This window comes from Azoarcus sp. PA01 (assembly GCA_001274695.2).
In the GTDB taxonomy this organism is placed as follows: Bacteria; Pseudomonadota; Gammaproteobacteria; order Burkholderiales; family Rhodocyclaceae; genus Aromatoleum.
In genome coordinates, this window is the sequence record LARU01000002.1 from 1,549,596 (window position 1) to 1,663,868 (window position 114,273).

The window sequence follows — 114,273 nt, forward strand, 5'->3', positions numbered from 1 at the left end:
CGCCACGCTCGCCCGGATCGAGCTCTCCGACGCCGACGCCGAAGCGACCCGCGGCAAGCTGAACGGCATTTTCGGCCTGATCGAGCAGATGCAGGCCGTCGACACCGCCGGGGTCGAGCCGATGAGCCACCCGCAGGACGTCGCACAGCGCCTGCGCCTCGACGTCGCGACCGAGCCCGATCGCCGCGAAGCGTTCCAGCGCATCGCCCCGCAGACCGAAGCCGGACTGTATCTCGTTCCCAAAGTCATCGAGTAAGGAAGCGCGGGCGCCGGCAGCGGCACGGATCGCACGAAGCATTTTCGTCCCGGCTGTGCGGCGCTCCCACGACATATGATCAACGCCAGCCTCACCGAACTGCGCGCCGCGCTCGACGCCGGAAAAATCTCGAGCGTCGAACTCGCGACGCTCTTCCTCGACCGCATCGTGCGGCTCGATCCGCGCCTCAACGCTTTCATCACCGTCGACCGCGACGGCGCGCTCGACGCCGCCCGCGCCGCCGATGCGCGCATCGCCGCGGGCGATGCCGGCCCGCTCACCGGCATCCCGCTCGCGCACAAGGACGTGTTCTGCACGGCAGGCGTGCTGACGACCTGCGGCTCGAAAATGCTCGCGAACTTCGTCAGCCCGTACGACGCGCACGTCGTCAGCCTGCTGAAAACCGCCGGCGCCGTCAGCCTCGGCAAGACGAACATGGACGAGTTCGCGATGGGCTCGTCGAACGAGAACTCCCACTTCGGCCCGGCCAAGAACCCGTGGGACACGAGCCGCATTCCGGGCGGCTCGTCGGGCGGCTCGGCCGCCGCAGTCGCCGCGCGCCTCGTGCCGATCGCGACCGGCACCGACACCGGCGGCTCGGTGCGCCAGCCAGCGGCGCTGACCGGCGTCACCGGCATCAAGCCGACTTACGGCGTCGTCAGCCGCTACGGCATGATCGCGTACGCGAGCTCGCTCGACCAGGGCGGCGCTTTCGGCGCGTCCGCGGCCGACTGCGCGCAGCTCCTGACCGCGATGGCGGGTTTCGATCCGCGCGACTCGACGAGCCTCGAACGGCCTGCCGAAGACTATTCGCGCGAGCTCGCCGCAGCAGCCGCTGCCCGCCCGCTCGCGGGCCTGCGCATCGGCCTGCCGAAGGAATTCTTCGGCGCCGGCATGGCCGACGACGTGCGCGCCGCGGTCGACGCGGCGCTCGACGCCTACCGCGCGCTCGGCGCGACGACGGTGGACGTGAGCCTGCCGAACGCGCAGCTCGCGATCCCCGCTTATTACGTGATCGCGCCGGCCGAAGCGTCGAGCAACCTGTCGCGCTTCGACGGCGTGCGCTACGGCCACCGCGCAGCCGAATACCGCAACCTTGCCGAGATGTATTCGAAAAGCCGCGCCGAAGGCTTCGGCGCCGAAGTCAAGCGGCGCATCCTCGTCGGCACGTACGTGCTGTCGCACGGCTACTACGACGCGTACTACCTGCAGGCGCAAAAGCTGCGCCGCCTGATCGCGCAGGATTTCCAGGCTGCGCTCGCGGACTGCGACGTCATCGCCGGGCCGACGAGCCCGACGACCGCATGGGCGATCGGCGAGAAGTCCGACGATCCGGTGCAGATGTACCTGTCGGATATCTACACGATCGCGGTGAACCTCGCCGGCCTGCCGGGCCTGTCGCACCCGTGCGGCTTCGGCGCGGGCGAGCTGCCGGTCGGCCTGCAGCTCGTCGGCGACTATTTTTCCGAAGCGCGCCTCTTGAACGCCGCGCACCGCTTCCAGCAGGCGAGCGACTGGCACTTGCGCCGGCCGGCGATCGCCGCGTGAACGAGAGTTTGACATCATGAGCAGAAACGACTGGGAAGTGGTCATCGGACTGGAAGTCCATGCCCAGCTGAACACCGCGTCGAAAATCTTTTCCGCCGCCTCGACCGCGTTCGGCGCCGCGCCGAACGTGCAGGCGAGCGCCGTCGACATCGCGCTGCCGGGCGTGCTGCCGGTCCTGAACCGCGGCGCGGTCGAGCGGGCGATCCGCTTCGGCGTCGCGATCGGCGCGACGGTCGCGCCGAAAAGCGTTTTTGCGCGCAAGAACTACTTCTACCCGGATCTGCCGAAAGGCTACCAGATCAGCCAGTTCGAGCTGCCGGTCGTGCAGGGCGGCGCGATCACGATCCGCGTCGGCGACGGTGACAACGCGTACGAGAAGACCGTGCAGCTGACGCGCGCGCACCTCGAGGAAGACGCCGGCAAGTCGCTGCACGAAGACTTCCACGGCATGAGCGGCATCGACCTGAACCGCGCCGGCACGCCGCTGCTCGAAATCGTCTCCGAACCCGACATGCGCTCCTCCAATGAGGCGGTCGCGTACGCGCGTGCGCTGCACGCGCTGGTGCGCTGGATCGACATCTGCGACGGCAACATGCAGGAAGGCTCGTTCCGCTGCGACGCGAACGTCTCGGTGCGCCGCCCCGGCGGGCCGCTCGGTACGCGGCGCGAGATCAAGAACCTGAACTCGTTCCGCTTCCTGCAGCAGGCGATCGACTTCGAAGTGCAGTGGCAGATCGACACGCTCGAGGACGGCGGCACGATCCAGCAGGCGACGGTGCTGTTCGACCCCGACAGCGGCGAGACGCGCGTGATGCGCTCGAAGGAAGACGCGCACGATTACCGCTACTTCCCCGACCCCGACCTGCTGCCGCTGGTGATCTCGCCGGAATGGATCGCCCGGGTGCGCAGCGAAATGCCGGAGCTGCCGGGCGCGATGAAGGCGCGGCTCGTCGCCGACTACGGCCTGTCCGCGTACGACGCGGCGAGCCTCACCGCGTCGAAGGAAATCGCCGCGTACTACCAGGCGATGCTCGCTGCGGCCGACGCGAAACCGGGCAGCCAGGTGCCGAAGCTCGGTGCCAACTGGGTCATGGGCGAACTGGCCGCGCAGCTCAACCGCGCCGAACGCGACATCGGCGACTCGCCGGTCGCCCCCGCGCAGCTCGCGGGTCTCGTGCAGCGCATCGCCGACGGCACGATTTCGAACAACATCGCGCGCAAGGTGTTCGCCGCGCTGTGGAACGGCGAAGGCGGCAGCGGTGCGGACGCCGCCGATCGCATCATCGAAGCGCAGGGCCTGCGCCAGGTGAACGACAGCAGCGCGCTCGAACCGATCATCGATGAAGTGCTCGCCGCGAACCAGAAGTCCGTCGACGAATTCCGCGCCGGCAAGGACAAGGCGTTCAACGCGCTCGTCGGCCAGGTCATGAAAGCGAGCCGCGGCAAGGCGAACCCCGCGCAGGTCAACGAGATGCTCAAGCGCAAGCTCGAAGCCTGAGCCGCCCAAACGCGCGCGGAAACGCCCGGCCGGCCGCGAGCGGAATGCGCGGTTGCGCCGCTCGCTATAATGCCAGGTAGCGATCAGCGACCTGAAAGGACCGGCGATGTGTCAGCTCCTCGGCATGAACTGCAACGTGCCCACGGACATCTGTTTCTCGTTCGCGGGCTTCCAGGCGCGCGGTGGCGTCACCGATCACCACCGGGACGGATGGGGCATCGCGTTTTTCGAAGGGCGCGGCGTGCGCGTTTTCCTCGACCCGCAGCCGAGCGCGAATTCCCCGGTCGCCGAACTCGTCCGCAACTACCCGATCCGCTCGCTCAACGTCATCGCCCATATCCGCAAGGCGACGCAGGGCCAGGTGCGGCTCGACAACACGCATCCGTTCCAGCGCGAACTGTGGGGGCGCTACTGGATCTTCGCCCACAACGGCAACCTGCTCGACTACGCGCCGGCACTCAGCGGGCGCTTCCTGCCGGTCGGCAGCACCGACTCCGAAGCGGCGTTCTGCGACATCCTGCAGTGTCTGGCGCAGCGGTTTCCGGACGGCCCGCCGAGCGCCGTCGTGCTGCACGCGGCGCTGCGCGAACTGACGATCGATATCGGACAGCACGGCGAGTTCAACTATCTGCTGTCGGACGGCGAGCACCTGTTCGCCCATTGCTCGTCACGGCTCGCGTTCATCGTTCGCGAAGCGCCATTCACGGTCGCCCACCTCGCCGACCAGGACATGACGGTCGACTTCAGCCGCCACACCACGCCGAACGACCGCGTCGCGGTCATCGCGACCGTGCCGCTGACCGACAACGAAACCTGGCAGCAGATGACGCCCGGCTCGCTCGTGGCTTTTCGGCACGGCGCCCCGGTACCGCTCGGCGACACTCGCACGATCGCCTCGCAACCGTCCCGTGCGACCGGAAGCAGGTAAATTTTGCTTCATCGCGGAATGTTGACAGGCTACAGTTGGCGTTTGCCAGATTCCGATGACTGCGGAGCCGCCGATGGACTGCACTTTGTGTGTTGCCGAAATGGAAACGCCGGTGTGGCGCGACGGGAGCTGTCGCGTCATCCTCGTCGGTGATCCCGACTACCCCGGTTTCTGCCGCGTCGTGTGGCACGACCACGTCGCCGAAATGAGCGACCTCACCCCGCCGGCGCAGCGCCACCTGTTGAATATCGTGCTCGCGACCGAGACCGCGCTGCGCCAGCTGATGCGCCCGGACAAGATCAACCTCGCGAGCCTCGGCAATGTCGTGCCGCACCTTCACTGGCACGTCGTTCCGCGCTTTCGCGACGACAAACATTTCCCGCAGCCGATCTGGGGCATTCCTCAGCGCGAAGGTGTGCGGCGCGAAGCGCCTGCGGTCGACGCGCTCGCCGCCGCGATCGTCACCGCTCTGACCGAGCTGACCGCCGGCTGAATCCGGTCCGTCCAGGCCTCCCCGTCGAGCATCGACAATCCAAGGATCGCATGGCGCACGAATCCCCGATCGACTACGGCAGTCCGGCCGAGTGCCTCGAGCTGCTCAGGCGCCTGCGCGTGCTCGACATCGACGCGACGCAGCGCACGCTCGCGGACATCGTCGCCGGGCTGCTGCGCGCGTTGCCGGCGCCGAACCAGCACCTCGAAGTCCTCGAAGCGGTGCGGGCGCCGGTCGACATCGTGCAGGCCGAAATGGCGAAGCGCTACGCCGCCCACCCGCTCCCTCCCGACAGCAGCGAAAACGAGACGCTCGCGCGAGTCGTGTCGCTGTGGCGCGGGATGGCACGTTCGTATGCGCAGATCAGCCGCCAGGACGCGGCTGTCGGCACCCTCGACGACCAGCACGCGCTGCTCGCGCAGCGGCGCGTCGATTACACCGGCAGGGCGCTGCTGGAGTACTTCCGCGCTCACCGGGCGCCGCCCCACGGCACGTGGGCCGAGCTGCACGACAGCTATTCGGTGGCCGAAGCGCGCGGCGTCGCCGGCGTTCGCGTGCCCGATTCGCTCAACGAAGTATGGAAAGCGCAAAGTGCGCTGGAAGCTTACGTCGCGGCCGTGCTCGTCGACCTCGCGAATCCGTTCGGCCGCGGCGAGCGGGAGTTCGGATGGGTACACCGCTGGGCGCAGCGCTTCGCCCCCTATTGCAGCCTCGACGCGGAGTCCGACCCCGGGCGAACGGAAGCAGCGGCGTTCGGAATCGATCTTGCCGGCGACCACGGACCGCGCCCGCTGTGGGTGATGGGGCCGCCGGGCGCGCGCGTGCGCCGCTTCGATGCCGGCCGGCTCGCCGGGCAGATCCGGGCCGTGCTGACGCAATTCAGGCACGGCGCCGCGCCGGCTTCGCTCGGCCTGGGCGCGGACTGTTCGACCGATGCGTGTGCAACGCTGCTGCTGTCCCTTTATCGCCCCTGGGGCGTCGCATCGGCGGCGCGACGCTTTCCGCGACGCGGCGGAAAGGGGAGCGCGGAGCTGTGCGGCGACTGGCTGACGATCGGCTTTCACGTCGCGGGCAGGACGTTCGAGCAGCCGGCCACGAGCGCGACGGCCCGCAGCGTCGCAGACGACGTTTCGCTGCTGACTTTCGGCGAGCAGGCGCCCGACACAGGCGGCGGGTGGTCGGAACGGCAGCGGCAATGCGCCGCGGCGACGCTCGGCTTCGTCTGCGAACACTGGAACATCGTGGACCATTCGGTGAACGGCTTTCGCCTGCAGCAACACCCGCACACCGAGCGTCTCGAGCATCATCAGCTCGTCGGCATCCGCCCGCCCGACGGCGACCATTTCCTGCTCGGGCAGGTGACCTGGCTGATGTACCGGGAGGACGGCGTGATGGAAGCCGGCATCCACGTTCTGTCGGGGTTGCCGAAAGTCGTGGCCGCCCGCCTGTTCGGCCTGAACGTGGGCACGCATGTCGCCTACCAGCAGGCTTTCCTGCTGCCGCCGACGCCGGCGCTGAAGACCCGGGCGTCGCTGGTGCTGCCCGGCGGGTGGTTCCAGGCGCGGCGCATCATCGAAATCCATGACGGCGAGCCGCTGCAGGTCAGGCTGACCGCGCTGCTGACGCGCGGCACGAATTTCGATCAGGTCAGTTTCGAAGCGCTGGCCGATCCGGCGCCAGACGCGCCGCAGGAAACCGCGCACTGAAACGGCTGCCCTGGCCATACTCGCTTTCGATCAGCAGCTGCGCGTCATGACGCGACAGGATGTGCTTGACGATCGCGAGGCCGAGCCCGGTCCCGCCGGTTTCGCGCGAGCGGCCGCGGTCGACGCGGTAGAAGCGCTCGGTCAGCCGCGGAACATGCCGGGCTTCGATACCGATGCCGGTGTCTTCGACCGCGAATTCCGCTCCGCTGCCGACCGGTCGCCACACCAGGCGAATCCGCCCGCCGTCCGGCGTGTAGCGCACGGCGTTGCTCGCGAGGTTCGCAAACGCTGAACGCAGTTCCTTGCCGCTGCCGAGCAGCACCGCAGCTTCGCTTCCTGGCGCGATGACGAGACTGACGTCGTGGCGCCCGCCCGACAGCAACTCGGTGTCGCGCGCGACGTCGGCGAGCAGCGGTCCGACCGCGATCCTCTCTTCGGCCGCTGCCGGCGCGCCGGTCTCGAGCGCGGACAGCGTCAGCAGGTCTTCGATCAGTGACTGCATCCGGCACGACTGGTCGAACGCGAGGCGAAGATAACGCAGCGCTTCGGCGGGCTCGAGCTCGTCGTGCGCGTCGATGAGTGTTTCGAGGAAGCCGATGACGACCGTCAGCGGCGTGCGCAATTCGTGCGAGACATTCGCGATGAAGTCGCGGCGCATCGTTTCGAGTTTTTCGAGCTGGCTGATGTCGCGTGACACGATCATTTTCTGCCCGTCGCCGAACGGCACGGCCTGCACCAGCAGCGTCAGGCCCGGCCGGCGACCCGCGCGGAGGATCACCGGCTCGGCTTGCTCCGGCGTCGCGAGCAGGCGCACGAACCCGGGTTCGCGCACCAGCGTCGTGACCGGTACTCCCTCGTCCCGCGAGGCGTCAAGGCCGAAATGCTGCCCCGCCGTGGTGTTGATCCACTCGATCCGGTCGCTCGCCGAAAGGTACATCACGCCGTCAGGCATCGCTTCGCTCGCTTCGCGAAAACGCTCCAGCGCGGTCGAGAGCTGCTCGCGCGCCTCGTCGCCGACGCGTGCCCGCCGTGCGAGCCCGGCGAACGCGTAGTGCCAGGTTCCCGCGCCGTGCGGCGGCGGCACGCCGACCGGTTGCTGCGTCCAGGCGACGAGCCGGCAGAGATTGTGCACATGGTGCAGATACAGCAGCAGCACGCCGCCGCTCATCGTCAGCAGCGCGGCCAGCGGGCCGGCGACGAGTCCGACGGCCAGCGCCGCCAGCGCGATGAGCGCGAGCATGGCGGCCGCCATGCTCCAGACGTAACGGGCAGAAGGGAGAATGGCGGGCTCCGGCAGGCAGTCGGGGCCGGATTATTGCACGCCGGTGCCCTCGACCCGGAGCGAGAAACGGTAGCCGCTGCCGCGCACCGTCTGGATCAGCTGGTCGTGCCCGCTCGGCTCGAGCGCTGCACGCAGGCGCCGCACATGCACGTCCACGGTGCGGTCCTCGACAAAGACGTGATCGCCCCACACCTTGTCGAGCAGCTGCGCGCGCGAATGCACGCGTTCGGGATGCGTCATGAAGAAATGCAGCAGGCGGAATTCAGTCGGACCGAGCGCGACCGGCCGGTCCCCGCAGCCGACGCGGTGCGTCGCCGGGTCGAGCCGCAGGCCGCCCGCCTCGACCGCGTCCTCGGTGGTTTGCGGGGCGCGCCGGCGCAGCACCGCGGTGATGCGGGCGGCGAGTTCGCGCGGGCTGAACGGCTTGGTGACGTAGTCGTCGGCGCCGCTCTCGAGACCGGCGACCTTGTCCTGCTCTTCGCCGCGCGCCGTCAGCATGATGATCGGAATCTCGCGAGTCCGCTCGTCGGCCCTGAGCCGGCGCGCGAACTCGATGCCCGTCATGCCCGGCAGCATCCAGTCGAGCAGCACCAGGTCGGGCAGCGCGTCGCGCAGCCGTTGCGCCGCCTCCTCGGCGTCGGATGCGCGCAGGACGCGGTGGCCGGCGCGGCTCAGGCTCGCGGCGATGAGCTCCTGAATCGCCAGTTCGTCTTCGACTAGCAGAATGTTCGCGGGCATCGAGGCATCACTCCATGTTGGCCGACGCAGTGTATTGCAGCCATTTGAATTTTTTGTGACAAGTGGCACCGGCCCGATCGGCGCGGCCCCTGGCACGCCCGGCCGGCCTGCGCCGATTCGGGTATGATTGGACTCCCGACATCGCCCGACTCACCAGTCACCATGGCCGGACTCGACGACAAGACTCCCATTCCCACTGCGCTGACGTTGCACCGCAAATCCCGCGTGCTCGAAATCGCGTTCGACGATGGCAGCGAGTTTTCGCTGCCGTTCGAGTATCTGAGGGTGTATTCCCCTTCGGCCGAAGTTCGCGGACACGGAGCCGGCCAGGAAGTGCTGCAGGTCGGCAAACGCGACGTTGACATCGTCGATGTCGAACCGGTCGGCAACTACGCCGTGAAACCGGTGTTCTCCGACGGCCACGACAGCGGCCTGTATTCGTGGGACTACCTGTACCACCTCGCGACGCAGCACGACACGCTGTGGCAGCAGTATCTCGACCGGCTCGCGCAGCAAGGCCGCAGCCGCGATCCCGCCGAAAATCCACCCGCCCCGCCCAAATCCGGGTGTGGCGGTCACAAGCACTGAGCATGAACGAGAAGACGACGCAAAAGACGACTCATTTCGGCTTCGAGACGGTAGCGGAAGGCGAAAAACACAAAAAAGTCGCCGAGGTGTTTTCCTCGGTCGCCGGCCGCTACGACGTCATGAACGATCTCATGTCCTTCGGCCTGCACCGGCTGTGGAAAGCGTTCACGATCCAGATCTCGGGAGTCGGCCGCGGCGATCGCGTGCTCGACGTCGCCGGCGGGACCGCAGACCTGTCGCTCGCGTTCGCGAAACGGGTCGGCCGCGACGGCCAGGTGTGGCTCACCGACATCAATCACGCGATGCTGTCGCGCGGCCGCGATCGCGTGCTCGACCGCGGCTTCGCGCTGCCGGTCGCGCAATGCGACGCCGAGAAGTTGCCGTTTCCCGACAACTGGTTCGACTGCGTGACGGTCGCGTTCGGCCTGCGCAACATGACCCACAAGGACGTCGCGCTCGCCGAGATGCGGCGCGTGCTGCGTCCGGGGGGCCGCCTGCTCGTGCTCGAGTTCTCGAAAGTCTGGGCGCCGCTCGCGCCGGCTTACGATTTCTATTCGTTCAAGATCCTGCCGTGGATGGGCGACAAAGTCGCGCACGACGCGGACAGCTACCGTTATCTCGCCGAATCGATCCGGATGCACCCTTCGCAGGACGAACTGAAGGCGCTGATGGAACGCGTCGGCCTGAAGCGGGTCGATTACTTCAACCTGACCGGGGGCGTCGTCGCCCTGCACCGCGGTTACAAGCTCTGATCGCGCAGCGTGCGCCCGCTCCTTTCCGGTAGCGCGACCGTCGGCTTCACAATGAACGGAGACTTATCCCCCATGAAAAACCTGCTTCTCGGCCTGATCGCGGTCATTTTCACGCTCGGTTTCGGCATCCCTGAAGCCGACGCCAAACGCCTGGGCGGCGGCGGCAGCTTCGGCATGCAGCGCCAGATGACGCCACCGGCGCCGCGCCAGCCATCGGCCGCTCCGCAGCAGACGCCGCAGGGCGCGAACGCCGTGCCGCAGAAGCGCTCGTGGATGGGCCCGCTTGCCGGGCTGGCCGCCGGCCTCGGCCTGGCGGCGCTGTTCTCGCACCTCGGCCTCGGCGCCGAAATGGGCTCGCTGCTGATGATCGCGCTGCTGGTCTTTGCCGCGCTGATGCTGTTCCGCATGCTGTCGCGCCGCAATGCAGCAGCCCGCTCGGGCGGGGCGATGCAGTACGCCGGCGCTCCTGCCGGCGCCAATTTCCCCGCTGCTGCGCCGGTCAGCTTCCCCGCGGCCGGCAGCGCGGCGCCAGCGCCGGTCGCCAACATCCCGGCGAACTTCGACGCCGAAGCGTTCGTGCGGCAGGCCAAAGTGCAGTTCATCCGCCTGCAGGCTGCCAACGATGCCGGCAATCTCGAAGACATCCGCGAATTCACGTCGCCCGAGATGTTCGCCGAAATCCGCATGCAGCTGACCGAACGCGGCCCGGGAACGCAGCGCACCGACGTCGTGGAACTGAACGGCGAAGTCCTCGAAGTCGTCGAGGAAGCGCAGCGCTACGTCGTCAGCATCCGCTTCTCCGGCCTGCTGCGCGAAGAAGAAGGCGCGGCGCCGGCGGCGTTCGACGAAGTGTGGCACCTGACCAAACCCAGGACCGGAAACGCCGGCTGGGTCGTGGCGGGCATCCAGCAGCTTTCCTGAACCCTCTACGCGGACCTTCGGAATTCCGGGGTCCGCCGAACACGATGTCCTTCGCGACGCGCGGTTTCCTCACCGCTATCAACCACCTGCTGGCTTCGGCGCCTTGGGCGCGGGAACGGCTCTCGCCGCACGCGGGCCGGCACGCGCTGCTGCATGCCGACCCGTTCGAGATCACGTTCACGGTCGGCCCGGAAGGATTTTTGGCCGCCGCGGACGCTGCCACGGCACCTGCGATCACGCTTTCGCTGCCGCTCGCCGCGCTGCCCCGCTTCGTCACCGGAGATCCTGGCAAGGCAATGAGCGAAGTGCGCATCGACGGCAATGCCGAGTTCGCCGATGCGCTCGGCTTCGTATTCCGCAATTTGCGCTGGGACGCCGAGGAAGACCTGTCGCGCGTGCTCGGCGACATCCTCGCGCACCGCGTCGTGCTCGGGGCGCAGGCCGTCCGGAACGAGGGTTTGAGGGCGTGCGAGGCGCTCGGCGGCAACGTCATTGAATATCTCACCGAAGAGCAGCCGCTCCTCGTCGCGCGCGCGGCGCTCGAAGGGCATGGCGGGGAACTCGGCACGTTGCGCGACGACCTCGCGCGCCTCGACAAGCGTGTCGAGCGGCTGGGCGCCTCCCGAGCGTTCGCGCCGTCGCACGAAGATCCTCGGGCATCCGCGATGACCGTTCCGCCGGCAGGGCGCTATTAAGGCGGCAATCAAAGACAACTTTCGCCCTGCGCCGTTCGGCAAGCTCTGGGCAGGCTTGCCGAAGGGCGCTGCCAAGGCTTCGACACGCTCAGCCCGACGGTATTCGAGTGCCGGGAAACCGCCAAACAAAAAGGGCAGTCCTGACGGAGCTGCCCTTTTTCCTTTGCCCGATGCCGGCGGCTTCGCTGGCTGTCCGGCGCTCAGTGGCCGCGCTTGCGCAGCTTCTGGATCGCTGCGATCTGCGCGATCGCTTCGGCCAGTTCCGCCTGCGCCTTGGCGTAATCGATTTCGGTCGACTGGTTTTTCAGCGCCTCTTCCGCGATGCGCTTGGCTTCGAGCGCTTTCGCCTCGTCCAGATCCTTGCCCCGGATCGCGGTGTCGGCGAGCACGGTGACCAGGCCGGGCTGCACTTCGAGAATGCCGCCGGCGACGAAAACGAGTTCTTCCTCCGCCTGGTCGGGACGCTTCACCCGTACCGCACCCGGCTTGATCCGGGTCATCAGCGGCATGTGGCCGGGCAGGATCCCGAGCTCACCCGCTTCACCCGGAAGCGCGACGAACTCCGCCAGCCCGGAAAAGATCTGCTCTTCCGCGCTGACGATGTCCACGTGGACCGTCATTGCCATAGTGATGTCCTTTTCAAGGCCGCACGACAGCGAACTGCCGTGCGGCGGGCCCGATTACTGGAGCTTCTTGGCCTTCTCGATGGCCTCTTCGATACCGCCGACCATATAGAACGCCTGTTCGGGCATGTGGTCGCACTCGCCGTTGACGATCATCTTGAAGCCGTTGATCGTGTCCTTGAGCGGCACGTACTTGCCCGGCGAACCGGTGAACACTTCCGCGACGTGGAACGGCTGCGACAGGAAGCGCTGGATCTTCCGCGCGCGCGACACCGCGAGCTTGTCTTCCGGCGACAGTTCGTCCATGCCGAGAATCGCGATGATGTCGCGCAGTTCCTTGTAGCGCTGCAGCGTCACCTGCACCTGGCGCGCGACGTTGTAGTGCTCTTCACCGACCACCAGCGGGTCGAGCTGGCGCGAGGTCGAATCGAGCGGATCGACCGCGGGGTAGATACCCAGCGCGGCGATGTCGCGCGACAGCACGACGGTCGAGTCGAGGTGCAGGAAGGTTGTCGCCGGCGACGGGTCGGTCAAGTCGTCCGCAGGGACATACACGGCCTGGATCGACGTGATCGAGCCGACCTTGGTCGACGTGATGCGCTCCTGCAGACGGCCCATTTCTTCCGCGAGCGTCGGCTGGTAACCCACCGCGGACGGCATCCGGCCGAGCAGCGCGGACACTTCCGTACCGGCCAGCGTGTAGCGGTAGATGTTGTCGACGAAGAACAGGATGTCGCGGCCTTCGTCGCGGAAGCGCTCGGCCATCGTCAGGCCAGTCAGCGCCACGCGCAGGCGGTTGCCCGGCGGCTCGTTCATCTGACCGAACACCATCGCGACTTTGTCGAGCACGTTCGAGTCCTTCATCTCGTGGTAGAAGTCGTTCCCTTCACGGGTCCGCTCGCCCACGCCGGCGAACACCGACAGGCCCGAGTGCTGCTTGGCGATGTTGTTGATCAGTTCCATCATATTGACGGTCTTGCCGACACCGGCGCCGCCGAACAGACCGACTTTGCCGCCTTTCGCGAACGGGCAGACCAGGTCGATAACCTTGATGCCGGTCTCGAGCAGGTCGACCGACGGCGACAGGTCGTCGAACTTCGGCGCCTTCGCATGGATCGGGCGCAGCTCGTCGGCCTCGATCGGGCCGGCTTCGTCGATCGGGCGGCCGAGCACGTCCATGATGCGGCCGAGCGTGCCGTGGCCGACGGGGATCGAGATCCCTTTGCCGGTGTTCGCGACCTTCATGCCACGGCGCAGGCCGTCGGAGGAACCCATTGCAATCGTACGCACCACGCCGTCGCCGAGCTGCTGCTGGACCTCGAAGGTCAGCCCATCTTCGGCGAACGAACCGGCGGCAGTCTCGAGCTTGAGCGCGTCATACACCTTGGGCATCGCTTCGCGGGGGAACTGGATATCCACCACGGCGCCGATGCACTGAACGATCGTTCCTTGACTCATCGTCGTTTCCTTAAATCAGTTATGCGTTACACCGCGGCGGCGCCGCCGACGATCTCCGACAGCTCCTTCGTGATCGCTGCCTGACGGGTCTTGTTGTAGACCAGCTGCAGTTCCCCGATCACGTTCTTCGCGTTGTCGGACGCGGCCTTCATCGCGACCATGCGCGCGCTCTGCTCCGAAGCCATGTTCTCGGCGACCGCCTGATAGACCAGCGCCTCGACGTAGCGCACCAGCATCTCGTCGATGACGACCTGCGGGTCGGGCTCGTACAGGTAGTCCCACGAACCTTCCGGCGTGCCGAGCTTGTCGCCGGTCAGCGGCAGCAGCTGCTCGAGCACCGGCTCCTGCTTCATCGTGTTGATGAAGCGCGTGTAAGCCACATAGACCGCGTCGAGCTCGCCGTTCTGGAACGCGTCGAGCATGATCTTGACCGGGCCGATCATCTTTTCGAGATGCGGCGTGTCGCCGAGCTGCACGACGTGCGACACGACTTTCGCGCCCATGCGCTGCATGAAGCCGAAACCCTTGTTGCCGATGCAGCAAGCCTGGATTTCGGTCGCGCCGGAGGCGTCCCAACCTTTCATCGCGTTCAGCGCGACGCGCTGGACGTTGGTGTTGAGACCGCCGCAAAGACCCTTGTCGGTGGTGACCAGAATCAGACCCACCCGCTTCATCTGGTCCTTCTGGACGAGAAACGGGTGCTTGTAGTCGGTCACATTGGCCTGGGACAGGTTCGCGGCGAGGCGGCGGATCTTCTCGGCATAGGGACGGGCAGCACGCATCCGGTCCTGCGCCTTGCGCATCTTGGATGCGGCCACCATTTCCATGGCCTTGGTGATCTTGCGCGTGTTTTGCACGCTCTTGATCTTGGTACGGATTTCCTTACCGCTAGCCATATTCCGTCTCCGTCCGCGGCCTTAGGCCCAGCTCTTCTTGAACTCGTCGATCACTGCGACCAGTTGCTTCTCGCCGTCGGCGTCGAGCTCTTTGGACGTCATGATCTTGGTCACGAGAGCCGGATTCTTGGCCTTGACGTACTGCTGCAGCCCGGATTCGAACGCCAGCAGGCGCGGCACTTCGACGTCGTCGAAATAGCCGTTGTTGACCGCGTACAGCGTGATCGCCATGTCGGCGACCGACAGCGGCGCGTACTGCGGCTGCTTCATCAGTTCGGTGACGCGGCGGCCGCGCTCGAGCTGCTTGCGCGTCGCGTCGTCAAGGTCGGACGCGAACTGCGCGAACGCGGCGAGCTCGCGATACTGCGCGAGGTCGGTCCGGATGCCGCCCGAGAGCTTTTTGATGACCTTGGTCTGGGCGGCACCACCGACGCGCGACACCGAGATACCGGCGTTGATAGCGGGACGGATACCGGCGTTGAACAGGTCGGTGTCGAGGAAGATCTGCCCGTCGGTAATCGAGATCACGTTCGTCGGCACGAACGCGGACACGTCGCCGGCCTGCGTTTCGATGATCGGCAGCGCGGTCAGCGAACCGGTCTTGCCTTTGACTTCGCCGTTCGTGAACTTCTCGACGTGATCGGCGGACACGCGCGACGCACGCTCGAGCAGGCGCGAGTGCAGGTAGAACACGTCCCCGGGGTAGGCTTCGCGGCCCGGCGGGCGGCGCAGCAGCAGCGAGATCTGGCGGTAGGCCCACGCCTGCTTGGTCAGATCGTCGTAAATGATCAGCGCGTCCTGGCCGCGGTCGCGGAAGTATTCGCCCATCGTGCAGCCCGAGTACGGGGCGATGAACTGCATCGCGGCCGATTCGGAAGCGGTCGCGGCGACGACGATGGTGTATTCCATCGCGCCGTGCTCTTCGAGCTTGCGCACCACGTTCGCGATCGTCGAGGCCTTCTGGCCGACCGCGACGTAGACGCAGAACATGTCCTGGCCTTTCTGGTTGATGATCGCATCGACCGCGACGGCCGTCTTGCCGGTCTGGCGGTCGCCGATGATCAGCTCGCGCTGGCCGCGGCCGATCGGCACCATCGCGTCGACCGACTTCAGGCCGGTCTGCACCGGCTGCGACACCGACTGGCGCCAGATCACGCCCGGCGCGACTTTTTCGATCTTGTCGGTGAGCTTCGCGTTGATCGGACCCTTGCCGTCGATCGGCTGGCCCAAGGCGTTGACGACGCGGCCGATCAGCTCGGGGCCGACCGGTACTTCGAGAATGCGGCCGGTCGCCTTGACCGGGTCGCCTTCGGTGATGTGTTCGTATTCACCCAGGACCACCGCACCGACCGAGTCGCGCTCGAGGTTCAGCGCGAGGCCGAAAGTGTTGCCGGGGAACTCCAGCATTTCGCCCTGCATGACGTCGGCGAGACCGTGAACGCGCGTGATGCCGTCGGTAACCGACACCACGGTGCCTTCGTTGCGCGACGTGGCTGCGAGCTGCAGGTTCTGGATCCGGCTCTTAATCAGGTCACTGATTTCAGAGGGGTTGAGTTGCATGTATATGCTCCTAGTTCTTTAGCGCAGCGGCCATGTTCGCGAGCTTGCCGCGGACCGAGGCGTCGATCACTTCGTCGCCGATCGCGATGCGGACCCCGCCGATGAGTTCGGGGTCGAGGCTGACCTTGATGTTCAGCCGGGTCTTGAAACGCGTCTCAAGATCGGCTTTCAGGTTCGCCAGCGTCGCATCGTCGAGCGGGAACGCGGAGGCGATTTCCGCCTCCTGGACGCCTTCGTGTTCGTTCTTCAGTTCAACGAACAGGTCACGGATCTCCGGAAGCACCTGCAGACGCTCGTTGTCGACGAGGACACGAACGAAATTCTGCAGCTCGGGAGTGAAGCCTTGTCCCGCCACGTCGATGAACAGCTGATACAGCTGGTCGGCGGACAGTTTGGGATTGCTGATGCAGGCTTTCATCGACGCATCCGCGGCAGCGGCGGCGAGACGATCGAGTGCTTCCGACCAAGGCCCCAGCGCACCTGCCCCGCGAGCCAGCTCGAAGGCGGCATCCGCATAGGGGCGCGCGATGGTGACGTTCTCGGCCATGGCTTATTGCAGTTCCGTTTTCAGGTTGGCGAGCAGGTCGGCATGCACCTGCGCGTTGATTTCGCGACGCAGGATCTTCTCGGCGCCGGCGACAGCCAGATGGGCGACCTGGTCACGCAGCGCTTCCTTGGCGCGCTGGGCGGCCGTGCCGGCTTCGGCTTCGGCAGCTTCGCGGGCCTGGGCGATGATGCGGGCAGCTTCGGCACGGGCGTCGTCGAGGAATTTCGCCGCCTGCTTTTCGGCGGAGGTGCGCACGTCACCCGCGGATTCGCGAGCCTTGCGCAGTTCATCGACGACTTTCTTCTCGGCGAGCGAGAGGTCGGCCTTGGCCTTGTCCGCAGCTGCCAGCCCGTCTGCGATCTTCTTCGCGCGCTCGTCGAGCGCCTTCACGATGGGGGGCCACACGAACTTCATCGTGACCCACGCCAGAATGAAGAACACAACGAGCTGAGCGATCAGGGTTGCGTTCAAATTCACTGTTCTTGTCCCTCGGTTGTGGTCGGAGAGGCCGAAAGAGGCGAAATAAACGAACCGATCAGACCAGCTGGAACGGGTTGGCGAACGCGAACATCATGGCGATACCGACGCCGATCAGGAACGCCGCGTCGATCAGACCGGCCAGCAGGAACATTTTGGTTTGCAGCGCGTTCATCAGCTCGGGCTGACGGGCGGAAGCTTCGAGGTACTTGGAGCCCATGATGCCGATACCGATACAAGCACCGATGGCGCCCAGACCGATGATGAGGCCAGCAGCCAGAGCAACAAAACCCAGAACGTTTTCCATGACGACTCCTTGAGTAAAAGATTGATGAAGTTGAAAAACCAGGTACTGCAATAAACCGTTAGTGGCTTTCGTGCGCCTGGCCGATATAGACCAGCGTCAGCATCATGAAGATGAAAGCCTGCAGCGCGACGATCAGGATGTGGAAGACCGCCCAGATCGAGCCCGCGACGATGTGGCCGACGAAGCCGAACACGGTCGCGGTGCCGCCGAGCAGTGCGATCAGCATGAAGATCAGCTCGCCGGCGTACATGTTGCCGAACAGCCGCATGCCGTGGGAGACGGTCTTGGCGACGAATTCGATGATCTGCATCAGGAAGTTGACCGGCCACAGCAGCGGGTGGCTGCCGAACGGTGCAGTGAAGAGCTCATGCACCCAGCCCGAGAGGCCCTTGATCTTGACGTTGTAGTAGAGGCAGATCAGCAGCACGCCGATCGACATGCCGAGCGTGCCGTTCAGGTCGGCAGTCGGCACGACGCGCAGATAGGCGTGCTCGTTGCCGGAAATCATCGCCCACAGCCGCGGCAGCAGATCGACCGGCAGGAAGTCCATCGAGTTCATGAGGAAGATCCACAGGAACACCGTCAGCGCGACCGGCGCGACGAACTTGCGCGATTCGGCGCTGTGGATGATGCCTTTTGCCTGGTCGGCGACCATTTCGACGAGGATCTCGACGGCGGCCTGGAACCGACCGGGAACGCCGGGCGTCGCCTTGCGGGCCGCCCGGATCAGGAAGAACAGCGTGATGACACCGAGCGCGATCGAGAAGAACAGGGTGTCGAGGTTCCATACGCTCCAGTCCACCACTGCCGTCTGGGCGTGGCCGGTGGAGTTCATATGGGTCAGGTGGTGGACGATGTATTCGCCGGAGGTCGGTGCTTCGGTAGCCATGGTCAGGTCTTCACCAAAAATGCAAATAAATTCGCCTTGAGTGCCAGGATCAGGCCGATGAAGATGGCGCCCCAATGGACGTCTTCATAAAACTGCCCGACCAGCACCAACAATCCCACGATCGACGCGATCTTGAGGAACTCGCCGATAAAGAAAACGATCACATTCGCTCCGCCCTGCCGTTTCGACGCCAGGTGCAGCCGGAGCGCGAAAACCGCATTCGGCAAGACGCAGGAAAGCCCTCCGAGGGCTGCGGAAACTCCGCCGCGCAGGCCGAAAAAAACGGCCGCAATGGCCGTAGCTGCGATCGTCGCGCCAAGCTGCAGGAAAACCATCTTGAACATGGGATCCGCCGAGGCGATGCGCAGCATGCGCAGACCGCTTCAAAAATTCCGGCAATACTAGGGGTTAACCGCTACGAAGTCAAACCGATATTGCATCTTGCGTCGTGTGCGGCGTCAGGTCATGCATCTTATACAAGATATCGAATCCGGTCGCGAAAAATTGCGTATCGCGCGTCCCGGGAAAGTCGCCGACATTCGTGCGAACGGCGGGTCTGCGCCGCGCAACCGCCTGCAGGCCTCTTCACCTGCAGCCGGGTCGGGACGAAAATGCTACGCTACTTGGCGCCGCACCGTCGCGGACGTTTCGCGCAGCGGAGGCTGCCGGCCGATGCGAAGAATCCCCTGTCCCATGAGCCATGCGATGAACCCAAGACAAGGCGCTGCAGCGCCGCGCGACCGTGAACGAGCAGCGTGAAGGTGCGCTCCGCCGTGTCGTCGAGCAAGAACGCGACGGGCGGCGCATTGCTGTCGCCTCCGCGCCGACGTCGAGCGATGAGCACAAGGCGTTCGAGATGCTGGACTTGCTGAAAATCCGCCTCAAGCGGACGTTCGACCTCTACAAGGCGGGCAGTCTCGACAGCGGATTCGTCCCACGCATCGAAAGCATCGCGCTCGCGATCCAGCAGGCCTGCACGCACGACTCCGACGCCGCGCTCGCGAACCTGCACCTGGACTACGAGACGTCGTATGCGGTGGTCCATCACCTGCAGGCGGCGGTGCTGTGCGAGCTGATCGGCAGGAAGATGGGCGTCGGCGAAGCGTCGCGGCTGTCGCTCGTCAAGGCCGGCCTCACCTATGACGTCGGCCTGATCGACATCCAGGACACGCTCGACCGCCAGCTGACGCCGCTGACGTCACTGCAGCGCCAGCGCATCGCCCGCCATCCGATCGACAGCGAATGGATTCTGACGAGCCTCGGCGTCACCGACGCCGCATGGCTCGACTCGGTCCGCCACCACCACGAGCGTCTGGACGGCAGCGGCTATCCCGATGGCCAGCGCGACGATGCGATCAGGCTGCCGGCACGCGTGCTGGCGATCGCCGACATCTACAGCGCGATGGTGCGCGACCGCCCGTACCGCAAGGCGATGGTGTCCGGCAAGGCGATGCGCAAGCTGATGCTCGACCAGGGCAGGCAGACCGACAACCGGTTGATCCAGATGATGATCAAGGAGATCGGCGTCTTTCCGCCCGGCGCGATCGTGCGGCTCACGAACGGCGAAGTCGCGGTCGTCAAGAAGCGCACCGCAAACAGCGCGTGCCCGCTCGTGCACGCTTTCGTCAAGGCGGATGGCATGCCGATGCTGGACACGATTCGCCGCGACACCTCGACGGCGGATTTCCGCATCGAGGGCATGGTCCCTTTTTCGAACTACCGCGGCTCGATCGTCGTCCTCCGCAACCTGTGGAATCGCCCCTGAGCCGGGCAAGCCGTCGCGCAGCGCCGCGCCGCCCGATACAGCGGACATTCCGCGCCAACCCGACCCAGGAGCGTTTCCATGACTCTCGCGTTAAACGACCCCGACCTCTTCCGCAGCCGCTGCCTCGTCGGCGGCACGTGGACCGATGCCGATGACGGCGCGACGATCGCGATCCACAACCCGGCCACTGGCGAGCAACTCGGCACGATCCCGAAAATGGGCGCCGCGGAGACGCGCCGGGCGATCGACGCCGCCAGTCGGGCGTGGCCGGCGTGGCGCGCGCTGACCGCCGGGGCGCGGGCGCGCGTGCTGCGCAAGTGGTTCGATCTGATCGTCGCACACCAGGAAGATCTCGCGCTGCTGATGACCTCCGAGCAGGGCAAGCCGCTCGGTGAGGCGCGCGGCGAAGTGCTGTACGCGGCGTCCTTCGTCGAGTGGTTCGCCGAGGAAGGCAAGCGCATCTACGGCGACGTGATCCCCGGCCACCAGCCCGACAAGCGCATCGTCGTGACGAAAGAGCCGGTCGGCGTCTGTGCGGCGATCACGCCGTGGAACTTCCCGCTCGCGATGATCACGCGCAAAGCCGGGCCGGCGCTTGCCGCAGGCTGCACGATGGTGCTCAAGCCGGCGACCCAGACGCCCTATTCGGCGCTCGCGCTCGCGGTGCTGGCCGAACGCGCCGGCTTGCCCGCGGGCGTGTTCAGCGTGCTGACCGGCTCCGCGACCGAGATCGGCGGCGAGCTCACCGCCAACCCGGTCGTGCGCAAGCTCACTTTCACCGGGTCGACCGAAGTCGGCATCAAGCTCGCCGCGCAATGCGCGCCGACGATCAAGAAGCTGTCGCTCGAGCTCGGCGGCAACGCGCCGTTCATCGTCTTCGACGACGCCGACCTCGATGCCGCCGTCGAGGGCGCGCTGGCGTCGAAATACCGCAACACCGGCCAGACCTGCGTATGCGCGAACCGGCTGCTGGTGCAGCACAGCGTGTATGACGCGTTCGCCGAAAAGCTCGCCGCAGCGGTCGCGAACCTGAAAGTCGGCAACGGCCTCGATGAAGGCGTCACGCAGGGACCGCTGATCGACCTGCAGGCGGTCGAGAAAGTCGAGGAGCACATCGCCGACGCGCTGGCGAAAGGGGCGCGCGTCGTCACCGGCGGCGGACGCCACGCACTGGGCCGCACGTTCTTCGAACCGACGATCCTCGCCGACGTCACGCCGCAGATGAAAGTCGCGCGCGAGGAAACGTTCGGCCCGGTCGCGCCGCTGTTCCGCTTCCACGACGAGGCTGAAGCGATTCGCATGGCGAACGACACCGAGTTCGGGCTGGCCGCCTATTTCTATTCGGCGGGAATGAACCGTGTGTGGCGCGTGTCCGGCGCGCTCGAATACGGCATCGTCGGCATCAACACCGGCATCATCTCGACCGAGGTCGCGCCGTTCGGCGGCATGAAGTCGTCCGGGCTCGGCCGCGAAGGCTCGAAATACGGTATCGAGGATTACCTCGAGATCAAGTATCTGTGCATGGGCGGCGTGCAGTAGGCTTCGTCGCGCTCCCGGCAGCCGGGACGCTCCGCGCACTTCGGCTGCCGCGCTCGCCACTCATTCCAGCCCCGCCGCGGTACGGTATTCAGCTGCCGCCGCCAGCAGCCAGTCGCGGAACGCCGCGAGCGCGGTGGTTTCGGCCTTGCGCTCGGGAATGATCAGGTAGTACGCCTTGTCGCTGAGGTAGCCGTGGCGGAACGGGATCACGAGGCGGCCGCTGTCGAGTTCTTCCTGGATCAGGAACGGCGGGATCAGCGCGACGCCCATGTCGTACATCGCCGCTTGCGCGAGCATCGTGAAGAGTTCGTGTCGCGCGCCGGTCAGGTCGTGCGCGACGCGCATGCCGAGCGACTCGAACCACAGCCGCCACGCGTACGGGCGCGTCGTCTGCTGCAGCAGCGGCAGCGCGGCGATTTCGGCCGGCGTCAGGGTGGTCTTGCCGGCGAGCAGGCGCGGGCTGCACACCGGCACCGGGTTCTCGCGCATCAGGAAATGGCCTTCGGTGCCCGGCCAGCCGGCGTCGCCGAAATACAGCGCCGCGTCGAGCTCGGTTTCGGCGAACAGGAACGGACGGCTGCGGTTCGTCAGATTCACCGTGACGCCCGGATGGCTGGCGAGGAAGCCGCCGAGCCGCGGCAGCAGCCAGCGCGTCGCGAACGTCGGCACGACCGCGAGCTCGATCGTCGCGCCGCGGCCGTGGTGCGCCATCACCGACAGCGTGTCGCGCTCGACCGCATCGAGCCGCGCGGTGATCTGCCGGCTGTATGACAGCCCGGCTTCGGTCAGCGTCACGCCGCGCTTCGTGCGGCGGAACAGGCGCAGGCCGAGAAACTCCTCGAGCCCGGCGATCTGGCGGCAGATCGCGCTTTGCGTCAGCGACAGCTCCTCGGCCGCGCGCGTGAAGCTTTCATGCCGCGCCGCGAGCTCGAAAGCCAGCAGCGCTGCCGTACTGGGGATCCTGCGTCGCATTCGCGGCTCTCCTGAAAATGCACGATAAGCAAGCCAAACGCTTACGGGCGGGCGCGAGGCCACGCCGGAACGCCGGAAAGCGCGCGGTTTCAGCGTGATATCTTAACCGCGTTCGCGTTCGGGCCGATTCACGAAGTGATTTTTTCGCACAACGTGTCGCGGAATTTTCGGTTGTCCCGGGTGGCTCCGGTTCGCTACAGTGCGCGCACAGGCAAAGCGTGGCGCATTTCGCATCGCGCCGGCGCATGTTCGAACATCCGCAGCATTGAGGAGACTTTCTAAATGGCAACGAACCGCGTGACCTTCAACTGGGCAGATCCCCTGCACCTCGACGAGCAGCTGACCGAAACCGAGCGCCTGGTGCGCGACACCGCGCGGGCGTACAGCCAGGAACGCCTGCTGCCGCGCGTCCAGGAAGCTTTCCGCCATGAAAAGACCGACCGCGCGATCTTCAACGAGATGGGCGAACTGGGCCTGCTCGGCGCGACGATTCCCGAGGAATACGGCGGCTCGGGCATGAACTACGTGTGCTACGGCCTGATCGCCCGTGAAGTCGAGCGCGTCGATTCCGGTTATCGCTCGATGATGAGCGTGCAGTCGTCGCTGGTGATGGTGCCGATCAACGAATTCGGCACCGAAGCGCAGAAGAAGAAGTATCTGCCGAAGCTCGCGACCGGCGAATGGGTCGGCTGCTTCGGCCTGACCGAGCCGAACCATGGCTCCGATCCGGGCAGCATGGTGACGCGCGCGAAGAAAGTCGATGGCGGCTACAGCCTGTCCGGCTCGAAGATGTGGATCACGAACAGCCCGATCGCCGACGTGTTCGTCGTCTGGGCCAAGGACGACGAAGGCCAGATCCGCGGCTTCGTGCTCGAAAAAGGCTGGAAAGGCCTGTCGGCTCCGGCGATCCACGGCAAAGTCGGCCTGCGCGCATCGATCACCGGCGAAATCGTCATGGACGAAGTGTTCGTGCCGGAAGAAAACGCGTTCCCGACGGTGCGCGGCCTCAAAGGTCCGTTCACGTGCCTGAACTCGGCACGCTACGGCATCGCCTGGGGTGCGCTCGGCGCCGCCGAAGCGTGCTACGAAACGGCCCGCCAATACACGCTCGACCGCAAGCAGTTCGGCCGCCCGCTCGCCGCGAACCAGCTGATCCAGAAGAAGCTCGCCGACATGCTGACCGAGATCACGCTCGGCCTGCAGGGCTGCCTGCGCCTGGGCCGCATGAAGGACGAAGGCACGGCCGCGGTCGAGATCACCTCGATCATGAAGCGCAATTCGTGCGGCAAGTCCCTCGACATCGCCCGCGTCGCGCGCGACATGCTCGGCGGCAACGGGATCTCCGACGAGTTCTGCGTCGCGCGCCACCTCGTGAACCTCGAAGTCGTCAATACCTACGAGGGCACGCACGACGTGCATGCGCTGATCCTCGGCCGCGCGATCACCGACATCGCGGCGTTCTCGAACTGATCCACCCATGTCGGGCGCCCTGTCGCATATCCGGGTGCTCGACCTGTCGAGGATTCTGGCCGGCCCGTGGGCCGGCCAGATCCTCGCCGACCTCGGTGCCGACGTCATCAAGGTCGAGCGTCCGGGCGAAGGCGACGACACCCGCCACTGGGGTCCGCCGTTCCTCAAGGACTTGCACGGCGACGACACCGATGTTGCCGCGTATTTCCTGTGCGCGAACCGCAACAAGCGCTCGATCACCGTAGACATGACGAAGCCGGACGGCCGGCAATTGCTGCGCGAGCTCGCCGGCCAATGCGACGTCGTGCTCGAGAATTTCAAGCTGGGCGGCCTCGCGCGCCACGGCCTCGACTACGCGTCGCTGAAAGCCGTCAATCCGCGCCTCGTGTATTGCTCGATCACCGGTTTCGGCCACGACGGACCATACGCCGCGCGCGCCGGTTACGACTTCCTGATCCAGGGCCTCGGCGGCCTGATGAGCCTGACCGGGCGGCCCGACGAGGAGCCGGGCGGCGGCCCGATGAAAGTCGGCGTCGCGCTGACCGACATCCTGACCGGCCTGTACGCGGCCAACGCGGTGCAGGCGGCGCTCGCCGCGCGCGACAGGAGCGGCGAAGGCCAGCACATCGACCTGGCGCTGCTCGACGTGCAGATCGCGTGCCTCGCGAACCAGGCGATGAATTACCTCACCACCGGCGTGTCCCCGGGCCGGCTCGGCAACGCCCATCCCAACATCGTGCCGTACCAGGACTTCCCGACCGACGACGGCTACATGATCCTCGCGATCGGCAACGACGCGCAGTTCGCGCGTTTTTGCGAAGCGGCCGGCGACGCTTCGCTTGCGGCCGACGCCCGCTTCATTACCAACAGGGCGCGCGTCGAACATCGCGCGGTGCTGATCCCGCTGCTCAACAAGCTGACGATCCGGCGCACGACGGCCGACTGGATCGCGCGGCTCGAAGCGCTCGGCGTGCCGTGCGGGCCGATCAACACGCTCGCCGACGTGTTCGCCGACCCGCAGGTGTGCGCGCGCGGGCTGCGCGTCGACCTGCCGCATCCGCTCGCCGGCAGCGTACCGCAGGTCGCCAGTCCGATGCGCCTGTCAGCGACCCCCGTCGAATACCGTCTCCCGCCGCCTCTCCTCGGCGAACACACCGACGAAATTCTCGCCTCGCTGCTGGGCTTGCCGGGCGAACGCATCGCCCGCCTGAGGCATGACAGGGTAATCTGAGCGGAGCGCGGCCGGCGCGTCCTGCGTCGCGAGGATTCGCCGGGCCCGACGATCGATAAAGGTCCCGACCCCGCTTCGCACGCTCGGGTTCGGAATTTCGCTTGTAGAATCACGGTCCTACCGAAAACATGAGCCGGAGCGTCGGACCGGCCCTGCCCGGAACCGATTTCAGGCGAGGATCACTGATGTACAACGCCTTTGTCGCGGCGGTCTTCGGCCTCGCGATGATGTTTCTTGCCGGCTGCAGTGAAGCGCCGTCGCCGCTGCCGCTGAGCGTCGGTGTCAATCCGTGGATCGGCAACGACCCTTTCGTGTTCGCGTACGAGCGCCGCTATATCGACCGCAGCCGCATCAAGGTCGTCGAACTCGCGTCGAGTTCGCAGGCCTTGCGCACGCTCGACAACGGTCTGCTCGATGCCGCCGCGCTGACCCTCGACGAGGCCCTGCGGCTCGCGGACAAGGGCGCGGCGATCCGCATCGTCGCCGTGCTCGCGGTCTCGCACGGGGCCGACGCGGTCGTCGCGCGCGCCCCGATCACCAAACCCGCGCAGCTCAAGGGCAAGCGCATCGGCATCGAGGACAGCGCAGCCGGCAGCCTGATGCTCGCGCGGATGATCGAGGGAAGCGCGCTTCGATCGAACGACGTGCTGCTGCTGCGCTTCGAAGCGTCGCAGCAGGAAGACGCGCTGCGCGACGGCTGGGTCGATGCGGTGATCACCTACGAACCGATGAAATCGCGCCTGCAGGGCGACGGCTACCGGGTGATATTCGACAGCAGCGCGATGTCCGGAGACCTCGTCGATGTGCTCGTCGTGCGTGCGGACGTGCTCGAGCGCCGTTTCGACGATGTCGTGGACCTGCTCGCAGGGTGGCAACGCGGCGTCACGGCGCTGCACACCGCCCCCGACGCGTTCGCCGACCTGCTCGCGCCGAGCACGAGCCTCGCCCCGGCACAATACCGCGCGGCGCTCGACGGGCTGACGTTCGTGCCGCTGCGCCAGAGCGTGGAACTTCTTGCCGGTCAGCCGGCCCCGTTCGCCGCCCGTCATTCGGGCCTCGCCGAACTGATGGTCGATCTCGAACTGATCGACGGACCACCGGACTGGCAAAGGCTGGTCGTCGACGCCGCAGCGCGCGCAGCGGCGAAACGAACGGAAAGCGGGTCATGATCTGGCCCGCCCTGACCGTCCTGCCCGGCCGCCTCCTCGCGCCGCTGCTGCTGGCGGGCTTTGCGCTCATCGGCGCGGCGCTGAATTACGTGATCCAGGTGCAGGAGTTCCGCGACCAGGTCGCGACCGACCAGCGGCGGCGGCTCACCGAGATCCTGAACTTCGAACAGAACCGGCTCGAAGCCCAGACCGGACTGGGAAGCCGCTTTCACATCAGCCGTCTCGTCGCCAGCATGGGACTTCGCTCCGGGCTCACGCACGCGTTGCTGGTCGATGCCAACGGCCAGGTGGTCGGCGCAATGCTGCGCGCGCGGCTCAACCGCCCGCTCACCGACGCGATCGCTTCCGACGCCCCGGCTATCCGCGCCGGCCTGCTGGCGCTCGCGTCGGCCCAGGGGAAAGGGATCGAGCTCGTCCAGCCGCGCGGCGATTTCGCGCTGCTGGGCCGGGTTGCGATCCGTCCCGACATGACGCTGATCGTGCGCAGCGATCTCGGCATTCCGCTCGCGCTCCGCACCGCCGCGGGTTACCACGAGCTGTGGCGGGAAACCGCACTGATCCTGCTTTTCACTGCGGCGCTCGCGATTTTGCTGCACGTGCTGTGGTTCAGCCGCACCGCCCGGCTGACCCAGACCGTGGCGGCGATCGGGGAAGGGCGATTCAACACGCGCAGCGGCCTGACCGGGCGCGACGAGCTGGGGAAAATCGGCCATGCGCTCGACCGCATGGCCGATGACCTGCGGATACGCCAGGCAAACCTCGAGCAACTGTCGGCCCTGATCAACCATTCGCCGGTCGTCGCGATCGAGTGGCGCAACGCAGGCGGTCTGCCGGTCACGTACGTCAGCGACAGCATCAGGCAATGGGGTTACACGCCCGGCGAATTGCTGTCCGGCGCCGTCCGCTACCGCGACCTGATTCACGTCGAAGACCGCCCGCGCCTGCGGGCCGCGCTCATCCGCCATCTTGCCGAAGGGCCGGACGATTACCGCGGGGAGCATCGCGTGCGCCACGTCAGCGGACAGTGGATCTGGCTCGACGGCCGCACCTGGCTGAGCCGCGACGCGAGCGGCAAGGTCACGCACATCCGCAGCGTGCTGCTCGACGTCACGTCGCTGAAGAATACCGAGGAGGCGCTGTTGCGGCTCAATGCGACGCTCGAAGCGCGCGTCGTCGAGCGCACCGCGCAGCTCGAGGCCGCCAACCGCGAGCTCGAATCGTTTTCGTACGCGATCTCGCACGATCTCAAGGCTCCGCTGCGCGGCATCGACGGCTACAGCCAGATCCTGCTCGAAGACTACCGCGAGCGGCTCGACGACCAGGGGCAGCAGTTCCTCGCCAACATCCGCCGCGGCGTCGCGCAGATGCACGAACTGATCGAGGATCTGCTCGCCTATGCGCATATCGATCGCGCGGCACCGCAACCCGAGCCGGTGTCGGTGCAGCAGCTCGTCGCCGAGGTCCTCGACAGCTACGCGCACGAAATCTCGACGCTCGGCGCGGAAATAGACGTCGACGTGCGCACACCGGAACTCTCGGTCGACCGCAACGGTCTCGCGCTGGTACTGCGCAATCTCGTCGGCAATGCGCTGAAGTTCAGCCGCAACGCGGCGCCGCCGCGCATCGGGATCAGCAGTCGCGAGGAAGCGGGCGCGATGCGCCTGCAGGTTCGCGACAACGGCATCGGTTTCGACATGAAATATCACGATCGAATATTCGGCATATTCCAGCGGCTGCACCGCGCCGAAGACTACCCCGGCACCGGCGTCGGCCTGGCGCTGGTGCGCAAGGCGATCGAACGCATGGGCGGGACCGTGCGTGCTGAAAGCGAACCCGGCAAAGGTGCCACTTTCCTCGTGGAGTTTCCGCTATGACCAGCGAAGCCGTCCCCGGCCCGATCCTCCTCGTCGAGGACAACAACGTCGACCTCGATCTGGCGTTGCGCGCCTTCGCGCGCCGCGAGCGGACCAGCCCGATCGAGATCGAAGTGGCACGCGACGGCGAAGAGGCGCTCGCGTTCCTGCCGCGCTGGGAAAGCGGTCATCCGACGCCCGCGGTGATCCTCCTCGACAACAAGCTGCCGCGCGTCAGCGGCCTCGACGTGCTGCGAAAGCTCAAGACGCACGAGCGCTTCCGGCGCATTCCGGTGGTGATGCTGACTTCATCGACCGAAGACGAGGATGTCAGGACGGCTTACGACGCGGGCGTGAATTCCTACATCGTCAAACCGATCGACTTCGGCAGATTCATCGAAGTCGCCGCGCAGATCGAGGTCTACTGGTGCGCGGTGAACCACACCCAGCGATGAAGACGATGCGCGTCCTCTACATCGAGGACTCCGAAGCGGATGCGGATCTGGCGCGGCGCCGGCTCGCGCAGCGCGCGCCCGAGATCGCGCTGGAAGTGGTCACGACGCTGCAGCGCGGGTTGTCGCGCCTCGCTGCGCAGCCGCCGCCGTTCGACGTCGTGCTGTCGGATCTCCACCTGCCCGACGGCACCGGCCTCGACCTGCTTGCGCACGTGCGCATGAATCATCTGCCGGTCGCGGTGGTCGTCCTGACCGGCGCCGGCAATCACGAAGCGGCAATGGCGGCACTGAAAGCCGGCGCCGATGCGTACCAGGTCAAGCGCGCCGACTACCTCGACCAATTGCCCGCGACGCTGCGCGGCGCGCTGGCGCGATTTCGCGACCCGGCCGGGCGACGCATCCGCCCGCTGCGCGTGCTGTACGCCGAGCACGACGAACTCGAAGCGCTGCGCACCCACCGCCACCTCGCGCATTACGCGCCGCACATCCACCTGACCCTTGCGACGAGCGCCGCCGAAGTGCTGGCGCGCCTGCCCGCCGCTCGCGACGCAGCGCCCGACTTCGACGTGCTGCTGTTCGATCATGCCGCCGGCAGCCTCGACGGCCTGGAACTCGCGCGCATCGTGCAGCACGAGCATCACCTCGCACTGCCGCTCGTGCTGGTCTCCGCGCATGGCGGTGAAGACCTCGTCGCGCGGACGATGGAACTGGGCGTCGATGACTTCATCGCGAAGTACCCCGGCTACCTGCACGCGCTGCCGGCAACGCTGGAAAAAGTGCGCGAGCGCGCCGAGCTGATCCACGAACGGGCCGAACTGCGTGCGACGACGGCCCATCTCGCGCACCTGCTGTCGGCGAGCCCGACGGTTCTCTACACGCTGCAGATCGGCGACGACGGCAGGCCGCAGGCGAGTTGGGTCAGCGACAACATCGTGTCGATCCTCGGCGTCAGCTCCGCCGATGCCCTTTCACCGGGGTGGTGGCTCGCGCACGTGCATCCGGACGACCGCGCGGCGTGGAGCGCGACCCAGACGGCGCTGCTGCACGAAGGGCACCGCAGCCACGAATACCGCTTGCTCGGCGGCAAGGAGCAGGTGACGTGGATCCGCGACGACGCGCGCGTGCTGCGTGACGTCGGCGGTGCAGCGGTCGAAGTGGTCGGCACCTGGACCGAGATCACGGCACAAAAGCAGACCGAGCTGCTGCAGGCCGCGCGCAGCGCGGTGCTGAACCGCCTCGTCGGCGACGATCCGCTGCCGGTGATCCTCGACGATGTCGCGCGGCGGCTCGAAACCCTCGCACCCGAAATGCGCGTCTCGATCCTGCTCCTCGATGAATCGCGTACCCGCCTCGTCCATGCCGCTGCCCCGAACCTCCCCGCCTCTTACCTCGACGCGATCGAAGGCCTCGCAGTGGCGGAAGGCCAGGGGTCGTGCGGCACCGCGATGGCCCGCGGCGAACCGGTATTCACCGAAGACGTGTTCACCGATCCGGACTGGGACGCTTATCGCGACCTCGCACGCAGGGCGAATTTCCGGGCCTGCTGGTCGTTCCCGTTCCGCGACGACGACGGCAAGCTGCTCGGCACTTTTGCGGTCTATTTCTACCGGCCGCGCCCGATCGACCCGGCGATGATCGAGCTGATCCGGGAATTCTCGGGCCTGACGTCGCTCGCCGTGCAGAAATTCCGCGCCGCGGCCGCGTTGCGCCAGACCGCGGCAGTCATCGAGAGCACCCGCGACGGCGTCATGGTCACCGACCTGTCGCAGCGCATCGTCAGCGTCAATCGGGCGTGGTGCGAAATCACCGGGTTTTCCGAAGAGGAAGCGCTCGGAAAAAGTCCGAGCATCCTTAAATCCGGCCTGCAGGACGACGGGTTCTACCGCCAGCTGTGGGACGCCGTCGCGCGCACCGGCAACTGGCAGGGCGAGCTGTGGAACCGGCGCAAGAACGGCGAGCTTTATCCGCAGTGGTTGAGCGTCAGCACCGTCTACGACGAGCACCACAAGCCGGTCCGCTACGTCGGCGTGATGACCGACATCAGCCAGTTGAAGCAGTCGCAAGCGCAGCTCGAGCGCCTCGCGCATTACGATCCGCTGACCGACCTGCCGAACCGCCTGCTCGTGCAGTCGCGCCTCGAACACGCGATCGAGCAGGCGGCGCGTCAGCAGCTCGGCCTCGGCGTGCTGTTCATCGACCTGGACCACTTCAAGAACATCAACGACAGCCTCGGTCACGCCAGCGGCGACGAGCTGCTGGTCGCGATCTCGTGGCGCCTGCGCACGCGCCTGCGCCCGGAGGACACGCTCGCGCGCTGGGGCGGCGACGAGTTCCTCGTCATCCTCGACAACCTCAGGAAACCCGACGAATCGGCCAGCGTCGCGCAGAACCTGATCGACCTGATGCGCGAACCGTTCCCGCTGTCCGGCGGCGAAGTCGTGTATGTCGGCGCGAGCGTCGGCATCAGCCTCTATCCGCAGGACGGCACGAGCGCCGCCGAGCTGATCCAGCACGCCGACGCCGCGCTGAACCAGGCCAAGGCGCAGGGCCGCAACACTTTCCGCTTCTTCACCGAAGCGCTGAGCGAGGCGGCGCAACGGCACGTCGACCTCGAGCGCCGCCTGCGCGTCGCGCTCGAGCAGCAGGCGTTCGTCGTCCATTACCAGCCGCAAATCGACATCGCCAGCGGGCGCGTGACGGGATGCGAAGCGCTGGTGCGCTGGCAGGCCACCGACGAAAACGCGGTGTCGCCGAACCGCTTCATTCCTTTTGCCGAGGAAAGCGGCCTGATCGTGCCGCTCGGCGAGTGGGTCCTCGAGACCGCGTGCCGGCAGGCACGCGAGTGGCGCGACGCCGGTTTCGGGCCGCTCAGAGTGGGGGTGAACCTGTCGGCGCGCCAGTTATGGCAGGCGGAACTGCCGGACCGCATCGCCGCGATCCTCCAGCGCACCGGGCTGCCGCCCGAATGTCTCGAGCTCGAGCTCACCGAGAGCATGATCATGGGCCACGAAGCGCAGGCCGAGCAACGCCTCGGCCTGCTCAGGTCGATGGGAATAGCGCTGGCGATCGACGATTTCGGCACCGGCTACTCGTCGCTGGCGTACCTGAAGAACTTCCCGATCGAAATGCTCAAGATCGATCAGGGTTTCGTCCGCCACATCCCCGACGATCGCAAAGACACCGAGATCACGGCAGGCATCATCGCGCTCGCGCGCAAGCTCAATATCAAGGTGCTCGCCGAAGGGGTCGAAACCGACGCGCAGCTCGCGTTCCTGACCGAACAGGGCTGCGACGCGTACCAGGGCTACCTGTTCAGCCGCCCGCTGCCGGCCGAGGAGTTCACGCAGCTGTTCGTCCAGCAGGCCCGATAGCTATTTTGCCTTGATAGCCGCGCCGGCGCCGCTCACGCCGCGGGCCGCAGCTCGACGCCGGGGGCCGCGGCGTTCAGCTCGCCGCCCAGCGCGTCGATGAGCGCCGGCAGCAACCGGCCCAGTTCTCCCGTCATCAGCGCGAAACCGCCGTCGAACAGCGCGCGCGCGTCGTCCGCCCCCTGCTCGTCGAGCTTTTCCCTGACGACATCGAGGAAATCGATGCGCTTGATCTCGAGCTTCTCGCTCAGCACGAAGCTGACGCGATCGTCGAACGTCAACGCGAGGCGCGTCGGCAGCTTGCCGGCCGCGAGGTGGCCGCGCACCTCGTCGCCTTCGAGCGGGTGACGCACATAACGCACCGCCGCCTTGTCTTCGCTGACCGAGCGCAGCTCGCAATCCTGGTCGATCGTAAACCCGGCCGGCGCATCGCCGCCGGCGAGCCAGTCGGCCATCGCGCCGGTCGGCGAACGCTCGGTACGCAGCAAACCGAGCGGGAGGGCATCGAGAGACTGGCGCAATACCTCCAGAACGTCCTCCGCGCGGGCCTGGCTCGGCGCATCGATGCCGAGCCACCCTCCGACAGGGTCGATCCACGCGAAGACCTTGCGGCGCCGCGTGAAGGCCCGCGGCAGCAGTTCCTGCATCACCTGTTCGCGCAGATCCTTCATCTGCTTGCGACCGAGCTTGTAGCCCTGGCGCGCGGCGATGTCCTCGGCGCGCTCTTCGGCCTCCTGCTTGACCACCGACGACGGCAGCAGCTTCTGCTCGACGCCGAGCGCGATCAGCCACTGCCCGCCGACCCGGTGCAACAGGAATTCGTCACCGGTCGGCGACACCCAGCCGCGGGTTTCCTGGTCCTGGCTGCCGCACGGCACGAAGCGCTTGCGCGCGAGCTGGTCCTCGAGCGTCTCGGCACTGATGTCCCAGCCGGCGGGAAGGCGATAAACCTGCAGGTTCTTGAACCACATGAAGATTTTTCCGGATTTTCGATGATCGGAGAGCCGCGCCGGCGCGCTCGCGGCGCTGCGGCGCAGGACAAGGATTACTGGAGGCGCCCCGACTCGGCGATCATGCGGATCACGCGCACGGTGTCGAGATCCGACTGATGATAGGCGGCCTTGACGTATTCGGCATAGGCCCGGTCGGGACTTCCCGCCTCTTCGGGCAAGGTCGTCAGGTAGCGGAAACGCAGCACGAGGACGCCTTCGGCCGGTTCCTCGATGGTGATCGTCAGGCTGCCTCCGGGATGGCTCGCAGTGCGTTCGGACTCGAAGCAGATCGATTCCATTGGCATCAGCGTGACCCGGTCGCGAATCAGCGCGCTGCCGAACTGCAGTTCCCGGACGAGCTCGTTCGCGCTCCGTTCGACGATCGTGCACGCCTCGAGCCCGGGCAGGAACGGCCGCGCATCCTCGGCCCGGCACAGCAGCCCGAACCACACTTCTTCGCGATTGAGCGCGGTGAGCAGGGGGTCGGCGGGGTCATTCACGACCACCAGATGTTCAAAGTTCACACTCCACTCCCGTACCGCGGGGCAACAGTCTAACGCGCTTCGGTTAGCATCCGCCGATGCAAATCGAACGAATTCTCCACTCCCAGGGCTTCGGCAGCCGCAAGATTTGTCGCGCCCTGATCCGCGCCGGCCGCGTGACGATTTCCGGCCACGTCCAGGACAACCCTTTTGCCGACCTGCCGACCGAAGATCTGGTCTTCATGGTCGATCGCGAGACCTGGCGGTATCGCGACAAGGCCTACCTGATGCTGCACAAGCCTTCCGGTTACGAGTGCTCGCGCCAGCCGCAGTTCCATGCGCCGGTGTTCGCGCTGTTGCCGCAACCGCTGGTGAACCGCGGCGTCCAGGCGATCGGCCGGCTCGACCAGGACACCACCGGCCTGCTGCTGCTGTCCGATGACGGACAGTTCATCCACGCGTGGAGCTCCGGCCGCAAACGTGTGCCGAAAATCTACGAAGTCGTCGTGCGTCACCCGGTCAGCGAGACGCTCACCGCAGCGCTGCTCGCCGGCGTGCAGCTTCACGACGATCCCGCGCCGGTCGCAGCAGCGGCTTGCGAACGAACGGGGGAGCGGAGTCTAAAGCTGACGATCACCGAAGGCAAGTACCACCAGGTCAAGCGCATGGTCGCTGCCGCCGGCAATCGCGTCGAGGCGCTGCACCGCAGCGGCATCGGCGGCCTGATGCTGCCCGACGACCTCGCCCCCGGCCAGTGGCGCTGGCTCGACGACGACGATCTCGCCCGGCTGGCCGACTTCAATACGACAAAAGACTGAAAAAAAACCGCAGCGGGATGCGCCCGCGACCTGCCTGCCAAACGTTTTTCCCCTTCGCTGAGGACGCTTTGTACAGCAGAGTCCGGGCGCCGTCCAGCGCCGCTCGAAGCGGTTTCGCGAAGGGTCGGAGTGGCTGCGGATTTTCGTTCGGCGCGTTTCGCGGGTTCGTGTTTTTGTTCTTCTGTTTTTTAAAATTAATTAAAGATAAAGAAGTATACAGTGCCCGCTTTTCTGTGGATAAGTCGATTTTCTCCAGCAGTCCCATGCGATTCGCCGCGGGACAAAGGGGTAGATAAACCTGCTGTTGACCTGTGTGCCGATTGTGGTCGAATTTCGGCCTTTCGCCGTTGAAGCCCTTTTTCCACAAAGCATTCACGCTTGTTCCCTGTGCTTGTCCACCAAAATGAACGCTTGCGCTGACGAACGCCTTCGCGACTGGGATATCTTCTGCCGGGTTGTGGATAACTTCGGGGATATCGGGGTCTGCTGGCGCCTGGCCAAAGGGCTTGCGGGCGATCACGGGCTCGCGGTCCGCCTGTGGATCGATGACCTGGAAGCGTTCGCGCGGCTGTGTCCGGAAATTTCGACGGTCGACGGGCGAAACTTCGCCGGCGGCGTCGAAATTCGTCGCTGGAGTCGCGACTTTCCGTCCGTCGAACCGGCCGCCGCAGTCATCGAAGCGTTCGGCTGCGAGCTGCCGGAAAGTTATCTGGCAGCGATGGCGGCGCGTCCGTCGCCGCCGCCGTGGATCAATCTCGAATACCTGTCGGCCGAAAGCTGGGTCGACGAGTGCCACCGCATGACCTCGCCGCACCCCCGCCTGCCGCTGGTGAAGCATTTCTTCTTTCCGGGTTTTTCGCTGCATACCGCTGGCCTGTTGCGCGAACGCGGCCTGCTCGATGCACGCGACCGTTTCCGCACCGAGCCGGCGCTGCGCGATGCGCTGCTACGCTCGCTGGGAGTCGCCCCGCCGCCTCCGGGAACGCGGCTGATATCGCTGTTCGCGTACGCACACCCCGCGCTCGCGGCGCTGCTCGCGCGCTGGGCGAATGGCGACGAGCCGGTGCTGCTGCTCGTGCCCGAAGGGCCTGTCGTCGACGACGTGATGCGTTTTTTCGGCGCTCACCGAGGGGCGGCGGGAGCGTGCCGCCGGCGCGGCGCGCTGACGGCGGCCGTCCTGCCTTTCGTCGACCAGGAGCGCTACGACCGCCTGCTGTGGGGCTGCGACGTCAATTTCGTCCGCGGCGAAGACTCGTTCGTGCGCGCGCAGTGGGCCGGCCAGCCGTTCGCCTGGCACATTTACCGCCAGGAGCAGGACGCCCACCGGATCAAGCTCGAAGCTTTTCTCGACCGCTACACGGCGGCGATGGAACGCAGCGCGGCCGCGGCGGTCAGGCAGTTCTGGCTGGCGTGGAACGGCTGGGGCGACGTCGGCTCGGCGTGGTGCCCGTTCGCCGCCGCGTTGCCTGCGATCGGCGCCCATAACCGGTCGTGGGCGCAGGCGCTCGCGAGCGCGCCGGATCTGGCTTCGTCGCTGGTGCAATTTTCGCGGAACACAGTAAAATGACCGGTTTTTAAATATTTGCGGGCCGCCCCCGTTCGACAGGAAACAGCATGAAAACCGCACAGGAACTTCGCTCCGGCAACGTCATCATGGTGGGCGCCGACCCGCTCGTGGTGCAGAAGGCCGAATACAACAAGTCCGGCCGCAACTCCGCGGTCGTGAAGATGAAACTCAAGAATCTCCTGACCGGCGCGCCGTCGGAGTCGGTGTACAAGGCCGACGACAAGTTCGAAGTCGTCCAGCTCGACAAGAAGGAAGTCACGTACTCGTACTTCGCCGATCCGATGTACGTGTTCATGGATGCCGACTACGAACAGTACGAAGTCGAAGCCGAGAACATGACCGACGCGCTGAAGTACCTCGAAGACGGCCTGCAGTGCGAAGTCGTGTTCTACAACGGCAAGGCGATTTCGGTCGACCTGCCCAATTCGGTCGTCCGCGAAGTGATCTACACTGAACCCGCGGTCAAGGGCGACACGTCGGGCAAAGTCATGAAGCCGGCGAAGATCGCCAGCGGCTTCGAGTTGCCGGTGCCGGCGTTCGTCGAAATCGGCGACAAGATCGAAATCGACACGCGCACCGACGAGTACAAGAACCGCGTCAAGTAAGCCGGTTTCGTCGCCGCGGGCGCCGCTCACACAATGAGCCCCCGCGGCGCCTGCGCGATCACTTCTGCCGGGGCACCGGATATTTGCGCGTGAAGGCGGCGTAGATGCGGCGCAGCGCTTTTTCCTGCTCGAGCAGCCCGCGTTGCGCGGCCGTCTCGATCAGGCCGCGATGCATCTGGTGCAACCGCCAGATGCCTTCGGCGTCCGTGAGCAGCTGACGCCCGAGCTCGGCGGCCAGCATTGCCGGCAGCCGTTCGTGGCGCGCAACGACCTCCACCGTGTCGCTGTCGAGGTCGATGAAATCCAGGCAGTCGGTGAGGCTCAGCATTGGCATGTCTCCTTGCCCGAGCGAGCTTGCACTGTTGCGGTGCTCGCGCACCACGCCGATGCAGCCCGCTTCGCGGCCCGCGCCTCGCAGCACCCGAAAGGGCGCCGCAGCGCAGGTCCAAGTCGTTGAATTGCGGAACTTTACTCGTGTAAGCCAAAGGGGGCTGAAAGTGCCCCGGATGCCGCGCGCTATTCGACGCAAGGGACGTGCCGAAATCCGCAACATTTGCGTGAGGCGGGCGCGCACGAGGACTAGAATCGCTCCACTGCGCCGAGCGCCTCCTCTCCCGCTTTCCTCATGTCCAACCGCATCCGCATCCTCGGCGCGAACCAGAACAATCTGAAGAACCTCAGTCTCGACATCGAGCTCGATCGCCTTACGGTCGTGACCGGCGTGTCCGGCTCGGGCAAGTCGTCGCTGGTATTCGACACGCTGTTCGCCGAAGGCCAGCGCCGCTACGTCGAGACGTTTTCGCCGTACGCGCGCCAGTTCCTCGACCGGCAGGACCGTCCGCGCGTCGAGCGCATCGAAGGCGTGCCGCCGGCGATCGCGATCGACCAGACGAATCCGGTGCGCACGTCGCGCTCGACGGTCGGCACGATGACCGAGCTCGCCGACCACTTCAAGCTGCTGTACGCGCGCGTCGCGACGCTGTTCTGCCGCGGCTGCGGGGCCGAGGTGCGGCGCGACGATCCGCAGAGCGTGCTGCGGGCGCTCGAAGCGCGCTGCGCGAGCGCCGATCCGCGCCTCGTGATCACTTTCGCAGTGCCCGTGCCCGAGCGTTTCGCCACCGATGAAGTCGAAGCCCTGCTCGTGCAGCAGGGCTACACGCGGATTCACGCGCGCGAGACGACGGCCGCAGGCGAAGTGCTGCATGTCGTGCAGGACCGCTTTCGCCTCGGCAACGCCGAGCGCAGTCGCGTGCTCGACGCGATCGAGACCGCGTTCGCGCGCGGCCACGGCCAGCTCGCGGTGCGCGCGTCGGGCGAGGGCGGCCAGGGCGGCGAGGCGGCGTGGCGCTTCTCGCGCGACCTGCACTGCGCCGACTGCGACATCCATTACGCCGAGCCGACCCCGGGGCTGTTCTCGTTCAATTCGCCGCTCGGCGCGTGCGAGACCTGCCGCGGCTTCGGCCGCGTCATCGGCGTCGATTTCTCGCTGGTGATCCCCGACGAATCGAAGACGCTTGCCGAAGGGGCGGTCAAGCCGTGGCAGACCGCGAGCTATCGCGAATGCCAGGACGACATGGCGAAGATGGCGAAGAAATACGACGTGGCGATCGACATCCCGTTCCGCGACCTGCCGCCGGAACATCGCCGCTGGGTGCTCGAAGGCGATCCGCAGTGGAAGAGCTGGGACGCGTCGTGGCCGCGCAAGTGGTACGGCGTGCGCCACTTCTTCGACTGGCTCGAGAGCAAGGCGTACAAGATGCACATCCGCGTGCTGCTGTCGCGCTACCGCAGCTACACGGAGTGCCCGGCATGCCACGGCGCAAGGCTGAAGCCCGAGGCGCTGTTGTGGCGGCTCGGCGCAACGAACGAGGCGGCGCCAGCCGATGGGAACGTCCAGAACGGAGCCGCCGCCGGGGCTGCCTGGTTGCGCCGCGGCTCAGATCGATCCGTTCGCGCCGAGCCTTTCGGCCTCGCGATCCACGAACTGATGGCGCTTCCCGTCAGCGGCGTGCGCGAGTTCATCGCCACTGTCGAACTGCCGGCCGGCCTCGACGAAGCGACCGGACTGCTGCTCGGCGAAATCCGCACGCGCCTCGACTACCTCGCCAACGTCGGCCTCGCGTACCTGACGCTCGACCGCCAGTCGCGCACGCTGTCGGGCGGCGAAGTGCAGCGCATCAACCTGACGACCGCGCTCGGCACGTCACTCGTCAATACGCTGTTCGTGCTCGACGAGCCGTCGATCGGCCTGCATCCGCGCGACATCGACCGCATCCTCGGCGTCATGATGCGGCTGCGCGATGCCGGCAACACGCTCGTCGTCGTCGAGCACGATCCGCAGCTGATCCGCGCGGCCGACCGCCTGCTCGACATCGGGCCCGGTCCCGGCGAGCGCGGCGGCGAGATCGTCGGCTACGGCAGTCCGGCCGAAATCGCTGCCGACCCGGCGTCGCTGACCGGCGCCTATCTCGCCGGCCGAAAGCGCGTCGATGCCGGCCGCAAGCCGCGATCGGTGACGCCCGAGACGGCGTGGCTGCGCGTCGTCGGGGCGACCGAGCACAACCTGCGCGCGCTCGACGTCGCGCTCCCGCTCGGCCACCTCGTGTGCGTGTCCGGCGTGTCCGGCTCGGGCAAATCGACGTTGATCGAGGACGTGCTGTATCCGGCGCTCGCGAAGCACTTCGGCCACGGCACCGACGCACCGGGCGCGTTCGCGCGCCTCGAAGGCGTCGAGCACCTCGCCGGCGTCGTGATGGTCGACCAGTCGGCGATCGGCAAGAGCGCGCGCTCGAACCCGGTCAGCTACGTCGGCGCGTGGGATGCGATCCGTGCGCTGTTCGCGGCCTTGCCCGACGCGCAGAGCCGCGGCTACACGCCCGGCACCTTCAGCTTCAATGCCGGCACCGGCCGTTGCCCGACCTGCAACGGCTCGGGCTTCGAGCACGTCGAGATGCAGTTCCTGTCGGACGTCTATCTGCGCTGTCCGGACTGTGACGGCAAACGCTACCGGCTGGAAGTGCTCGAGCTCGCGTGGCGCGGCCGCTCGGTCGCCGACGTGCTCGAACTGACCGTGTCCGAAGCGCTCGCGTTCTTCGCCGACCAGCCCGCGGTGGGCGCCGCGCTCGCGCCGCTCGCCGACGTCGGGCTCGACTACTTGCGGCTCGGCCAGCCGGTGCCGACGCTGTCCGGCGGCGAAGCGCAGCGCTTGAAGCTCGCCGGACATCTCGGCGCGGCCACGAAGCCGGGCGGCAAAAAATCCAGGGCGAAGACCGACGCCGGCCGCCTGCTCTTCCTGTTCGACGAGCCGACGACGGGCTTGCACTTCGACGACGTCGCGACACTATTGCGCGCGTTCGAAAAGCTCCTCGACGCAGGGCACGCGCTCGTCGTCATCGAGCACAACCTCGACGTGCTGCGCGCTGCGGACTGGATCGTCGATCTCGGCCCCGAAGGCGGCGACGCGGGGGGCGACCTGGTCGTCGCCGGTCCGCCGGATGCCGTCATCGCGTGCGCCACGTCACATACCGGCCGCGCGTTGCGCGCGTATGAGGGGACATTGGGGAAATTGGGGTCAGACTCGAATTTGAGCCCCCTAAATTCGAGTCTGACCCCAATTTCCGTGGCCGCCGAACCGGCGATGCGCTACCGCGCGGTCTCTGCGCCGGCGATCGAGATCCGCCATGCGCGCGAGCACAACCTGAAGAACGTCAGCCTGACGATCCCGCGCGACCGCTTCACCGTCATCACCGGACTGTCGGGTTCGGGCAAATCGACGCTCGCGTTCGACATCGTGTTCGGCGAAGGCCAGCGCCGCTACCTCGAATCGCTGAACGCGTACGCGCGCCAGTTCGTCCAGCCCGCCGCCCGGCCGGACGTCGATGCGCTGTTCGGCATTCCGCCGACGGTCGCGATCGAGCAGCGCATCTCGCGCGGCGGCAGGAAAAGCACGGTCGGCACGCTGACCGAGATCCAGCCGTTCCTGCGCCTCCTGTACGTCAAGCTCGGCACGCAGTACTGCCCGCAGTGCGACGTGCCGGTGTCGCCGCAAAGTTTCGACGCGATCGCGGCGCAGATCCTGCGCGAGCACCGCGGCGCGTCGGTCGAGCTGCTCGCGCCACTGGTGACGAACCGCAAAGGCCTGTACACCGCGCTGGCGAAGTGGGCGAAAGGCAAGGGGTTCGAGCAGCTGCGCGTCGACGGCGACTTCCTGCCGACGGCGAAATGGCCGCGGCTGGACCGCTACGTCGAACACACGATCGAGCTGCCGGTCGGCAGCGTCGTCGTCGCGCCCGAACACGAGGCGGCGCTGCGCACGCAGCTTGCCGCAGCGCTCGAACACGGCAAAGGCGTCGTCAAAGTGCTCGAGCTCGGCACGCCCGGCGCACGGCCGCACACGTTCTCGACGCTGCGCGCGTGCCCGTCGTGCGGCGACAGCTTCCCGGAACCGGACCCGCGGCTGTTTTCGTACAACGCCAAACACGGCTGGTGCCCGAGCTGCTACGGCACCGGGCAGCACGTCGTCGGCCGCGTCGAGGATGCGAACGAGCTCGATCTCGCCGACACCGGGCAGGTGACCGACGCCGTCTGCGCGGTGTGCGAGGGCGCGCGCCTGAACCCGGTCGCCCGCGCAGTGCGCTTCCGCGCGCACGGCATCCACGACCTGTCGGCGTTGCCGGTGGCGAAGGTCGCGGCGTTCTTCGACAGCCTGCGGCTCGCCGGCCGCGAGATCGACATCGCGCGCGACCTCGTCGCCGAGATTCGCGGCCGCCTTGACTTCCTGCAGCAGGTCGGGCTCGCCTACCTCGCGCTCGACCGCGGCGCGCCGACGCTCTCCGGCGGCGAGGCGCAGCGCATCCGGCTCGCTGCGCAGCTCGGCTCGAACCTGCGCGGCGTGTGCTACATCCTCGACGAGCCGACGATCGGGCTGCATCCGCGCGACAACCGCATGCTGCTCGACACGCTCGAGCGGCTGCGCGACCGCGGCAACACGCTGCTCGTCGTCGAACACGACGAGGAGACGATCCGCCGCGCCGATCACGTCATCGACCTCGGGCCCGGCGCCGGCGTGCGCGGCGGCCGCGTCGTCGCCGAAGGCCGCCTCGCCGACCTGATCGCCGCACCCGAATCGGCGACCGGCGCTTTCCTGCGCGCGCCGCTGCAGCATCCGCTGCGCCCGCGCCGGCCCCTCGACGACGCGCATCCGGCGCTCCACGTCGTCGCGGCAAACCTGCACAACCTGCGCGAGGTATCCGCCACGGTGCCGCTCGCGCGCCTGACGGTCGTCACCGGGGTGTCGGGGTCGGGCAAATCGACGCTCGCGCGCGACGTGATCCACGCGAACCTGCGCCGGCTGCTCGGGGATCCGGACGCAGCCCGCGCGCGACGCCGCGGCCAGCCGCAGCCGCAAAGCAGCGACGTCGAGCCGGTCGGCTGTCGCGCGATCGAAGGCTGGCAGGCGATCGGCCGCGTGCTCGAAGTCGACCAGACACCGATCGGCAAGACGCCGCGCTCGTGCCCGGCGACCTATGTCGGCTTCTGGGACGCGATCCGCAAGCTGTTCGCCGAGACTTTCGAAGCGAAGACGCGCGGCTGGAGCGCGTCGCGCTTCTCGTTCAACACCGGCGCCGGGCGCTGCCCGGTCTGTGAAGGGCAGGGACAGACGACCGTGGAGATGAGCTTCCTGCCGGACGTCAAGCAGCCGTGCGACGCGTGCGGCGGCGCGCGCTTCAACCCCGAGACGCTGATGGTGCGCTGGCGTGACAAGACGGTCGCCGACGTGCTCGCGATGCCGATCGACGAAGCGGTCGGGTTCTTCGCCGCGCATCCGGCGATCGCACACCCGCTCGCGTTGCTGCAGGATGTCGGCCTCGGCTACCTGACGCTCGGCCAGTCGAGCCCGACGCTGTCGGGCGGCGAAGCGCAGCGCATCAAGCTCGTCACCGAACTGGCCAAAGTGCGCAGCCGCCCCGGGGACGGTGCCGCGACGAATGCAGCACGCGGCGGACGGCCGCTGCCGGCGGAAAAGCACACGCTGTATGTCCTCGACGAGCCGACCGTGGGCCTGCACATGGCGGACGTCGACAAGCTGATCCGCGTGCTGCAGCGGCTCGCCGACGCCGGCCACACCGTGCTCGCGATCGAGCACGATCTGGACGTCATGGCCGAAGCGGACTGGCTGATCGACCTCGGCCCCGAAGGCGGGGACGGCGGCGGTGAAATCGTCGCGCAAGGCCCGGTCGAAGCCGTATGCGAAAGCGCCGCTTCGCATACCGCGGTGATCCTGAAAGAATTCCTCGCCGCCCGCAGCGCGGCAGCCGCGGGCCCTTCCGCGGACCCGCTGCCGCCGCAACGACGCCCGTTTCCCGCTAGTTGACGCGCATCGGCACGAAAATGCGTGCACCGCCGCGCTGGATCAGCAGCGCGAAGCGGTCGCCGGCTTTTTGGACCATCGTGCGGAACGAGGCGACGTCCGGCACCGGCTGATTGTTCAGCGCGAGTATGACGTCGCCGCGCTGCAGGCCCGCGCGTTGCGCCGGACCGGTCGCTCGCTCGACGACGATGCCGCCGGGCACGCCGAGCTGCGCCGCTTCTTCCGCAGTCAATGGGCGAATGACGAGGCCGAGCTTGCCGCCGGCGTCTTCGCCCTGCGGCCCGCCCGGCTCGCCGCGGCCCTGGGCGACCGCTTCGCTGCGCATCTCGCCGAGCGTCGCCGTCACCGTGCGGGTGCGGCCGTCGCGCCACAGTTCGAGCTTCACTTCGGTGCCGGGGCGCTGGTCGCCGATGATGCGCGGCAGATCGCCCGAGTCCTCGATCTGCGTGCCGTTGACGCCCAGCACGACGTCGCCGGCCTTGATGCCGGCCTTGTCCGCGGCGCTGCCCGCTTCGACGTTCGACACCAGCGCGCCTTTCGGTTCGGTCAGTCCGAACGACTGCGCGAGCTCGCGCGTCATGCTCTGGATCGTGACGCCGAGCTTGCCGCGCTGCACGCGACCGTACTGGACGATCTGGTCCTTGACGTTCAGTGCGACATCGATCGGGATCGCGAACGAGATGCCCATGAAGCCGCCCGAACGCGAGTAGATCTGCGAATTGATGCCGATGACTTCACCGGCGAGGTTGAACAGCGGGCCGCCGGAGTTGCCGGGGTTGATCGCGACGTCGGTCTGGATGAACGGCACGTAGTTCTCGTCCGGCAGGCGCCGCGCCTTCGCCGAGATGATGCCTGCCGTCACGGTGTTGTCGAAGCCGAACGGCGAACCGACTGCGACCACCCATTCGCCGACGCGCGCTTTCTCCGCGTTGCCGGTGCGCACCACCGGCAGACCGGTGGCCTCGATCTTGAGCAGCGCGATGTCGGTGCGCGGATCGGTGCCGACCACTTTCGCCTTGAATTCGCGCTTGTCGATGAGCCGCACGGTTACTTCCGATTGGACGCCGCTTTCGCCTTCGCCTTCTCCCTGACCCACCCCCGCGCCGACGACGTGCGCGTTGGTCAGCACGTAACCGTCGGCACTGACGATGAAACCGGATCCGATGCCGCGGCTGATCTGCGGGCCGCCCTGGCCGGGCATGCCGGGGATCCCGGGCATGCCTGGCAACGGCACGCCGAAGCGGCGGAGGAAGTCGTAGAACGGGTCTTCGAGCGCGCCGCCTTCGGGCGCAGCGCGTTCCTGCACGACGCTGATGTTGACGACCGCGGGGCCGACGCGCTCGACGAGGTCGCCGAAATCGGGCAGACCGAACGAGTTCGGCGCGACCAGCGGCGCCACGGATTCCGCGGCGGCGAACGCCGGCGGGGACGGGAGCAGGCCGATTGCGGCCGGTACTAGGGCGGCGAGGGCGACGACGAGCGGACGGCTGAACGGACGGTTTTTCATGTTTTTCCTGTATCCCTGAAGAAAATTGCCTGCGCCGGTGGACTTGCATTGCATGCAAATTGTTCCCGGAAGGAACCGGCTGACGATCTGCGCGTCATCGCATACGGATCCTGCAGCGCGGGCGTACGATCGGGCGTCGTGGGGCGATGCCCGGCCGGATTCCAGGACTGGGTCGCGTCGGGCAGGTGCGTTCGCGCACCGGCCGCGCCGGCAGCGGCCGGAGGTGCTTGTCTGCGCCGCGAAGGTACGGAGTAATATCTTTCCTGATTCTCCTTTCCGCGGCAGACCGACGCGATGACCCTGACCGACCTGCGATACCTCGTAGCGCTTGCCCGCGAACGCCACTTCGGCCGCGCGGCCGAGAAGTGCCATGTCAGCCAGCCGACGCTGTCGGTCGCGATCAAGAAAATCGAAGAGGAACTCGGCGTCCAGCTGTTCGAGCGCAGTGCGACCGAAGTGAAGATCACCGCGACCGGCCGGCGCATCGTCTCGCAGGCCGAGAAAGTGCTGCTCGAAGCGGCGCAGATTCCGGAGATCGCCTCGGCCGGCAAGGATCCGCTCGCGGAGCCGTTGCGCCTCGGCGTCATCTTCACGATCGGGCCTTACCTGTTGCCGCGCTTGATCCCGCGCGTGCATCGACTCGCGCCGCGGATGCCCCTGATCATCCAGGAAAACTACACTGCCCGCCTCGCCGAAGCGCTCAAGCGCGGCGAACTGGACGTCGTGATCCTGTCACTGCCGTTCGCCGAGCCCGGCATCGTCGCCCAGCCGGTCTACGATGAGCCGTTCCGCGTCCTGCTGCCGGCGGCGCACCCGTGGCACAGCCACGAGCGGATCGAACCTGCCCTGCTTGCCGAAGAGCAGCTGCTGCTGCTCGGTGCCGGCAACTGCTTCCGCGACCAGGTGCTCGAAGTGTGCCCGCACTACCGCAACGTCAGCGGACTGCAGCGCACGCTCGAAGGCAGCTCGCTGGAGACGATCCGCCACATGGTCGCGACCGGCCTCGGCGTGACGGTGTTGCCGAGCTCCGCCGCCGACGAACTCCCCGCGCACAATCCGCTCGTCGCGGTCCGTCCGTTCGCGGCGCCCGAGCCTTCACGGCGCGTCGCGCTGGCGTGGCGCGTGACGTATCCGCGCAGCGGCGCGATCGACGTGTTGCGCACCGCGATCCTCGAAAGCGCGCTGCCCGGCGTCCGGCCGATCGGCCGCGTGACGACGGTCGAGACGGCGGAAGCGCCATGAACCCGCGGGCAAGGGGCTGCCGCCGGCGATGCGACGGGCGGCCGGTGTGACGCTGCAAGCGGCCGTGCCCGGCGAGCGAAGCCCGAGCGGCGGACGTGCAGGAGCGCCGGGATGAGCGCGCCGCTCGTCATCGTCGGCACCGGCGCTGCCGGCTACGCGCTGCTGCGCGCGCTGCGCCAGCTCGATCGCGACCGGCCGCTGGTGCTGATCACGCGCGACGACGGTGCGGCCTACGAGAAATTCCGCCTCGCGCGTGCGCTCGGCGCGCGCACCCGCCCCCGCGGCCTCGTCCTGGCGACCGTCGAGCAGATGGCGCACCGCTACGGCGCGACGATCCTCGCGCATCGCTCCATCGTGCGGATCGACCGGCTGCGCCATGAACTGGTGATGCGGGAAGGCCGGCACGGCTACGGCCAGCTCGTGCTCGCGACCGGCGCCGCGCCGCTGCGCTCGCCGGGGCTGCGGGGCACCGCGGCCTCGCAGGCGCTGACTTTGGGAAGCCTCGCCGACTATGCTTATCTGCGCAGCGAACTGGCGGGGCGAAACCGCATCGTCGTGCTCGGCGGAGGCCTCGCCGGCTGTGAACTCGCCGACAACCTGGCGCGGTCGGGCTGTCACGTGACGCTCCTCGAACCCGCGAACCAGCTGTTCGCGGAGATGCTGCCGGCGCTCAGCGCCGCACGCGTCGCACACGCGCTGCACGCCGCCGGCGTGCAGGTGATGACCGAGGACGGCATCCAGCGCATCGACCAGGGGCCGGACGAGCTGGAGCTGACGACGCTCGCCGGCGTGCGGTTTTCGGCCGATCTGGTGGTGCTGGCGCGCGGCGCGGCGCCCCGGACGGAACTGGCGCGCGACGCAGGTCTCGCCGTCGCGCGCGGAATCGTCGTCGATCAGGCTTTGGGCACTGGCGATCCGGACATTTTCGCGCTCGGCGAATGTGCCGAGATCGACGGGCGCCGGTTCAGGCTTGCGGAAGATATCGAAGCCGGCGCGCAAGTGCTCGCCGAGGTGCTGTGCGGGAGAAAGCGGCGCATGCGCTGGCCGGCGCGGCTGCGGCGCCTGCAGATCGAAAGTTGCTCGGTGACGATCTGCGAACCGCCGCCGCTCGCCGGGGAATGGCACGAGGCGGCGACGCAGCGCGGCGTCAGGGCAGTGTTCCGCGACTGTCGCGGCGCACTGCGGGGATTCGCGCTGCTCGGCGACCAGGTCGCCGCAGCCGAGCGCCTGCTCGGCGAGCTCGGCCGCTGAACCGGCCCGGACCGCGCGGCACGCGGTGCTGCGAGGCGGCGACTGTCCGGTCGCGGGAAAACCGCAGGTATGCCCGGAGCGACGCTCAGGCGGCGCTGCTGCGCTTGCGCGCCGGCGCTCGCGCCGGTTTCGCGGTCGCCGCGCCGACGACTGCGGATTTTTCGTCGTCCGCAGGCGCTGCTGCCTTGCCTTTCGCAGCACCCGCTTTCGGCGTCTTCGCTTCGAATTCGAAGCCGACTTTGCCGTCGCCGCCGCGCACGAGGAAAGCCGAGAACTTGCGCCGCGTGCGCGTCGACACGAAGCCCTTGAGCAGGTCCGTGCGTCCGTCGGCGAGCAGCTTCACCATTTGTTCGCGCTCGACCGGCTGCTGCAGGATGACTTTGCCGGAACGGAAATCGCAGGACTTTTCCGGTCCGACCGATTTTTCGCAGACATAGGCCATGCCGTGCTCGAACACGCGCGCGCCACACTTCGGGCACGGGCCGAGCGGCTCCTGTGCGGAAAAATCGACCGGCTCGGCGCCTTCGTCGTCCTTCGGCTGGCCGAAATCGAACTCGGGCTGCTGCTCGTCATTGAGGCGGATTTCGGCGTTGAACAGCCGTCCCATCTTGCTGCGAAAGCCGGTCAGCGGTCCGACGCGGCGTTCGCGCAGCAGCGTCTCGATCTCGTGGATCTCGAACTGGCGGCCGGCGACGATTTTCCACGCGCTCCAGTCGCACGCCTGGCACGCGAACTTCTTGTAGTTTTCCCTGACGACGCCGCCGCATTTCGGGCACGGCGCGGACAATGTCGCGAAGTCGCCCGGCACGGTGTCGGATTCGTAGCGCTTCGCGCGCTCGACCATCTCGCGCGCCATTTCGGCGATCTCACGCATGAATTCAGGACGCGACAGCTGGCCGCGTTCCATCTGCGCGAGCTTGTGCTCCCATTCGCCGGTCAGTTCGGGCGACGTCAGCGCCGACACGTCGAGACCTTTGAGCAGCGTGATCAGTGAGAACGCTTTCGCGCTCGGGATCAGCTCGCGGCCTTCGCGGTGCAGGTACTGCTCGGCGATCAGCCCTTCGATGATCTGCGCGCGCGTCGCCGGCGTGCCCAAGCCCCGTTCGCCCATCGCCGCGCGCAGTTCCTCGTCGTCGACCATTTTGCCGGCGCCTTCCATCGCCGACAGTAGCGTCGCTTCGTTGTAGCGCGCGGGAGGCTTCGTCACGAGCGCCTTGACGAGGATGTCCTCGGTCGCGACGCGTTCGTTCTGCTCGACGGCGACGAGCTGGGTACCGCCCTCGTCGTCGGCTTTTGCCGCTTCCTTGCCGTACACCGCGAGCCAGCCCGGGTTCACGAGCACTTTGCCTTCGGTCTTGAAAGCTTCGTTCTCGACGCGCGTGATGCGGGTCGTGATGCGGTATTCCGCCGCCGGGTAGAACACTGCGAGGAAGCGCCGGGTGACGAGGTCGTAGATCTTCTGTTCGGCTTCCGACAGGCTTTTCGGCACCGTGCCGGTCGGAATGATCGCGAAGTGGTCCGAGATCTTCGCGTTGTTGAAGATGCGCTTGTTCGGCTTGACCCGGCCCTGCTTGATGATTTCGCCGGCGAACGGCGCGAAGTCGTCGGGCAGTGCGTGCAACACGTCCTTGACGGTGCCGAGGTAGTCCTCCGGCAGCGCCCGCGCATCGGTTCGCGGATAGGTCAGCGCCTTGTGCTTCTCGTACAGCGCCTGCGCGATCTGCAGCGTCACGCGCGCCGAGAAGCCGAAACGGCCGTTCGCGTCGCGCTGCAGGCTCGTGAGGTCGAACAGCAGCGGCGACAGCTGCGTCGACGGCTTCGATTCCTCGCTGGCGATGCCCGGCTTGCCGTCGCACTTCGCCTTGATCGCGTCGGCGCGTGCGCGGTCCCACAGCCGGAACGCGGTCGCGTGTTCGTCGCCTTCGGGTTTGCGGAAACTTTCGTCGAACCAGCGCCCGGCATAGCGGCCGGCCTTGCAGCCGAACGTCGCTTCGAGTTCCCAGTAGTCGCGCGGCTTGAAGCGGCGGATCTTCTCTTCGCGTTCGACGACGATCGCCAGCGTCGGCGTCTGCACGCGGCCGACGGTCGTCAGGTGAAAGCCGCCGGTTTTCGAGTTGAACGCGGTCATCGCGCGCGTGCCGTTGATGCCGATCAGCCAGTCGCTCTCGGCGCGGCACACTGCCGCCGAACGCAGCCCTTCGACGTCCTGCGCCGAACGCAGCTGCGCGAAGCCGTCGCGGATCGCGGCGGGCGTCATCGACTGCAGCCACAGCCGCGACACCGGCTTGTCGGTCTTCGCGTGCTGCACGATGAAACTGAAGATCAGCTCGCCTTCGCGTCCCGCGTCGCACGCGTTGATGAGCCCGGTGACGTCCTTGCGCTTGATCAGGCGGGTCAGCAGCTTCAGCCGGTCATCGGTCTTCTCGATCGGTTTCAGCGCGAAGCGGGGCGGGATCACCGGCAGGTGCGCGAACGTCCATTTGCCGCGCTTGACTTCGTATTCCTCGGGCACGGCGAGCTCGAGAAGGTGGCCGACGGCCGACGAAAGCACGTACTCGTCGGACTCGAAGTAGTCCTTTTCCTTCGTGAAACCGCCGAGCGCGCGGGCGATGTCCTGCGCGACGGAGGGTTTTTCCGCGATGATCAGTTGCTTGCTCATGCCGGTAGGGCTGCCTTCGAAAAGCGCCGGGGCGTTTTCGGTTGAGGGTTATCGAGCGGCGCATGATAAGCACGCCGCTGCGGCACGTGCAAGCGCAGGCCGGAGGCTTTACTGCAGCACCGGCGCGAGTTCTTCCGCTTCGTCGGTCAGCAGTTCGTCGAGGATCAGGCTGTCGAGCGGTTGCTCCTGCTGCCACAGGACCATCAGCACGATGACCTTGAAACGGTGCAGGTTCAGGTTGAAACCGCCGAGCGCCATCGTGCGTTCGATGATCAGCTCGCGGGTCTGCGGATCGAGCGCGCCGGCGTTCTCGAGGAACGCGAGAAAGCCGCGGCAGCTGGCGTCGAGCTTCGCCTGTTCTTCGGCAGCGTAGAGGCGGATCGAGTCCGGCTGCGGGACCTTCGCGAGCGGCGACACGGCGACTGCGCGCAGACCGGAAAGCCAGTCGAGCGCTTCGGTGATTTCGTCCTCCTCGAAGCCCGCCGCGGAGAGCTTGCGCGCCAGCTGCTCGGATTCCGGACACGCGGCCGCGTGGAGGTAGTTCTCGAAGAGGTAGACCAGGATGTCGAACATGTTTGGCACACGAGAGAATCAAAGGCGCTGGAACCGGCCTCCCGGCAAGCGGGTCACGTGCCCTTCGAGCTCCAGCGCAAGCAGAATGGCGTACAGCGCATCGAGCGTCAAGCCGGAACGGGCCGCGAGGGTATCGATATCGAGCGCGTCGCGGCCGAGCGTGTCGAGCACGCGGATCTCGTCGGCGGAGGCTGCGGAATGCGCCGTACGCGGCTCGGGTAGCGGATCGGCAGGCCCGGTTTCGCGCGTCCGCGCCGAGCGGGGCGCGCGTCCGGGCGCGTCCGGTTCGGCAGCCGGGGCCCGCGCCGGCAAGCCCCAGCTGAGCTCGTCGAGCACGTCCGCCGCCGTCTCGACGAGCTTCGCGCCGTCGCGGATCAGGCGGTGGCAGCCGCGTGCGAGCGGCGAATGGATCGAGCCGGGGATCGCGAACACTTCGCGGCCGCTCTCGGTCGCGAGCCGCGCGGTGATCAGCGAGCCGCTGCCGACTGCGGCTTCGACGACGAGCACGCCGCGCGCGAGGCCGGCGATCAGGCGGTTGCGACGCGGGAAGTTGTACGGCAGCGCCGGCGTGCCGAGCGGGTATTCGCTGATGATCACGCCGCGTTCGGCGATCTGCCTGGCGAGCGCCTGGTTGCGCGCGGGATAGACGCGATCGGCGCCAGTGCCGATCACCGCGACGGTGATGCCGTCCGGATGGGCCAGCGCGCCGCGGTGCGCCGCGGTGTCGATGCCCAGCGCGAGACCGCTGACGATCGTGAGGCCGGCTTCGGCGAGGCTTTTCGCGAACGCCGCGGCATTGCTGATGCCGGGAGCGGTCGCCGAACGCGCCCCGACGATCGCGAGCGCCGGGCCGCAGAGCCGCGCCGGATCGCCTTTGACATACAGCAGGACGGGCGGATCGGCGATGTCGAGCAGCGCGCGCGGGTATTCCGGGTCGGCGAGCGTGACGATGCGGTTGCCGGGTTCGGCGGCCCACGCGAGCGCGGCATCGACTTTCTCGCGGTCGGGTGGCGCGCGCAGCAGGTCGGCGACTTCGCCGCCGACGACGGACGCGACGGCGCTGCGGCTGGCGGCGAAGATCTGCTCGGGCAGTCCGAACGCCGCGAGCAGCGCGCGCTGGCGTTCGGCGCCGACGCCGGGACACAGCGTCAGCCGCAGCCACGCGGCCAGTTCGTCGTCGATCGGCGTCACGCTCAGGGTTTGCGCACGCTGTCGCCGACGGTCACCGGGCCGTCCGCATCCATCACCAGCGCATAGGCGACGCGGTCGAACACGCGGAACACGAAAGCGAGGCCGTAACGCTGCTGCGGCAGATCGAAAGTTTCCTTGCCGCCTGCGCCGTCCTGATACACGACGCTGCCGCGCTCGCGGTGCAACGCGAGGACGTGCCCGCGCTCGAGCCCGGCGCGGCTGCCGATGTTGAGGGTGACGACGTTATGGCGCCCGGTCTCGATGACGCCGCGGTAGATGCCGATCAGCCGCCCTTCGATCGGCGCGTCCGGCGCATGCGGCACGAAGGAGAAAATCTCGGGCCGCTCGCTCGCGACGAGGCGGTCGCCGGCGCCGATCTCCTCGACGCTCGAGATCAGCTTCAGCGTCGCCGGCGTGCCGTGCTCCGTGACGCGCGCAGTGCCGAGGAACATCGCCTCGTGGCCGAGCAGTTCGTTCGTCACCGGATCGACGAGCGGCCGGGCGGGCCGGAATACCTGCCAGACGTCGCTGCCTTCGGTCACATCCTTGGCGAACACCGTGTCGCCCGCGCCCATGAAGACGCGGCTGGTTTCGGTCGCGACGATCGTGCCCGCGTCGGCCAGTTTCGCGTCGTCGACGACGAGCGGTCGCGTCAGGAAAGGCTCGATGATCGGCATCGGGATGCTCGGGATCGCGCTGTCGACTTCTTCCGAATGGATCTGCGGAAAACGTTTTTCATACAGCGGCGCGCCGATCCGCCGCCCGATCGACAGGTACGGGCCGCTGCGGTCGAGCACGACGATCTGTCCCGGATAAATCAGGTGCGGGTTGCGGATCTGGTCGCGGTTGAGGCGCCATACTTCAGGCCAGCGCCACGGCTGTTTGAGGAAACGGCCGGAAATGTCCCACAGCGTGTCGCCGCGGACGACCGTGTAGCTGTCGGGCGCGTCGTCGGCGAGCGTCGCCTGGTCGGCGACCGCAGGCACGCTCAGAAGGGTCGCAATGCCGAACAGCAGAGGGAATATAATGCGGATCATGCTCGTTTCCGATTGGAGCAGACCGGATTCCTGCGTTACCGGAACGCCAGCGGCCGGTCGAAGGTCCAATCCGCGGTCTTGATTTCGAATGCCACGGCGCGCGGACGAGCATGCCAAAGCACTTGAAATTCTGCACGTAATGAATTAACCCGGCAAGCATCCATGGCTCTACTTCCAATTCTCCGTTATCCCGATCCGCGGCTGCACAAGCGCGCCGCGCCGGTCGCCGTGGTCGACGATTCGATCCGCCAGCTCGTCAGGGACATGGCCGAAACAATGTACGAAGCGCCCGGCGTCGGTCTCGCGGCGACGCAGGTCGACGTGCACCAGCGCGTCGTCGTGATCGACGTCAGCGACGACCGGTCCACGCTGCGCGCGTTCATCAATCCCGAAATCCTCGAGAAGTCCGGCGAGCAGACGTGCGAGGAAGGCTGCCTGTCGGTGCCGGGCGTATATGAGAAAGTGACGCGCGCCGAACGGGTCAAAGTGCGGGCGCTCGACGAGCGCGGCGAGCCGTTCGAGCTCGACGCCGAAGGGCTGCTCGCGGTGTGCATCCAGCACGAGATCGACCACCTCGATGGCCGGGTCTTCGTCGAATACCTTTCGCCGCTGAAGCTCGGGCGGATCAAGGCGCGGCTCGCCAAGAAAGCGCGGATCACCGCGTGACGGGCGCAGCCCTGAGAGTCGCGTTCGCCGGCACGCCGGAGTTCGCCGCGGCGGCGCTGGAAGCGATTATCGCCGCAGGCTTCGAAGTCCCGCTGGTGCTGACGCAGCCCGACCGGCCGGCCGGGCGCGGCATGAAGCTCAGCCCGAGTCCGGTCAAGCAGCTGGCGCTCGCCCACGGCATCGCCGTGGACCAGCCTGCCAGCCTGCGCGGCGAAGCACAGCGCGCGGCGCTGGCCGCCTGTGCGCCCGACGTGCTGGTCGTCGCGGCGTACGGCCTGATCCTGCCGCGCGCGGTGCTCGATCTGCCGCGCCTCGGCTGCCTCAACATCCACGCATCGCTGCTGCCGCGCTGGCGCGGGGCCGCGCCGATCCACCGCGCGATCGAAGCCGGCGACACCGAGACGGGCATCACGATCATGCAGATGGACGAAGGGCTCGACACCGGGCCGATGCTGATGACGCATGCCGTGCCGATCGGCGCGGCGGACACGACCGGCACGCTGCACGACCGCCTGGCCGCGCTCGGCGCGCAGATGATCGTCGACGCGCTGCGCCGCCTGCCGTCGGGCGCGCTCGTCGCGACGCCGCAACCGGCCGACGGCGCGACTTACGCCGGCAAGATCGGCAAAGCCGAAGCGGTGATCGACTGGCAGCGCGACGCGTCGTCCGTCGCCCGCGCGGTGCGCGCGTTCAATCCGTTCCCCGGTGCAGTTGCGAGCCTGCGGCAGGTGCCGCTCAAGATCTGGTCCGCCGAGCCCGTTGCCGGGCACGGGGAACCGGGCACCGTGCTCGCGGCCGATGCAGATGGTATTGTGGTCGCGTGCGCGACGCAGGCCGTGCGACTCGTGCAATTGCAGAAGCCGGGCAGCCGGCGCCTCGCTGCCGGGGAATTTCTGCGCGGATTCCCGGTCACTGCAGGCGAGCGTTTCGACGCTGCCGCGCGCTGATGCGCTGATTGAATGCCGCGGTAACCGCCCCCATTTGAAAGGGCAAATCCCCAGCAACTTCGAAGGAAGGAAAACGGAACATGTTCGGCAACTGGCTCAAGACCTCGATCCTCATGGCGGGCATCGTCGCGCTGTTCGGCGCCGTCGGTGCGATGATCGGTGGCCGGCAGGGCATGCTGATGGCGCTGCTGTTCGGCGGCGCGATGAACGTGTGGGCTTACTGGTTCTCGGACAAGATGGTGCTCAGGATGTACAAGGCGCGCCAGGTCGATGAGACCACTTCGCCCTATCTGTACAACATGGTGCGCGAACTCGCGTTCCGCGCGCAGCTGCCGATGCCGAAAGTCTACATCATCGACGAGGCGCAGCCGAACGCGTTCGCGACCGGCCGCAATCCGGAGAATGCCGCGGTCGCGGCGACGAGCGGCATCATGCGCATGCTGTCCGAGCGCGAACTGCGCGGCGTGATGGCGCACGAGCTCGCGCACGTGAAAAACCGCGACATCCTGATTTCGACGATCTCGGCGACCGTCGCCGGCGCGATCTCGATGCTCGCGCAGTTCGGCATGTTCTTCGGTGGCCGCGACGAGGATCGCCCCAACCTGGTGCTGCAGATCCTCGTGATGCTCCTCGCGCCGCTCGCGGCGATGGTGATCCAGATGGCGATCTCGCGCACCCGCGAGTTCGGCGCGGACAGCGGCGGCGCGGCGATTTCGGGCGACCCGGACGCGCTCGCCGACGCGCTGGCGAAAATGGAAGCTTACTCGAAAGGCATTCCGATGCATGCCGCCGAGGCGCACCCCGAGACTGCGCAGATGATGATCGTCAATCCGTTGTCCGGCGGCGGGCTGCGCGGCCTGTTCTCGACGCACCCGTCGACCCAGGAGCGCATCGCGCGACTGCGCAGCATGGTTCGCGTCTGAGCCCCGGCGTCCCCCGTAACACTCGATCGACCGCCCCCGCCGAGGGCGAGGGCATGTTTTCCGGAGCATGCGTGCGGCGCCACGCATCGTCCGGAAGCGTCGCGTATCCGGTATCGTCGAGTATCATCCATTACTGATTGATGGGTAGAGGCTGCCGCATCCGGCGGCCGCCTGCTACCGGGAGGCAGGATGCAGCGCGACCACGTCGAGCCGGCGCTCGAGCCGGCGAGAGCCGCGGAATTCAACTGGCAGGCGCATTCGATCCTCGTCGTCACCGACGAGGACGACACGCGCAGCTTGCTGGAACGGGCGCTGCGTCCGCGCTGCGGGCTCGTGGAGGTCGCGCGCGACGCCGAGCAGGCGGCACGCCTGATGACGCGACTGCATTTCGACCTGCTGATCCTCGACATCGTGCTGCCGGGCAAATCGGGCCTCGCGTGGCTCGAGGAATTGCGCGAACACGGCTTCAGCGGCGACGCGATCCTGGTCGCCGCGTTCGCCGACCTCGATACCGCGATCGCCGCGCTGCGCGGCGGCGCTTCGGATTTCATCCTCAAGCCGTTCCGCGGCGACCAGATTCTCAATTCGGTCAGGAACTGCTTTCAGCGCGCTCACCTCGCCCGCGAGAACTTCGTGCTGCGGCGCGAGCTTGCCGGCCTCGGTGGCGAAGTCAGCAACGGCCTCGTCGGTCGTTCGGACGTGATGCAGCAGCTGCGTGAAGTGCTGCGCCGCGTCGCGCAGACGCCGAGCACGGTGCTGCTGCTCGGCGAATCCGGTACCGGCAAGGAAGTCGCAGCGCGCGCGCTGCATGAGATGAGCCCCCGCGCCCGACGGCCGTTCGTGCCGGTCAATTGCGCCGCGATCGCGTCCGAGCTGATCGAGAGCGAGCTTTTCGGCCACATCCGCGGCGCTTTTACCGGCGCGACCGAGAGCCGCAACGGGCTGTTCCATTATGCCCACGGCGGCACGCTGTTCCTCGACGAGATCGGCGAGCTGCCGCTGGCGCTGCAGACGCGGCTGCTGCGCGTGCTCGAGGAGCGTCGCCTGCGGCCGGTCGGGTCGGAGCGCGAGGTGCCGGTCGATGTGCGCATCGTCGCCGCGTCGAACCGCGACCTGGCTGGCGAAGTCGCGGCCGGCCGCTTCCGCGAGGACCTGTATTTCCGTCTCGCGGTTGTCGACATCCTGATCCCGCCGCTGCGCGAACGGGCCGAAGACATCCCGGACCTGCTGCATCATTTCATGAACCTGCTGACGATGCAGCTCGCGGTGCCGGGACTCGCAATCCCCGACGCGCTGCTCGCGCGACTGACGCACTACCGTTGGCCGGGCAACGTACGCGAATTGCGCAATTTCGTCGAACGTTCGCTGATCCTCGGTGAATTTCCGCCGGAGGCGCCAAACCTGCGCGGCGATGCGCTGCCGATCGGCGCCGAGCTGTCGCTCGGCGAAGTCGAGAAGCGCCATATCCTGCGCATGCTCGAAGCGTGCGGCGGCAACAAATCCGAAGCGGCACGCCGCCTCGGTGTGTCGCGCAAGACGCTGGAACGCAAGTGCGCCGAGTGGGACGAATCGCTCACCTGAGAGGACCGCGCGGATGAAAGTCATCGGATTTGCCGGCTGGTCCGGCAGCGGCAAGACGTCACTGATCGAGCGCGTCATCGCGGTGCTCGATGCGCGCGGACTCGCGGTGTCGCTGATCAAGCACGCGCATCACCGCTTCGACATCGACCACGTCGGCAAGGACTCGTGGCGCCACCGCCGTGCGGGCTGCCGCGAAGTGCTCGTGAGTTCGGCGCGGCGCTGGTCGCTGATGCGCGAGCTGCGCGACGAGCCGGAGCTGTCGCTCGAAGCACTGCTCGCCAAGCTCTCCGACTGCGATCTCGTGCTCGTCGAAGGTTTCAAGCACGCCGTGATTCCGAAGATCGAGGTTTATCGCGCCGAAGTTGGCGAACCGCTGCTGTTTCCGCACGATCCGCACATCGTCGCGATCGCCACCGATGTAGACCTCGACACTGCCGTGCCGCGCCTCGACCTCAACGATCCGCAGGCCGTCGCCGATTTCATCGTCGCTTACGCTTTCACGAACGCTTTCACAGCGGCAGAACATGCCCCAGAGGCGTGAGATCGTAGCCGCCGAGCCGCGCGGCGAGATCGCGCAGGTCCGGCGCGCCGAGTCTTGCGAGCAGCTGCTGGAACAGGTGGCGGAAAAACACTTCTTTCGGTAACGCGACGTCGAGCGCTGCCCAGCCGAGCGCGAGGAACGCGAGCCCGGCTTCGCTCGCGGCGGCGCGGCTGCCGGGCGCGCAGTCGGCTTCGTCGCGCGCGAGCAGCGCGACCGCCTCCCGTTCGCTACGCGCCGTCGTGACTGCGCTGCAGTCTTCGGCGCGAATGCCGCAGTCGGTCAGCGCCGACGCGAGAAAATGCTGCGAGCCCGATCCTGCCCGTCGCATCGCCCAGCGCACGTCCTGCCCAGCGAGCTTTTCGAGCGGCTGGCCCGCGAAGCGCGGGCGCACCAGCACGCCCTGTTCGCGCAACGCGAGGCGCACGAGCGTCCAGCGCGCGTGGCCGGGGTAGCTGCGCAGCAGCGTCGCATGCTGCGCGAGACTGTGCTGCGCGTCGCCCCAGTGCAGCAGGCTCAGCTCGACGCGGCGCCGCACGAGCTGCTCGATGCCGGGTACTGCTCCGGTCGCGCTGTAAGCGACCAGCGCCTGTGCGCCAAGGTCCGGGGCGAGCGCATCGACCGCGGCGGCAAGCAGCGGGTCGCCGCTGCCGGCGATCAGCAGGCGGTCGGTGAAGAGGCCACCGTGCGCCTGTTCGAGCAGCCAGTCGTCGAGGAGCTGGCGCGGGAACAGCCATTTGCCGCCGATGCGCGCCGCCGGAATCTCGCGGCTGTTGGCGAGCTCGTAGAGCTTCTTCTCGTTCAGGTGCAGGTAGGCCGCAGCCTGCTTCGCCGTCAGGCACGGGCTTTCGAGGGCTGCGCCGCTGTCGGTCGCGCTCATCGGTCGAAGCTGTGCAGCTCGCTCCGCGTGTTGATGTTGCGAAACGCGTCTTCGTCGTCGTCGAAGCGCACTTCGACAACTTTCAGTGTCGCATACCACGCATCGACTTTGCGGCCGCCACCGGCGAGGTAGCTTTCCAGATGTGGCAGCAGGTCGCGCCGGCACAGGCAGAACACCGGGTGCGGCTGGTCGAACGTGCGCACGACGGCGAGCTCGGCCCCGGCGTCAGTGAGCCCGGCATGCAGCCGCGCGACGAGGTCGGCCGACAGGAACGGCGAATCGCACGGGGCGGTCGCGACGAGCGGATGCTGGGCGCGCGCAAGGCCCGCGTGTAGGCCGGCGAGCGGGCCGACGAAGCCGCCGATGTCGTCGGCAAATACCGGGTGACCGAAGGCGGCGTAGCGCTCCGCGTTCTGGTTCGCGTTGATGATCAGCTCGTCGACCTGCGGACGCAGCCGTTCGAGCACCCAATCGACCATCGGCCGGCCGCGCAGCGCGACGAGCCCCTTGTCGACGCCGCCCATGCGCCGGCCCTGGCCGCCGGCGAGCACGACGCCGGTGATTTTGTCGCGCGCCGCGCTCATCGCGTGAAGCGCTCCGCGCCGGTGAACAGCAGGTAATGCCGGCCCTGCGCGCGCCCGATCATCGTCAGGCCGATGCGCTGCGCGATCTCCCAGCCCATCTGCGTGAGGCCCGAGCGCGAGACGAGAAACGGGATGCCCATCTGCGCAGTCTTGATGACCATTTCCGACGTCAGCCGGCCGGTCGTATAGAAAATCTTGTCGCTGCCGTCGAGCCCTTCGAGCCACATGCGGCCGGCGATCGCATCGACCGCGTTGTGGCGGCCGACGTCCTCGACGAACATCAGGATCCCGCAACCGTCGCCTTCGCCGGCAGCGAGCGCGCAGCCGTGCACGGCGCCCGCCTGCTTGTAGACCGACTCGTGGTGGCGCACCGCTTCCATCAGCGCGTACAGCGTCGCCTGCGACAGGCTGCGCTCGGCCGGCAGGCGGATCGTGTCGATTTCGTCCATCAGGCCGCCGAATACCGTTCCCTGGCCGCAGCCGGTCGTCACGGTGCGGCTGCCGAGGCGTTCGTCGACGTCTTTGAGGCCGGCGCGCGTCGTCACCGCGACCGCGTCGGTTTCCCAGTCGACCTGCACCGCCGCGATGTCGTCGAGGCTGTCGACGAGCCGCTGGTTGCGCAACCAGCCGATCGCGAGCGCTTCGGGCGCGGCGCCGAGCGTCATCAGCGTGACGATCTCGCGGCGGTCGACATACAGCGTCAACGGGTATTCGCCGGCGATCGGCGTCGACACGACGTCGCCGGCCTCGTTGTGCGCCGGGATCGTGACTGTCTGCGGCCGGCTGGCATGGCTGAGGACGGGACGACGCGTGGCTTGGGCGGAAGAGCTGCTCATCGAAGGCGCAAGGGGTCGCACGGAAAGTCCCATTCTAGTCTCAACGCGGCGTCGCGCCGCAAGCGCGAACCGCGATCGCGCGATGGCGATTTTCCATGCGCCGCGACTCACGTATGCTGTGCGACATCGCGCCACGCCGGAGCAAGGCCATGGATCGCTTTCCGATTGCCGTGATCATCGAGCGCCGCCGTCTCGACAACCGCTGGGCCGACGAGGCCTGGGAAGCTGTCGGGGTCGTGCCGGCTTTCGACGATCAGGAGCCGGGGACGCGGCAGATCGTCGCCGAAACCGACCGCGACCAGTTCCGCGTCGGCGGCTTCGCGCTCGAACTGTTCCGCGACGAAGCCGCCAACTATTTCCTCAATCTCAGCTCTCCGGTGCCGAAAGTGTTCGTGATGTGGCGCCTGGAAGGCGGCGTCGCGCGGCCGGCGACGGTCACCGCGAGCTACGGCGAAGCGGCGCGGCTGCTCGACTCCGGCGAGCAGGTCGATGGCGTGCCGATGTCGCGCGAGATCGCCGACTGGGTCGGCGCGTTCGTGAACTGCCACTACGAGCCTGCGCCGCGCAAGAAGATCCGCCGCAATGATCCGCTCGCGCAGGATCGCGAAAAGCCATGACGACGACGCCGGCGCGCTTTCTCGAACGCTGGTCGCGGCTCAAGCGCCGCGGCGACGGCGCGCCCGCGTCGGCCGCCGGCACGCCCGACGAGATCGCGCCGGGCGGGGAAGCCGCAGCGCCGGTCGACGGCAGTCTTCGTGCCGAAACCGGCGAGCCCGTCCGGGCAGCGGCGCGCGCCGCAGATGCGCCAGCCGCGCCGGGCGCCGCAGCGTCGCTGCCGCCGATCGACACGCTCGACCTCGAGGCCGATTTCACCGGCTTCCTGAAGAAGGAAGTCGGCGAGCCGCTGCGCCGCGCGGCACTGCGCAAGCTCTTCAGCGATCCTCACTTCAATCGCATGGACGGCCTCGACACGTATATCGCCGACTATTCGGTTGCCGACCCGATTCCGCCGGACGTGATGAAACGACTGCGCCAGTTCCGCACGCTTCTCGCCGATGAGTCCGAAGAGGACGGGCGGCCCGCCGCACGGCTCGAGCCGGTCCCCCACGCAGCTGCGGTGGAGCGCGACCCGGGTGCCGCAGCCGGCGTTGCGGCCGATGCCGAGGGCGGAACCGGCGCAGACGCTGTGCCGCCCATTTCTGCCGACCTGCCGCCTTCCGCCGCTGGGGGTGCGGGCGCGAGCGGCATCGCCGCAAGCGCGGACACCGACACCGACAACCCCCGCCCCGAGCGCTGAACCAACCGGCGCACGCGTTCCCGGCTGCGACACTTTGGGGCGCGAAGGACAAATTGTCGCCCGCTCGTCCGCGGCGCGTCTCCGAACACGGAAAATCGCTCCGTCACGGTTCGTATTCTGTCGCGATTGCTGGTATCGCCCATGCTTTTGTCCGATACCCCACACGAAGACCTCGACGATGCCGATAGGCCGCAGGCAGATAAAACTCTGCGATTGCAATCGCAGCTCGATGCTCGACGCGACCGCGCTCGGCAGCGCGATCGGCGCCGACGGGCCGCTCCCGGTTCACCATGAACTGTGCCGGCGCGAGATCGCCGCGGTCGAAGCGGCGCTTGCCGACGGCGATGTACTGGTCGGCTGTACGCAGGAGGCCGCGCTGTTCGCGCAGCTCGCCGCGGACTCCCCGTCCCGCATCGATTTCCTGAACCTGCGCGAAAACGCCGGCTGGTCGGTCGAAGCGCCGGCGGCGACGCCGAAAATGGCCGCGTTGCTCGCCGCGGCGCTGCTGCCCGAAGCCGAGCCGGTCCCCGGCGTCACGCTCGCGGCGGGAAATGCGCTGCTGATCATCGGCGAAGCGGGCGCGGCGCTCGGCTGGGCCGAACGCCTGCAGAGCCGTTTCGACGTTGCGGTGCTCGCGACCGGGGCGACGCGGGACGCCGAACTGCCGGTCGAGCGCCGTTATCCCGTCTGGTCGGGGCGCGCCGTGCGCATCGCGGGGCATCTGGGCGCTTTCGACGTCGCCTGGACGCAGGACAATCCGATCGACCTCGAGCTGTGCGTGCGCTGCAACGCGTGCATCCGCGCCTGTCCCGAAACGGCGATCGGCTGGGACTACCAGGTCGATTCGTCGCGCTGCCGCTCGCACCGCAGCTGTGTCGCGGCGTGCGGCACGGTCGGCGCGATCGACTTCGCGCGCCGCGACACGACGCGCGAAAGCCGCTTCGACCTCGTGCTCGATCTGTCCGCCGTGCCGCTGATCAGGCGCGTCGAGCTGCCGCAGGGCTACGCCGCGCCGGGGCGTGATCCGCTCGAGCAGGCGCTCGCGGCGCACGCGCTCGCCGACCTCGTCGGCGAGTTTGAAAAGCCCCGCTATGTCGCGCTCGAGGCGCGGCTGTGTGCGCACGGGCGTTCGAGGAAGCGCGGCTGTTCGAACTGCCTCGAAGCCTGTGCGGCCGAAGCGATCTCGTCCGCGGGCGATATCGTGCGCGTCGACCCGTATCTGTGCCAGGGCTGCGGCAGCTGTTCGACGGTGTGCCCGAGTGGCGCGCTGGCGTCGCAATATCCGCGCGTCGAAGATCTCGGCATGCGCGTCAGGACCGTGCTCCGGGCGTTTCGCGATGCCGGCGGCGAAGCGCCGTGTCTGCTGTTCCATTCGGCCGGTGCCGGGCGAGCGCTGATCGACCGGCTCGCGCGCCGCGGCAAAGGCCTGCCGGCGCGCGTGATCCCGCTCGAAACCTGGAGCGCCGACTCGATCGGCCTCGAGCTGCTGCTCGGCAGCATCGCGCTCGGCGCCTGTCAGGTTGCGGTGCTCAGCGCCGGCACGCGCGATCCGGGCGTGCTGCGCGTCCCGGCCGCCCAGGGCGCGGCGATCCTCGCCGGGCTCGGCTACGCCGGCGAGCATTTCCGTGTTCTCGAGGCCGACGACTGGGCGGCGCTCGAGGCGGCACTGTGGGACTGGGCGCCCGCAGACGGAGTGAGCCGGCCTGCGGCGTTCCGCCTGCCGGGCCGCAAGCGCGACGCGCTGGAGCTCTCGATCCGGCATTTGCTCGCCGTCGCGCCGCAGCCGGTCGCGGAAATTGCGCTCGCCGCCGGAGCGCCGTTCGGCGCGGTTTCGGTCAGCGACGCCTGCACGCTATGCATGTCCTGCGTCGGCGCCTGCCCGAGCGGTGCGTTGAGCGCGGCCACCGACGCGATGCGGCTCGGCTTCATCGAGAAAAGCTGTGTGCAGTGCGGCCTGTGCGCAGCGTCCTGTCCGGAAAACGCCGTCACCCTCACGCCGCGCCTGCTCCTCGACGCGTCGGGACGGCGCATCGTGCCGCTGAAGGAAGCCGAAATTTTCCATTGCATCCGCTGTGCGAAGCCGATGGGCGCCAAGCCGCTGATCGACGCGATGTTCACGCGCCTCGCGAGCCACGCGATGTTCGCCGGCGAAGCCGAGCGCCAGCGCCTGCACATGTGCGGCGACTGCCGCGTCGTCGATCTGATGTACAGCGAAAACGGCCTTAAAGCCTGGGACATGACCGAATGAACGCACCGCAAGCCGCCCTCCTTCGTGAGCCCGAAGCCGGCACTTCCGCTTCGCCGCCGGCGAGCGCCGAAGACGCCGCTCGCGCCGAGCACTACGCGCTGCTGGCCCGCCTGTTTTTCGCCGCGCCGGATGCGCCGCTGCTCGCCGCGCTCGTCGCGGCCGGCGACGTCTTTGGCGGCGGCAATTTGCCGTTCGCCCGCTCGCCGTTCGCGGCCGCATGGGCGGAGCTCGCGGACGCCGCACGGCGAACCGACGCCCGAAGCGTGCACGACGAATATGAAGCGCTGTTCCAGGGCATCGGCCGGCCGGACGTGATGCTGTACGGCTCGTTCTATCTCGCTGGCTTCCTGATGGAAGAACCACTCGCGGATCTGCGTGACGACCTCGCCGAACTCGGCCTCGCGCGCCGCGGCGGCGTCACCGAGACCGAGGATCACGTCGCCGCGCTCGCCGAAGTGATGCGCCATCTCGTCGTCAGCGGCGCCGATGCCGCGGGTCTCGCGCGCCAGCGCGCGTTTTTCGTGCGCCATCTGCAGCCGTGGTACGCCCGCCTCGCAGATGCGCTTGCGGCGTCGCCGCGCGCGTCTTTCTATGCCCGGGTCGGCGCGCTGGCGCGGGCGTTCTTCGACATCGAGCGCGAAGCTTTCGCGATGGATTAGATCGCCCGCATCACGGTTCGCGTTCGCAGGCTCCGGATCGGGCGAACGCGTACCACGCACGGATCACCTGGTGAGCGGTTTTGGGAGAAAGGGACATGGAAAGCAACAGCATGGACGACAGGAAACCCGCACTGCAGCGTCGCCATTTCCTGCTGACGCTCGGCACGGGAGGTGCGGCCGCAGCGGCCGCGGTCGCGACGGTGGGGGGGAAAACGGTGCCCGAAACGGCAGCGGTCGTCGAAGCGGCGACGACCGCCGCGTGCGACGCCGGCGCCAGCGAACACATGCGCAGTTACTACCGCAGCGCCCGGATCTAGGGAGAACACGCGATGCTGATCAAGAAGAATGCGGCGCCCGGGACCGCGTTTCGTCAGTCGGCGAACCCGGTTGCCCGCCATCTCGGGACGACGATGGATCGCCGCGCGTTCCTCCGGCGGTCCGGGCTCGGCGCCGGGCCGGCGTGCTCGCGACGCAGCTGCCATACAACCTGATCGGCAGCGCCGACGCCGCGAGTCCGGCGCCCCAGGCCGCGACCGCGACCGCGGGCGACGAAGTCGTGCGCCGCACCGTCTGCACGCACTGCTCGGTCGGCTGCGCGATCGACGCCGTCGTCCGCAACGGCGTGTGGGTGCGCCAGGAGCCGGTGTTCGACTCGCCGATCAATCTCGGCGCGCACTGCGCGAAAGGCGCGTCGGTGCGCGAGCACGGCCACGGCGAGCACCGGCTGAAATATCCGATGAAGCTCGTCGACGGCAAATACCAGAAGATCAGCTGGGATCAGGCGATCAACGAGGTCGGCGACCGGCTGCTGAAGATCCGCGAGGAGTCCGGCCCGGACGCGGTGTACTGGATCGGCTCCTCCAAGCACAGCAACGAGCAGGCCTACCTGATGCGCAAGTTCGTGTCCTTCTTCGGCACGAACAACATGGATCACCAGGCGCGCATCTGCCATTCGACCACCGTCGCCGGCGTCGCCAACACCTGGGGCTACGGCGCGATGACGAACTCCTACAACGACATGCAGAACGCGCGGGCGATGCTGTTCATCGGCTCCAACGCGGCCGAAGCGCACCCGGTGTCGCTGCTGCACATCCTGCACGCGAAGGAGACCGGCGCGAAGATGGTCGTCGTCGACCCGCGCTTCACGCGCACCGCGGCGAAAGCGGACTATTACGCGCGCATCCGCTCGGGCACCGACATCCCGTTCATCTGGGGCATGCTGTACCACATTTTCGAGAACGGCTGGGAAGACCGGGAATACATCCGCCAGCGCGTCTACGGCCTCGACAAGGTGCGCGAGGAAGTCATGAAATGGACGCCGGACAAGGTGCAGGAAGTCACCGGCGTCCCGGAGGAGCAGGTCTACACGATCGCCGAGATGCTGGCGAAGAACAAACCTTCGACGGTCGTGTGGTGCATGGGCCAGACGCAGCACACCGTCGGCAACGGCAACGTGCGCGCGATGTGCATCCTGCAGCTCGTGCTCGGCAACGTCGGCGTCTCGGGCGGCGGCACGAACATTTTCCGCGGCCACGACAACGTGCAGGGCGCGACCGACGTCGGCCCGAACCCGGATTCGCTGCCCGGCTACTACGGGCTCGCCGCCGGTTCGTGGCAGCACTGGTGCCGTGTCTGGGATGTCGATTACGAATGGGTCAAGGGGCGCTACGCGTCCGAAGAGCTGATGACGAAGTCGGGCATCACGGTGTCGCGCTGGATCGACGGCGTGCTCGAGAACCCGGCCGACATCGACCAGCCCGGCGGCAACCTGCGCGCGGTCGTCTACTGGGGTCATGCGCCGAACTCGCAGACGCGCGGCGCCGAGATGGTCGAGGCGATGAAGAAACTCGACACGCTCGTCGTCATCGACCCGTATCCGTCGGCGACCGCATCGATGGCCGCGATGGTCAGGAAAGATGGCGTCTATCTGCTGCCCGCGGCGACGCAGTTCGAGACTTCCGGTACCGCGACTGCATCGAACCGCTCGCTGCAGTGGCGCGAGAAAGTCATCGAACCGCTGTTCGAGTCGAAGCCCGACCAGACGATCATGTACGCGTTCGCGAAGAAGTTCGGCTTCGGCGACGAGCTCGTCAAGAACATCAAGCTCGTCAAGGACAAGCAGGGCTGGGACGAGCCCGAGCCCGAGGACATCCTGCGCGAGATCAACCGCGGCACGTGGACGATCGGCTACACCGGCCAGTCGCCCGAACGCCTGAAGCTGCACATGCAGAACATGCACACGTTCGACGTCAAGACTTTGCGCGCGAACGGCGGACCGTGCGACGGCGACTATTTCGGCCTGCCGTGGCCGTGCTACGGCAACCCGGAGTTGAAGCATCCGGGCACGCCGAACCTCTACGACACGTCGAAGCACGTCATGGAAGGCGGCGGCAACTTCCGCGCGAATTTCGGCGTCGAGAAGGATGGCGTGTCGCTGCTCGCCGAAGACGGCTCCGCGTCGAAAGGCGCCGAACTGCAGATGGGTTATCCGGAGTTCGACGACGTGCTGCTGAAGAAGCTCGGCTGGTGGGACGAGCTCAGCGACGCCGAGAAAGCCGTGGCCGAAGGCAGGAACTGGAAGACGGACCTGTCGGGCGGCATCATCCGCGTCGCGATGCAGAACCACGGCATGCACCCGTTCGGCAACGCGAAGGCGCGCGCGCTGGTGTGGAACTTCCCCGACCCGGTGCCGCTGCACCGCGAGCCGATCTACTCGCCGCGCCCGGATCTCGTCGACAAGTACCCGACGCACGAGGACAAGATGAAGTTCTGGCGCCTGCCGACGCTGTACAAGACGCTCCAGGACAAGGTCCGCGACATCTCGAAGGAGTACCCGCTGATCATGACGTCGGGACGCCTCGTCGAATACGAAGGCGGCGGCGAGGAAACGCGCTCGAACCCGTGGCTCGCCGAGCTGCAGCAGGAGATGTTCGCCGAGGTGAACCCGAAGGACGCGAACGACGCGGGTTTCCGCAACGGCGACTACATCTGGGTCGAATCGCCGACGAAGGCAAAGCTCAAGGTGCGCGCGCAGGTGACGCAGCGCGTCGCGCCCGGCACGGTGTTCCTGCCGTTCCACTTCTCCGGCTGGTGGCAGGGCCGCGACATGCTCGAGTACTACCCGGAAGGTGCGGCGCCGATCGTACGCGGCGAAGCGGTCAACACCGCGACGACCTACGGTTACGACTCGGTGACGATGATGCAGGAAACCAAGACGACGCTGTGCCGCGTAGCCAAAGCCTGATGGGGAGGGGAAGAAGATGGCACGCATGAAATTCCTGTGTGACGCCGAGCGCTGCATCGAATGCAACGGCTGCGTCACCGCCTGCAAGAACGAGCACGAAGTGCCGTGGGGCGTCAATCGCCGTCGCGTCGTCACGATCAACGACGGCGTGCCCGGCGAGCGCTCGATGTCGGTCGCATGCATGCACTGCTCGGACGCGCCGTGCATCGCGGTGTGTCCGACGAACGTCATCTATCACACCGAGGAAGGCGTCGTGCTGCACGACAAGGATGGCTGCATCGGCTGCGGCTACTGCTTCTACGCCTGTCCGTTCGGCGCGCCGCAGTTCCCGAACGGCCCGGCGGCGTTGGGCGCACGCGGCAAGATGGACAAATGCACGTTCTGCGCCGGCGGTCCGGAAGAAAACCATTCCGACGCCGAGTTCGAGAAGTACGGCCGCAACCGGCTCGCCCAGGGCAAGTTGCCGCTGTGCGCCGAGATGTGCTCGACGAAAGCGCTGCTCGCCGGCGATGCGGCCGAGCTGTCCGACATCTTCCGCGAACGCGCGCTGCGGCGCGGCAAAGGGTTCGAGGCGTGGGGCTGGATGACCGCGTACGGCAAGGACAAGGAGGAAGCGAAATGAAGCCGCGTTTTCCGCTCCGTCTGCCGCTAACCGTGGCGGCGCTGCTGCTGCTCGCCGGCTGCGGCGAAGAGCCGCAGGTCGTGCGGTACGAGCAGGGCGAATACCAGGGCAAGGCCGATGCGCGGCCGTGGGAAGGCGGCTCGTTCAACGGTGACAAGGCGGCCTGGGAGCGCGCGCTGCACGAACGCGTCCGCAGCCAGAACGAATACCAGCGGGTCGAGTGAGGAGAGCGCGATGAGCACGAGCTTCATGCGGCGCGACGGCCGGGGCCTGCTGCTCGCGCTCGCGCTGTCGCTGCTGGCGCTGGCTGCGCCGGCGGTGCGGGCGCAGGCCGAACCGGGCGGCGAACAGGAACAGCGTCAGCTGCGCGAACAGACGCGTCAGCGCGGACAGTTCCAGCCGGGCGAAGAGATCCGGGAAAGTGATCAGGCCGGGCAGCGCGAACAGGGCGGGCAACGCGAACAGACGCGGCAGCGCGAGCGGGAGCGGGCCGGACCGCTGAACGATGCACCGATGTGGCGCCAGGCGCGCTCGGGCGAAGAATTCTTCACGACGGTGCGCGGCCCGGAGGCCGGCGTGCTGATCCAGCCCGAAGGCAACACCTGGCGTCAGCTGCGCAACGGCCCGATCACGCAGTACGGCAGCGTCCTGCTGCTGGTCGTGCTGCTCGCGCTCGCGGTGTTCTACGCCGTGAAAGGCATGATCAGGCTGCATGCCGCGCCGACCGGGCGCCGCATCCAACGCTTCAGCGTGTTCGAACGCGTCGTCCATTGGGGCACCGCGATCACGTTCGTGCTGCTCGCCGTCACCGGGCTCGCGATCCTGTTCGCGAAGCACATCGTCGCCCCGCTGCTCGGGCACGACGCGCTCGGCGTGCTGCTCGTCGTCGGCAAGAACATCCACAACTACGTCGGGCCGGTGTTCCTCGTGTTCACCGTGCTGATGATCCTCGCTTTCGCCCGCGACAACCTGTGGGAAGCGAGCGACCGCGTGTGGATCCGCAAGGCGGGCGGCTTCATCACCGGCGAACACGTGCCGTCGGGGCGCTTCAATTTCGGCGAGAAAGCGTGGTTCTGGGGCGGCGTCGCGTTTCTCGGCCTGATCGTCGCCGGCTCGGGGCTGGTGCTGGATTTCCCGAACTTCGGCCAGCTCCGCGCGACGATGCAATGGGCGAACGTCATCCATGCGATCGCGTCGATCCTGCTGATCGCGCTGTCGTTCGCCCACATCTACCTCGGCACGATCGGCCTCGAAGGCGCGTACGGGGCGATGAGGACGGGTTACGTCGACGAGACCTGGGCGAAGGAGCACCACGCGCTGTGGTACGAGGACGTGAAAGCCGGCAAGCCGCGCCATTCCTGAATCACGACGTCGCGCGCGGACCTTCCGCGGCGCCCGCGCGATACCTGAATTCCCGTCTTTCCCATCCGCCGCATTCGCGGCTAGACTAGGTTCGCCATGACCTTGTCACGACGTCATGTCCCGTGAGCCGCAGGCCCCAATCCCAAGAGAGGAGAGATCGATGAGCAAAGTTACCCTGGGTGGCAATCCGATCGAAGTCGCGGGGAAGTTCCCGCAGCCGGGCGACACCGCGCCGCCGCTGTCGCTGATCGGCGCCGACCTCGCCGATGTCACGCTCGACCAGTACGCCGGCAAGCGCAAGGTGCTGAACATCGTGCCGAGCCTCGACACGCCGACCTGCGCGACGTCCACCCGCAAGTTCAACGCCGAAGCGGGGAAGCTCGACAATACCGTCGTGCTGGTGATTTCGGGCGATCTGCCGTTCGCCGCGAAGCGCTTCTGCGTCGCCGAAGGCCTCGACAACGTCGTCACGCTGTCGACGCTGCGCGGGCGCGAGTTTCTGAACGATTACGGCGTCGAGATCGCGTCGGGACCGCTGAAAGGGCTTGCCGCGCGCGCCGTCGTCGTGCTCGACGAGAACAACCGCGTGCTGCATTCGCAGCTCGTCGGCGAAATCAAGGACGAGCCCGACTATGCTGCGGCGCTCGCCGCGCTGAAGTAAATATCAGGACGCCTGCCGGCGCCTGCGCAGCGGCAGCAGCCCGACGAGCGCGACTGCCGCGAACGCGGCGCCGGCGATGAAAGTCGTCGCGGAACCATAGGCGTCCCACAGCGCGCCGGCGATGACGCTCGCGGCGAGCAGCGCGAGCCCGCCGACGAGGTTGAACAGGCCGAATGCGGTGCCGCGCAGCGCGGCCGGCGCCGCGTCGGCGACCAGCGCCGCAAGCAGACCTTGCGTCATTCCCATGTGCAGTCCCCACAGCACGAGCCCGAGCGCGAGCCCGGCGAGGCCGTCGACGAGGCCAAGCGCGAGGTCGGCGGCGACCAGCAGCGCGAAGCCGAGCGCGAGCAGCCGCGGCCGGTCGAAACGGTCGGCGAGCACGCCGGCCGGGTATGACGACAGCGCGTAGACGACATTCATCAGCACGAGCACGAACGGCACGAGCGTCGCGGGGACGCCGATCTCCTGCGCCCGCAGCACGAGGAACGCTTCGCTGAAGCGCGCGAGCGTGAACACCGCGGACAGCGCGACCGTCCACCAGTATTCAGCCGGCAGCCGCCGCAGCTCGGCAGCCGACAGCGGCTTGCGCACGATATCGGCGCCGGCGGGTCGCGGTGCATCGTGCACGGCGAACACGATCAGCGCGAACGCGCCGAAAGCCGGCACGACCGCGGCCCAGAATACCAGCGGGATGTTCTCGGAGGTCAGCCACATCAACCCGACTGCGAGCAGCGGGCCGACGAAGGCGCCGACCGTGTCGAGCGACTGCCGCAACCCGAACGCGGCGCCGCGCAGCTCCCGCGGCGCGAGGTCGGCGATCAGCGCGTCGCGCGGCGCGCCGCGGATGCCTTTGCCGATGCGATCGACGAAGCGGGCGGCGACGACCCAGCCGAGCGTCTCGGCGAGCGGGAACACCGGTTTCGTCACCGCCGCGAGCCCGTAGCCGATCGCCGCGAGCAGCTTGCGGCGGCCGAGCCAGTCGGACAGCGCGCCGGAGAACACTTTCGTGATCGACGCGGTCGCTTCGGCGATCCCTTCGATGAAGCCGACCGCGAGCGTCGAGGCGCCGAGCGTCGTCACGAGGTAGATCGGCAGCAGCGCGTGGATCATCTCCGACGACACGTCCATCAGCATCGACACGAAGCCCAGCGCCCAGATGCCGGGAGGAATGCGGCGCGCCGCGCTGCTGCTGCTGTCGTCGCCTGTCGCCATGCCGTCCGGCTCCGTTGCGAGTGGATGAAACCGTCGGCCGGATTATGCCGCGCAAAGGGCAACGGCAGCGCCAGCGCCGCGCATTCGCTGCGGATGATCGCTCGTCGGAGGCGGTAACAGACTGTTTGAACGACGTTTTTCCGTGGAACAGAGGCGGGAAACACTGTGCTTTCGCGCCGCAACAGCGTAAAATTCTCGCCCTTCCCGCTCGATCGGCCTTTTCGGCGCGCACCCATGCTCTATCCTTCCCGTTTCGACGTCATCGTGGTTGGCGGCGGCCATGCCGGCACCGAGGCCGCGCTCGCGGCCGCGCGCATCGGCGCGAAAACGCTGCTCCTGACGCACAACATCGAGACGCTCGGGCAGATGAGCTGCAACCCGTCGATCGGCGGTATCGGCAAAGGCCACCTCGTCAAGGAAGTCGATGCGCTGGGCGGCGCGATGGCGGCGGCCACCGACGAAGGCGGCATCCAGTTCCGCATCCTCAACGCGTCGAAAGGCCCGGCAGTACGCGCGACGCGCGCGCAGGCCGACCGCGTGCTGTACAAGGCGGCGATCCGCCACCGCCTCGAGAACCAGCCGAACCTGTGGCTGTTCCAGCAGGCCGTCGACGATCTCACGGTGTCGGGCGACCGCGTCACCGGCGTCGTCACGCAGATCGGCCTCGCGTTCGAGGCGCCGGCAGTCGTGCTGACCGCGGGCACGTTCCTCAACGGCCTGATCCACGTCGGCCTCGACAATTATTCCGCGGGTCGCGCCGGCGATCCGCCTTCGATCTCGCTCGGAGCGAGGCTGAAGGAACTCGCGCTGCCGCAGGGGCGGCTCAAGACCGGCACGCCGCCACGCCTCGATGCGCGCACGATCGACTTCTCGGTGATGCAGGCGCAGCCCGGCGATGACCTGGTGCCGGTGTTCAGCTTCCTCGGCCGCGCGGACCAGCACCCGCAGCAGCTGCCGTGCTGGATCACGCACACCAACGAGCGCACGCACGACATCATCCGCGCGAACCTCGACCGCTCGCCGATGTACTCCGGCGTCATCGAAGGGGTCGGGCCGCGCTACTGCCCGTCGATCGAGGACAAGATCCACCGCTTCGCCGACAAGACGAGCCACAACATCTTCCTCGAACCGGAAGGCCTGGCGACGAACGAGATCTACCCGAACGGGATTTCGACGTCGCTGCCGTTCGACGTGCAGCTGGCCGTCGTGCGCTCGATCCGCGGGCTCGAGAACGCGTTTATCCTGCGCCCCGGCTACGCGATCGAGTACGACTACTTCGACCCGAGGAACCTCAAGAGCAGCCTCGAGACGAAGTCGTTCCACGGCCTTTTTTTCGCCGGCCAGATCAACGGCACGACCGGCTACGAGGAAGCGGCGGCGCAAGGCCTTTTGGCCGGCGCGAACGCGGCGCTGCAGGTGGCCGGACGCGAAGCCTGGTGTCCGCGCCGCGACGAAGCGTATCTGGGCGTGCTCGTCGATGACCTCATCACGCGCGGCGTCTCGGAGCCGTACCGCATGTTCACGTCGCGCGCCGAATATCGCCTGTCGCTGCGCGAGGACAACGCCGACCTGCGGCTGACCGAAAAAGGCCGCGAGCTGGGCCTCGTCGACGATGTGCGCTGGGCCGCGTTCTGCGACAAGCGCGACGCGATCGAGCGCGAGACCGCCCGCTTGAGAGCGACCTGGGCGCATCCGGCGCGCGTGCCGGCGGCGGACGCCGAGCGCGTCGTCGGCAAAGCGCTCGAGCGCGAATACCGCTTCTTCGAGCTGTTGCGTCGGCCGAACACGCGCTACGCGGAGCTGATGAGCCTGCCCGGGGCGCCGGAAAACCCCGCGACCGATCCGCAGGTCATCGAGCAGATCGAGATCGCGGCGAAATACCAGGGCTACATCGACCGCCAGCAGGGCGAAGTCGCGAAGCAGCTGCAGGCCGAATCGACGCTGCTGCCGGCCGATCTCGACTACAGCCGCGTGCGCGGACTGTCGAAGGAAGTGCAGCAGAAGCTGAACCTGCACAAGCCCGAGACGCTCGGCCAGGCCGGACGGATTCAGGGGGTGACGCCGGCGGCGATTTCGCTGCTGATGGTGTGGCTCAAGCGCCGCGACCTCGCGGCCGCGACAGGCGCGGACGACGCCGGAACGCCGACCACCGACGGCGCGGGCGCGACACGGATGCGGTCGGTATGAGCGCTGAAACCCTCGAGGACGGCCTCGCGGCGCTGGGCCTGCATCTTTCGCCGGCGACGCAGGCGCGGCTCGCCGCGTTCGCCGCGCTGCTGCAGAAGTGGAACCGCGTGTACAACCTCACGTCGATCCGCGACGCCGGGCAGGTCGTCACGCACCACCTGCTCGATTCGCTCGCGGTGCTGCCGCATCTCGGCGGCATCGCGACGCTCGCCGACGTCGGCTCGGGGGGCGGGCTGCCGGGCATTCCGCTCGCGCTCGCCGCGCCGGATTGCCATCCCGCCCTCGCCGTGACGTCGATCGAGACCGTCAACAAGAAAGCGAGCTTCCAGCAGCAGGCGAAGATCGAACTCGGGCTCGCGAACTTCACGGTCGTCAACGAACGCGTCGAAAACGTCCGGCCGGACGCAAAGTTCGACGCGGTGATCTCGCGCGCGTTCTCCGAACTGTCGGATTTCGTCGGCCTGACCGCGCACCTCCTGCGCCCCGGCGGACATTTTCTCGCGATGAAGGGCGTGTATCCTCGCGACGAGATCGGGCGCCTGCCGGCGGGTTTTCGCGTCGTCGAGGTGTGCCCGCTGACGGTGCCGGGGCTCGGCGCCGAACGACACCTGATCATCCTCGAAAGGAACTGAATGGCCCGAATCTTCTGCGTTGCAAACCAGAAAGGCGGCGTCGGCAAGACGACGACCTGCGTCAACCTCGCCGCCGCGCTCGCCCAGGCCGGCCAGCGCACGCTGCTGATCGACCTCGACCCGCAGGGCAACGCGACGATGGGCAGCGGCGTCGACAAGCGCGCGGTGACGAAGTCGGTGTACCACGTGCTCGTCGGCCTCGCGACGCTCGACGAAGCGCGCCTCGCGTCGCCGTCGGGCGGCTACGACGTGCTGCCGGCGAATCGCGACCTCGCCGGCGCCGAAGTCGAACTCGTCGGCCTCGAACGGCGCGAGAACCGCCTGCGCGACGCGCTGAAGCAGTTCGATGCCGACTACGACCTCGTCCTGATCGACTGCCCGCCGTCGCTGTCGATGCTGACGCTGAACGGGCTGTGCGCGGCGCACGGCGTCATCATCCCGATGCAGTGCGAGTATTTCGCGCTCGAAGGCCTGTCCGACCTCGTCAACACGATCAAGAAAGTGCATTCGAACCTGAATCGCGAGCTGGGCATCACCGGCCTGCTGCGCGTCATGTTCGATGCGCGCATGACGCTGCAGCAGCAGGTTTCCGCGCAGCTCGAAAGCCATTTCGGCGACAAGGTGTTCCGCGCCATCGTGCCGCGCAACGTGCGCCTGGCCGAAGCACCGAGCCACGGCATGCCGGGTGTCGTGTTCGACAAGGCAGCCAAAGGGACGCAGGCCTACATGGCGTTCGCGCAGGAAATGATCGAACGGGTGAACGCGCGGTGATCCGCTACAAACTCAGGCAAAGCTCATGACCCGATCCAGACTCAAAGGCCTCGGCCGCGGCCTCGACGCGCTGCTCGCCGGGAACCAGGACGACGACGCCGAGCGCGGCGAGCTGCAGGCGCTCGCGGTCGGCGACCTGCGGCCCGGCAAATACCAGCCGCGCACGCGCATGGATCCGGGCTCGCTCGAGGAGCTCGCGGCGTCGATCAAGGCGCAGGGTGTGATGCAGCCGATCCTCGTGCGCCCGGTCAATGGCTCGGCGTACGAGATCATCGCCGGCGAGCGGCGTTGGCGCGCGGCGCAGATCGCCGAGCTCGCCGATGTGCCGTGCCTCGTGCGCGAGATCCCGGACGAAGCGGCGCTGGCGATGTCGCTGATCGAGAACATCCAGCGCGAGGACCTCAACCCGCTCGAGGAAGCGGGCGGCATCCAGCGCCTCATCGACGAGTTCGGCATGACGCACCAGCAGGCGGCCGATGCGGTCGGGCGTTCGCGGCCGGCGGCGTCGAACCTGCTGCGTCTGCTCAATCTCGCCCGCCCGGTGCAGGAGCTCTTGATGGCCGGCGACATCGACATGGGCCATGCGCGCGCGATGCTGCCGCTCGACGGCGCCGGCCAGATCCAGCTCGCGAACCACGTCGCGGCGCGCGGGCTGTCGGTGCGCGACACCGAGCGCCTCGTGCAGCAGACGCTGAATCCGCGGCAGAAGAAGGCCGAGCGCGAGCCCGATCGCGACCTGCTGCGCATCGAAGAGGAAATCGCCGACGTGCTCGGCGCGACCGTGAAGATCAAGGCGAACAAGAAAGGTGCCGGCGAAGTGACGATCCGTTTCGGCAGCCTCGACCAGCTCGACGGACTGCTCGCGAGCCTCGGCACATCGAAGCGGGGCGGGTAGCCTGCGGCGCGGCCGCGCCGGCTCGGGCGGGACACGCATGGATACGGCGCCGCATTGACTTGCTCGCGGCGTGTACCAGAATGACATGGGCACGGCTTGCGCTCCGAAGCGGCGGACGGGGACGCCTCGATCGGCAGGGAGGACGGCGATGATTTTCCGGCAGCTCTTCGAACCGCTGTCGAGCACCTACACTTACCTGCTCGGCTGTGAGGACACCGGCGCGGCCGTGCTGATCGACCCGGTCGTCAATGCGATCGAGCGCGACCTCGCGCTGCTCGCCGACCTGCGGCTGCGGCTCGACCTCACGCTCGACACGCACATCCACGCCGACCACATCACTGCGGCGCGTCACCTGAAAGAGCGCGTCGGCAGCCGCATCGCCGCGCCCGCGATCGACCGGCTGCCGTGCGTCGAGGTGCCGGTCGAAGAAGGCACGCCGGTCGTGGTCGGCAGCGTCGTGCTCCAGCCGCTGCATACCCCGGGCCACACCGACGGGCATTTCGCGTATGTGTGCGGCGACCGGGTCTTCACCGGCGACGCGCTGCTGATCGACGGCTGCGGCCGCACCGACTTCCAGAGCGGCGACGCGGCAGCGCTGTACCGCAGCGTGCACGAGAAGCTTTTCACGCTGCCCGACGAGCACCTCGTCTATCGGCGCACGACTACCAGGGCCGCCGCGTGTCGTCGATCGCGCAGGAGCGCGCGCGCAACCCGCGCCTCGGCGGCGGGCGCACGCTCGACGAGTTCCGGCACATCATGGCCGAACTGAAGCTGCCGTACCCGAAGTTCATCGACTACGCGGTGCCCGGCAACCGTGAATGCGGCGTCTGTCCTCAAGGCCTGCCCGATGAACTCCAGGCTTACTGCGGACGCATGAGCGAAAGCCGGCAAGGCTGAATCGTTACCGATGCGCACCCCCCGGCGCCCGGCCGGTGCCGCGCTTGCGCGTGGCGGTGCCGACGTATTCCCCGCTCCACCCGTTCCTCACCCCTCCCGCCCTCCGCGCACCTCCTGCAGCCCCGGGCGCATTCCGCCGATCGTGGCCGTACTCCTTTTGCTTCGGTTCGAAAAATCCTTGACTTCCCGTCTCCGAAAGCCACAATACCATCCATGTGGATGGAGAGGAGATGGTAATGAGCGTACATGAGCTGCGCCCGAAAGGGGGAGAGACGACCGAGAAGATCACGATCAATCTCGGCGTCATCGACCTCGGGCAGATCGATCTGTTGGTACAGGAGGGCTTTTATTCGAACCGCACCGACTTCATCCGCACGGCGATCCGCAACCAGTTGGTCACGCATAACGAAGTGATCCGCAGCACCGTCGCCCGCAAGGCTTTCGTCCTCGGCCTGCAGCACTACACGCGCCGTGATCTCGAAGCGGTGCAGGCGGCCGGCGAGCGGCTCGACATCCAGGTGCTGGGGCTCGCGAGCATCGCCGCCGACGTGCCGCCCGAACTCGCGCTCGCGACGATCGAATCGATCGTCGTGCTCGGCGCGCTGCATGCCAGCGCAGCGGTCAAGGCCGCGCTGGCAGACCGAATCAGGTGACCGCTTTCGCGGTCCGCAAGGAGATTCAATCCATGAATGCCAGACTCAACCCCGATCTGCTCGAAGCCACGCGGCTGACGCGTGCCGGTCAGCTGCTCGAAGCGACCGCGCTGATCCAGCGCGCCCTCGGCGGGCAGTTTGCGCCGTCGCCTGCCGCGGACGGAGCGGCCACCGCCGGTACGCGGGCCGCGGACCACGCTTCGGAGCCGCCGCTCGAAGGCAGCTGCCGCGTCATCGACATCGGCCCGTTCGTCGCCGACGCCGAACCGCAGCCCGCGCACCGGAATCAGGCCGAAACGAAAGCGGAAGCCGGCGCGCCGAAGGCCGAAGGTGTTGTTCCGCCCCTGGCTTCACGCCTGGGTGCTGCGCTGCGCGACAAATTGTTCAAGTTTCGCGGCGCCGTGCCGGCGTTCGAGCCGATCGTCCCGGGCGCTGCACCCGAAGCGCTGCCGGACGGCGCTCGCTTCATCAGCGGCGCCTACACGAACTCGGCCGGCACGCGCAGCTACAAGCTGTATGTACCGAGCAACTATGGCGGCGAGCCGGTGCCGCTGGTCGTCATGCTGCATGGCTGCACGCAGAACCCGGACGATTTCGCCGCCGGCACGCGCATGAACGAGCTTGCCGAGCAGGCGCCTTGCCTCGTGCTCTATCCGGCCCAGTCGCCCGGGGCGAACGGTTCGAAATGCTGGAACTGGTTCAAGCCTTCGGACCAGCGTGCCGGGCAGGGCGAGCCGTCGCTGATCGCCGGGATGACGCGCGAAGTCGCCGCCAGCTACAACGTCGATCGGCAACGCATCTACATCGCAGGCCTGTCGGCAGGCGGCGCGATGGCGACGACGATGGCGGCGACTTACCCGGATCTGTACGCCGCTGCCGGCATCCATTCGGGCCTGGCGCATGCGGCCGCGCATGATCTGCCGTCGGCGCTCGCCGCAATGCAGCAGGGAAGCGCGCGCGCGGCCGGTGTTCGGGCGGCGAACGCCGGGACGAGCGGGGACATGCGTCACCCGGTGCCAGTCATCGTTTTCCACGGCGACCGCGACACGACGGTTCATCCGCGCAACGGCGAGCAGGTGATCGTGCAGTTCGCGCCAGCGGGCGTGCGTACCGGCTCAGCCGAAGCAGGGTCGAAGCCGCGGGCGAGCATCGAACGCGGCCAGGTGCCGAACGGGCGTGCCTATACCCGGACGACCTATCATCACCCGAACGGCTCGCCGCACATCGAGCAATGGACGGTGCATGGCGCCGGCCACGCGTGGTCCGGCGGCAGCTCGCGCGGTTCCTACACCGACCCGCAGGGCCCGGACGCGGCGAAGGAAATGCTGCGCTTTTTCCTCGCCCATCCGGCGGGCGGCAAAGCGGCCCCGGAGCCGGGAGGCTGCGCGTAATCGATGCCCGGCGGCCCGTCGCAGGGCCGGCCCGCTGCAGTCTTGCCATGCAGCGTGCGCGCCGGCAGGACGTTATCGCGACCGGCCCGGCGCGCAGTCGCTGACGCGCGCCGGGCGAATGTTCATTCGGTGTCGGCGACTTCCTGTTTGCGTGGACGGCGACTGCGCGAAGCGGGCTTGCGCGCCGTCTTGGGGACCGTTTCGGTCGTCGCTGCGGGAGCAGGCGATTCCGCAGGAATCGGGCTTTCGATCGGCGCGCGAGCTTCCGCAGCCGCGTCGGCGAGCGGCGGCACGAGCGCTTCGGTCTTCTTTGCCGCGGGTTTGCGCGCACCGCGTCCCTTGCGCCGTGCTTCCGGCTCGCGATGCGTTTCGACCGGCAGCGAAGGTCCTTCCGCGACTGCCGCTTCGGCCAGTTCCTGCACCGGGATCATCGCAGCTTCTTCCGTCCCGATGAGCGGCTGCGCGACGAATGGCTGTGCTTGCGCCGGGCCCGCCGGCGTTTCCGGCTGTGCGGCGTCCTGCGCCAAAGCCGGCATCGCCGGCTTCACGGCCGGCTTGCGCCCGCCCCGAGTCCGACGCCGCGGTTCGTGCTGCACGGCCGGCTCCTCGACGTGGGGGGCTGCCGTGGCGACGGGTTCGGCGAGGGCAGGTTCCGCGACGACGAGTTCGGCGGGCTCTTCGGGCGAGGCCGGCACTTCGGGCGAGGCTGGGTCGGCCGGCTTGCGGCTTCCCCGCCCGCGGCGCGACTCGTGCCGGCCGCTCGCCGTGGGGCGTGCGTCGGGGACGGTCTCGACGACGACCGGCGCAGGTTCCGCTCCTGCGTCCTGCGCTGCAGCGCCTCCGTTGCTGCGATAGACGTAGGCGCCGGACTTCTCGTCGCGGCCGAATTCGAGCAGGCCGCGCGCCTGCGCTTCTTCGAGCAGGTTGCCGAACGCGCGAAAACCGTAGTACGACTCGTTGAAACCGGGTTTGCGGCGCTTGATCGCTTCCTTGAGCATCGACGCCCAGATCTTGCCGCTGTCGCCGCGTTCGGCGACGAGCGCGTCGAACGTATCGACGGCGAGTTCGATCGCCTGCGTCTTGCGCGCTTCCTGCTCGTCCTTGCGGCTTTTTTCGTCGTCGGGCGAGCGCTTCGCCGCAGGCTGCGCTTCACGCGTGTCGCGCTTGGCCGCCGCGCGCCGGCTCTCGCGCACCAGATCGTCATAGAAGATGAATTCGTCGCAGTTCGCGATCAGAAGGTCGGAAGTGGACTGCTTGACGCCGACGCCGATCACCTGTTTCGCGTTCTCGCGCAGCTTCGACACCAGCGGCGAGAAGTCGGAGTCGCCGCTGATGATGACGAAGGTATCGACGTGGGATTTCGTGTAGCACAGGTCGAGCGCGTCGACGACGAGCCGGATGTCGGCCGAGTTCTTGCCCGACTGACGCACGTGCGGGATCTCGATCAGCTCGAAGTTCGCTTCGTGCATCGTCGCCTTGAAGCCTTTGTAGCGGTCCCAGTCGCAATACGCTTTCTTGACGACGATGCTGCCTTTGAGCAGCAGCCGTTCGAGCACGCGCTTGATGTCGAACTTCTCGTAATTGGCGTCGCGCACCCCGAGCGCGACGTTCTCGAAGTCGCAGAACAGCGCCATGCTGGCGGTTTCGTGCGGTGAGGCCATGATGTTCTCCAGTGAAGCCCGTGGCGGTACGGTGATAAGCGGCGTTTTCGCGATTATCTCCGAACCAGGCCTGAGCGGTGATCCGGCAGGCTTTCCGCGCGATGGATGGGGCGCCCGCGCGGCGGTTGCGCGCGAGCGTCCCGAGCGCGGCCGCGGTGCGACAAGTCGTCTGCAGCGCGGTCAAACGGCGTGCGCGCCTGCATCGGACGGCGCCCGACTGGAGCGAGGCATGCGGAAACTTTCCGAATACGTCGAGATGGCCGCCACCGAATACCTGCACGACACCGGCAGGGTCGAACTCGATCCGCGCTGGATCGCCGAGTTCTTCCAGGACCAGGGCGTGCTCGACGACTATCCGCTGCTCGATCTCGTCGCGTTCCATGGGCTCGTGCAGAAAGCGCTCGACGTCAAGTCGGAGCGCGCGAACAAGCAGGCGCGGCGGCACATCGAGAAAGTCATGGAAGTCGTCAGGCGCCGGCGGCGCAAGTGACGACCAAAGTCTCGCGAACCCGGGCGGCAAAAAGCGCTCGTAGACGGCTGGAACAAGCACGATAGACTGGCTGGAAAGCGACGCGAACCGGGTTCATGTCGCGCCAGAAGGAGATGATCCAGGGTGAGCCAATCCGGAATATTCGGACTTTTTTCGGTTTTCCTGAGCTGCGTCGCAGGACGCCGGCGCGCGGCGGTTTTCTGCGTCGCGGTGCTGGGCGCGGGCGCAGCGGCGGCCGAGCCGTTGTGGTTCGACGGCTGGCGGCGGCCTACTGCGCAGGCTTGGCAGGCCGTCGAGATTCTCGCGACGGCTGCCGACGACGGGCTCGACGCGCGCGATTACGATGCCGAAGGGCTGCGCCGTGCTGTCGCCGATGCGGCCGACGGCTGGGCGTGGGCAGAGGAGGACGTCGCGCAGCTTGACATCGCGCTGACGGCGGCGATGCGTCGGTACCTGACGGACTTGCGTTTCGGCCGCGTCGACCCGCGCCAGGTTCACGCGAATTTCGTCGCGCCGGCCGCGGACGGTTTCGACCCCCTCGCCTACCTGTACGCAGCGGTGATCGAACGCCGCCTGCCGGACGCGGTGCGTGACGCCGCGCCTGTGCTGCCGCTTTACGCGAACGTGCGCGAAGCGCTGCGGCGCTATCGCAGCCTAGCGCGTAATCCGTCCGGAATCGCGCCATGGCTCGCCACGCTGCCGCGCCCGCCACAACGCAAGCTGGAGCCGGGGCAGGCGTATGCGGGAATGCCGGTCCTCGTGCAGCGGCTGGTCGCACTCGGCGACCTGCCCGAGGGGACGCCGGCGCCGCTGTACTACGAAGGCGCGGTCGTCGAAGGCGTCAAGGCGTTCCAGCGGCGCCACGGACTCGCCGAGGACGGCGTCGTCGGCAAAGCGACGCTCGAACAGCTCGACGTGTCGCCGGCCGCGCGAGTGCGGCAGATCGAACTGACGCTGGAGCGCCTGCGCTGGACTCCGCTGCTGCAGGGGCCGCGCGTGATCGTCGTCAATGTCCCGGAATTCGTGCTGCGGGCTTACGAGGCGCGCGACGGCCGGGTCGAAGTCAAGGCGGCCATGAAAGTCATCGTCGGCAGTGCGCTCGACACGCGCACGCCGCTTTTCGACGAGGACATGCGCTTCATCGAGTTCAGTCCGTACTGGAACGTCCCGCCATCGATCGCCCGGGCGGAGACGATCCCGAAGCTGCGCGAAAACGCGGCTTATCTGGACGAGCAGGGCTTCGAATTCGTCGCCGGCGACGGGCAGGTGATCACGACGTTCGCGCCGGAATACCTGGACGCGGTGCTGCGCGGCGAGCTGCGCATCCGCCAGCGACCGGGACCGGCGAACGCGCTCGGCGACATCAAGTTCATTTTCCCGAACAACGCGAACATCTTCCTGCACCACACTTCGACGCCGCGCCTTTTCGGCAAGGACCGACGCGATTTCAGCCATGGCTGCGTACGCGTCGAAGAGCCGGTGGCGCTGGCGAGGTTCGTGCTGCAGGATGAACCGGACTGGAGCGAAGAGCGCATCCGCGCGGCGATGACCCAAGGCGTGTCGAAGACGCTGCGGCTTCGCGAACCTTTGCCGGTGGTCATTGCCTACAGCACGGTCCTGGTCAAAAGTGACGGCCTGGTCTATTTTTTCCGGGACATCTACGGGCACGACAAATTGCTCGATGCCGCCTTGCGCCAGCCTGCCCGCAGCGCCCAGCCGTCCCTTGCGCAGCACGAAGGGCGCGCAACCCGATACTGACATTGACACTGACCCTGGAACTTCGAAGATGAAGCAGACCGTGCATTCCCGACGCCATTTTCTCCGTCAATCCGCGAAGCTCGCCGTCGCCGGCGCCGCGCTGCCTTTCGCGCGGCCGGTGAGTGCCTCGGTGCGCGACGCGCGCAGTCTCGCGTTCGACCACACCCACACCGGCGAGCGCGTCTCGGTCGTGTATGCCGTCGGCGAGCGATACGTGCCCGAGGCGCTGACGAAGCTGAACCGTTTCATGCGCGATCATTACTCCGGCGAAGTCGGCCACATGGACCCCAAGCTCTTCGATCTGCTCTACCGGCTGAAGCTCACGCTCGGCTCGCGCGAGTCGTTCCAGGTGATTTCGGGCTACCGCTGCCCGACCACGAATTCGACGCTGCGCAACACGCGCGGCGGCGGCGTCGCCAAGCGCAGCCTGCACATGGACGGCAAGGCGATCGACGTGCGCATCGCGGACACGCCGCTTGCCGACCTGCGCGACGCGGCGCTGTCGCTCGGCGTCGGCGGCGTCGGCTACTATCCGCACGAGCAGTTCGTCCACCTCGACACCGGCCGCGTGCGCAGCTGGTGAGCCGGCGGCCACGGTGCGGCGGCGCATCGGCCGGGAAGCCGGTGGATAAGGGTCAGGGCGACGATATTTCGATGAGGGCGGGCGGCGAGCGCGAAATGCTGCGCTGCGGTGGTTATCATGCGCCACGTCCAACGAAGACCCGCCCATGATCACGCTCAAGAACGTCACGCTGCGCCGCGGTGCCAAAGTGTTGCTCGACACCGCTTCGGTCACGCTCAATCCCGGTGAAAAAGTCGGCCTCGTCGGCCGCAACGGCGCCGGCAAATCCAGTCTCTTCGGTCTGCTCACCGGCGTGCTGCACGAGGACGCCGGCGATTATTCGATCCCGTCGCAGTGGCGCATGGCCCAGGTGGCGCAGGACATGCCCGAAACCGCGCAGCGCGCGACCGACTTCGTCATCGACGGCGACACGACGCTGCTGGCTGCACGCGCCGAGGTGCACGCCGCCGAGGCCAGCGACGACGGCATGCGCATGGCTCACGCGTACATGGCGCTCCATGACGCCGGCGCGCACGACGCCGAAGCGCGCGCGCAGGCGCTGATCCTCGGGCTGGGTTTTCGCAGCGCCGAGCTCGCGAACCCGGTCAACAGCTTTTCCGGCGGCTGGCGCATGCGCCTGCAGCTCGCGCGCGCGCTGATGTGCCCGTCCGATCTGCTGCTGCTCGACGAGCCGACGAACCACCTCGACCTGGACGCGCTGGTGTGGCTCGAAGCGTGGCTCAAGCGCTACGCCGGCACGCTGGTCGTGATCAGCCACGACCGGGAGTTCCTTGACGCGGTGACGCAGGTCACGCTGCATATCGACAACGCCCGGCTGCTGCGCTACGGCGGCAACTACAGCGCTTTCGAGGACATGCGTGCCGAGCAGCTGGCCTTGCAGCAGTCGGCGCTCGCGCGGCAGCAGGACCGGATCGCCCACCTGCAGAAGTTCATCGACCGCTTCAAGGCCAAGGCGAGCAAGGCGAAGCAGGCGCAAAGCCGCGTCAAGGCGCTGGAGCGGATGGAGCGCATCGCGCCGGTCCTTGCCGATGCGGAGTTCAACTTCGAGTTCCAGGAACCGGCCAACCTGCCGAACCCGATGCTGTCGATGCACGACGCGAGCTTCGGCTATCCGCCGCCGCCGGATGCGGCTGCCGGAACCGCGCCCGCGGTCATCGTGCGCCACATCAACCGCTCGGTGCACGCCGGCCAGCGCATCGGCATCCTCGGCGCGAACGGCCAGGGCAAGTCGACGCTGGTCAAGACGATCGCCCGCACGCTCGACGTCCTCGGCGGCGAGATCACCGAAGGCAAGGGCCTGAACATCGGCTATTTCGCCCAGCAGGAACTCGACGTGCTGCGCCCGCAGGACACGCCGCTCGAACACATGATACGGCTCGCGAAGGAGACGCTCGCGAGCGGGCGCAGCGGCTGGATCGCTGCGCGCGAACAGGACTTGCGCAACTTCCTCGGCACGTTCAACTTCAGCGGCGACATGGTCAAGCAGGCGGTCGGCACGATGAGCGGCGGCGAAAAGGCGCGGCTCGTGCTGTGCATGATCGTCTGGCAGCGCCCCAACCTGCTGCTGCTCGACGAGCCGACGAACCACCTCGATCTCGCGACGCGCGAAGCGCTCAGCGTCGCGCTCAACGAGTTCGAAGGCACCGTCATGCTGGTCAGCCACGACCGCGCGCTGCTGCGCGCAGTGTGCGACGAGTTCTGGCTCGTCGCGCGCGGCGGCGTCGAGCCGTTCGACGGCGACCTCGACGACTACCAGCGCTACCTGCTCGACGAGGCACGACGATCGCGCGAGCCGTCGCCGAGCGCGCGGCAGAAACGGGCCGCGTAGCTGCAGCGCACGATTTCCGCATCCGCTTTGCAACCACGAAGAGGCAAGCCATGTTGATGACCACGACTCCGACCATCGAAGGCAGGACGATCCGCAGCTATCACGGCGTCGTCGCCGGCGAGGCGATCATCGGCGCGAACGTCTTCAAGGACATGTTCGCCGCTGTGCGCGACATCGTCGGCGGGCGTTCGGGCTCGTACGAAAAGACCTTGCGCTCGGCGCGCGAAACCGCATTCGCCGATCTCGCCGAAGCGGCCAGCCGGCTCGGCGCGAACGCCGTCGTCGGCGTCGATATCGACTACGAAGTGCTGGGCGAAAAGAACGGCATGCTGATGGTCGCCGTCAGCGGCACTGCGGTGACGGTCGCGTAAGCGCTCCCGCCGCGACCCGGCCGCCCGCGCGGGGAAAAGCGCGGTATCCGATTGACGCGCGAGCCGTCAGTTCGGCGGCAGATACATCGGGTAAAGGATCTCTTCTTCGCGGCGAATCCGGCCGACGAGCGCCTCGCCGATCGCGTCGAGGTCCGAGCCGAACTGCGCCGCCAGTTCCGGATGGTTGCCTATCTGCCGGTAGCGGTCGAGAAAGGCGACGACGGCGCGGCCGATGTCGTCCATCTCGTGACGGAAACCGTGCATCAGCTCGTGGCTGACCGCGTCGGTCTTCAGGAAATGCTCCAGGTAGACGTACAGCCGGACGTTTTCCTTGAGCAGGTGGTCCATCAGTCCGATCCGCAACCGGTCCAGTTGCGTCTGGGCGAGCGAAAGGTTCCCCGCATCGCGTGCCGCGACGATCGCGGCAAAGATCCCGAGCAGCTGCTGGTGGTCTTTCTTCAGCGTCGTGATCAGCTGCGGGTCGTGCCGGATCTGGGTGCCGGGAGCCATCGCGGCGGCGCTCGGCGCGGCGGTCCCAGGCGCGGTGACGTCCGGAAGTTGCGCAGTCGGTGCGGCTTCCTTTTTCGCGCCGAACAACCAGTCGAATAGAAACATGTCATCTCCCGTTTCGAATAACTGCCGGCACCGTAGCGCAAGCACGGCCGTTTTCCTAGGGGCGGCGGAGTTTCCGCCACCCGCTGCCGACGCGAAACGCCGGCCGTGGCAGGGGTCTTCGTAGGCTGCAAAAAAAGAAAGCCCGAGCGCTTGCGAGCCCGGGCTGAAATCCACACCAATGGAGGAGGGTGGAGGAGACAGGCGAAGAATAGCCGAGTCGATTGTGCGATGCAACATAAAAATTCTGTTGGCTCGATTAACGGGATGTATCGGGATGCGCGCGGCACACGGCGCTAGAAGACGGCGTCGATGCTGCACCGCAACGTGAACGCATCGGCTCTACTCGGGCACCGCGCTTGCATGGCTTCCTCTCCAATGAAGCGAAGCGAGTCGCTGGGGAGACGGCCATGACAAGTCAGGCGGAAAAATCACCGGGAGCGGGACGGGCGGTCGAAATTCCGGTCGGGGCGGTGCGCCTGGCAGGCGAGCTGACGATTCCGGGCGGCGCCGTCGGCATTGTCCTTTTCGCCCACGGCAGCGGGAGCAGCCGTCACAGTCCGCGCAACCGCTTCGTCGCGCGCTTCCTGTGCGACGCGGGGATCGGCACGCTGTTGTTCGATCTGCTGAGCCTCGACGAAGAGGCCGTCGACGCGCGCAGCGGCGAACTGCGCTTCGACATCGCGCTGCTCGCCACCCGGCTCGCCGAAGCGACGCGCTGGCTGCGGCGCGAGCCCGACGCCGGCGATCTTCCGTTCGGCTATTTCGGGGCGAGCACCGGCGGGGCTGCAGCGCTCGTCGCGGCGGCGGCGCTCGGCGACGAAGTGAAAGCGGTGGTGTCGCGCGGCGGCCGGCCGGATCTGGCGGGCGACGCGCTCGCAGCGGTGCGCGCCGCGACGCTGCTCCTCGTCGGCGGGCTGGACGAGCCGGTCATCCGCATGAACCAGGAAGCGTATGCGAAGCTGTCCGGCACGAAGGCGCTGACGATCGTCCCCGGCGCGACGCACCTTTTCGAGGAGCCCGGCACGCTCGAGGCGGTCGCGCAGCATGCGGCGACGTGGTTTCGCCGGCACTTGCCGCAAGCGGCGTGAACGCACGCACGCAAGGAGCGCTTTCGGACCGGCGGGGCGACGGGTTCCGGCCGGGACCGGCGATTCCCGCTCTGCCCCCCACGGCGGCACCATGCAAAGGCAGCGAAAAAAGGCAGCGAAACTGACCGGCTGCGCTCAGCGCCACTATCAGGCGGCATCAAATACAACCCGTTCGCCCTGAGCCTGTCGAAGGGCGCTGCTAAAGGCTTCGACAAGCTCAGCCCGAACGGTATTTGGTTGCCAGGCTAATATCTCGGTAAGGCGATGACCGTGCCTTCGCTTCTTTGGTCGGCGCCCCCGTACCGCCTGCCGTTCTGCATGTCGACGACGACCGCCTGTACGGATCCGATCGACTCATTGCAGAAAGGGACGCCCTCGGGGTCGGGCAGCTCATGCCCGAGCTCGACGAGCTGCCGCAACGAATCCGGTGGTAATCCGGCCTCGCAGCGCACCGCTCCCGCTGCGGAGGTGACGGACAGTCGCGGCGCGTCGATCGCCTGCTGGATGTCCATGCGGTGATCGACCAGGTTCAGCGTGATGTTCAGCACGCTGTTGATGATCGTCGGACCTCCTGACGCGCCGTAGGCGACGAGCGGCTTGCCGTCCTTGAAGAGGAGCGTCGGTGCCATCGACGAGAGCGGCCGCTTGAACGGCCCCGCATCGTTTGCGCCCGGATTGCCGGTGGAGGCGCTGAATTGCGGCGTGAAGTTGAAGTCGGTCAACTGGTTGTTGAGCAGAAACCCGTAGCCCGGAACGAGGATGCCGCTTCCCCACGTGTGCTCGGTCGTGCTCGTGTAGCTGACGAAGTTGCCGGCCGCGTCGACGACCGAGAAATGCGTCGTATGCATGCTCTTCTCCTCCTCGACCGGCACGCGCGGGAGCCGGCCGGGAGAAGGGGCGGTCGGCGAATCGCACGCGCGCGGGTCGCCGGGCAGCGGTGTGGGCATGCGCGCGCCGGAGTCGATGAAGGCGCGCCGCGTCGCGAGAAAGCATTCGGACAGCAGTCCTTTCACCGGCACCGGAACGAAGTCCGGATCGCCCATCCATACCGACCGGTCGGCAAAAGTCAGCCGCATCGCCTCGATCATCGCGTGCAGCGCATCGTGCCCGCCGAAGCGCCAGCCTTCGCCGTTGCCGAGCGGGAACGGCTCGAGGAGCTCGAGCATCATCAGCAGCGACACGCCCCCCGACGAGGGCGGCGGCATCGATTTGAGCGTGTACCCGCGGTAGTCGCCTTCGACCGGCTGCCGCACGGCGACATCATAAGTCGCGAGATCGCTCGCCGTCATGCGCCCCGCGCCGGCAGGGCCGATCTGCGAGCGCAGCTGCACGTCGAGGATGGCGCGGGCGATGTCCCCCGTGTAGAACGAACCGATGCCGTCGCGGGCGAGCAGGCGGAACGTCTGCGCGAGCGCCGGCTGGACGAGCAGGTGTCCTTCGGGCAGCGGGCTGCCGTCAGGCAGGCGGAAAATCGCGCCCGTCTCCGGCTGCAGCGTCGTGCGCACGTTGTACGTGTCCGCGGCGAGGAAGCGGTTGATGCGAAAACCGTCTTCGGCGAGCCGGATCGCCGGCGCGAGCGTGGCGGCGAGCGTCCTGCTCCCCCAGCGGCGCAGCGCGTAGTCGATCCCTTTCAACGTGCCCGGGACGCCGATCGAATGCCCGCTGGTGGACGCGGCGAGGAAAGTCTGTCCGAGGAACATGTCGGCAGTTGCGCCCCCCGGAGCTTTCTCGCGCGAGTCGATGATGAACGTGCGGTTCTCCGCGGCGAGATGCACCATCATGAAACCGCCGCCGCCGATTCCGGAAAATTGCGGTTCGACGACATTCAATGCGAACTGGATCGCCGCGGCGGCGTCGATCGCGTTGCCACCCGCTTCGAGAATCTGCGCCCCGGCTGCGGCGGCGAGCGGATGCGAGACGGAGACGACGCCGCGGGAACCGGCGTTTTCCGCCGACGCGCGCGCAGCCCGCACGACGCGGATTTGCGGGATGCCGATCGATCGTGCTGCCCCCGCGGGTGATTCCCCCGGGGCGCCGAGCACCGGCGGGGGCAGCACCGCCGTGGCGACGAACAGCGCCGCGCCGAACCAGGCAAAGTGGGTCGTCAGGTTCATTCGCTTCATCGTTGCTTCCTCCACCTTATGGCGCAGCCTGTCCCGACTCGAAAAGGACGCGATTAAAGCGTAGCCCTTCAGCGGAGAAGCGGAAGCCGGGCTTGTGAAACGCGCGTGCCGGAACGCTGAACGCCACGAAGGAGTCGGAGCAGGGCGCCGACGCCGCGTCCTGGAAGAGCTGCTCGGCGCCGGTGGCGATACCGTGTCGATGCAACCGCCTTTCTATTGTGATTACGGTTCCAACATTCACCTCGGCGCGCGCGTATTTTTCAACTTCAATTGCACGGTTCTCGATGTGTGCGACGTCCGCATCCGCGACTACACCTTATTCGGCCCAGGCGTGCAAATTCTCGCGCCGAGAAGCACGGTTTTTCCGCCCGGAAAATCCTATAATGGCGGCCAATTCGTTTTGAACGCCATTTTGGGATTCCCTCATGGAAATTAAGGTCAACTTTCTCGACAAGCTCCGTCTTGAAGCTAAGTTCGATGACTTCACGGTGGTGGCCGATCAGCCTATCCGCTATAAGGGTGACGGTTCGGCGCCGGGCCCGTTCGATTACTTTCTCGCTTCATCGGCTCTGTGCGCGGCGTATTTCGTGAAGTTGTACTGCGAAACTCGCAATATTCCTACCGATAACATCCGCCTGTCGCAAAACAATATCGTCGATCCGGAAAACCGCTACAAGCAGATTTTAAAGATTCAGGTCGAGTTGCCGGCGGATATCTCCGCCAAAGACCGACAGGGCATTCTGCGCTCCGTCGACCGTTGTACGGTGAAAAAGGTCGTGCAAACCGGGCCTGAGTTCGTGATTGAGGAAGTAGAAAATCTGGACGCCGATGCTCAGTCATTGCTGATGCTCGATGCGGCGCCGGAAGCGAGTACCTATATCGCAGGCAAGGATCTGCCCCTGGAGCAAACCATCGCCAATATGTCGGGAGTTTTGGCGGGCCTGGGCATGAAGATTGAAATCGCGTCATGGCGCAATCTTGTTCCCAATGTGTGGTCTCTGCATATCCGCGACGCGCACTCGCCGATGTGTTTTACCAATGGCAAGGGAGCGACCAAAGAAAGTGCGTTGGCGTCGGCGCTGGGCGAGTTCATCGAGCGGCTCAATTGCAATCATTTCTACAACGACCAGTTTTGGGGAGGAGACATTGCCAACGCGGCGTTCGTTCATTACCCGAACGAGCGCTGGTACAAGCCTGGCCCTAAAGACGCGCTGCCGGTTGAAATTCTCGATGAATACTGCCTGCAGATTTACGACCCGGATGGCGAGTTACGTGGCTCGCATCTGTACGACACCAACTCGGGGAATGTGCAGCGCGGCATTTGTTCGCACCCGTATGTGCGCCAGTCGGACGGTGAAGTAGTGTATTTCCCGTCCAATCTGATCGATAACCTGTTCCTCAGCAATGGCATGAGTGCCGGTAATACGCTGGCTGAAGCACAGGTGCAATGTCTGTCGGAAATTTTCGAACGCGCGGTCAAACGCGAAATTCTCGAAGGTGAGATCGCACTGCCTGATGTGCCGCACGAAGTGCTGGCGAAATATCCGGGCATTCTGGCGGGCATCGAAGAGCTGGAAAAGCAGGGGTTTCCGGTGCTCGTCAAGGATGCGTCGCTGGGCGGGGAGTATCCGGTGATGTGCGTCACCTTGATGAACCCGCGTACGGGCGGCGTGTTTGCGTCGTTCGGAGCGCACCCGAGCTTGGAAGTGGCGCTCGAGCGCAGTCTTACCGAGTTGCTGCAGGGGCGCAGTTTCGAAGGCCTGAACGATTTGCCCCGGCCCACGTTTGAAAGCAACGCGGTCACCGAGCCGAACAACTTCGTCGAACACTTTATCGATTCCAGCGGCGTGGTGTCATGGCGGTTTTTCAGCGCCAAAGCGGATCATGACTTTGTCGAATGGGACTTTTCCGGTCAGGGTGAAAACTCGAATGCCGACGAAGCTGCGACATTGTTCAGCATTCTCGAAGACATGGGCAAAGAAGTGTACATGGCGGTGTACGATCAGCTCGGCGCAATGGCCTGTCGCATCCTGGTGCCGGGGTATTCGGAAATTTATCCGGTAGAGGATCTGATCTGGGACAACACCAACAAGGCGCTGTCGTTCCGCGCCGATATTCTGAACTTGCATCGCCTGGATGATGCGAGCCTGCAAGCGCTGCTCGAACGTCTGGAAGACAGTGAGCTTGATGATTACAGCGACATCAGCACGCTGATCGGCGTCGAATTCGACGAGAATACGGCCTGGGGGCAGCTCACGATTCTGGAGTTGAAGCTGCTGATTCATCTCGCCTTGCAGAAATTTGAAGCGGCGCACGAGCTGGTGGGAACCTTCCTGCAATATAACGAAACCACGGTCGAACGCGGATTGTTTTATCAGGCCTTGAATGTCGTGCTGGAAGTGCTGCTGGACGATGACCTGGAACTGGACGATTACGTTGTCAATTTCCGCCGGATGTTTGGCGATCCGCGGATGGATGCGGTGATGGGGTCAGTGGACGGCAGCGTGCGCTTCTTCGGCTTGACGCCCACGAGCATGGAACTGGAAGGGCTCGATAGGCACCAGCGCCTGCTCGATAGCTACGCAAAACTGCACGCGGCGCGAGCCAACGTCGCGGCTTTATCCGGTTAGGGTACGAGTCATGCTGCAGCAGACCGTGACGCTCATGGCGATTTTTTCTTCGATAGCGTTTTTTGTGCTGTTCGGCTATGCAATCTTTGCAACCCGCTTTCGCTCGGTATTTGCCAATCCTGGTGCACGGCGCTTATTCAATCGAACGGGAGCTACCTGTCTGTTTGGAGCGAGCGCCTACACTGCAACGCTGAAACACAGCGCTTAGAATAATTGCAGGTGTGTCGCCAAAGCGTCTCGCACCTCTCAATTGCTCGAAGAACCGTATTGAGGGGCCGGCCGAAAACCGGGCAGTGGGGGACATGGGGCCGCTTTTTAGACTGTGATTGCGCGGACCTGACACCGCTCGTCAAACTGTTCGACGTCACCCCACAGTTTGGCCTCCAGTAGCGGTACCGCCACTGCCGTCAACCGCGATCGATGCGGCTACAAATTTATATTGTTCAATGCCTTACTGGATTTTACGGTGCTTGTGGCGATCCCCTGGCCCGCTTTCTGCAATAGGAGTGACGAGCGCAGCATCCGGCTCACAACCTACAGCAACGCGATGCCCTCTTCAGGAGAACCGCCATGACCCAGCTCACTATCCACGATTTGCCCGCAACCGAAACGCTCGACGCCACGGCCATGCGCAGCGTGCGCGGCGGCATATGGGACTATTCCAACCGGCTCGGCACCCTTGGCCAGATGTTGGAGGACCAACAGGATCGCAACTACGGCGATCCTTTCGGCCCGAAGACCCTGGACGAGGCGGCCCACCAGGCGCTTGAAGGCTGGGTCTCGGTTCCTTGATTTGACAGCGGAGGGGTGGCTGGTAACGCCGAAGCACGTTCATCAGGATCACCCAGCACCTGCTGCGCAGCCTGGATGCAGCGGTGGGCAACGGGAGGACGTCGACGCCGGAAGCGGGCCTGCTGCGGGCCCTCGATCGCCCAGGCGCAACGACCGGATCGATCGAAGCACGCCGAGACGGCTTTTGGGCGGCCGTGCGGCTGCGGTTCCCGCCGGTAAGTGCCCGCGGTCGATACAGTTTGTAAGGCTTACTCCATCAGGAAGAATCGCGCCTGCAGGCGCGGCAGTGGCGGCCGCTTCCCTTGCCCTTCGCGGCTCGTCGCGAGAAAACCCCGGGCACGGCGCTTGAATGTGTTCCGCAGGCCGGGCCGCGCAGCCGCTCGGGAGCTGCAGATTCCGCCTTTGGGGAAATGGAATGAACGAAGCCGACGAAAGGATCACAGCGACGGTGCTGCTGCGGCTCTTGTGCGTGGAGGTTTCATGACGTCGACGCCTTGCACTGCGTGTTGTCCGGCCAATGGAGTTGGCGTGCTGGGTCGGCTCGGCCGATTGAGCGTGTTCGCGCTATGGGTACTCGTCGGGTCTGCTCACGCGGCGGGCGAAGGCGAGCGGGTGAAACCGGCCCCCGGGCTCGAACGAGGCGCCGAAGCGGCGAAGAGCAAGGCCGAGACGCTGGAGGAGAAGGCGTCGAGCGACGGCGCTGGTGGGCAGCCCAAGCTACGCGAGGAGATCACGCCCGCCGAAGCGCAAGCGGTCGATCCGAAGGGCAAGGAAGCGATGGACGACCCGTTGACGTGCCTGGCGAGAAGCATTTACTGGGAAACCAAGGGTGAGGACGTCGCGGCGATGCAGGCCGTGGCCAACGTCGTGATGAACCGCCTCGGACAGCATGAATTTCCCGACACGGTTTGCGGCGTCGTCAAACAGGGTCAGGAAAGCGGCGCGTGCCAGTTCTCGTGGTGGTGTGACGGCCGCCCCGACGATGTGGAGGAACCGAAGCCCTACAAGGTGGCCAAGGAGGTCGCGCGCGAGGCGCTGAACGGTCAGCTCCTCGACCGCACCCACGGCGCGACCTACTTCCATCACAAGCGCGTGACGCCGAGCTGGTCGAAGATTTACACGAGGACGGCGACTGTCGGCGCGCACCACTTCTACAGGCCCGTTGAAGCGGTCGACAAGCCGCGGCGCCGCAGTGCCCTGTCGGACGGCTCGGGTTAGCGGTCCGACAGGGGTATTTTCGAGAACGCGCGCTGGACTATGAAAACGCTAAAACAATAAAGCCGCGTGTCGGGGCTGGCCGCAGAACGCGCAGCGCCTTGCCGCGTTGACCTGAGCTTCAGACGTCGATATTCCGCGCATACAGTGCATTTCCCTCGATGAACGCCCTTCTCGGCTCGACGTTGTCGCCCATCAGCGTCGTGAAAATCTCGTCGGCGGCGATTACGTCGTCGATCTGGACTTTCAGCAGGCGGCGCACGGCCGGGTCCATCGTCGTTTCCCACAGCTGCTCGGGGTTCATTTCGCCGAGGCCTTTGTAGCGCTGCTTCGTCAGGCCGCGCTCGACTTCGCCGAGCAGCCAGCGGATCGCTTCGGAAAAGCGCGTGATCGGGTGGCTTTTTTCGCCGCGGCGGATTTCGGCGCCGGGGCCGATGAGGTCGGAGATCGCTTCCGCTGCGGTGCGGATGCTGCGGTAGTCGCCGGTGACGAGGAATTCCTCGTCGATCCACGCGAGGCGCAGGTTGCCGTGATGCATGCGCTCGATCGCGAGGCGCCAGCTCTCGGCTTCGTCGTGGTATTCGGGACGAATCGTCACGCTGGCGGGCAGGTGCGGCTGGATGCGGGCGGCCGAGTCGCGTGCGGCGGCTTCGTCGTCGAGGCTGACGGCGAGGTTCTGCGCGAGCATCGCGTGCAGCACCGCCGGGTCGACGTAGCCGGCGAGGCGGTTGATGACCGCTTCGGCGAGCAGGTAGCTGCGCGCGAGGCCGCCGAGCGCTTCGTCGGCGATCGGCTGCGCCCCTTCGCGCGGGAGCAGCGCCGCGCCGTCGAGCGCGAGCTTCAAGAGGTGCTGGTTGAGCGCGTTCTCGTCCTTGATGTACATCTCGTTCTTGCCGTGCTTGATCTTGTACAGCGGCGGCTGCGCGATGTAGATGTGGCCGCGCTCGACGAGCTCGGGCATCTGGCGGTAGAAGAACGTCAGGAGCAGCGTGCGGATGTGCGCGCCGTCGACGTCCGCGTCGGTCATGATGATGATTCGGTGGTAGCGCAGCTTCTCCGGCTTGTAGTCGTCCTTGCCGATGCCGGTGCCGAGCGCGGTGATCATCGTTGCGATCTCCTGGCTCTGCAGCAGCTTGTCGAAGCGCGCTTTCTCGACGTTGAGGATCTTGCCCTTGAGCGGCAGGATCGCCTGGAACTTGCGGTCGCGGCCCTGCTTCGCCGAGCCGCCGGCGGAGTCGCCCTCGACGAGGTAGATCTCGCACAGCGCCGGATCTTTTTCCTGGCAGTCGGCGAGCTTGCCGGGCAGGCCGACGCCGTCCAAGAGGCCTTTCCTGCGCGTCATTTCGCGCGCCTTGCGCGCGGCGTCGCGCGCGCGCGCTGCTTCGACGATTTTCGCGCAGATCGTCTTCGCGTCGAGCGGGTTTTCCTGCAGGAAGTCGGTGAGCTTGCTGGCGACGACTTCCTCGACCGCCGGGCGCGCTTCGGACGACACCAGCTTCATCTTCGTCTGGCTCGCGAACTTGGGGTCGGGCATTTTCACCGACAGCACGCACGCGAGGCCTTCGCGCATGTCGTCGCCGGTGATGTCGACTTTCGCCTTCTTCGCGATCTCGTGCTCTTCGATGTACTTGTTGATGACGCGCGTCATCGCCGCGCGCAGGCCGGTGAGGTGGGTGCCGCCGTCGGCCTGCGGAATGTTGTTCGTGTAGCACAGCACCTGTTCGGCGTAGCTGTCGTTCCACTGCATCGCGACTTCGACGCCGAGCTCGGCGTCGTGGCCGTGGCCAGTCGGGATGCGCGTCGTGCCCGCAGCGTAGAACACCGTCGGATGCAGCACGCTCTTCGTGCGGTTGATGTATTCGACGAAGCCCTTGACGCCGCCGGCGAAGGCGAAGTCCTCTTCCTTTCCGGTGCGCTGATCGACGAGACGGATCCTGACGCCGTTGTTGAGGAACGACAGTTCGCGCAGGCGCTTGGCGAGGATGTCGTAGTGGAATTCGATGTCGCCGAAGATCTCGTCGTCGGCGAGGAAATGCACTTCGGTGCCGCGTTTCGTCGTCTCGCCGGTGATGCGCATCGGGCTGGTCTCGACGCCGTCGACGATCTCGATCAGGCGGTCCTGCGCGACGCCGCGGTGGAACTCGATCTGGTGCTTGCGCCCGTCGCGGCGCACCGTCAGGCGCAGCCACTTCGACAGCGCGTTCACGCACGACACGCCGACGCCGTGCAGGCCGCCGGACACCTTGTAGCTGTTCTGGTTGAATTTGCCGCCGGCGTGCAGCACGCACATGACGATCTCGGCCGCCGAGCGCTTCGGCTCGTGCTTGTCGTCCATCTTCACGCCAACCGGGATGCCGCGGCCGTTGTCGGTGACGGAAATCGAGTTGTCGGAGTGGATCGTGATGACGATGTCGTCGCAATGGCCGGCCAGCGCCTCGTCGATCGCGTTGTCGACGACTTCGAACACCATGTGATGCAGGCCGGTGCCGTCGGAGGTGTCGCCGATGTACATGCCGGGGCGCTTGCGCACCGCTTCCAGTCCTTCGAGCTGCTGGATGCTGGATTCGTCGTAGGCGCCGGGTTCGGGAGTGTGCGGTAGGACTTGCAGTTCGGACATGGTCATCTCAGTGATTCATCAAAGAACGCGCCCCCGGATGCGCGGGGGCGAAAAAATCTGCAGGCGGCGGGGCGCCGGGTGGATCAGATCCGCATCGGCATGACGACATACTTGAACGTGGCGTTGCCGGGCAGCGTCACGAGCGCGCTCGAGTTGCCGTCGTTGAAGCGCCACTCGATTTTGTCGCTGGTGACGTTGTTCAGCACGTCGAGCAGATAGGTGACGTTGAAGCCGATGTCGAGCGGGTCGCCGTGGTAATCGACTTCGAGCTCTTCGAGCGCTTCTTCCTGTTCGGCGTTCGTGCTGACGATCTTCAGGCTGCCGTCGCCGAGCACGAGGCGCACGCCGCGGAACTTCTCGTTGGTCAGGATCGCGACGCGCGACAGCGTCGCCAGCAGCGGCATGCGCTCGAAAGTCAGCAGCTTCGGGTGGTTTTGCGGGATCACGCGCTCGTAGTCGGGGAACTTGCCGTCGATGAGCTTCGAGACGAGCTCGATCGGGCCGAAGCGGAACACGACCTGGTTGCCGGCGAGGATCACTTCGAGCGGGTCTTCGCTGTCGGCGAGCTGGCGCGCGAGCTCCATGACGGTCTTGCGCGGCAGGATCACTTCGGTATGCGGAACGTCGCCCGCCAACGGGTTCGACGCGAACGCGAGGCGATGGCCGTCGGTCGCGACCATGCGCAGTTCGCTGCCGCTCGCGATCAGCAGCAGCCCGTTGAGGTAATAGCGGATGTCCTGCTGCGCCATCGCGTAAGCGACCTGGGCGAGCTGGCGCTTGAAGGTCTTCTGGCTCACCGAAAAGCGCGTCGCGTCGCCGTCGGGCAGGTTCATGCGCGGGTAGTCCGCAGCCGGCAGCGTCTGCAGCGCGAAGCGGCTGCGGCCGGCTTTGACGGTGAGGCGCTTGTCGTCGAGCGTCACCGTCACGTCGCCTTCGGGCACTGCGCGCAGGATGTCCTGGAGCTTCTTCGCGGCGACGGTGATCGATGCGTCTTCGCCGCCGATGTGGCCGGTGGTGGTCGTGCGGATCTGGATCTCGATGTCGGTGGCGAGCAGCGTCAGCTGGTCGCCGTGCTTCTCGATCAGCACGTTCGACAGGATCGGCAGGGTGTGGCGCTTTTCGACGATGCCGGCGACCGACTGCAGCGGGGCGAGGAGCGCGTCGCGGGTGGTGGTGAGCAGAAGCATGGCGTCAGAGTTTTTCCGGTTTGAATTAGGTTGTTCCGGGCTTGGCGCGAGGCGCAATCGAAAGGGCGGGGGCGGCGGTGTTCATCCCCTGAGGACCTGGGTGAGCACGTGGACGTCGTGGTTCAACTGGTGGTCGCCGAGGCGCAGCTCGGCGATCGTGCGACACGCGTGCATCACGGTCGTGTGGTCGCGCCCGCCGAACGCTTCGCCGATCGCCGGCAGCGACATCGGCGTGAGGTCTTTCGCGAGCCACATCGCGACCTGGCGCGGACGGGCGATGACGCGCGTGCGCTTTTTCGAGTGCATGTCGGCGACCTTGATCTTGTAGTAGTCGGCGACGGTCTTCTGGATGTGCTCGATCGTCAGCTGACGGTTGTGCGCGTTCAGCAGATCCTTCAGCGCGTCCTTTGCGACTTCGAGCGAGATGCCGCGGCCGTGGAAGCGCGCGAACGCGACGACCTTGTTCAGCGCGCCTTCGAGCTCGCGCACGTTCGAGCGCAGGTTCTTGGCGATCAGGAACGCGACGTCGTCGTGCAGATCGACGCGCAGCGCCTCGGCTTTTTTCTGCAGGATCGCGACGCGCATCTCGAGCTCGGGCGGCTCGATCTGCACCGTCAGGCCCCAGTCGAAGCGCGAGATCAGGCGGTCTTCGAGGCCCTGGATGTCCTTCGGGTAGGTGTCGCAGGTGATGACGATCTGCTTGCGCGCTTCGGTCAGCGCGTTGAACGCGTGAAAGAACTCTTCCTGCGTGCGGTTCTTGTTGTTGAAGAACTGGATATCGTCGATCAGCAAGAGGTCGAGCGAGCGGTAGTAGCGCTTGAACGCGTCGAAGCTCTTCTGCTGGTACGCGCGCACGACGTCGGCGTAGTAGTCCTCGACGTGCACGTAGCGGATCACCGCGCGCGGGTTGTGCTGATAGACGGCGTTGCCGATCGCATGCACGAGGTGGGTCTTGCCGAGGCCGACGCCGCCATAGACGAACAGCGGGTTGTACGACGTGCCGGGGTTCTGCGCGACTTGCATCGCAGCGGCGCGCGCGAGGTCGTTGGCGCGGCCGGTGACCAGCGTGTCGAACGTGAAGTCGGCGTTCAGGCGCGTCTTCTCGTAGGCGAGCTCCGACGCGGTGACGACGGAGGATTCGGGCTCGGCCGGGCGCGTGACGACGGCCGGGGCGGCAAGCGCGGTGGCAGGCGCCTGCGAGGGGGCAGGGACAGCGGCCGGCGCAGTGGCAGGCGGGCTGCTGACGACGGGGCGCGCGGCCGGGCGCCCCGCCCCGGCCGCGGGCAACACGAGTTCGATTTCGATCGGGGCGCCGTGGAACTCGGCGCCGAGTTCGCCGATCCGGCGCAGGTAACGCTCCCGCACCCACTGCAGCACGAAGCGGCTCGGCGCGACCAGCCGCAACGCAGCGCCGTCGCGCGCCTGTTCCTCATCGGCGTGCAGCGTCTTGATCCAGGTGTTGAACTGCTGCTGCGGCAGTTCGTGTTCCAGGCGCGACAGGCAGAAGGACCAGAGATCTTGGCTCACGGGTTCGACGGTTTGGGCTTGCGGCACGGTTTTCAAAGCGTACCCTCTCCACTGTTCACCAAGGCGGCGAAAAGACGGCGGCAGCTTGATGTGGGTTATAGGGACGCTTTCGCGGAAGTGAGGCACAGCGCGGTGCAGGGATGGCCGCTCCTGCTGTGTGATCGACCGAAAGCGGAAACGCGGATTCTACCCCCCGCCGCAAAAGTTATCCACAGGTCTGGGCAAAAATTGTGCTTGACAAACAGTGGATTATCCAATTAAATCTCGCGTTTGACCCAAATACTGGCAGACCGAAATGAAACGCACCTATCAGCCTTCCGTCGTCCGTCGCAAGCGCACCCATGGATTTCTGGTCCGCATGAAGACCCGTGGCGGTCGCGCAGTGATCCGCGCCCGTCGTGCAAAGGGCCGTCACCGTCTCGCCGTTTGAGGTGAGCAGCCGGCCGGGCGTTGACCAGCGATTCCTCGACGCCTACAGGTTACGAAAAACGGATGAGTACTCATCCGTTTTTGCTTTTCGGCGGGCGTTCAAGGGGCGATTTTTCATCGCCCATTATCGCCCCAACGAACTCGGGACGGCGCGCCTGGGAGTCGTCATCGCGAAGAAGCTGGCGAAACGGGCCAACGTGCGCAACCTGCTGAAACGCATCGTGCGCGAACAGTTTCGCAAGGCGCGGCCGGCGCTGGCGCACCACGATCTCGTCGTGCGCCTGCAGGCGCCCGTCAAGATGGCGACGCGCGCGATGATCAACGACGATGTCGTCAATCTGCTCGGCCGGTTTCGCGAGTGATGAAAGCGCCGGTGCTCGGTCTGCTGCGTGTGTATCGGTACGCGATCAGCCCGATGCTGGGCCGTAACTGCCGCTTTCATCCGTGCTGCTCCGAGTACGCGCAGGAAGCTGTCGAGCGCCACGGCGCGATGCGCGGCGGCTGGCTTGCGCTCAAGCGGGTAGGCCGTTGCCACCCATTCCATCCCGGCGGGTATGATCCCGTCCCCTGAACAATTTCAGATCGAACAATAATCCGATGGATCAGCGCCGCCTCGTACTCTTCCTCGTCTTCTCCCTTTCCCTCGTGATGCTGTGGAATGCGTGGCTGAAGCAAAGCCAGCCGGCGCCGGTCGCGGTCACTGCCCCTGCCGGTATCGAGGGGTCCGGCGTGCCGACGCCGACAACCGGCGTGACGCCGGGTGCGGCCACTGCCGTGCCGGGCGTGCCGGGCGTGGCGACCGCTTCGACGGCGCCGCGCATGCTCGTGCGCACCGACCTCATGGTCGCGGAAATTTCGGCGCAGGGCGGCGACATCGTCCGGCTCGAACTGGCCGAGCACAAAGCGACAGCCGACAAGACGAAGAACTTCGTGCTGTTCGACGACGGCGCGATTCACCTGTATGCGGCGCAGTCCGGGCTGATCGGCGAGAACCTGCCGACCCACAAGACGACGTTCACGCTGCCGGCGGGCGAACAGGTCATGAAGGAAGGCGAGGACCGTCTCGTCGTGCGGCTCGACGCGCCGGAGCAGGATGGTGTCAAGGTCACGAAAGTGATGACGTTCCATCGCGGCAACTATCTCGTCGACGTCGCCTACGAGATCGAGAACCGCGGCGAGCGCGCGCTTTCGCCGCATGCGTACTACCAGCTCACGCGCGACGGCAAGCCGGCCGAGTCGGTCGAGGCGTTCGGCGTCACGACCTTCACCGGTCCGGCGTTCTACACCGAAGCGGAGAAGTTCCAGAAAGTCCAGTTCGAGGAAATCGCCGAAGGCAGCGCGAAGTTCGTCAAGCAGGCGAGCGACGGCTGGATCGCGATGGTCCAGCATTACTTCGTCAGCGCGTGGCTGCCGCAAGGCGCAACGGAACGCGAGTTCTTCGCGCAGAAAGTCGGCAACGACCTGTATTCGGCCGGAGTGATCGTGCCGGTGGCGGCGATCGAGCCGGGCAGAGCGGACGCGTCGAAGCGAGCCTCTACGCCGGCCCGCAGGAACAGGACAAGCTCGAGGACATCGCGCCCGGGCTCGACCTGGTCGTCGATTACGGCTGGCTGACGGTGATCGCCGCGCCGCTGTTCTGGGTGCTGTCGTGGATTCACAGCCTGGTCGGCAACTGGGGCTGGGCGATCATCATCGTGACGATCCTGATCAAGCTGATTTTCTTCCCGCTGTCGGCCGCGAGCTACAAGTCGATGGCGAAAATGCGCGTGCTCGGCCCGCGCATGCAACGCCTGAAGGAGCTGTACGGCAACGACAAGGCGAAGATGCAGCAGGAAATGATGGAGATGTACCGCAAGGAGAAGATCAACCCGCTCGGCGGCTGCCTGCCGATCCTGGTGCAGATCCCGGTGTTCATCTCGCTGTACTGGGTGCTGCTCGGCAGCGTCGAGATGCGCCACGCCCCGTGGCTCGGCTGGATCCAGGACCTGTCGGCGAAGGATCCGTACTTCATCCTGCCGGTGATCATGGGCGCGTCGATGCTGATCCAGATGAAGCTCAACCCGACGCCGCCGGACCCGATCCAGGCAAAAGTCATGATGGCGATGCCGATCATCTTCACTTTCATGTTCCTGTGGTTCCCGTCGGGCCTGGTGCTGTACTGGGTCGTGAACAACATTCTGTCGATCGCGCAGCAATGGCAGATCACGCGGATGATCGAAGGTGAAAAGTCCGGCGCCAAGCCTGCCTGACACCATCGCGGCGGTCGCGACCGCGCCCGGTCGCGGCGGCATCGGAGTCGTTCGCGTCTCCGGTGCGGCGCTCGCGCCGTTCGCCCGTGCGCTGACGGGGAGGGAGCCGAAACCCCGCCAGGCGGCGTTCACGCATTTCGTCGATGCCGGCGGCAAGCCGATCGACGAAGGCATCCTGCTCTATTTCCCGGCGCCCCATTCGTTCACCGGCGAGGACGTCATCGAACTGCAGGGGCACGGCGGGCCGGTCGTGCTGCAGCTCGTGCTCGCGCGCTGTCTCGAACTCGGCGCCCGGCTCGCCGAGCCCGGCGAATTTTCGCGACGCGCGTTCCTCAACGGGAAAATGGACCTCGCCCAGGCCGAGGCGGTCGCGGACCTGATCGAAGCGTCAACGGTCGCGGCGGCGCGCTCGGCAGTGCGTTCGCTGTCGGGTGCGTTCTCCGACGAAATGCATCGGCTCACTGACGCGCTGATCGACCTGCGGATGCTCGTCGAAGCGACGCTGGATTTTCCCGACGAAGACGTCGAGTTCCTCGAAAACGCCCGCGCGCTGGAGCGCCTGGACACGCTCCGCGTGAAGCTCGAAGGGGTGCTCGAGCGCGCGCGCCAGGGCGCGCTGCTGCGCAACGGGATGAACGTCGTCCTGGTCGGTCAGCCGAATGTCGGCAAGTCCAGCTTGCTGAACTGCCTCGCCGGCGAGGAGCGCGCGATCGTCACCGACATCGCCGGCACGACGCGCGACGCCGTGCGCGAGACGATCGCGATCGAAGGCATTCCGATCCATGTCATCGACACGGCCGGGCTGCGGGAAACGGCCGATCCGGTCGAACGCCTCGGAGTCGAGCGGACGTGGCGCGAGATCGCGCGCGCGGACGTGATCCTGCGCATCGTCGATGCGCGGGTCGGCCCGCAGCCGGGCGACGACGCGATCGATGCGGCGCTGCCGGAAGGGGTCGAGCGGATCACGATCTTCAACAAGATCGATCTGTGCGGGCTCGAACCGGCGCGGCTGCGGCACGACGATGGCGTCGCGATCCAGCTCTCCGCCCAGCTCGCGCTCGGCGTCGACCTGCTGCGCAGCGAGCTGCTGAGAGTGGCGGGCTGGCACGCGCATGGCGACGACGTCGTGCTGGCGCGTGAACGCCATCTCGTCGCGTTGCGCGACGCGCTGACGCACGTGGTCGCCGCGCGATCACAGTGCGATGCGCTCGAACTGTTCGCGGAGGAGCTGCGGCTGGCTCAGGCCTGCATCAGCGAGATCACCGGGGAGTTCTCGTCCGACGATCTGCTGGGGGTGATTTTTTCGCGGTTCTGCATCGGAAAGTAGCGTCAATCCCAGCTGGTCCAGAACCTTGACCGAGCGCAAAAACAGCACTATCGTCACTCACCCGGCGCAGCCGAATTCGCCCAAATCCCTTCGGTTGGTGGATTTCCACCGCCATGACGACCAGCACCTTGGTGGTCTTGCTCTTGCGCCCCGCGGCCGTAATGGGTACCTGCCGGTCGGTGATGGCCAAATAGGTTTCACCCGCCCGGCTCGAACACAACCGCGCTGAACTCCACGTTGAAAAGTCTCGGCAGATTGGAGCTCTCGTAGACTCTCCGGAAGTAGGTCGCGAGGTCTGGTGTCGAACAGACCCAGCGCACGCCGAGAAAACCGTGATGTTGCGCGAGCATGAGCTGGCGCGTCATCTGGTCGAGCGTATCGGCAAGCCGTTCCTCGTCGATGGGTTCGACCCCGCGGCGGCGCGCTTCCTCGACGATGCGGCGATCGACGTCGAACTGTTCGAGCACTTCGTCGGGCGCGCGACGACGTCGCGTCACATGCGCGCTCAGCGAAATGTCGGCTTCGGTGTATTTGGCATCGACGAGGTGCGACGCGGTGATGCCGTCGATCCTCGTCTCGGTGCGCGGCCGCCCGGCCTGCGTCACGCCCACGGGCTCGGGCAGATCGAAAACATACTCGTGATCGCGGCCCGTCACGAGGCGCTGAAAATCGGCCGACTCGCGGCCGCCCAGTGCAGCCCCTTCGCCCCGGAACGTCGGCTGTCGCACCATGACCGCCGCGGCGAGATCGTCCGCAAGCTCGGTATCGCCATGTCGAGCCCGTATGGTCGCGAGCGCGCGGGCCGAATCGCCGCCTGCCTGCTCGAGGAGGTCTTCCGCAAGTTGGCCCACTTCTGCCGGGTCGCGAGGCACCATGCGTCGCGCACGCGCACGCGTCGGCAGCGGGTCGTCGATGAGCGTGCCGGGCTGGCCTTCGAGCGATTCGATCAACTCGAGCTCGGTGCGCTCGCCCAGCGGATTGTCGATGCCACGCTCATTCATGCCCACCGCGCGGCGGCGCTCCACGCGAGGCCGGATGACCCGGGTCGCGCCGCGGCGCGGGCGCGCCTCGCGCCGGGCTTCGCGCGCCGCCGCGGGCGTTTCCGCGGCGCGCTGCCGCGCGATCGCCGGCCTCGCCTGCGCCCCTTCGGGAGCCGCCTGTAGGCCACGCGATGCCGTGGCGACGTCCGCTTCGACGACCGGCGCGGCCGCCGCGCGCGCCGATTTCGCGGTACGGCTCAGCACGCCGAGAAAGCCCATTGCGGTCAGCAACGCGGTCCAGCCTTCGAGCGCCACGAGACCGTAGCTTGCCTCGCGCGGCGCGAACGGTGCGCCCTGACCGAGCACCGTGGCGAGATTCGCCAGTTCCGTCTCGCGCTCCTGCCGATAGCTGCGCACGGCGGCGTAAACGGCCATTCCGGCATCCAAGCCTTCCAGCGTCACGACGATCAGCCCGCCGCCGGGAAACACGGCGAGGCCGACCGCCATCACGGCAACCCCCGCGACAAAGAACGCGATCTGCAGCGGGTCGAACGACTTCTCGTCGGCGAGATTCTCGAGATAGGCGGCAAAGCGCGCGGCGTCCCCGTTGACGCCTGCCAGCCGCAGCACGCGCGGCGCCGCGCCGCCGACAGCCGGGGGGTAGCGCCACACGTGGTCGCGGTTCGCGTCGAGTTCATCGCCGAACTCGAAGATCGCCTCGCGGGCTTCGGCCAGGACGCGGCGCACCGCGGCTTCCGCGCGGTCGGCGCTCATCGCGAGCTCCGGAACCAGGCTGTCGCGATCTTTGTGTGCGACAAGCAGCTTCAGATGCTCGTTGTCGATCGCTTCGCGCACGCCACGCTCGGCCGCCAGAAAGTCCTCGTTCGTGAATCCCGCGGTCTCGCGCACGAGGCCGTGCAGGGCGCGGCGCCGCTTCGCGAGATAAGCGCGCGCGGCGGCATGCAGGTCGCGCAGCGCGACCGGATCGAGCATGTCGAACTCGAGGTTGATCCGCAGCACCTCGTGCGCATTGAGCCGCCGGATCGCCTCATAGAACGCCTGCTCCTCGACGAGCGGCATCACGACCGCGAGATCCCGGAGATAGGCCTCGCGCACCTGCGCGAGAAACGGCAGGCGCACCTCGGTCGCGTAGCGGATCGTCGGCTCGCCGGGATCCTGCCTGCGCGGCAGCGGACCGATCAGGCCCGCCGCTTGATACGTCTCGGTGAGCGCTTCGAGCACGGTGTGATCGGTCGGGTACAGCAAGGTCCGCAAGCGGCGTTCGAGGTTGTCGCGATAGGCGCGCCGCGCGAAGTCGGCGAGCCGCGCGACGGCATCGGCAACGGACGGCGGCTCGGCCGGAAGCGGCGATTCGGGCAGGGCCGCACGCCCCTGCGCGACTCCCGGTGTCGTGACGGGGGGGATGTCGGGCGGTTCGGTCGCCAACCTAACCTCCGCCTGGTTCGCCTGGTTCGCCTGGTCCGCCGGGCCCCGTCGGCGCGGGCGAGGACGCCACCGCGTCGGTCGCGGCCGTCGTCCGTGTCGGCTGCGTCCGGGCACCGCCCGGCGCTGCGCCGACGCCTGTCGTGGTGGCCGCCCCCGCCGCGGCGATCGCCGTCGCGCTGCTCGGTACGACGATCACCTTTTCGATGTCCGGATCGAAGGCGCCGGCATCGGCGACGAGCGCCGCGCGGCGCGCGTTCTTCGTCTGCATCGCGAGGACTTCCTGCTCCGTCTTCAGCACGTCGAGCAAGCGATGAGCGCGCTTGAACGGCTCGAGCGCCGCGCCTTCGCCACTTTGCAAGGACAGGTACAGGTTGTTGGAATCGACGAGAAAGCGGCGCGTGGTGTCGCGGCGGAACAGGTACTCGGCGTAGGTGTCGGCGGGAATCGCCGCGGCGAGGCGCGTCGCGTCGTTCGGGTCGCGCGCGACCTGGCCGCCCGGGGCGAGCGCATCGGCCAGATTCGGCAGGTACGAAACGAGATCGAACACGACCGCATCGGTGAGCTGGATGAGGCCGTTCGGCCAGCGGGCCCGTTGGCGCTCGCGCTCGGCCCTGAGCCCGGGATCGATGAGCGCCTCGGTTTGCGGGTCGTAGTAAGGCGCGCGGCTCATCTGCAGCAGGTAGGCGAGATTCATTTCGAGCTGGTAGCCCATCGCCGCGACACGTGCTTCGGGCGCCGCAAGAACCGGCGAGAGCTCGAACACCGCGTAGTTGCCGAAGTAAGCGATCGGCCCGGTGGGATCAATCACTTCGACCAGCGGCACCGCATCACCGTCAGGAACGATCTCGGTGCCCTGGTAGGTGCCGTCGGGCCGCAATTGCGGGGTCGCGCCGATCCAGCGCAACGGCACGACCCGTCCCTCCTTCGTGTAGCGCAGGATCCGCTGGTCGGGGTGCTCGCGCGCCCAGATCGCCTGCTGGTAGTGCAGGATGTTGTCGCGCAGATGACGAAACAGGCGCGCATGCTTCGCTTCGCGGATGGCATTCGCCCGACGCCGGGCTGCGGCGGCGTTCAGATGCTCGCGATAGGCCTCCTGCGGGGCGGCGTAGATGTCGGGAATGGTGAGACCGGTTCCCGCCGAGTTGGGATTGAAGCTCGCGAAGGCGCCGACCGCGGCGTCGAACATGCCTCTCAACGGGTCGCCCGCGACACCCTGCATCGGATCCTCGTCAGGCGCGTCCTGTGATAGTTCCTGCAGCGAAACGCGAAACGACTGGTCGAGCAGCGCGCGCATGAGGATCCAGTCGTGGCGTCGCGCCCACTCGGCGCCGATCGCGTCGGGCTCGGGCAACGTCTCCGCGACGTAAATCACCGATTGCACTTCCTTCAGCTCGGTGAATACCTCGTACCGGTGCTGGAGCTTGTGATACTCGTAGGTGATCGCGATCTCGTTATTGGGATTGACGATTTCCGAGAAGCGCTCTTCCTCGAAGCCGATCTCGCCTTCGACCTTGACGATCACCTGCGTCTCGCTGCGAACCTTGCTCGCGGCCTTCTGCATCGATTCGCTGAGGCGCGAGCTCGTGTCGCGCGACCGGTCTTCGTTGGCGCCCCCGACTCCGGCTGTCGTGCTGGCGCTGCCAAAGCCGCCGAAGCTCGCCGAAGCGGTCGTCGAAACATTCCAGTTGAAGCTGTTCGAGGCTTCGTTGACGAGCTCGCTCGAGTCCTTGACCGTGTCCACCGTTTCCGTCGTCGTTTCGCGTTCTTCCTGCGTCTGCCGAGTCTCTTCGGTGCGGCGCCGACGAATGATCTTGGTCGTCACGCGCTCGGTCTGTCCCGGCCCCAGAGGAACCGTGCGGATCACCTCGCCTTTCTGGCGGCCGAGCAGCCGCCAGTACTGGCGGTGCACCCGCCGCAAACCGAAGTTCACCGATAACGGCGCCGCGACGAGGAAGGGGTACCTGAATTCTCCAGGTTCGAATACGAGCGGCGGTTTCTGCAGCTCGAGCCACAGCCACCATTCGAACGCCCCGCGTGTGGGTGCCTGCGGGTTGCCGAGGTTGGAGACACCGAAACCGATCGCCGTCTGTGCGAAATTGGGATCGTCAAAGGGAACGCCGAAAAAGACCGAAACGACGAACTCGAACACCTCCCATCCGCGCCAGCGAAACGGCTCGGTTCGAATGTAGGCGAGAAAACTGTCGCGCAGCTTGCGGAAGTAGGCTAGCTGGCGGTACGGGAGCCGGACGAAGTAGCCGAGCAGCTTGTTCAGCAGGGCAAGGTGATTGGTATGCAGGTCGGCGATCCACGGCGCGAGGTTCGCGGCCGCAGCCTGCGGGGCGAAGTTCGCATACGCTGCCGCGCGCAGGCTTGCTTCCAGCCCACCGAAAAACACCTCGGCGAGGATCAACTGCGCCTCGGGGACGCCGGCGGCCTCGAGCGCGTCGAGGTAAGCGAGCGCCTGGGCGCTGAGCCGCTCGCGCGAGGTCGTCTCCGCATCTTCGATCGGAACGAGGAACTCGTGATACGCGAAGTCGTAGACGGCGAGGTCGTCGATCGGATCGGGCGTGAGCGTCGAGCCGAACCGCGGGGAAAGCTCGCCCAACTGGTTGACAAAGGTTTGCAATGTCATCGTTCGCGTCCTCCCGACGACGCGACATTGCCCTGCGGCCCTTCATCCGCGTTTGCTCCCGCCCCGTCCTCGGCGCCGCGGCGCCCTTCGTCCCGCGCACTCGCCCAGCGCGCTTCGAGCCGGCGCTGCGCGAACGGGTCGGGCGTGGCGTCGGGGCGACGCAGACGTAGCGGCAGCCGCGGCGCCGCGACCGTGAAATCGCCCGAATCCGGATCCTGTCGCACGACCACGCGTCCGGCGGGTTCGGGCCAGGCGAGCTTTCCGATGGCCCGCGCGACGTCGCGCGGGCGCGGTTCGGCTTCAGCGTCGACCGCCGTGCGCACTTCGAGGCGCGGTCCGCGCCCGCCGGGAGCGCTGATCCGCCCGGGCGAACGCGCATCAGCCGCGTCGTGCTCCGCCGTGTAGCGTCGGGAATAGGAGGAGGACGGCCGCTCCGCAGATTGCTCTCGCTGGTGTGCCGCGGCGAGCAAGCGGCCCGTTTCCGGCCACGCGCCGAGACCCTCGCGCCTGAACGCGACTCCGACGTCGGCGAGTCGGGTGACGGGCAGATCGATCGCGATTGCCCGCGATCCTTCTCCCGCGTAGCGCAGCAACTGTGCGAACAATGGCCGCATCGGCCCGCCGGGTCGCGCGGGCGGACGCACGGTAAGCACGTCGACGTAGCCCGCCGCGGGTCGACCGGGCGCATCAAGCTCGAAGCTTCCATCGGCCTTGCTCAGCGCGCTGCCGAGCGAAACGTGAGCGTCCGCGGGGATAGCGGCACCCGGATCAGTCGCCGCGTCGACGATGCGGGGCGCGGCGGCCTCGGCCCAACGCTCGATGCTTACCAGAAGGCCAGCGATCGCGCTCGAGTTCTCCGCGGCCCGCACGAAACCGGTTACCCGCGGGCGGAGGCTTTCGGAGCGACCCGGGAAGAGAGCCCACATCGACGCCCTCCAGAGGCAGGAATTTCAATGGGTGTCAAGGTCCGTCGGCGAGAGAGAATGCGCCGAAGGTCGGGTGTCGTCAACGAGCCGCTCGATACGCGCCGCTCGATCAGGCCGGGCCTCGTCACGGCGTGGCACATCACCTTCCCGTCCTGCGCGGACAGCTTCTTCGGCTGCCACGACTCCGCTTCCGCCGGGGTGAAGATCCTGTCGTATCAAGCCAACGTCGGCCGTCCAGTCGAGGACATGAACCCGGAATTTCAGGAGGGGCCGGTGTTTCGGCCCGTCCGGACGACTCGTCCATTCTCGTTGAAATGCAACGTGAAAAGGTCGGCTCCGACGCCGGCGACGGCTGGCACATTGCTAGGCAATCTGCAAATTGTGCCCAATACAGCGAGGCTTTTCGATAAAACCGTGTTCCGCCGCGTCATCGCGCGGGTTTTCTAGCTCCATGCATCGGTAGCGATGCTTCCGGACGTTGAAGAGGTCGACGAAAGCGTTTCTGCAGGTCGACCTATCTTTGAACTGCCGGAGAGCATCGAGCCCGAGCCCTCCGGCCGCTTCTCACCGTTGTCCCGTCACACGTTCCCAGCCGTGGCGCACGGCGAGCTTCATGCGCTCCCAGGTGCCGGGGTGGTCTCGGTCCCAGTCGCGTTGTGCGTCCGTTTCGATGTCGGGCCACATCCGTCCGCGGTAACGTGCGTCGCTTGCGAGAGTGTAGCCGTACCGGTAAGCCGGAGCGTATTCCTCGTACCGCCCGCCTTGCGCGGCATAGCGGGTCTGGAAGTCCTGCCGGTAATCCGGCTCGTATTCCTCGAAAGTGCGCAGCGTCGTGCCTGTCGTGCCGGTTTCCCCTCCGTCGCGCTGAGTTTGCACTTCGGTCCGCCGTACCGTGTCTTCAATCGTCTCGGTGTGCTCGGTGGCCTCTTTGCCCACCCGCACTTCTTCGACGACGCGGGCCGTCTTGCTGACGACGGCTTTCTCGGCGGTTTCCTGCACCTCGACTGTTTTCTCGGCGAACGCCTTCAGGTCTTCGCCGGTTGCGGGCCGGTCGACCGGGCGACGTTCGATCGTAGCGTGCTCTTCCCGCAGCTGGACATTTTCGCGGACCGGTGTCTCGACGGTTCGCGAAACCACTCGCACGGTGCCTTTTTTCATCTGCCGCTTGCCGACGTCCAGTTGCTCCTCGACGACCGGCAGCACCGCCTTGCGCTCGTTTGCGATTTCTTCCGCACTCAGTGGCGGCGAGTCGGGGCGATAACCGGTCCAGCCCTGCTGACGCCAGTATTCAGTGCGCTCGTCGATGTCGATCGCGCCGGCTTCCTCGAGCACATCGCGCACCGGAGCGACGTCTGCGCCATCGGGCAGGTCGACGGTGAGCACGGTCGCGCCGCGTCGAACCGCTTCCGAATAGGCGCCGACTTCGTCCGAGTCGTCAGTGCCGAAGAGGTTGCTGAAAAAACGGCCGATGCCGCTGAAGAATCCCTCATCGCGCTCCTCGAGCGTCGCGGACGCGGTATCAGCGGCCGTACGGTGCAACGCGGACCGGTCGAACCCCCGATTCAGAAGCGCTTGTTCGGCAGACAGGGCAGCGTCTGCAGTATCGAAAACACCCACAACAGTTTGGGTCATGTCTTGCTCCCGGGTTGAGTTGAAGAAAGGCCTGCGGTTGCAGCAATCGGTATGCCCTTCGTCGCCTCTTTGCCGGACTGTCGCGATACCTCGTGCGGCGCCTCGCACCCTTCGCGGACTTACATAGGCAAGGCGGGAATTACACTGCCCGCGGGAAAATGAACGGTGACGGGTCGAGAATCGGTGGGACCGGCGATTGCTTCCTTTTGAAACCTGCATACGGATTCCCTCGTGCTTTTCCAGACCATGCCTCCGTCAAAAAAACCCCGCCGCTCCGAGCAGAACGCTCCTCCGCACTCAGCCGACGAAGAGAATGAGTCGGCCACGCGGGTGATTCCGGTCGTCGAGGAAGAGGTTTCGATCGCGCGGGTCACCGAGCACACCGGTGACAGCGTGCGAGTGCGCATCGCGCTGCATGAGGAGACCGAGTTCGTGCCGGTAACGGACGTCGTCGAAGAACTGACTGTCGAGCGCGTCCCGGTAAACCGCTTCGTCGACCAACGGGCGGAGCCGCGTGAAGAAGGCGCAGTGCTGATCGTTCCAGTGTATGAAACGGTGGCGGTGGTCGAGCATCGCCTCCTGCTCAAGGAAGAGGTGCGGATTGTTCGACACCGCCGCGAGGTAGAACGGAAGGAGGAAGTCGTCCTGCGCAAGGAGACAGCGATCGTCGAGCGTCGCGGGGCCGACGACGAGGAATGGAAGCCGAGTCCTCCAGCGGAACGCTAGCTATTTAAGGCAGCGATCGGGAAGGCGCCCGCCGAGGCTTCGACAGTCCGGTCTGAGCGAGGTGGAAGGTCAGCAGCGCGAACGGTATGTGGTTGCGGGGAAAATAGTTGGGGAGAAGGGGAGAACGACGGCTGGTAGAATTCGCCCTTTCGTCTCCGCTGCTCTAACTCGTTCTGCATGGTTTTCGACAAGTGCGCCCATTCCGATCGGAAAGCGATGAGCGGTGCGCGGCAAGCCACGCTGCCGATTCGTCCGCTTCTTTAGCGACGTGATCCGCCTGCATTGTCGGTGCCGGGCGGCGGATCGATTCGGCCGGGCAGGCGCGTCCGGGCGACCTGCTGTTTCACGTGAAACAGGCCTGCTTTGATGGGCGATGCCGAAACCGTCCTGTTCTTTCTCGGGCTTGCCGCCTTTCTTGCCGGCTTCGTTGATGCGGTGGTCGGCGGTGGTGGGCTCGTGCAGATCCCGGCGCTGTTCACGGCTTTTCCCGCGAGCCTGCCCGCGACGCTGTTCGGCACCAACAAGCTCGCGAGCATCGTCGGCACGAGCAGTGCGGCGATACAGTACGCGCGGCGGGTGGCGATTCCGTGGCGAATCGCGCTGCCGGCTGCGGGCGCCGCGCTCGGCGGAGCGTGGTTCGGAGCGCGTGCCGTCGCGCATCTGTCGCCGGCGCTTCTCAAGCCGGTGATCCTGCTGCTGCTGATACTGGTCGCAATCTACACGTTCATGCGAAAGGACTTCGGCACGGCAGATGCAATGGCCGAGCCGCAGCATGCGACTGCGCTGGCGTTGCTGATCGGTGCGAGCGTCGGGTTCTACGACGGTTTCTTCGGGCCGGGGACCGGAAGCTTCCTGATTTTCCTGTTCGTCCGTTTCCTTGCGATGGATTTTCTGCGCGCATCGGTGACGGCGAAGATCGTGAATGTCGCGACGAACCTGGCGGCGATCGCGTTTTTCACTTCGCACGTCGCGATTTTGTGGCAAGCCGCCGGAGTAATGGCCTGCGCCAACCTCGTCGGTGCGCTCGTCGGTTCGCGGCTCGCGCTGCGCCACGGCGCGCGATTCGTGCGAAAAATGTTTCTCGGCGTCGTTGCGGCGCTGATCGGAAAGATGCTGTTCGATGTGGTCGCAGCGTGACGAAAGTTTCACGTGGAACACGTCCGGACGCTTCGTCCGATCCGCATCGAATGCCGGCGTTGCCGTTGTCGGGTCATAGCGCTCGACGCGATGCGCTCGCGACCAAAGGAGTCGATCATCCGACGACGCGCCGATAAACGCCTTGGCGGGCGCGGAATTATCGCGCTGCAGTATTACAATGGCGCGACGCGCTGCATCACCCAGACGTTGCCAAATTACCTGTGCACTTCGCCTCGCGTAGCTTGCGGAGCCAGGTGCCATTCAGCAAAGTTCCGATTCCCGTGACCATTTCCTCCCGACCGGCCAAAGGCCGCCCCGTGCTTCCGAGCGACAGCCTCGGCTATGCGCTGCTGCACGCGGCGTCTCTCGTCGAAGCGGTCCTCGGGGGCGCCAGCCTGACTGATGCCTACGAGCGGCTGCTGCGCGCGAATCCTGCGTGGCCGGACGCGACGCGCGGCGCGGTGCGCGATCTGGCGTGGGGGACGCTGCGCGACTACGGGCGCGGCGACGTCGTGCTGCGCCACCTGTTGCACAAACCCTTGCCGGTCGCGCTGCACGCCTTGTTGCTGGTTGCACTGCATCGCCTCGAACACCGCCCGGATCAGGCGCACACGGTCGTGGATCAGGCGGTCGATGCAGCTGCAGTGCTCGCCCCGGGGCTCAAAGGCGTCGTCAACGGCGTGCTGCGCAAGCGCCTGCGCGACGAACACGAGCTGGCGGGTCTCGTCGAGGCGGACGAGGCCGCGCGCTATCGCCATCCCGCGTGGTGGGTCGCGCAGCTGCGAGCTGCGTGGCCCGACGACTGGCAGGCCGCGCTCGAAGCGGGCAACCAACGGCCGCCGATGGCGCTGCGCGTCAATCGCACGCGGGTGAGCGTCGAGGCCGTCGAAGCGGAACTACGCGACGCGGGAATCGGCTACCGGCGGCTCGCGAACGAAGCGCTCGTGCTCGACAAGCCGGTGCCGGTCGCGAGCCTGCCGGGCTTCGCGAGCGGGCGCGTTTCGGTGCAGGACGCGGGAGCGCAGTGGGCGGCGCGGTGGCTGGATCTGGCGCCGGGCCAGCGGGTGCTCGACGCGTGCGCGGCGCCGGGCGGCAAGGCTGCGCATATCCTCGAGACGATGCCGGTCGAGCTGGTCGCGCTGGAGCTCGATCCGAAACGCGTCCAGCGCATCCGCGACAATTTCGAGCGGCTCGGCCTGCACGCGCAGGTGCTGACCGCCGATTGCCGCGCCCTCGACGCGTGGTGGGATGGCCGGCCGTTCGACCGCATCCTTGCCGATGTGCCCTGTTCCGCGTCGGGAGTCGCGCGCCGGCATCCGGACATCAAGTGGCTGCGGCGACGCGAGGACGTGCGCCGCTTCGCCGCGCAGCAAGCCGACATCATCGACGCGCTGTGGCCGACGCTGGCGCCCGGGGGCAGGATGCTTTACGTCACCTGCTCCGTTTTCAACGAAGAAAATGCAGCCCAGATCGCGCGGCTGAGTGCCCGCCATCCCGATCTCGAGCGGCTCGAGATCGACGGCAGGCTCGAGCGCCAGTTGCTGCCCGCTACGGACCATGACGGTTTTTTCTACGCGCTCCTCGGCAAGCATCGCTAAGCTGCTGCGCGCCGCGCTGCTCGCGCTCATCGTCGGCCTGCTGCCGCTGCCGGCGGTCGCGGAAGGGGATATCGGTTACGCCGAGATCGTCGCGAGCGAAGAGGGATACGTGGTCAACGCCGACATCGACCTCGACCTCAACCAGCGGCTCGCCGATGCGGTGACCCATGGCGTGTCGCTGTATTTCACCGCTGAATTCATTGTCGAGCAGCCGCGCTGGTACTGGTTCGACGAGACGGTCGTCGAGCGCTCGCTGAATTTCCGCCTTTCGTACCACGCGATCACGCGCAGCTTCCGCCTGTCGGTCGGCAACTTCCACCAGAGTTTCGACACGCTCGATTCAGCGGTGCGGACAATGCTGCGGATCCGCAACTGGCAGATCATCCCCGTCGACGAGCTCGATACGGGCGAATCGTATCGCGCCGCGTTGCGTTTTTTCCTCGATACGAGCCTGTTGCCTAAGCCGTTCCAGGTCACTGCGCTCGGCAGCCGGGACTGGAATCTCGGGACCGACTGGATGCGGTGGACGTTCCTCGCCGGCGCCCCACGATGAAACCGGTCCTGCTGATCGTCATTGCGGCGGTCGCCGGCATCTCGCTGTTTTTGCTGGCGTCGGCGAGTTCGAATACCGAGCTCTTCGCCCAAAGCTATCCGTATCTGCTCGCGATCAACGGCGCGGTCGCGGTCGCGCTCGGCGGACTGGTCGGTTTCCAGCTGCGCGCGCTGTGGCGCGAGTACCGCG

General features: G+C 66.8%; 103 protein-coding genes and 2 pseudogenes (2 of these 105 running past the window's edge). 69 read left to right on the plus strand and 36 right to left on the minus strand.

What is annotated here, in order from left to right:
• The 6 genes from gatC to PA01_08170 all read left to right on the plus strand — a co-directional run.
• Nucleotides 1-256, plus strand: the 3' portion of a protein-coding gene (gatC, locus tag PA01_08145) for an Asp-tRNA(Asn)/Glu-tRNA(Gln) amidotransferase subunit GatC (GenBank protein ID KON81573.1). The gene continues 32 nt to the left of window position 1, outside the view; only the last 256 of its 288 coding nucleotides appear in the window; the start codon falls outside the window, past its left edge; its stop codon occupies nucleotides 254-256.
• Between the two features lie 75 nt (nucleotides 257-331).
• Nucleotides 332-1,804 (plus strand): Asp-tRNA(Asn)/Glu-tRNA(Gln) amidotransferase subunit GatA, encoded by a 1,473-nt coding sequence (gene gatA / locus PA01_08150; GenBank protein KON81574.1) that lies wholly within the window; start codon nucleotides 332-334, stop codon nucleotides 1,802-1,804.
• 16 nt (nucleotides 1,805-1,820) lie between these two features.
• Nucleotides 1,821-3,302 (plus strand): Asp-tRNA(Asn)/Glu-tRNA(Gln) amidotransferase subunit GatB, encoded by a 1,482-nt coding sequence (gene gatB / locus PA01_08155; protein ID KON81575.1) that lies wholly within the window; start codon nucleotides 1,821-1,823, stop codon nucleotides 3,300-3,302.
• A 106-nt stretch (nucleotides 3,303-3,408) separates the two neighbouring features.
• On the plus strand, nucleotides 3,409-4,230 hold the full coding sequence (locus PA01_08160; GenBank protein ID KON81576.1) for a class II glutamine amidotransferase: 822 nt from the start codon (nucleotides 3,409-3,411) through the stop codon (nucleotides 4,228-4,230).
• A 73-nt stretch (nucleotides 4,231-4,303) separates the two neighbouring features.
• Nucleotides 4,304-4,723: an HIT family protein gene (locus PA01_08165; GenBank protein KON81577.1), complete on the plus strand. Its 420-nt coding sequence runs from the start codon at nucleotides 4,304-4,306 to the stop codon at nucleotides 4,721-4,723.
• 50 nt (nucleotides 4,724-4,773) lie between these two features.
• Nucleotides 4,774-6,429, plus strand: coding sequence for a hypothetical protein (locus tag PA01_08170; protein KON82389.2), 1,656 nt, complete (start codon nucleotides 4,774-4,776; stop codon nucleotides 6,427-6,429).
• Here the strand turns inward: PA01_08170 and phoR are convergent.
• Together phoR and phoB are read right to left on the minus strand one after the other, a co-directional pair.
• Entirely contained in the window at nucleotides 6,371-7,681 is a 1,311-nt protein-coding gene (gene phoR / locus PA01_08175; GenBank protein KON81578.1) for a phosphate regulon sensor histidine kinase PhoR, read from the minus strand. The genes PA01_08170 and phoR overlap by 59 nt on opposite strands.
• Before the next feature lie 60 nt (nucleotides 7,682-7,741).
• Nucleotides 7,742-8,449 carry a phosphate regulon transcriptional regulator PhoB gene (phoB, locus tag PA01_08180; protein KON81579.1) on the minus strand — a complete coding sequence of 236 codons (708 nt, stop codon included), beginning with the start codon at nucleotides 8,447-8,449 and terminating at the stop codon, nucleotides 7,742-7,744.
• Between the two features lie 162 nt (nucleotides 8,450-8,611).
• Here phoB and PA01_08185 point away from each other — a divergent pair, with 162 nt between their 5' ends.
• The 4 genes from PA01_08185 to PA01_08200 all read left to right on the plus strand — a co-directional run bounded on the left by PA01_08185 (nucleotide 8,612) and on the right by PA01_08200 (nucleotide 11,405).
• Entirely contained in the window at nucleotides 8,612-9,037 is a 426-nt protein-coding gene (locus PA01_08185) for a DUF971 domain-containing protein (protein KON81580.1), read from the plus strand.
• 2 nt (nucleotides 9,038-9,039) lie between these two features.
• Entirely contained in the window at nucleotides 9,040-9,789 is a 750-nt protein-coding gene (ubiE, locus tag PA01_08190) for a bifunctional demethylmenaquinone methyltransferase/2-methoxy-6-polyprenyl-1,4-benzoquinol methylase UbiE (protein ID KON81581.1), read from the plus strand.
• Nucleotides 9,790-9,861: 72 nt separating this feature from the next.
• Nucleotides 9,862-10,710, plus strand: a complete 849-nt coding sequence (locus PA01_08195) for a Tim44-like domain-containing protein (protein ID KON81582.1) — start codon at nucleotides 9,862-9,864, stop codon at nucleotides 10,708-10,710.
• 44 nt (nucleotides 10,711-10,754) lie between these two features.
• Nucleotides 10,755-11,405 carry an SCP2 sterol-binding domain-containing protein gene (locus tag PA01_08200; protein ID KON81583.1) on the plus strand — a complete coding sequence of 217 codons (651 nt, stop codon included), beginning with the start codon at nucleotides 10,755-10,757 and terminating at the stop codon, nucleotides 11,403-11,405.
• Nucleotides 11,406-11,605: 200 nt separating this feature from the next.
• Here PA01_08200 and PA01_08205 read toward each other — a convergent pair whose 3' ends face one another.
• Genes PA01_08205 through PA01_08245 form a run of 9 tightly spaced genes read right to left on the minus strand, consistent with a single transcriptional unit; the run spans nucleotide 11,606 to nucleotide 18,506 of the window.
• Nucleotides 11,606-12,031, minus strand: coding sequence for a F0F1 ATP synthase subunit epsilon (locus PA01_08205; protein ID KON81584.1), 426 nt, complete (start codon nucleotides 12,029-12,031; stop codon nucleotides 11,606-11,608).
• Nucleotides 12,032-12,085: 54 nt separating this feature from the next.
• Nucleotides 12,086-13,486, minus strand: coding sequence for a F0F1 ATP synthase subunit beta (gene atpD / locus PA01_08210; protein KON81585.1), 1,401 nt, complete (start codon nucleotides 13,484-13,486; stop codon nucleotides 12,086-12,088).
• Nucleotides 13,487-13,512: 26 nt separating this feature from the next.
• Nucleotides 13,513-14,382: a F0F1 ATP synthase subunit gamma gene (gene atpG, locus PA01_08215; GenBank protein ID KON81586.1), complete on the minus strand. Its 870-nt coding sequence runs from the start codon at nucleotides 14,380-14,382 to the stop codon at nucleotides 13,513-13,515.
• A 21-nt stretch (nucleotides 14,383-14,403) separates the two neighbouring features.
• Nucleotides 14,404-15,942 (minus strand): F0F1 ATP synthase subunit alpha, encoded by a 1,539-nt coding sequence (gene atpA / locus PA01_08220; GenBank protein ID KON81587.1) that lies wholly within the window; start codon nucleotides 15,940-15,942, stop codon nucleotides 14,404-14,406.
• A 10-nt stretch (nucleotides 15,943-15,952) separates the two neighbouring features.
• Entirely contained in the window at nucleotides 15,953-16,489 is a 537-nt protein-coding gene (locus PA01_08225; protein KON81588.1) for a F0F1 ATP synthase subunit delta, read from the minus strand.
• A 3-nt stretch (nucleotides 16,490-16,492) separates the two neighbouring features.
• Nucleotides 16,493-16,966 carry a F0F1 ATP synthase subunit B gene (locus PA01_08230; GenBank protein ID KON81589.1) on the minus strand — a complete coding sequence of 158 codons (474 nt, stop codon included), beginning with the start codon at nucleotides 16,964-16,966 and terminating at the stop codon, nucleotides 16,493-16,495.
• A 58-nt stretch (nucleotides 16,967-17,024) separates the two neighbouring features.
• Nucleotides 17,025-17,273, minus strand: a complete 249-nt coding sequence (atpE, locus tag PA01_08235; GenBank protein ID KON81590.1) for a F0F1 ATP synthase subunit C — start codon at nucleotides 17,271-17,273, stop codon at nucleotides 17,025-17,027.
• Between the two features lie 58 nt (nucleotides 17,274-17,331).
• Nucleotides 17,332-18,162, minus strand: coding sequence for a F0F1 ATP synthase subunit A (atpB, locus tag PA01_08240; GenBank protein KON81591.1), 831 nt, complete (start codon nucleotides 18,160-18,162; stop codon nucleotides 17,332-17,334).
• Between the two features lie 2 nt (nucleotides 18,163-18,164).
• Nucleotides 18,165-18,506 carry an ATP synthase subunit I gene (locus tag PA01_08245; protein KON82390.1) on the minus strand — a complete coding sequence of 114 codons (342 nt, stop codon included), beginning with the start codon at nucleotides 18,504-18,506 and terminating at the stop codon, nucleotides 18,165-18,167.
• Between the two features lie 398 nt (nucleotides 18,507-18,904).
• On the opposite strand from PA01_08245, the gene PA01_08250 reads away from it, so the two are divergent.
• Together PA01_08250 and gabD are read left to right on the plus strand one after the other, a co-directional pair.
• A complete protein-coding gene (locus PA01_08250; GenBank protein ID KAI5913077.1) occupies nucleotides 18,905-19,927 on the plus strand; it encodes an HD domain-containing protein in 1,023 nt (340 codons plus the stop codon).
• A gap of 78 nt (nucleotides 19,928-20,005) precedes the next feature.
• The gene (gene gabD, locus PA01_08255; GenBank protein ID KON81592.1) at nucleotides 20,006-21,466 is read left to right on the plus strand and encodes an NADP-dependent succinate-semialdehyde dehydrogenase; all 1,461 of its coding nucleotides are present in this window, start codon (nucleotides 20,006-20,008) and stop codon (nucleotides 21,464-21,466) included.
• Between the two features lie 60 nt (nucleotides 21,467-21,526).
• On the opposite strand, the gene PA01_08260 is transcribed toward gabD, so the two are convergent.
• A complete protein-coding gene (locus PA01_08260) occupies nucleotides 21,527-22,438 on the minus strand; it encodes a LysR family transcriptional regulator (GenBank protein ID KON81593.1) in 912 nt (303 codons plus the stop codon).
• A 282-nt stretch (nucleotides 22,439-22,720) separates the two neighbouring features.
• On the opposite strand from PA01_08260, the gene PA01_08265 reads away from it, so the two are divergent.
• The 6 genes from PA01_08265 (at nucleotide 22,721) to PA01_08290 (ending at nucleotide 31,987) form a co-directional block, all read left to right on the plus strand.
• A complete protein-coding gene (locus PA01_08265) occupies nucleotides 22,721-23,908 on the plus strand; it encodes an acyl-CoA dehydrogenase (protein KON81594.1) in 1,188 nt (395 codons plus the stop codon).
• A gap of 7 nt (nucleotides 23,909-23,915) precedes the next feature.
• The gene (locus tag PA01_08270) at nucleotides 23,916-25,139 is read left to right on the plus strand and encodes a CoA transferase (protein KON81595.1); all 1,224 of its coding nucleotides are present in this window, start codon (nucleotides 23,916-23,918) and stop codon (nucleotides 25,137-25,139) included.
• 185 nt (nucleotides 25,140-25,324) lie between these two features.
• Nucleotides 25,325-26,308, plus strand: a complete 984-nt coding sequence (locus tag PA01_08275) for an ABC transporter substrate-binding protein (GenBank protein ID KON81596.1) — start codon at nucleotides 25,325-25,327, stop codon at nucleotides 26,306-26,308.
• The gene (locus PA01_18715) at nucleotides 26,305-28,182 is read left to right on the plus strand and encodes an ATP-binding protein (GenBank protein KAI5913078.1); all 1,878 of its coding nucleotides are present in this window, start codon (nucleotides 26,305-26,307) and stop codon (nucleotides 28,180-28,182) included. Before PA01_08275 ends, PA01_18715 begins: the two co-directional genes overlap by 4 nt.
• Nucleotides 28,179-28,616, plus strand: coding sequence for a response regulator (locus tag PA01_08285; GenBank protein ID KON81597.1), 438 nt, complete (start codon nucleotides 28,179-28,181; stop codon nucleotides 28,614-28,616). The genes PA01_18715 and PA01_08285 overlap by 4 nt, the downstream gene beginning before the upstream one ends.
• Entirely contained in the window at nucleotides 28,613-31,987 is a 3,375-nt protein-coding gene (locus PA01_08290; protein KON82391.2) for an EAL domain-containing protein, read from the plus strand. The genes PA01_08285 and PA01_08290 overlap by 4 nt, the downstream gene beginning before the upstream one ends.
• A 32-nt stretch (nucleotides 31,988-32,019) precedes the next feature.
• Here the strand turns inward: PA01_08290 and PA01_08295 are convergent, their stop codons facing one another.
• Together PA01_08295 and PA01_08300 are read right to left on the minus strand one after the other, a co-directional pair.
• Nucleotides 32,020-32,955, minus strand: coding sequence for a recombination-associated protein RdgC (locus tag PA01_08295; protein KON81598.1), 936 nt, complete (start codon nucleotides 32,953-32,955; stop codon nucleotides 32,020-32,022).
• Nucleotides 32,956-33,029: 74 nt separating this feature from the next.
• A complete protein-coding gene (locus tag PA01_08300) occupies nucleotides 33,030-33,500 on the minus strand; it encodes an SRPBCC family protein (protein KON81599.1) in 471 nt (156 codons plus the stop codon).
• 56 nt (nucleotides 33,501-33,556) lie between these two features.
• Here PA01_08300 and PA01_08305 point away from each other — a divergent pair, with 56 nt between their 5' ends.
• Nucleotides 33,557-34,276 carry a 16S rRNA pseudouridine(516) synthase gene (locus PA01_08305; GenBank protein KON81600.1) on the plus strand — a complete coding sequence of 240 codons (720 nt, stop codon included), beginning with the start codon at nucleotides 33,557-33,559 and terminating at the stop codon, nucleotides 34,274-34,276.
• Here PA01_08305 and PA01_18720 read toward each other — a convergent pair.
• Nucleotides 34,257-34,796, minus strand: a complete 540-nt coding sequence (locus tag PA01_18720; GenBank protein KAI5913110.1) for a hypothetical protein — start codon at nucleotides 34,794-34,796, stop codon at nucleotides 34,257-34,259. The two genes, PA01_08305 and PA01_18720, sit on opposite strands and share 20 nt — an antisense overlap.
• Here PA01_18720 and earP point away from each other — a divergent pair.
• Together earP and efp are read left to right on the plus strand one after the other, a co-directional pair.
• Nucleotides 34,680-35,843, plus strand: coding sequence for an elongation factor P maturation arginine rhamnosyltransferase EarP (earP, locus tag PA01_08310; protein KON81601.1), 1,164 nt, complete (start codon nucleotides 34,680-34,682; stop codon nucleotides 35,841-35,843). The genes PA01_18720 and earP overlap by 117 nt on opposite strands.
• A gap of 47 nt (nucleotides 35,844-35,890) precedes the next feature.
• On the plus strand, nucleotides 35,891-36,448 hold the full coding sequence (gene efp / locus PA01_08315) for an elongation factor P (protein ID KON81602.1): 558 nt from the start codon (nucleotides 35,891-35,893) through the stop codon (nucleotides 36,446-36,448).
• Nucleotides 36,449-36,506: 58 nt separating this feature from the next.
• Here efp and PA01_08320 read toward each other — a convergent pair whose 3' ends face one another.
• Nucleotides 36,507-36,776: a hypothetical protein gene (locus PA01_08320; protein KON81603.1), complete on the minus strand. Its 270-nt coding sequence runs from the start codon at nucleotides 36,774-36,776 to the stop codon at nucleotides 36,507-36,509.
• 297 nt (nucleotides 36,777-37,073) lie between these two features.
• Between PA01_08320 and uvrA the strand changes: the two genes are divergently transcribed.
• The gene (gene uvrA, locus PA01_08325) at nucleotides 37,074-42,821 is read left to right on the plus strand and encodes an excinuclease ABC subunit UvrA (protein ID KON81604.1); all 5,748 of its coding nucleotides are present in this window, start codon (nucleotides 37,074-37,076) and stop codon (nucleotides 42,819-42,821) included.
• Here uvrA and PA01_08330 read toward each other — a convergent pair.
• A complete protein-coding gene (locus PA01_08330) occupies nucleotides 42,814-44,325 on the minus strand; it encodes a DegQ family serine endoprotease (protein ID KON81605.1) in 1,512 nt (503 codons plus the stop codon). The genes uvrA and PA01_08330 overlap by 8 nt on opposite strands.
• A 294-nt stretch (nucleotides 44,326-44,619) precedes the next feature.
• Here PA01_08330 and PA01_08335 point away from each other — a divergent pair, with 294 nt between their 5' ends.
• Together PA01_08335 and PA01_08340 are read left to right on the plus strand one after the other, a co-directional pair.
• Nucleotides 44,620-45,567 carry a LysR substrate-binding domain-containing protein gene (locus tag PA01_08335; GenBank protein ID KON81606.1) on the plus strand — a complete coding sequence of 316 codons (948 nt, stop codon included), beginning with the start codon at nucleotides 44,620-44,622 and terminating at the stop codon, nucleotides 45,565-45,567.
• 111 nt (nucleotides 45,568-45,678) lie between these two features.
• Nucleotides 45,679-46,818 (plus strand): FAD-dependent oxidoreductase, encoded by a 1,140-nt coding sequence (locus tag PA01_08340; protein ID KON81607.1) that lies wholly within the window; start codon nucleotides 45,679-45,681, stop codon nucleotides 46,816-46,818.
• Between the two features lie 85 nt (nucleotides 46,819-46,903).
• On the opposite strand, the gene PA01_08345 is transcribed toward PA01_08340, so the two are convergent.
• From PA01_08345 to PA01_08360, 4 genes are all read right to left on the minus strand, one after another.
• Entirely contained in the window at nucleotides 46,904-49,477 is a 2,574-nt protein-coding gene (locus tag PA01_08345; GenBank protein KON81608.1) for a DNA topoisomerase III, read from the minus strand.
• A gap of 108 nt (nucleotides 49,478-49,585) precedes the next feature.
• Complete coding sequence (locus tag PA01_08350) at nucleotides 49,586-50,050, minus strand: DUF494 domain-containing protein (protein KON81609.1); 465 nt, start codon at nucleotides 50,048-50,050, stop codon at nucleotides 49,586-49,588.
• 18 nt (nucleotides 50,051-50,068) lie between these two features.
• Entirely contained in the window at nucleotides 50,069-51,241 is a 1,173-nt protein-coding gene (gene dprA, locus PA01_08355) for a DNA-processing protein DprA (GenBank protein KON81610.1), read from the minus strand.
• A gap of 2 nt (nucleotides 51,242-51,243) precedes the next feature.
• A complete protein-coding gene (locus PA01_08360; GenBank protein ID KON81611.1) occupies nucleotides 51,244-52,278 on the minus strand; it encodes a LysM peptidoglycan-binding domain-containing protein in 1,035 nt (344 codons plus the stop codon).
• Nucleotides 52,279-52,440: 162 nt separating this feature from the next.
• Between PA01_08360 and def the strand changes: the two genes are divergently transcribed.
• The 5 genes from def (at nucleotide 52,441) to mobB (ending at nucleotide 56,936) form a co-directional block, all read left to right on the plus strand.
• The gene (gene def, locus PA01_08365) at nucleotides 52,441-52,944 is read left to right on the plus strand and encodes a peptide deformylase (GenBank protein KON81612.1); all 504 of its coding nucleotides are present in this window, start codon (nucleotides 52,441-52,443) and stop codon (nucleotides 52,942-52,944) included.
• Nucleotides 52,941-53,891, plus strand: coding sequence for a methionyl-tRNA formyltransferase (fmt, locus tag PA01_08370; protein KON81613.1), 951 nt, complete (start codon nucleotides 52,941-52,943; stop codon nucleotides 53,889-53,891). The genes def and fmt overlap by 4 nt, the downstream gene beginning before the upstream one ends.
• An 80-nt stretch (nucleotides 53,892-53,971) precedes the next feature.
• Nucleotides 53,972-54,814: a zinc metalloprotease HtpX gene (gene htpX / locus PA01_08375; GenBank protein ID KON81614.1), complete on the plus strand. Its 843-nt coding sequence runs from the start codon at nucleotides 53,972-53,974 to the stop codon at nucleotides 54,812-54,814.
• Nucleotides 54,815-55,003: 189 nt separating this feature from the next.
• Nucleotides 55,004-56,395, plus strand: coding sequence for a sigma-54 dependent transcriptional regulator (locus PA01_08380; GenBank protein ID KON81615.1), 1,392 nt, complete (start codon nucleotides 55,004-55,006; stop codon nucleotides 56,393-56,395).
• A gap of 13 nt (nucleotides 56,396-56,408) precedes the next feature.
• Nucleotides 56,409-56,936 carry a molybdopterin-guanine dinucleotide biosynthesis protein B gene (gene mobB, locus PA01_08385; GenBank protein ID KON81616.1) on the plus strand — a complete coding sequence of 176 codons (528 nt, stop codon included), beginning with the start codon at nucleotides 56,409-56,411 and terminating at the stop codon, nucleotides 56,934-56,936.
• Here the strand turns inward: mobB and PA01_08390 are convergent.
• The 3 genes from PA01_08390 to PA01_08400 are packed head-to-tail and all read right to left on the minus strand — an operon-like array spanning nucleotide 56,905 to nucleotide 59,233.
• On the minus strand, nucleotides 56,905-57,813 hold the full coding sequence (locus tag PA01_08390) for a helix-turn-helix transcriptional regulator (protein ID KON81617.1): 909 nt from the start codon (nucleotides 57,811-57,813) through the stop codon (nucleotides 56,905-56,907). The two genes, mobB and PA01_08390, sit on opposite strands and share 32 nt — an antisense overlap.
• Nucleotides 57,810-58,397, minus strand: a complete 588-nt coding sequence (mobA, locus tag PA01_08395; GenBank protein KON81618.1) for a molybdenum cofactor guanylyltransferase — start codon at nucleotides 58,395-58,397, stop codon at nucleotides 57,810-57,812. The genes PA01_08390 and mobA overlap by 4 nt, the downstream gene beginning before the upstream one ends.
• Nucleotides 58,394-59,233, minus strand: a complete 840-nt coding sequence (locus PA01_08400; protein ID KON81619.1) for a formate dehydrogenase accessory sulfurtransferase FdhD — start codon at nucleotides 59,231-59,233, stop codon at nucleotides 58,394-58,396. The genes mobA and PA01_08400 overlap by 4 nt, the downstream gene beginning before the upstream one ends.
• Nucleotides 59,234-59,382: 149 nt before the next feature.
• On the opposite strand from PA01_08400, the gene PA01_08405 reads away from it, so the two are divergent.
• The 10 genes from PA01_08405 to tpx all read left to right on the plus strand — a co-directional run bounded on the left by PA01_08405 (nucleotide 59,383) and on the right by tpx (nucleotide 69,326).
• The gene (locus PA01_08405; protein KON81620.1) at nucleotides 59,383-59,850 is read left to right on the plus strand and encodes a DUF3305 domain-containing protein; all 468 of its coding nucleotides are present in this window, start codon (nucleotides 59,383-59,385) and stop codon (nucleotides 59,848-59,850) included.
• A complete protein-coding gene (locus tag PA01_08410) occupies nucleotides 59,847-60,530 on the plus strand; it encodes a DUF3306 domain-containing protein (GenBank protein ID KON81621.1) in 684 nt (227 codons plus the stop codon). Before PA01_08405 ends, PA01_08410 begins: the two co-directional genes overlap by 4 nt.
• A 178-nt stretch (nucleotides 60,531-60,708) precedes the next feature.
• Nucleotides 60,709-62,778, plus strand: coding sequence for a 4Fe-4S binding protein (locus tag PA01_08415; protein ID KON81622.1), 2,070 nt, complete (start codon nucleotides 60,709-60,711; stop codon nucleotides 62,776-62,778).
• Nucleotides 62,775-63,437, plus strand: coding sequence for a molecular chaperone TorD family protein (locus tag PA01_08420; protein ID KON81623.1), 663 nt, complete (start codon nucleotides 62,775-62,777; stop codon nucleotides 63,435-63,437). The genes PA01_08415 and PA01_08420 overlap by 4 nt, the downstream gene beginning before the upstream one ends.
• Before the next feature lie 95 nt (nucleotides 63,438-63,532).
• Nucleotides 63,533-63,754, plus strand: coding sequence for a hypothetical protein (locus PA01_08425; protein KON82392.2), 222 nt, complete (start codon nucleotides 63,533-63,535; stop codon nucleotides 63,752-63,754).
• 143 nt (nucleotides 63,755-63,897) lie between these two features.
• Nucleotides 63,898-66,681, plus strand: coding sequence for a molybdopterin-dependent oxidoreductase (locus PA01_08430; protein KAI5913079.1), 2,784 nt, complete (start codon nucleotides 63,898-63,900; stop codon nucleotides 66,679-66,681).
• Between the two features lie 16 nt (nucleotides 66,682-66,697).
• Nucleotides 66,698-67,303: a formate dehydrogenase FDH3 subunit beta gene (fdh3B, locus tag PA01_08435; protein ID KON81624.1), complete on the plus strand. Its 606-nt coding sequence runs from the start codon at nucleotides 66,698-66,700 to the stop codon at nucleotides 67,301-67,303.
• Nucleotides 67,300-67,527 (plus strand): hypothetical protein, encoded by a 228-nt coding sequence (locus PA01_08440; protein KON81625.1) that lies wholly within the window; start codon nucleotides 67,300-67,302, stop codon nucleotides 67,525-67,527. Before fdh3B ends, PA01_08440 begins: the two co-directional genes overlap by 4 nt.
• A gap of 10 nt (nucleotides 67,528-67,537) precedes the next feature.
• On the plus strand, nucleotides 67,538-68,665 hold the full coding sequence (locus PA01_08445) for a formate dehydrogenase subunit gamma (protein ID KON81626.1): 1,128 nt from the start codon (nucleotides 67,538-67,540) through the stop codon (nucleotides 68,663-68,665).
• A gap of 160 nt (nucleotides 68,666-68,825) precedes the next feature.
• Nucleotides 68,826-69,326: a thiol peroxidase gene (gene tpx, locus PA01_08450; protein KON81627.1), complete on the plus strand. Its 501-nt coding sequence runs from the start codon at nucleotides 68,826-68,828 to the stop codon at nucleotides 69,324-69,326.
• A gap of 3 nt (nucleotides 69,327-69,329) precedes the next feature.
• Here the strand turns inward: tpx and PA01_08455 are convergent, their stop codons facing one another.
• Nucleotides 69,330-70,538, minus strand: coding sequence for an MFS transporter (locus PA01_08455; protein KON81628.1), 1,209 nt, complete (start codon nucleotides 70,536-70,538; stop codon nucleotides 69,330-69,332).
• Nucleotides 70,539-70,772: 234 nt separating this feature from the next.
• On the opposite strand from PA01_08455, the gene mnmG reads away from it, so the two are divergent.
• The 8 genes from mnmG (at nucleotide 70,773) to PA01_08490 (ending at nucleotide 77,964) form a co-directional block, all read left to right on the plus strand.
• Entirely contained in the window at nucleotides 70,773-72,725 is a 1,953-nt protein-coding gene (gene mnmG / locus PA01_08460; GenBank protein KON81629.1) for a tRNA uridine-5-carboxymethylaminomethyl(34) synthesis enzyme MnmG, read from the plus strand.
• Nucleotides 72,722-73,357, plus strand: coding sequence for a 16S rRNA (guanine(527)-N(7))-methyltransferase RsmG (gene rsmG, locus PA01_08465; GenBank protein KON81630.1), 636 nt, complete (start codon nucleotides 72,722-72,724; stop codon nucleotides 73,355-73,357). The genes mnmG and rsmG overlap by 4 nt, the downstream gene beginning before the upstream one ends.
• Nucleotides 73,358-74,128, plus strand: coding sequence for an AAA family ATPase (locus PA01_08470; protein ID KON81631.1), 771 nt, complete (start codon nucleotides 73,358-73,360; stop codon nucleotides 74,126-74,128). It begins immediately after the preceding gene.
• A gap of 25 nt (nucleotides 74,129-74,153) precedes the next feature.
• A complete protein-coding gene (locus PA01_08475) occupies nucleotides 74,154-75,023 on the plus strand; it encodes a ParB/RepB/Spo0J family partition protein (GenBank protein ID KON81632.1) in 870 nt (289 codons plus the stop codon).
• A gap of 148 nt (nucleotides 75,024-75,171) precedes the next feature.
• Complete coding sequence (locus tag PA01_08480; protein KAI5913080.1) at nucleotides 75,172-75,792, plus strand: MBL fold metallo-hydrolase; 621 nt, start codon at nucleotides 75,172-75,174, stop codon at nucleotides 75,790-75,792.
• Nucleotides 75,780-75,920 (plus strand): hypothetical protein, encoded by a 141-nt coding sequence (locus PA01_18725; protein KAI5913081.1) that lies wholly within the window; start codon nucleotides 75,780-75,782, stop codon nucleotides 75,918-75,920. Before PA01_08480 ends, PA01_18725 begins: the two co-directional genes overlap by 13 nt.
• 236 nt (nucleotides 75,921-76,156) lie before the next feature.
• Nucleotides 76,157-76,573 (plus strand): CopG family transcriptional regulator, encoded by a 417-nt coding sequence (locus PA01_08485; GenBank protein ID KON81633.1) that lies wholly within the window; start codon nucleotides 76,157-76,159, stop codon nucleotides 76,571-76,573.
• Nucleotides 76,574-76,605: 32 nt separating this feature from the next.
• A complete protein-coding gene (locus PA01_08490) occupies nucleotides 76,606-77,964 on the plus strand; it encodes a PHB depolymerase family esterase (GenBank protein ID KON82393.1) in 1,359 nt (452 codons plus the stop codon).
• Nucleotides 77,965-78,086: 122 nt separating this feature from the next.
• On the opposite strand, the gene PA01_08495 is transcribed toward PA01_08490, so the two are convergent.
• Complete coding sequence (locus PA01_08495) at nucleotides 78,087-79,625, minus strand: NYN domain-containing protein (protein KON81634.1); 1,539 nt, start codon at nucleotides 79,623-79,625, stop codon at nucleotides 78,087-78,089.
• A 229-nt stretch (nucleotides 79,626-79,854) separates the two neighbouring features.
• Here PA01_08495 and PA01_08500 point away from each other — a divergent pair, with 229 nt between their 5' ends.
• The 5 genes from PA01_08500 (at nucleotide 79,855) to PA01_08520 (ending at nucleotide 84,655) form a co-directional block, all read left to right on the plus strand.
• Entirely contained in the window at nucleotides 79,855-80,115 is a 261-nt protein-coding gene (locus PA01_08500; GenBank protein ID KON81635.1) for a hypothetical protein, read from the plus strand.
• A 123-nt stretch (nucleotides 80,116-80,238) separates the two neighbouring features.
• Entirely contained in the window at nucleotides 80,239-81,873 is a 1,635-nt protein-coding gene (locus tag PA01_08505) for a L,D-transpeptidase family protein (protein KON82394.2), read from the plus strand.
• Nucleotides 81,874-81,901: 28 nt separating this feature from the next.
• Nucleotides 81,902-82,456 (plus strand): DUF882 domain-containing protein, encoded by a 555-nt coding sequence (locus tag PA01_08510; protein KON81636.1) that lies wholly within the window; start codon nucleotides 81,902-81,904, stop codon nucleotides 82,454-82,456.
• 145 nt (nucleotides 82,457-82,601) lie between these two features.
• Nucleotides 82,602-84,284, plus strand: coding sequence for an ATP-binding cassette domain-containing protein (locus tag PA01_08515; GenBank protein KON81637.1), 1,683 nt, complete (start codon nucleotides 82,602-82,604; stop codon nucleotides 84,282-84,284).
• Nucleotides 84,285-84,334: 50 nt separating this feature from the next.
• The gene (locus PA01_08520; GenBank protein ID KON81638.1) at nucleotides 84,335-84,655 is read left to right on the plus strand and encodes a heavy metal-binding domain-containing protein; all 321 of its coding nucleotides are present in this window, start codon (nucleotides 84,335-84,337) and stop codon (nucleotides 84,653-84,655) included.
• Nucleotides 84,656-84,721: 66 nt separating this feature from the next.
• On the opposite strand, the gene PA01_08525 is transcribed toward PA01_08520, so the two are convergent.
• On the minus strand, nucleotides 84,722-85,270 hold the full coding sequence (locus PA01_08525) for a hemerythrin domain-containing protein (GenBank protein ID KON81639.1): 549 nt from the start codon (nucleotides 85,268-85,270) through the stop codon (nucleotides 84,722-84,724).
• A 407-nt stretch (nucleotides 85,271-85,677) separates the two neighbouring features.
• Here PA01_08525 and PA01_08530 point away from each other — a divergent pair, with 407 nt between their 5' ends.
• Nucleotides 85,678-86,358, plus strand: coding sequence for a dienelactone hydrolase family protein (locus PA01_08530; GenBank protein KON81640.1), 681 nt, complete (start codon nucleotides 85,678-85,680; stop codon nucleotides 86,356-86,358).
• 245 nt (nucleotides 86,359-86,603) lie between these two features.
• Here PA01_08530 and ggt read toward each other — a convergent pair whose 3' ends face one another.
• Nucleotides 86,604-88,481 carry a gamma-glutamyltransferase gene (ggt, locus tag PA01_08535; protein KON82395.2) on the minus strand — a complete coding sequence of 626 codons (1,878 nt, stop codon included), beginning with the start codon at nucleotides 88,479-88,481 and terminating at the stop codon, nucleotides 86,604-86,606.
• 94 nt (nucleotides 88,482-88,575) lie between these two features.
• On the opposite strand from ggt, the gene PA01_18730 reads away from it, so the two are divergent.
• The 5 genes from PA01_18730 (at nucleotide 88,576) to PA01_08550 (ending at nucleotide 93,121) form a co-directional block, all read left to right on the plus strand.
• Nucleotides 88,576-88,917, plus strand: a complete 342-nt coding sequence (locus PA01_18730; GenBank protein KAI5913082.1) for a hypothetical protein — start codon at nucleotides 88,576-88,578, stop codon at nucleotides 88,915-88,917.
• Complete coding sequence (locus tag PA01_08540) at nucleotides 88,907-91,111, plus strand: OsmC domain/YcaO domain-containing protein (GenBank protein ID KON81641.1); 2,205 nt, start codon at nucleotides 88,907-88,909, stop codon at nucleotides 91,109-91,111. The genes PA01_18730 and PA01_08540 overlap by 11 nt, the downstream gene beginning before the upstream one ends.
• A gap of 10 nt (nucleotides 91,112-91,121) precedes the next feature.
• Nucleotides 91,122-91,319, plus strand: coding sequence for a hypothetical protein (locus tag PA01_18735; GenBank protein ID KAI5913083.1), 198 nt, complete (start codon nucleotides 91,122-91,124; stop codon nucleotides 91,317-91,319).
• A gap of 362 nt (nucleotides 91,320-91,681) precedes the next feature.
• A complete protein-coding gene (locus PA01_08545) occupies nucleotides 91,682-91,903 on the plus strand; it encodes a hypothetical protein (GenBank protein KON81642.1) in 222 nt (73 codons plus the stop codon).
• Nucleotides 91,904-92,431: 528 nt separating this feature from the next.
• Nucleotides 92,432-93,121 carry a cell wall hydrolase gene (locus tag PA01_08550; GenBank protein KON82396.2) on the plus strand — a complete coding sequence of 230 codons (690 nt, stop codon included), beginning with the start codon at nucleotides 92,432-92,434 and terminating at the stop codon, nucleotides 93,119-93,121.
• 118 nt (nucleotides 93,122-93,239) lie between these two features.
• On the opposite strand, the gene gyrB is transcribed toward PA01_08550, so the two are convergent.
• The 3 genes from gyrB to dnaA form a co-directional block, all read right to left on the minus strand.
• On the minus strand, nucleotides 93,240-95,735 hold the full coding sequence (gene gyrB / locus PA01_08555) for a DNA topoisomerase (ATP-hydrolyzing) subunit B (protein ID KON82397.1): 2,496 nt from the start codon (nucleotides 95,733-95,735) through the stop codon (nucleotides 93,240-93,242).
• Between the two features lie 83 nt (nucleotides 95,736-95,818).
• Nucleotides 95,819-96,922 carry a DNA polymerase III subunit beta gene (gene dnaN, locus PA01_08560; GenBank protein KON81643.1) on the minus strand — a complete coding sequence of 368 codons (1,104 nt, stop codon included), beginning with the start codon at nucleotides 96,920-96,922 and terminating at the stop codon, nucleotides 95,819-95,821.
• Between the two features lie 81 nt (nucleotides 96,923-97,003).
• Nucleotides 97,004-98,449 carry a chromosomal replication initiator protein DnaA gene (dnaA, locus tag PA01_08565; GenBank protein ID KON82398.1) on the minus strand — a complete coding sequence of 482 codons (1,446 nt, stop codon included), beginning with the start codon at nucleotides 98,447-98,449 and terminating at the stop codon, nucleotides 97,004-97,006.
• Nucleotides 98,450-98,744: 295 nt separating this feature from the next.
• Here dnaA and rpmH point away from each other — a divergent pair, with 295 nt between their 5' ends.
• From rpmH to mnmE, 5 genes and pseudogenes are all read left to right on the plus strand, one after another.
• Nucleotides 98,745-98,879, plus strand: a complete 135-nt coding sequence (rpmH, locus tag PA01_18740) for a 50S ribosomal protein L34 (protein KAI5913084.1) — start codon at nucleotides 98,745-98,747, stop codon at nucleotides 98,877-98,879.
• Entirely contained in the window at nucleotides 98,848-99,240 is a 393-nt protein-coding gene (rnpA, locus tag PA01_18745; GenBank protein ID KON82399.2) for a ribonuclease P protein component, read from the plus strand. The genes rpmH and rnpA overlap by 32 nt, the downstream gene beginning before the upstream one ends.
• Nucleotides 99,240-99,449, plus strand: a complete 210-nt coding sequence (gene yidD, locus PA01_08575; GenBank protein KON81644.1) for a membrane protein insertion efficiency factor YidD — start codon at nucleotides 99,240-99,242, stop codon at nucleotides 99,447-99,449. The genes rnpA and yidD overlap by 1 nt, the downstream gene beginning before the upstream one ends.
• Nucleotides 99,450-99,475: 26 nt before the next feature.
• Nucleotides 99,476-101,127 (plus strand): annotated as a pseudogene (gene yidC, locus PA01_08580) (membrane protein insertase YidC).
• Nucleotides 101,099-102,454: a tRNA uridine-5-carboxymethylaminomethyl(34) synthesis GTPase MnmE gene (gene mnmE, locus PA01_08585; GenBank protein KON81645.1), complete on the plus strand. Its 1,356-nt coding sequence runs from the start codon at nucleotides 101,099-101,101 to the stop codon at nucleotides 102,452-102,454. Before yidC ends, mnmE begins: the two are co-directional and overlap by 29 nt.
• A gap of 43 nt (nucleotides 102,455-102,497) precedes the next feature.
• Here mnmE and PA01_18750 read toward each other — a convergent pair.
• The 4 genes and pseudogenes from PA01_18750 to PA01_08600 all read right to left on the minus strand — a co-directional run bounded on the left by PA01_18750 (nucleotide 102,498) and on the right by PA01_08600 (nucleotide 108,438).
• A pseudogene (locus tag PA01_18750) lies at nucleotides 102,498-102,653 on the minus strand (transposase).
• Entirely contained in the window at nucleotides 102,652-104,880 is a 2,229-nt protein-coding gene (locus PA01_08590) for a hypothetical protein (protein KON81646.1), read from the minus strand. Before PA01_08590 ends, PA01_18750 begins: the two are co-directional and overlap by 2 nt.
• Nucleotide 104,881: 1 nt before the next feature.
• A complete protein-coding gene (locus tag PA01_08595) occupies nucleotides 104,882-107,512 on the minus strand; it encodes a hypothetical protein (protein ID KON81647.2) in 2,631 nt (876 codons plus the stop codon).
• The gene (locus tag PA01_08600; GenBank protein KON81648.1) at nucleotides 107,509-108,438 is read right to left on the minus strand and encodes a hypothetical protein; all 930 of its coding nucleotides are present in this window, start codon (nucleotides 108,436-108,438) and stop codon (nucleotides 107,509-107,511) included. The genes PA01_08595 and PA01_08600 overlap by 4 nt, the downstream gene beginning before the upstream one ends.
• A gap of 27 nt (nucleotides 108,439-108,465) precedes the next feature.
• On the opposite strand from PA01_08600, the gene PA01_08605 reads away from it, so the two are divergent.
• Nucleotides 108,466-108,885 carry a hypothetical protein gene (locus PA01_08605; protein KON81649.1) on the plus strand — a complete coding sequence of 140 codons (420 nt, stop codon included), beginning with the start codon at nucleotides 108,466-108,468 and terminating at the stop codon, nucleotides 108,883-108,885.
• A gap of 117 nt (nucleotides 108,886-109,002) precedes the next feature.
• Here the strand turns inward: PA01_08605 and PA01_08610 are convergent, their stop codons facing one another.
• Nucleotides 109,003-110,070: a YsnF/AvaK domain-containing protein gene (locus PA01_08610; GenBank protein KON82400.2), complete on the minus strand. Its 1,068-nt coding sequence runs from the start codon at nucleotides 110,068-110,070 to the stop codon at nucleotides 109,003-109,005.
• 231 nt (nucleotides 110,071-110,301) lie between these two features.
• Between PA01_08610 and PA01_08615 the strand changes: the two genes are divergently transcribed.
• The 5 genes from PA01_08615 to PA01_08635 all read left to right on the plus strand — a co-directional run.
• Entirely contained in the window at nucleotides 110,302-110,796 is a 495-nt protein-coding gene (locus PA01_08615; protein KON82401.2) for a YsnF/AvaK domain-containing protein, read from the plus strand.
• A gap of 366 nt (nucleotides 110,797-111,162) precedes the next feature.
• Nucleotides 111,163-111,933 (plus strand): TSUP family transporter, encoded by a 771-nt coding sequence (locus tag PA01_08620; GenBank protein KON81650.1) that lies wholly within the window; start codon nucleotides 111,163-111,165, stop codon nucleotides 111,931-111,933.
• A 317-nt stretch (nucleotides 111,934-112,250) separates the two neighbouring features.
• Nucleotides 112,251-113,531, plus strand: coding sequence for a 16S rRNA (cytosine(967)-C(5))-methyltransferase RsmB (gene rsmB, locus PA01_08625; protein KON82402.2), 1,281 nt, complete (start codon nucleotides 112,251-112,253; stop codon nucleotides 113,529-113,531).
• Nucleotides 113,491-114,084: a DUF4390 domain-containing protein gene (locus PA01_08630; protein KON81651.1), complete on the plus strand. Its 594-nt coding sequence runs from the start codon at nucleotides 113,491-113,493 to the stop codon at nucleotides 114,082-114,084. The genes rsmB and PA01_08630 overlap by 41 nt, the downstream gene beginning before the upstream one ends.
• A protein-coding gene (locus PA01_08635) for an ATP-binding protein (protein ID KON81652.1) crosses the window boundary here: on the plus strand, nucleotides 114,081-114,273 show its 5' end (the start). 1,928 nt of this gene lie beyond the right edge of the window; 193 of the gene's 2,121 nt are visible here — the first part of the coding sequence; it begins with the start codon at nucleotides 114,081-114,083; its stop codon lies off the right edge, out of view. Before PA01_08630 ends, PA01_08635 begins: the two co-directional genes overlap by 4 nt.

Bases quoted from the DNA above. Each gene is read 5' to 3' on its own strand.
- gatA (KON81574.1), top strand. From the start codon at position 332: ATGATCAACGCCAGCCTCACCGAACTGCGCGCCGCGCTCGACGCCGGA.
- gatB (KON81575.1), top strand. From the start codon at position 1,821: ATGAGCAGAAACGACTGGGAAGTGGTCATCGGACTGGAAGTCCATGCC.
- PA01_08160 (KON81576.1), top strand. From the start codon at position 3,409: ATGTGTCAGCTCCTCGGCATGAACTGCAACGTGCCCACGGACATCTGT.
- PA01_08165 (KON81577.1), top strand. From the start codon at position 4,304: ATGGACTGCACTTTGTGTGTTGCCGAAATGGAAACGCCGGTGTGGCGC.
- PA01_08170 (KON82389.2), top strand. From the start codon at position 4,774: ATGGCGCACGAATCCCCGATCGACTACGGCAGTCCGGCCGAGTGCCTC.
- phoR (KON81578.1), bottom strand. From the start codon at position 7,681: ATGGCGGCCGCCATGCTCGCGCTCATCGCGCTGGCGGCGCTGGCCGTC.
- phoB (KON81579.1), bottom strand. From the start codon at position 8,449: ATGCCCGCGAACATTCTGCTAGTCGAAGACGAACTGGCGATTCAGGAG.
- PA01_08185 (KON81580.1), top strand. From the start codon at position 8,612: ATGGCCGGACTCGACGACAAGACTCCCATTCCCACTGCGCTGACGTTG.
- ubiE (KON81581.1), top strand. From the start codon at position 9,040: ATGAACGAGAAGACGACGCAAAAGACGACTCATTTCGGCTTCGAGACG.
- PA01_08195 (KON81582.1), top strand. From the start codon at position 9,862: ATGAAAAACCTGCTTCTCGGCCTGATCGCGGTCATTTTCACGCTCGGT.
- PA01_08200 (KON81583.1), top strand. From the start codon at position 10,755: ATGTCCTTCGCGACGCGCGGTTTCCTCACCGCTATCAACCACCTGCTG.
- PA01_08205 (KON81584.1), bottom strand. From the start codon at position 12,031: ATGGCAATGACGGTCCACGTGGACATCGTCAGCGCGGAAGAGCAGATC.
- atpD (KON81585.1), bottom strand. From the start codon at position 13,486: ATGAGTCAAGGAACGATCGTTCAGTGCATCGGCGCCGTGGTGGATATC.
- atpG (KON81586.1), bottom strand. From the start codon at position 14,382: ATGGCTAGCGGTAAGGAAATCCGTACCAAGATCAAGAGCGTGCAAAAC.
- atpA (KON81587.1), bottom strand. From the start codon at position 15,942: ATGCAACTCAACCCCTCTGAAATCAGTGACCTGATTAAGAGCCGGATC.
- PA01_08225 (KON81588.1), bottom strand. From the start codon at position 16,489: ATGGCCGAGAACGTCACCATCGCGCGCCCCTATGCGGATGCCGCCTTC.
- atpE (KON81590.1), bottom strand. From the start codon at position 17,273: ATGGAAAACGTTCTGGGTTTTGTTGCTCTGGCTGCTGGCCTCATCATC.
- atpB (KON81591.1), bottom strand. From the start codon at position 18,162: ATGGCTACCGAAGCACCGACCTCCGGCGAATACATCGTCCACCACCTG.
- PA01_08245 (KON82390.1), bottom strand. From the start codon at position 18,506: ATGTTCAAGATGGTTTTCCTGCAGCTTGGCGCGACGATCGCAGCTACG.
- gabD (KON81592.1), top strand. From the start codon at position 20,006: ATGACTCTCGCGTTAAACGACCCCGACCTCTTCCGCAGCCGCTGCCTC.
- PA01_08260 (KON81593.1), bottom strand. From the start codon at position 22,438: ATGCGACGCAGGATCCCCAGTACGGCAGCGCTGCTGGCTTTCGAGCTC.
- PA01_08265 (KON81594.1), top strand. From the start codon at position 22,721: ATGGCAACGAACCGCGTGACCTTCAACTGGGCAGATCCCCTGCACCTC.
- PA01_08270 (KON81595.1), top strand. From the start codon at position 23,916: ATGTCGGGCGCCCTGTCGCATATCCGGGTGCTCGACCTGTCGAGGATT.
- PA01_08275 (KON81596.1), top strand. From the start codon at position 25,325: ATGTACAACGCCTTTGTCGCGGCGGTCTTCGGCCTCGCGATGATGTTT.
- PA01_18715 (KAI5913078.1), top strand. From the start codon at position 26,305: ATGATCTGGCCCGCCCTGACCGTCCTGCCCGGCCGCCTCCTCGCGCCG.
- PA01_08285 (KON81597.1), top strand. From the start codon at position 28,179: ATGACCAGCGAAGCCGTCCCCGGCCCGATCCTCCTCGTCGAGGACAAC.
- PA01_08290 (KON82391.2), top strand. From the start codon at position 28,613: ATGAAGACGATGCGCGTCCTCTACATCGAGGACTCCGAAGCGGATGCG.
- PA01_08295 (KON81598.1), bottom strand. From the start codon at position 32,955: ATGTGGTTCAAGAACCTGCAGGTTTATCGCCTTCCCGCCGGCTGGGAC.
- PA01_08305 (KON81600.1), top strand. From the start codon at position 33,557: ATGCAAATCGAACGAATTCTCCACTCCCAGGGCTTCGGCAGCCGCAAG.
- earP (KON81601.1), top strand. From the start codon at position 34,680: ATGAACGCTTGCGCTGACGAACGCCTTCGCGACTGGGATATCTTCTGC.
- efp (KON81602.1), top strand. From the start codon at position 35,891: ATGAAAACCGCACAGGAACTTCGCTCCGGCAACGTCATCATGGTGGGC.
- PA01_08320 (KON81603.1), bottom strand. From the start codon at position 36,776: ATGCTGAGCCTCACCGACTGCCTGGATTTCATCGACCTCGACAGCGAC.
- uvrA (KON81604.1), top strand. From the start codon at position 37,074: ATGTCCAACCGCATCCGCATCCTCGGCGCGAACCAGAACAATCTGAAG.
- PA01_08330 (KON81605.1), bottom strand. From the start codon at position 44,325: ATGAAAAACCGTCCGTTCAGCCGTCCGCTCGTCGTCGCCCTCGCCGCC.
- PA01_08335 (KON81606.1), top strand. From the start codon at position 44,620: ATGACCCTGACCGACCTGCGATACCTCGTAGCGCTTGCCCGCGAACGC.
- PA01_08340 (KON81607.1), top strand. From the start codon at position 45,679: ATGAGCGCGCCGCTCGTCATCGTCGGCACCGGCGCTGCCGGCTACGCG.
- PA01_08345 (KON81608.1), bottom strand. From the start codon at position 49,477: ATGAGCAAGCAACTGATCATCGCGGAAAAACCCTCCGTCGCGCAGGAC.
- PA01_08350 (KON81609.1), bottom strand. From the start codon at position 50,050: ATGTTCGACATCCTGGTCTACCTCTTCGAGAACTACCTCCACGCGGCC.
- PA01_08360 (KON81611.1), bottom strand. From the start codon at position 52,278: ATGATCCGCATTATATTCCCTCTGCTGTTCGGCATTGCGACCCTTCTG.
- def (KON81612.1), top strand. From the start codon at position 52,441: ATGGCTCTACTTCCAATTCTCCGTTATCCCGATCCGCGGCTGCACAAG.
- htpX (KON81614.1), top strand. From the start codon at position 53,972: ATGTTCGGCAACTGGCTCAAGACCTCGATCCTCATGGCGGGCATCGTC.
- PA01_08380 (KON81615.1), top strand. From the start codon at position 55,004: ATGCAGCGCGACCACGTCGAGCCGGCGCTCGAGCCGGCGAGAGCCGCG.
- mobB (KON81616.1), top strand. From the start codon at position 56,409: ATGAAAGTCATCGGATTTGCCGGCTGGTCCGGCAGCGGCAAGACGTCA.
- PA01_08390 (KON81617.1), bottom strand. From the start codon at position 57,813: ATGAGCGCGACCGACAGCGGCGCAGCCCTCGAAAGCCCGTGCCTGACG.
- mobA (KON81618.1), bottom strand. From the start codon at position 58,397: ATGAGCGCGGCGCGCGACAAAATCACCGGCGTCGTGCTCGCCGGCGGC.
- PA01_08400 (KON81619.1), bottom strand. From the start codon at position 59,233: ATGAGCAGCTCTTCCGCCCAAGCCACGCGTCGTCCCGTCCTCAGCCAT.
- PA01_08405 (KON81620.1), top strand. From the start codon at position 59,383: ATGGATCGCTTTCCGATTGCCGTGATCATCGAGCGCCGCCGTCTCGAC.
- PA01_08410 (KON81621.1), top strand. From the start codon at position 59,847: ATGACGACGACGCCGGCGCGCTTTCTCGAACGCTGGTCGCGGCTCAAG.
- PA01_08415 (KON81622.1), top strand. From the start codon at position 60,709: ATGCCGATAGGCCGCAGGCAGATAAAACTCTGCGATTGCAATCGCAGC.
- PA01_08420 (KON81623.1), top strand. From the start codon at position 62,775: ATGAACGCACCGCAAGCCGCCCTCCTTCGTGAGCCCGAAGCCGGCACT.
- PA01_08425 (KON82392.2), top strand. From the start codon at position 63,533: ATGGAAAGCAACAGCATGGACGACAGGAAACCCGCACTGCAGCGTCGC.
- fdh3B (KON81624.1), top strand. From the start codon at position 66,698: ATGGCACGCATGAAATTCCTGTGTGACGCCGAGCGCTGCATCGAATGC.
- PA01_08440 (KON81625.1), top strand. From the start codon at position 67,300: ATGAAGCCGCGTTTTCCGCTCCGTCTGCCGCTAACCGTGGCGGCGCTG.
- PA01_08445 (KON81626.1), top strand. From the start codon at position 67,538: ATGAGCACGAGCTTCATGCGGCGCGACGGCCGGGGCCTGCTGCTCGCG.
- tpx (KON81627.1), top strand. From the start codon at position 68,826: ATGAGCAAAGTTACCCTGGGTGGCAATCCGATCGAAGTCGCGGGGAAG.
- PA01_08455 (KON81628.1), bottom strand. From the start codon at position 70,538: ATGGCGACAGGCGACGACAGCAGCAGCAGCGCGGCGCGCCGCATTCCT.
- mnmG (KON81629.1), top strand. From the start codon at position 70,773: ATGCTCTATCCTTCCCGTTTCGACGTCATCGTGGTTGGCGGCGGCCAT.
- rsmG (KON81630.1), top strand. From the start codon at position 72,722: ATGAGCGCTGAAACCCTCGAGGACGGCCTCGCGGCGCTGGGCCTGCAT.
- PA01_08470 (KON81631.1), top strand. From the start codon at position 73,358: ATGGCCCGAATCTTCTGCGTTGCAAACCAGAAAGGCGGCGTCGGCAAG.
- PA01_08475 (KON81632.1), top strand. From the start codon at position 74,154: ATGACCCGATCCAGACTCAAAGGCCTCGGCCGCGGCCTCGACGCGCTG.
- PA01_08480 (KAI5913080.1), top strand. From the start codon at position 75,172: ATGATTTTCCGGCAGCTCTTCGAACCGCTGTCGAGCACCTACACTTAC.
- PA01_18725 (KAI5913081.1), top strand. From the start codon at position 75,780: ATGGCCGAACTGAAGCTGCCGTACCCGAAGTTCATCGACTACGCGGTG.
- PA01_08485 (KON81633.1), top strand. From the start codon at position 76,157: ATGAGCGTACATGAGCTGCGCCCGAAAGGGGGAGAGACGACCGAGAAG.
- PA01_08490 (KON82393.1), top strand. From the start codon at position 76,606: ATGAATGCCAGACTCAACCCCGATCTGCTCGAAGCCACGCGGCTGACG.
- PA01_08495 (KON81634.1), bottom strand. From the start codon at position 79,625: ATGGCCTCACCGCACGAAACCGCCAGCATGGCGCTGTTCTGCGACTTC.
- PA01_08500 (KON81635.1), top strand. From the start codon at position 79,855: ATGCGGAAACTTTCCGAATACGTCGAGATGGCCGCCACCGAATACCTG.
- PA01_08510 (KON81636.1), top strand. From the start codon at position 81,902: ATGAAGCAGACCGTGCATTCCCGACGCCATTTTCTCCGTCAATCCGCG.
- PA01_08515 (KON81637.1), top strand. From the start codon at position 82,602: ATGATCACGCTCAAGAACGTCACGCTGCGCCGCGGTGCCAAAGTGTTG.
- PA01_08520 (KON81638.1), top strand. From the start codon at position 84,335: ATGTTGATGACCACGACTCCGACCATCGAAGGCAGGACGATCCGCAGC.
- PA01_08525 (KON81639.1), bottom strand. From the start codon at position 85,270: ATGTTTCTATTCGACTGGTTGTTCGGCGCGAAAAAGGAAGCCGCACCG.
- PA01_08530 (KON81640.1), top strand. From the start codon at position 85,678: ATGACAAGTCAGGCGGAAAAATCACCGGGAGCGGGACGGGCGGTCGAA.
- ggt (KON82395.2), bottom strand. From the start codon at position 88,481: ATGAAGCGAATGAACCTGACGACCCACTTTGCCTGGTTCGGCGCGGCG.
- PA01_08540 (KON81641.1), top strand. From the start codon at position 88,907: ATGGAAATTAAGGTCAACTTTCTCGACAAGCTCCGTCTTGAAGCTAAG.
- PA01_18735 (KAI5913083.1), top strand. From the start codon at position 91,122: ATGCTGCAGCAGACCGTGACGCTCATGGCGATTTTTTCTTCGATAGCG.
- PA01_08545 (KON81642.1), top strand. From the start codon at position 91,682: ATGACCCAGCTCACTATCCACGATTTGCCCGCAACCGAAACGCTCGAC.
- gyrB (KON82397.1), bottom strand. From the start codon at position 95,735: ATGTCCGAACTGCAAGTCCTACCGCACACTCCCGAACCCGGCGCCTAC.
- dnaN (KON81643.1), bottom strand. From the start codon at position 96,922: ATGCTTCTGCTCACCACCACCCGCGACGCGCTCCTCGCCCCGCTGCAG.
- rpmH (KAI5913084.1), top strand. From the start codon at position 98,745: ATGAAACGCACCTATCAGCCTTCCGTCGTCCGTCGCAAGCGCACCCAT.
- yidD (KON81644.1), top strand. From the start codon at position 99,240: ATGAAAGCGCCGGTGCTCGGTCTGCTGCGTGTGTATCGGTACGCGATC.
- PA01_08595 (KON81647.2), bottom strand. From the start codon at position 107,512: ATGACATTGCAAACCTTTGTCAACCAGTTGGGCGAGCTTTCCCCGCGG.
- PA01_08600 (KON81648.1), bottom strand. From the start codon at position 108,438: ATGTGGGCTCTCTTCCCGGGTCGCTCCGAAAGCCTCCGCCCGCGGGTA.
- PA01_08605 (KON81649.1), top strand. From the start codon at position 108,466: ATGGGTGTCAAGGTCCGTCGGCGAGAGAGAATGCGCCGAAGGTCGGGT.
- PA01_08610 (KON82400.2), bottom strand. From the start codon at position 110,070: ATGACCCAAACTGTTGTGGGTGTTTTCGATACTGCAGACGCTGCCCTG.
- PA01_08620 (KON81650.1), top strand. From the start codon at position 111,163: ATGGGCGATGCCGAAACCGTCCTGTTCTTTCTCGGGCTTGCCGCCTTT.
- PA01_08630 (KON81651.1), top strand. From the start codon at position 113,491: ATGACGGTTTTTTCTACGCGCTCCTCGGCAAGCATCGCTAAGCTGCTG.